Source organism: Candidatus Aminicenantes bacterium (assembly GCA_026393855.1).
Taxonomy (GTDB): domain Bacteria; phylum Acidobacteriota; class Aminicenantia; order Aminicenantales; family UBA4085; genus UBA4085.
This window is the reverse complement of sequence record JAPKZJ010000072.1, coordinates 1-89,560: the sequence shown is the minus strand read 5'-3', so window position 1 is coordinate 89,560 and position 89,560 is coordinate 1. Positions and strand designations below refer to the sequence as shown.

64 protein-coding genes are annotated in these 89,560 nt (G+C 63.8%); 32 read left to right on the top strand and 32 right to left on the bottom strand.

The features are described 5' to 3' along the window. Nucleotides 1-145: 145 nt before the first annotated feature. Nucleotides 146-931, top strand: coding sequence for a glucosamine-6-phosphate deaminase (gene nagB / locus NTZ26_09015; GenBank protein MCX6560644.1), 786 nt, complete (start codon nt 146-148; stop codon nt 929-931). Between the two features lie 294 nt (nt 932-1,225). Here nagB and NTZ26_09010 read toward each other — a convergent pair whose 3' ends face one another. Then, entirely contained in the window at nt 1,226-3,082 is a 1,857-nt protein-coding gene (locus NTZ26_09010; protein MCX6560643.1) for a right-handed parallel beta-helix repeat-containing protein, read from the bottom strand. A gap of 23 nt (nt 3,083-3,105) precedes the next feature. Next, complete coding sequence (locus tag NTZ26_09005) at nt 3,106-4,392, bottom strand: alpha-L-fucosidase (GenBank protein ID MCX6560642.1); 1,287 nt, start codon at nt 4,390-4,392, stop codon at nt 3,106-3,108. Nucleotides 4,393-4,558: 166 nt separating this feature from the next. Here NTZ26_09005 and NTZ26_09000 point away from each other — a divergent pair, with 166 nt between their 5' ends. Beyond that, nucleotides 4,559-5,311 (top strand): radical SAM protein, encoded by a 753-nt coding sequence (locus NTZ26_09000; GenBank protein MCX6560641.1) that lies wholly within the window; start codon nt 4,559-4,561, stop codon nt 5,309-5,311. A gap of 13 nt (nt 5,312-5,324) precedes the next feature. Here the strand turns inward: NTZ26_09000 and NTZ26_08995 are convergent, their stop codons facing one another. Next, nucleotides 5,325-7,100, bottom strand: coding sequence for a L,D-transpeptidase family protein (locus tag NTZ26_08995; protein MCX6560640.1), 1,776 nt, complete (start codon nt 7,098-7,100; stop codon nt 5,325-5,327). 374 nt (nt 7,101-7,474) lie between these two features. On the opposite strand from NTZ26_08995, the gene NTZ26_08990 reads away from it, so the two are divergent. The 7 genes from NTZ26_08990 to NTZ26_08960 all read left to right on the top strand — a co-directional run bounded on the left by NTZ26_08990 (nt 7,475) and on the right by NTZ26_08960 (nt 17,294). After that, nucleotides 7,475-8,788, top strand: a complete 1,314-nt coding sequence (locus NTZ26_08990; protein ID MCX6560639.1) for a C4-dicarboxylate ABC transporter — start codon at nt 7,475-7,477, stop codon at nt 8,786-8,788. 11 nt (nt 8,789-8,799) lie between these two features. Next, a complete protein-coding gene (locus NTZ26_08985; protein ID MCX6560638.1) occupies nt 8,800-8,955 on the top strand; it encodes a hypothetical protein in 156 nt (51 codons plus the stop codon). Then, on the top strand, nt 8,952-10,139 hold the full coding sequence (locus NTZ26_08980) for a succinylglutamate desuccinylase/aspartoacylase family protein (GenBank protein ID MCX6560637.1): 1,188 nt from the start codon (nt 8,952-8,954) through the stop codon (nt 10,137-10,139). Before NTZ26_08985 ends, NTZ26_08980 begins: the two co-directional genes overlap by 4 nt. Nucleotides 10,140-10,170: 31 nt before the next feature. Next, nucleotides 10,171-11,895, top strand: coding sequence for a C69 family dipeptidase (locus NTZ26_08975; protein MCX6560636.1), 1,725 nt, complete (start codon nt 10,171-10,173; stop codon nt 11,893-11,895). Between the two features lie 16 nt (nt 11,896-11,911). After that, complete coding sequence (locus NTZ26_08970) at nt 11,912-13,645, top strand: C69 family dipeptidase (GenBank protein ID MCX6560635.1); 1,734 nt, start codon at nt 11,912-11,914, stop codon at nt 13,643-13,645. 33 nt (nt 13,646-13,678) lie between these two features. After that, nucleotides 13,679-14,323: a DUF6305 family protein gene (locus NTZ26_08965; GenBank protein ID MCX6560634.1), complete on the top strand. Its 645-nt coding sequence runs from the start codon at nt 13,679-13,681 to the stop codon at nt 14,321-14,323. A gap of 145 nt (nt 14,324-14,468) precedes the next feature. Then, complete coding sequence (locus NTZ26_08960) at nt 14,469-17,294, top strand: M14 family metallopeptidase (GenBank protein MCX6560633.1); 2,826 nt, start codon at nt 14,469-14,471, stop codon at nt 17,292-17,294. Nucleotides 17,295-17,298: 4 nt separating this feature from the next. Here NTZ26_08960 and NTZ26_08955 read toward each other — a convergent pair whose 3' ends face one another. Continuing rightward, entirely contained in the window at nt 17,299-18,165 is an 867-nt protein-coding gene (locus NTZ26_08955) for a 4Fe-4S dicluster domain-containing protein (GenBank protein ID MCX6560632.1), read from the bottom strand. A 124-nt stretch (nt 18,166-18,289) separates the two neighbouring features. Continuing rightward, the gene (locus NTZ26_08950) at nt 18,290-18,907 is read right to left on the bottom strand and encodes a Crp/Fnr family transcriptional regulator (GenBank protein ID MCX6560631.1); all 618 of its coding nucleotides are present in this window, start codon (nt 18,905-18,907) and stop codon (nt 18,290-18,292) included. Between the two features lie 605 nt (nt 18,908-19,512). Here NTZ26_08950 and NTZ26_08945 point away from each other — a divergent pair. Further along, nucleotides 19,513-21,888 carry a hypothetical protein gene (locus NTZ26_08945; protein MCX6560630.1) on the top strand — a complete coding sequence of 792 codons (2,376 nt, stop codon included), beginning with the start codon at nt 19,513-19,515 and terminating at the stop codon, nt 21,886-21,888. Here the strand turns inward: NTZ26_08945 and NTZ26_08940 are convergent. The 3 genes from NTZ26_08940 to NTZ26_08930 form a co-directional block, all read right to left on the bottom strand. Next, nucleotides 21,875-24,310 carry a hypothetical protein gene (locus tag NTZ26_08940; GenBank protein ID MCX6560629.1) on the bottom strand — a complete coding sequence of 812 codons (2,436 nt, stop codon included), beginning with the start codon at nt 24,308-24,310 and terminating at the stop codon, nt 21,875-21,877. The two genes, NTZ26_08945 and NTZ26_08940, sit on opposite strands and share 14 nt — an antisense overlap. Before the next feature lie 16 nt (nt 24,311-24,326). Continuing rightward, complete coding sequence (locus NTZ26_08935) at nt 24,327-25,487, bottom strand: type IV pilus twitching motility protein PilT (GenBank protein ID MCX6560628.1); 1,161 nt, start codon at nt 25,485-25,487, stop codon at nt 24,327-24,329. Nucleotides 25,488-25,551: 64 nt separating this feature from the next. Then, complete coding sequence (locus NTZ26_08930; protein MCX6560627.1) at nt 25,552-26,046, bottom strand: prolyl-tRNA synthetase associated domain-containing protein; 495 nt, start codon at nt 26,044-26,046, stop codon at nt 25,552-25,554. A 48-nt stretch (nt 26,047-26,094) separates the two neighbouring features. Between NTZ26_08930 and NTZ26_08925 the strand changes: the two genes are divergently transcribed. Next, nucleotides 26,095-26,286 (top strand): hypothetical protein, encoded by a 192-nt coding sequence (locus NTZ26_08925; protein ID MCX6560626.1) that lies wholly within the window; start codon nt 26,095-26,097, stop codon nt 26,284-26,286. Between the two features lie 7 nt (nt 26,287-26,293). Here NTZ26_08925 and NTZ26_08920 read toward each other — a convergent pair whose 3' ends face one another. Beyond that, complete coding sequence (locus NTZ26_08920) at nt 26,294-27,163, bottom strand: hypothetical protein (protein ID MCX6560625.1); 870 nt, start codon at nt 27,161-27,163, stop codon at nt 26,294-26,296. 10 nt (nt 27,164-27,173) lie between these two features. Beyond that, nucleotides 27,174-29,108, bottom strand: a complete 1,935-nt coding sequence (locus NTZ26_08915) for a M1 family metallopeptidase (protein MCX6560624.1) — start codon at nt 29,106-29,108, stop codon at nt 27,174-27,176. Nucleotides 29,109-29,250: 142 nt separating this feature from the next. Between NTZ26_08915 and NTZ26_08910 the strand changes: the two genes are divergently transcribed. Further along, the gene (locus NTZ26_08910; GenBank protein ID MCX6560623.1) at nt 29,251-31,644 is read left to right on the top strand and encodes a S9 family peptidase; all 2,394 of its coding nucleotides are present in this window, start codon (nt 29,251-29,253) and stop codon (nt 31,642-31,644) included. 355 nt (nt 31,645-31,999) lie between these two features. Here NTZ26_08910 and NTZ26_08905 read toward each other — a convergent pair whose 3' ends face one another. Both NTZ26_08905 and NTZ26_08900 read right to left on the bottom strand, forming a co-directional pair. Beyond that, on the bottom strand, nt 32,000-32,524 hold the full coding sequence (locus NTZ26_08905; protein ID MCX6560622.1) for a metal-dependent hydrolase: 525 nt from the start codon (nt 32,522-32,524) through the stop codon (nt 32,000-32,002). Nucleotide 32,525: 1 nt separating this feature from the next. Then, complete coding sequence (locus NTZ26_08900; protein ID MCX6560621.1) at nt 32,526-34,859, bottom strand: PP2C family protein-serine/threonine phosphatase; 2,334 nt, start codon at nt 34,857-34,859, stop codon at nt 32,526-32,528. Nucleotides 34,860-34,928: 69 nt separating this feature from the next. Here NTZ26_08900 and NTZ26_08895 point away from each other — a divergent pair, with 69 nt between their 5' ends. Further along, on the top strand, nt 34,929-35,360 hold the full coding sequence (locus NTZ26_08895; GenBank protein ID MCX6560620.1) for a hypothetical protein: 432 nt from the start codon (nt 34,929-34,931) through the stop codon (nt 35,358-35,360). Between the two features lie 326 nt (nt 35,361-35,686). On the opposite strand, the gene gatD is transcribed toward NTZ26_08895, so the two are convergent. Next, complete coding sequence (gene gatD, locus NTZ26_08890; protein MCX6560619.1) at nt 35,687-37,075, bottom strand: Glu-tRNA(Gln) amidotransferase subunit GatD; 1,389 nt, start codon at nt 37,073-37,075, stop codon at nt 35,687-35,689. Then, entirely contained in the window at nt 37,072-39,009 is a 1,938-nt protein-coding gene (gene gatE / locus NTZ26_08885) for a Glu-tRNA(Gln) amidotransferase subunit GatE (GenBank protein ID MCX6560618.1), read from the bottom strand. Before gatE ends, gatD begins: the two co-directional genes overlap by 4 nt. 142 nt (nt 39,010-39,151) lie before the next feature. Between gatE and NTZ26_08880 the strand changes: the two genes are divergently transcribed. Next, on the top strand, nt 39,152-40,780 hold the full coding sequence (locus NTZ26_08880; protein MCX6560617.1) for an NAD(P)/FAD-dependent oxidoreductase: 1,629 nt from the start codon (nt 39,152-39,154) through the stop codon (nt 40,778-40,780). A 318-nt stretch (nt 40,781-41,098) separates the two neighbouring features. Here NTZ26_08880 and NTZ26_08875 read toward each other — a convergent pair whose 3' ends face one another. Continuing rightward, nucleotides 41,099-42,031, bottom strand: coding sequence for a DUF72 domain-containing protein (locus tag NTZ26_08875; protein MCX6560616.1), 933 nt, complete (start codon nt 42,029-42,031; stop codon nt 41,099-41,101). 176 nt (nt 42,032-42,207) lie between these two features. On the opposite strand from NTZ26_08875, the gene NTZ26_08870 reads away from it, so the two are divergent. After that, a complete protein-coding gene (locus NTZ26_08870; GenBank protein MCX6560615.1) occupies nt 42,208-44,955 on the top strand; it encodes a hypothetical protein in 2,748 nt (915 codons plus the stop codon). Nucleotides 44,956-45,277: 322 nt separating this feature from the next. On the opposite strand, the gene NTZ26_08865 is transcribed toward NTZ26_08870, so the two are convergent. Continuing rightward, nucleotides 45,278-46,393, bottom strand: a complete 1,116-nt coding sequence (locus tag NTZ26_08865; protein MCX6560614.1) for an AMIN domain-containing protein — start codon at nt 46,391-46,393, stop codon at nt 45,278-45,280. Further along, nucleotides 46,390-47,076: a hypothetical protein gene (locus tag NTZ26_08860; protein MCX6560613.1), complete on the bottom strand. Its 687-nt coding sequence runs from the start codon at nt 47,074-47,076 to the stop codon at nt 46,390-46,392. The genes NTZ26_08865 and NTZ26_08860 overlap by 4 nt, the downstream gene beginning before the upstream one ends. A 117-nt stretch (nt 47,077-47,193) precedes the next feature. Between NTZ26_08860 and NTZ26_08855 the strand changes: the two genes are divergently transcribed. After that, nucleotides 47,194-47,388, top strand: a complete 195-nt coding sequence (locus tag NTZ26_08855) for a hypothetical protein (protein MCX6560612.1) — start codon at nt 47,194-47,196, stop codon at nt 47,386-47,388. Between the two features lie 12 nt (nt 47,389-47,400). On the opposite strand, the gene NTZ26_08850 is transcribed toward NTZ26_08855, so the two are convergent. Continuing rightward, nucleotides 47,401-48,492 carry a DUF3810 domain-containing protein gene (locus tag NTZ26_08850; protein MCX6560611.1) on the bottom strand — a complete coding sequence of 364 codons (1,092 nt, stop codon included), beginning with the start codon at nt 48,490-48,492 and terminating at the stop codon, nt 47,401-47,403. Then, the gene (locus NTZ26_08845) at nt 48,489-48,842 is read right to left on the bottom strand and encodes a GIY-YIG nuclease family protein (protein ID MCX6560610.1); all 354 of its coding nucleotides are present in this window, start codon (nt 48,840-48,842) and stop codon (nt 48,489-48,491) included. Before NTZ26_08845 ends, NTZ26_08850 begins: the two co-directional genes overlap by 4 nt. A 131-nt stretch (nt 48,843-48,973) precedes the next feature. Between NTZ26_08845 and yihA the strand changes: the two genes are divergently transcribed. Together yihA and NTZ26_08835 are read left to right on the top strand one after the other, a co-directional pair. Beyond that, nucleotides 48,974-49,543, top strand: coding sequence for a ribosome biogenesis GTP-binding protein YihA/YsxC (gene yihA, locus NTZ26_08840; GenBank protein ID MCX6560609.1), 570 nt, complete (start codon nt 48,974-48,976; stop codon nt 49,541-49,543). Nucleotides 49,544-49,554: 11 nt separating this feature from the next. Next, on the top strand, nt 49,555-50,400 hold the full coding sequence (locus NTZ26_08835) for an aminotransferase class IV (protein MCX6560608.1): 846 nt from the start codon (nt 49,555-49,557) through the stop codon (nt 50,398-50,400). Nucleotides 50,401-50,413: 13 nt separating this feature from the next. Here NTZ26_08835 and NTZ26_08830 read toward each other — a convergent pair whose 3' ends face one another. The 3 genes from NTZ26_08830 to NTZ26_08820 form a co-directional block, all read right to left on the bottom strand. Next, nucleotides 50,414-54,130 carry a glycosyl hydrolase gene (locus NTZ26_08830; GenBank protein ID MCX6560607.1) on the bottom strand — a complete coding sequence of 1,239 codons (3,717 nt, stop codon included), beginning with the start codon at nt 54,128-54,130 and terminating at the stop codon, nt 50,414-50,416. 63 nt (nt 54,131-54,193) lie between these two features. Continuing rightward, nucleotides 54,194-56,014, bottom strand: coding sequence for an ABC transporter ATP-binding protein (locus NTZ26_08825; protein ID MCX6560606.1), 1,821 nt, complete (start codon nt 56,012-56,014; stop codon nt 54,194-54,196). Next, nucleotides 56,011-57,804 carry an ABC transporter ATP-binding protein gene (locus tag NTZ26_08820; protein MCX6560605.1) on the bottom strand — a complete coding sequence of 598 codons (1,794 nt, stop codon included), beginning with the start codon at nt 57,802-57,804 and terminating at the stop codon, nt 56,011-56,013. The genes NTZ26_08825 and NTZ26_08820 overlap by 4 nt, the downstream gene beginning before the upstream one ends. A gap of 240 nt (nt 57,805-58,044) precedes the next feature. On the opposite strand from NTZ26_08820, the gene NTZ26_08815 reads away from it, so the two are divergent. From NTZ26_08815 to NTZ26_08805, 3 genes are read left to right on the top strand one after another with little or no spacing between them, the layout of a single operon-like run. Beyond that, nucleotides 58,045-58,404, top strand: a complete 360-nt coding sequence (locus tag NTZ26_08815; protein ID MCX6560604.1) for a hypothetical protein — start codon at nt 58,045-58,047, stop codon at nt 58,402-58,404. A 35-nt stretch (nt 58,405-58,439) separates the two neighbouring features. Beyond that, nucleotides 58,440-58,613, top strand: a complete 174-nt coding sequence (locus NTZ26_08810; protein ID MCX6560603.1) for a hypothetical protein — start codon at nt 58,440-58,442, stop codon at nt 58,611-58,613. Between the two features lie 53 nt (nt 58,614-58,666). Then, a complete protein-coding gene (locus tag NTZ26_08805; GenBank protein MCX6560602.1) occupies nt 58,667-59,095 on the top strand; it encodes a desulfoferrodoxin family protein in 429 nt (142 codons plus the stop codon). Here the strand turns inward: NTZ26_08805 and NTZ26_08800 are convergent. From NTZ26_08800 to NTZ26_08790, 3 genes are all read right to left on the bottom strand, one after another. Further along, nucleotides 59,092-62,646: a PAS domain S-box protein gene (locus NTZ26_08800; protein ID MCX6560601.1), complete on the bottom strand. Its 3,555-nt coding sequence runs from the start codon at nt 62,644-62,646 to the stop codon at nt 59,092-59,094. The genes NTZ26_08805 and NTZ26_08800 overlap by 4 nt on opposite strands. Before the next feature lie 37 nt (nt 62,647-62,683). Continuing rightward, on the bottom strand, nt 62,684-64,093 hold the full coding sequence (locus tag NTZ26_08795; GenBank protein ID MCX6560600.1) for a sigma-54 dependent transcriptional regulator: 1,410 nt from the start codon (nt 64,091-64,093) through the stop codon (nt 62,684-62,686). Between the two features lie 145 nt (nt 64,094-64,238). Next, entirely contained in the window at nt 64,239-65,210 is a 972-nt protein-coding gene (locus NTZ26_08790; GenBank protein ID MCX6560599.1) for a phosphatase PAP2 family protein, read from the bottom strand. A 153-nt stretch (nt 65,211-65,363) separates the two neighbouring features. On the opposite strand from NTZ26_08790, the gene NTZ26_08785 reads away from it, so the two are divergent. Continuing rightward, nucleotides 65,364-67,121, top strand: a complete 1,758-nt coding sequence (locus NTZ26_08785) for a M20/M25/M40 family metallo-hydrolase (GenBank protein ID MCX6560598.1) — start codon at nt 65,364-65,366, stop codon at nt 67,119-67,121. Nucleotides 67,122-67,139: 18 nt separating this feature from the next. Next, nucleotides 67,140-68,228, top strand: a complete 1,089-nt coding sequence (locus tag NTZ26_08780; GenBank protein ID MCX6560597.1) for a hypothetical protein — start codon at nt 67,140-67,142, stop codon at nt 68,226-68,228. Here the strand turns inward: NTZ26_08780 and NTZ26_08775 are convergent. From NTZ26_08775 to NTZ26_08765, 3 genes are all read right to left on the bottom strand, one after another. Next, nucleotides 68,225-69,451, bottom strand: a complete 1,227-nt coding sequence (locus NTZ26_08775; protein MCX6560596.1) for an SUMF1/EgtB/PvdO family nonheme iron enzyme — start codon at nt 69,449-69,451, stop codon at nt 68,225-68,227. The two genes, NTZ26_08780 and NTZ26_08775, sit on opposite strands and share 4 nt — an antisense overlap. 163 nt (nt 69,452-69,614) lie before the next feature. Then, complete coding sequence (locus NTZ26_08770; protein MCX6560595.1) at nt 69,615-71,138, bottom strand: radical SAM protein; 1,524 nt, start codon at nt 71,136-71,138, stop codon at nt 69,615-69,617. Nucleotides 71,139-71,175: 37 nt separating this feature from the next. Continuing rightward, nucleotides 71,176-72,021, bottom strand: a complete 846-nt coding sequence (locus NTZ26_08765) for a hypothetical protein (protein ID MCX6560594.1) — start codon at nt 72,019-72,021, stop codon at nt 71,176-71,178. Nucleotides 72,022-72,156: 135 nt separating this feature from the next. Here NTZ26_08765 and NTZ26_08760 point away from each other — a divergent pair, with 135 nt between their 5' ends. Beyond that, the gene (locus NTZ26_08760; protein MCX6560593.1) at nt 72,157-72,297 is read left to right on the top strand and encodes a hypothetical protein; all 141 of its coding nucleotides are present in this window, start codon (nt 72,157-72,159) and stop codon (nt 72,295-72,297) included. Nucleotides 72,298-72,304: 7 nt separating this feature from the next. On the opposite strand, the gene NTZ26_08755 is transcribed toward NTZ26_08760, so the two are convergent. After that, nucleotides 72,305-73,687 carry an erythromycin esterase family protein gene (locus tag NTZ26_08755; GenBank protein MCX6560592.1) on the bottom strand — a complete coding sequence of 461 codons (1,383 nt, stop codon included), beginning with the start codon at nt 73,685-73,687 and terminating at the stop codon, nt 72,305-72,307. 167 nt (nt 73,688-73,854) lie between these two features. Then, on the bottom strand, nt 73,855-75,297 hold the full coding sequence (locus NTZ26_08750; protein ID MCX6560591.1) for a DEAD/DEAH box helicase: 1,443 nt from the start codon (nt 75,295-75,297) through the stop codon (nt 73,855-73,857). 178 nt (nt 75,298-75,475) lie between these two features. Between NTZ26_08750 and NTZ26_08745 the strand changes: the two genes are divergently transcribed. From NTZ26_08745 to NTZ26_08735, 3 genes are all read left to right on the top strand, one after another. Then, nucleotides 75,476-77,209 (top strand): radical SAM protein, encoded by a 1,734-nt coding sequence (locus NTZ26_08745; protein ID MCX6560590.1) that lies wholly within the window; start codon nt 75,476-75,478, stop codon nt 77,207-77,209. Nucleotides 77,210-77,281: 72 nt separating this feature from the next. After that, complete coding sequence (locus NTZ26_08740) at nt 77,282-78,235, top strand: HAMP domain-containing sensor histidine kinase (protein MCX6560589.1); 954 nt, start codon at nt 77,282-77,284, stop codon at nt 78,233-78,235. Next, nucleotides 78,232-78,948, top strand: a complete 717-nt coding sequence (locus tag NTZ26_08735; protein ID MCX6560588.1) for a response regulator transcription factor — start codon at nt 78,232-78,234, stop codon at nt 78,946-78,948. Before NTZ26_08740 ends, NTZ26_08735 begins: the two co-directional genes overlap by 4 nt. A gap of 53 nt (nt 78,949-79,001) precedes the next feature. On the opposite strand, the gene NTZ26_08730 is transcribed toward NTZ26_08735, so the two are convergent. After that, nucleotides 79,002-80,645, bottom strand: coding sequence for a tetratricopeptide repeat protein (locus NTZ26_08730; GenBank protein ID MCX6560587.1), 1,644 nt, complete (start codon nt 80,643-80,645; stop codon nt 79,002-79,004). Nucleotides 80,646-80,799: 154 nt separating this feature from the next. Here NTZ26_08730 and NTZ26_08725 point away from each other — a divergent pair, with 154 nt between their 5' ends. Both NTZ26_08725 and NTZ26_08720 read left to right on the top strand, forming a co-directional pair. Beyond that, nucleotides 80,800-84,405 carry a caspase family protein gene (locus tag NTZ26_08725; protein MCX6560586.1) on the top strand — a complete coding sequence of 1,202 codons (3,606 nt, stop codon included), beginning with the start codon at nt 80,800-80,802 and terminating at the stop codon, nt 84,403-84,405. 205 nt (nt 84,406-84,610) lie between these two features. Beyond that, nucleotides 84,611-85,195 (top strand): AAA family ATPase, encoded by a 585-nt coding sequence (locus NTZ26_08720; protein MCX6560585.1) that lies wholly within the window; start codon nt 84,611-84,613, stop codon nt 85,193-85,195. A gap of 10 nt (nt 85,196-85,205) precedes the next feature. On the opposite strand, the gene NTZ26_08715 is transcribed toward NTZ26_08720, so the two are convergent. Beyond that, a complete protein-coding gene (locus NTZ26_08715) occupies nt 85,206-86,087 on the bottom strand; it encodes a polysaccharide deacetylase family protein (protein ID MCX6560584.1) in 882 nt (293 codons plus the stop codon). A 211-nt stretch (nt 86,088-86,298) separates the two neighbouring features. Here NTZ26_08715 and NTZ26_08710 point away from each other — a divergent pair, with 211 nt between their 5' ends. From NTZ26_08710 to NTZ26_08700, 3 genes are all read left to right on the top strand, one after another. After that, nucleotides 86,299-87,123 carry an electron transfer flavoprotein subunit beta/FixA family protein gene (locus tag NTZ26_08710; GenBank protein MCX6560583.1) on the top strand — a complete coding sequence of 275 codons (825 nt, stop codon included), beginning with the start codon at nt 86,299-86,301 and terminating at the stop codon, nt 87,121-87,123. A gap of 5 nt (nt 87,124-87,128) precedes the next feature. Then, complete coding sequence (locus tag NTZ26_08705; protein ID MCX6560582.1) at nt 87,129-88,130, top strand: electron transfer flavoprotein subunit alpha/FixB family protein; 1,002 nt, start codon at nt 87,129-87,131, stop codon at nt 88,128-88,130. 45 nt (nt 88,131-88,175) lie between these two features. Continuing rightward, nucleotides 88,176-89,560, top strand: a 1,385-nt coding sequence (locus tag NTZ26_08700) for an FAD-binding oxidoreductase (protein ID MCX6560581.1), incomplete at its 3' end; no start/stop codon positions are given.

Here is an 89,560-nt window from a genome sequence, read left to right as displayed (position 1 = left end):
GTCATGGTGGAATCCTTTCCCGCCGCATCCGTCGGGGAGGAAGAGTTTACCTCAATTCTCCAAGAAATCCTATCGGTCCGCTCGGTCGGGTCCGGCGGCCCCTACCGGCACCGCTCCGGCCATGATATAATTGCCATCTTCCAACATGGAAATCATTATCCAGCCGGACGGCCGGCAAGCCAGCGCCATAGGCGCCCGCATCGTCGCCGGCCTCATCCGCCGCAAGCCTGACGCGGTTCTGGGCCTGGCCACCGGGAACTCCCCCCTCCCTCTCTATGCCGAGCTGGTCGAAATGCGCCGCCGCGACAGGCTCGATTTCGGGAGGGTCCGGACGTTCAACTTGGACGAGTTCATCAGCCTGCCCCCGGAGCATCCCGCGTCTTATCACGCCTTCATGAAGCGGCACCTCTTCGACGGTCTTAACATTCCCGTCGGGTCCATCCACATCCCGGACGGCATGGACCCCGATGTCGAGAAAACCTGCCGCGAGTATGAGGCGGCCATCCGAGCTTGCGGCGGGATCGATCTCCAAGTCCTGGGCATCGGCAGCGACGGCCACATCGGCTTCAACGAGCCGACTTCGTCGCTGGCCTCGCGGACCCGGATCAAGACGCTGACCGACCGCACCCGCCGGGACAACGCCGCCGATTTCGGCGACCCGGAGGAGGTCCCCTTCCACGTCATCACCATGGGGGTCGGGACGATCATGGAAAGCCGGATGTGCCTGCTTCTGGCCTTCGGGAAAAAGAAAGCCGCCGCCGTCGCCGCCGCGGCCGAAGGGCCGATCACGGCCATGGTCCCGGCCTCGATCCTGCAGATGCATCCCCGGGCCGTCTTCCTGCTGGACGAGGAAGCCGCTTCCGATCTCAAGCGGGCCGAGTACTACCGCTGGGTCTTCGACCACAAGCCGGGCTGGCAGAAAGATAAATAAAGCGGTCCTCCCATCGCCGGGGCCTGCATCATGGCATTCGGCCCGGCGGCTTCGGGCTCTTCTCGCCTTTTCCCACAGCTCTCCTCGGCGCCTCGGAACTGCGCATTCGAGATTTCCCGATCTCGGAGATCACCCCCTCCGTTTCGATTCCGTTTGATGGTCGCGTGCTCAAACAGCCCTCAGCGGCCGCTGGCTTCCCTCAGAGAGCTATGGAAAAAGGCGCCGCCCTCGCGATTTCGCCGTTGGCCGAACGCCATACTGCCCGACCATCCCCCGGCGATAGGAGAAACACTATTAACGAATCCAACCCTGCCCGGGGCCGATCGTCACTTCCGATGCGGCCGTCCCGGTCAGGACGATATTTTTTCCCAAGACATCGCCCTCGAATGTATTGCCCTCGATTCTGACATTGCAGCAGGAATCCAGGGTCACGGTCGCCTTCCGGGCGTGGAACGGCGCGAAGGCCCGGCTGCGGACCAGCCGGTTGCCTGAAAACGTCAGCCCGTCCACAGATTTGGCGTAAAGGACCGGATAGTCGAAGGGATAGAACTCGTTGCCTTCGATCCGGATGGAGCGATGGAACGGGAAGGCCGGATCCGGCTTGGGGATCTCGGGAAAGACGCTGATGATCCCCTCGCAGAATTGATACATCGAGGTCAGGCAGGGCGCGGCGAAGAGGTTGCGCCGGATGGTCACGTCACGCACCGCGCCCGATTCGTACCATTGGTTCGCGTCGCCGGCGATCAGGATGGCCGAGCCGCTCGATTCGAATCGATTGTCCTCGATCACGACCCGGCCCGGTGTGGAAACCAGGACGCCCCGAGCCCGGTTGGAGTCGAAGCGGCAGCCGCGGATTTCAACGTCCGGCGACCAGGTCAGGTTTTCGAGGGCATCCCCCGGCTCGATCCCGGCCGGGACGGGCGCCGCGAAGCGGATCTCGAAGGTGTCGCGGTCGCGAGCCTCCCAGGAGGCGCAGACGCCGTCCCCCATCGTGCGCATCGAATCGTTTTCGATGAAGCCGACCTTGTCGCCGGGGCGGCCCCAGTGCATCCCCGTCGACTGGTCGTGCATGAAGCGGGCCACCAGTCTGTCGGGGGCGGGCTTGGCGATAAGCCGAACGCTCGTTCCATGGACGTTGACGGGATCGTCCATCAAACCATGGAAGCGGCACTTTTCAATCCGGACAAGCCCGCGGCAGTTGGAGAAGTGGGCCCCGTCGTCGTGGCCGGAGAGCGCCTTGCGGGTTGGCGAAGGGACGACGTTGGACTCGCGCAGGGTGACGTTCTCGCAGAACTGGGCCAGGAGCCCCAGCCCGGCGCAGTGGTAGAGGTCGACTTTCTCGACCGTCACGTTCCGGCTGTCGGCCAGAAAAAGGCCGGCGTGATCGCGCTCGCTATGACGGAGAACCAGCACGTTTCCGGGCTTGGGCAGGCGGCCGAAGCGCCGATTCAGTCGCACCAATCCCGGCTCCAGCTCTTCGGCCCGATAATCGTTCCAGCCTCGGCCGAGGCAACCGGCGTCCCCCGTGCCCGGGACGACCCGCAGGGTCTCCCCGTCGAACTCCATCGTCCCCCACCAGGCGCTCTTCCAGCCTTCGCCGACGAAGACGAGCTTGCCGCCTTCGATCAGATGGGGATAGCGCGCGGGATCGATCCGAAGATCGATCGATTCTTCGCCCGCCGCGGCGACCACGGCCTCGGCGCTCAAGGGGACTTCCCAGTCGATCGACAGGTTGCGGATCGTCACGTCCGACGAGCGGTCCACGGTGAACGGCTGGATGCGATCGTGGAAGATTAGACTCGAGCCGCCGCCGTCGACGGTCAGCCCGGCGAAGCTCTCGATGAAGACGGCCAGCCGCTTGGGGTTGTTGTCCGTCGTGTTGGACTCGAAGTAATCCTTCTGCAGCTCGGGCACGGGCCAGAAGTCGTAGCGGCCCTCTGGAAAAACCAGCACGGGATTCTTCAGGCCGCGGCAGGCCTGCAGGGCTTTGACGACGGCGGGGACGGCATTCTCGCGGCTGTCCGGTTTGATCCCGAAGTCGGTGACCCGGATGACGGCTTGGGGGCGAAGCCTGCCGCCAAGCCCGCCGCCGGAACCGGAAAGAGAAAGAAGAATCAGAACGGGAAGAAAAAGCGTGTATCGCCCTCGCATATCGGCACCTCGCGCTCGTCAGCCTATCTGAGGATGATCTCGATCACCGGCACTTCGACGGCGGGCTTGACGGCGGGCAGGCGCAGGACGACCGCCCCGTCGTCGGCATCTTTGCGCTCGCCCGGCATGAAGCCCATATAGCCCAGGTCGCGAGGGTTGGCGGCATCCCGGAACGGGATCTCCGAGGCGTCGTTGAGGAGCTGGGCATAGCGGACCTTGCCGCCGAGCCCCGGCAAGGTCAGGGTCCCGATCGGCCATTCCAGGACATGGACATAAAGCCGCTTGGCCACAGGGTTATAAGTCAGAAAGGCATGGGCGGGTTTGGGGAACTCGTCCGGGGCTTGGGTGCACCCGGTGATCGAGCGGTCGTGAAGCTTCATCCAGCGGCCGATGCCTTCCAGCCTCTCCTCGGCCCGGTCGTCGAAGGCGCCGCGGGCCGTCGGCCCGACGTTGAGCAGGAAGTTGCCGCCTTTGCCGACGACTTCGATCAGCGTGACCACGAGCTGGCGGACGCTCTTCCAGGTGGCCTCGTCGCGGTGGTAGCCCCAGCTTCCGGAAAAGGTCTGGCAGGTCTCCCAAGGCACCCGGCGGCCGTTCATGGTCAGCCATTCTTCGGGCATGAACTGTTCGGGAGTCCGGAAATCCCAGCCGCCCGGAACGTCCAACAAATCGAGCCTGTCGTTGATAAGGATGTTTGGCTGCAGCTCGCGGATCAGAGCCAGGAGCTTCTCGGACTCCCAATCCGCCCGCCCCTTGCCGTCCTCGCCCGGGAAGGAGAAATCAAGGAACAGATAGTCGATGGTCCCATAATTGGTCAGCAGTTCCCTGACCTGATCGCGCATATAGGCGGCATATTTTTTTACGTCGCGGCCTTTGGCTTGCTCGCGGAAAACGGCATCGTTCCCCTGGGGATGCTGCTTGTCCACGGGGTAATCGGGATGGTGCCAATCCAACAGGGAATAATAGAGCCCGACCTTAAGCCCCTCCGCCCGCATGGCCTCGACCAGCGGGGCGATGAGGTCTTTGCCGTTGGCCGTAGCCGGGGCTTTGTAATCGGTGTGCTTCGAGTCGAACAGGCAGAAGCCGTCATGGTGCTTGGTCGTAACCACAAAATATTTCATCCCGGCCGCCTTGGCCGATCGGGCCCATTCCTTGGGGTCGTAGAGGTCCGGGTTGAACTGCTCGAAATACTTCCGATAGTCGGCGTCGGTGATATGCTCGTTGAACTTGACCCATTCATGCCGGGCGGGCAGGGCGTAGAGCCCCCAGTGGATGAACATGCCGAAGCGGGCGTCGGTCCACCAATTCATTACGGCCTCCTAGCGAGCGAGCTTTTTTCCTAGACTATAGATAGAAGATCGTATTTTCAAGTCGATCTCTTTTCCATTCTGTGCGGGTTGGTCAGGCGTCGAGGTGTTCGGCCAACGGCGAAATCGCGAGGGTTTAGATTTATTCCATGCGCTATAATGAATCCTCATGATTGTGCGCGAAGTCCAGGCCAAGTCGATCCTCAATGCCTCGAAGATCCACGAGTACTGCGTCAATCCTTATACCGGCTGTGCCGTGGGCTGCCGCTATTGCTATGCCGCGCTCTTCATCCCCCGCTACTCCGGCCACGCCGAGCCGTGGGGGACCTTCGTCGACGCCAAGACGAACGCCCCCGAGCTCCTGGCCAGACAGGTCAAGAAGGCCAAGCCCGGCACGATCTGGATCGCCTCGGTCTGCGATCCCTACCAGCCGGCCGAGGAGCAGTTCGGCCTGACCCGGGCCTGCCTGGAGATCCTGCGCGGCGCCGGACACCCCATCCGCATCCAGACCAAGTCGGCCCGTATCGTACGCGACTTCGACCTCATCCGATTGATTCCGGAGATAACGGTGACGATCTCGATCACGACAGAGGACGAGCGCGTGGCCCGGCTCTTCGAGCCCGGCGCCTCCCCTCCCGCCGAGCGGATCGAGGCGCTAGCCCGCTTCCACGATGTGGGAGTCCGGACGACCGCATTCATCGGACCTGTCCTGCCCGGCGACCATGCCCGCCTGGTCGGCCTTCTGGCCGGCAAGGTCGACGAGATCCTTGTCGATCGGTTGAACTACGTCCCCCACATCCGGGCCTTCGCCGAGCGGCACGGCTTCGGCGCCGCCCTGACCGACGCGTTTTTCAGCGAGCGCAGGCAGGCGATCGCCAAAGCCCTGCGCGCCACCGGGATTCCCCACCGGATCCTCTTTTAGGCGGAGGAAAAAGCTAGCGATCCTGCGTTCCGGGACCCGGCTTCCCCGGCCGGACAGGCGGCTTGGGGGCCTTCTCTTCATTGAATTCGGGCCGAACCCGAACCGGCGCGGCGGGCGGCTTCTCCGCCAAGGCCGCGGCCAGCCATCCGTCGGCCGCATAGATGTCGGGCCGGAAATGGACGCTGCCGTCTGCGAGCGGCCAAGCCGTGCCGGAAAAGACGTGGACGGCGATCCGGCTGGCTGTCAAAAGCATCCGTTCCTCGCCCTTGTCGATCTGCTCCTGGACGCGTTCCGGCGTCCAGCGCGGCTCGCCGCCGAGCAAATAGGCGGCGAATTCGAGAGGACGCTCGACCCGGACGCAGCCGTGGCTGAAGGTCCGGACGGCCTGGCCGAAATCGGAGCGGTACGGCGTGTCGTGCAGGTAGATGTCGTACCGGTTGGGGTGGGTAAACTTGAGGCGGCCTAGGACGTTGAGCGGCCCGGGCATCTGAACGAGCCGGAAATCGAGATTCTTCTCCGTCACCGCGGCCAGATCGATGGAGCCGGGATCGACCAGCATCTCCTCCCGGCCTTGGCCCCGGAACAAGTACATGCCGTTGCTCTTCAGGTAGTTGGCGTCGGCCCGGATGTAGTTGACCAGCTCCCGGGCCAGGACGCGGGACGGAGCATTCCAGGACGGGTTGACCATGACGTCGGTCATCAGGCTGGTGAAGCAGGGAGTCGGCCAGACTTGGGTACCGGCCACGATCTTCATCCGCATCACCTCGCGGGCCGCGTCGACAACGAAGAGCTCGAAGTCCGCGACGTCGACCATGACATAGCGCGGCCCAAGGTCGGCCGGCAGCCAGCGCCAGCGCTCCAGATTCAGGGCGATCTGGCGGGCTCGAGCCGAAGCGGGGACGTTGAGCGCCGCCCGGGTGGCCGGATCGAGCCAACCGGTCTGCGGCAGACTGTGTCTCTGTTGGAAGGAGCAAAGAGCGTCCACCAAGGGCTCGTCGAAGCGATCGATGGCCTCCGGCCTTCCGATCGGGCCAAGACCCTCGGCCGCGAGCCGGAAGCGGAGAACCGGGACACGGCCGTCCGAGTCGCCGGGCTTGATCTCCGGCCCGTCCGGCAGCTCGCGCCAGCCCCGGCCGGTCAGCTCTTCGTAGCGGGCCAAGTCCCGCCGCAAAGCGGCATAATACTCATGCCCCGGCAATAGATTCATAAGCTCCGAGCGGAGATCCCCTCCGGCCGAGACCCGTTCCAGAACGGAGGCCAAGTCGGCTTTGGCGGAGCGTCCGTCCCAGCGGGCTTTACGCGCATCTTGATCGACCTTGCCGTCGGCCAGGTGGGACGCGAACAGGAGGAAAGCGTCCGTCAGCAGGAGGTCCGCTTCGGCCGTCCAGACGACTTCGCGGCCGTCGCCCAGGCGGGAGAGGGCAGCCAAATGATAATCGTCGGGGGAAAGACCGTCCCGTCCGGCGTCTCGGATAGCGGATATAAGCTCGTCCGCCGCGGGCTTTCTGACTCCTGCCTGGCTCCAAGCCGGGCGGTAATCTCGAGCCCTGAAGAAATCGCGCACGGCGGCCGCGGCCAGAACCGGCTCCCCCGCCGCGCAGACGAGCGGAGGGTCCTCGACGGTCTGCAGGCGGCCCCAGATGGCGTAACGGACACGCTCGTCGAAGGTCATAGGGCGGGCGGCGGCGGCTTCCTTCCCCCGGCAGCCGGCCGCCAGGACACAGAGCGCCGCCAACACGGCATAGACCCATTTGCGCTGGCTTCGATTCATCCGGATGGCTGGGAGCATATGAAATCCGCCCCATCATAGACAAGTCCCGGGAGCCGGTCAATTTTCCAGAAAGCCGGTCTGCTATATTACGGGCATTACTCAGAAAAAGTAGATCAAACTCGGCCGAAGGGAATGGGGATGAGCGCCGATGCGGAAATTTCGCCGCGTGTTCTCGTTTTTCGAGGGGAGCCCGCTCGGAAAGAAGCGGGCCGGCGAGGATGTTTAAGCGGACCGTACAAAAACCGTAAGATCGATGCGGGCCGCGAGTACCGAGCCGCCGAGAAAAACGAGACGCCACGGCGCAAAAATTTCCGCCAGAGCGAATCCCCATATCCTGAGGCCCTTCTTGACCCTGACTGGAGCGGGGAATACAATGCCCGCTTGGAGTCAACATGACCCTACAAGTCGGTGTCCTCCTCCTCCTCATGGTGGCCGCCTACGCCGCGGCCAGTTTCAAGAAGCTGTCGGTCGAGATCAGCATCCTGACCGCCGCCCTGGTCGGCGGGATCGGCGGGGCCTTCCTCAAGACGCCGCCGCTCGGCGAGCTGCCCCGCCATCTGGTCGAGGGCATGTTCCCCTACCTCGACGTCATGCTCGTCTTTTCCACCGCCACCTTCTTTATGGCCTTGGTCAGCGAGTCGGGCGGCGTCAATTACGTCGTCCGCGGCGCCATCCGGCTGTTCTACAATGTCCGGGTCGTCGCCCTCCTGGTGCTGATGATCATCATCCTGATCCCCGGCGCCCTGACCGGGGCGGGCAGCGTTTCGCTGCTGGTCGTCGGCGCCCCGGTGGCCCTGGCCTTGAAGGCACTCGGCATCCCCGAGCGCAAGACCGCCGCCATCCTCTTCATCGTGGCCGGCTTGGCCGCGGCCGCGCCCCCGGTCAACATTTGGGCGATGATTCTCTGCGCCGGCACAGCCATCCCCTATGTCGGGTTCACCTACACGCTGGGCATCCCGGTCCTCATCCTGGGCACGTTCACCGTCCTCTGGCTGGGACTTAAAAAGGAAGGCGGCCTGGACAAAGCCGCCGCTCTGGCCGCCCTGCCCCCGGCCCCGGCTAATATGAAAGGCTGGCGCGTCCTCCTGCCGTTCCTGGTTTTCTTCGGCATGGTCATAGCCAACCGGACCTGGCCCTTTGCGACACCGATCTTCGGCCTGCCGCTCGAGTTCAGCGCCGCCGCCTTCACCGCTTGGCTGGTGAGCCCCAAGAAGCCCGACGTCCTGAAGCTGGCCCGCAACACCATGAAACGCCTCCTGCCCCTGCTAGCCACCATGATCGTGGTCGGCATGCTGCAGCAGATCATGACCGCCACCGGTGTCCGCGGCATGATCTCCTACGCCGTCATCTCCATTCCGCTGGTCCTGCTGTTCATTCTGCTGGCCGTCATCATCCCCGTGTCCGAGGGCGTCCTGACCTACGGCGCGGCGGCCATCCTGGGCATCCCGTTGATCTGGTTCTTCGACTCGATCGGCCTGCACGCCACGGTGGCCATCGCCGGCTTGAGCATCCTCTGGCCGCTCGGCGACGGCCTGCCGCCGACGGCCCTGATCGGACGCCTGAGCGTCATGGTCTCCGAGTATAAAGGCACCTACTGGTCCTTCCTCCGCCAGACCTGGCTGCCCTGGCTGGTCATCACGGTCACCGGCATCCTGATGGTCGTCTACAGCGCCAAGCTGGCCTTCCTGGTCCGCTGGAGCATGTGAGGAGCCCCGCCATGAACGTCATCATGATCCTATACTACCTGATCACGGCCGCGCTGGTCCTCCTGCTCGGCTGGAACTTCCTGCGCGAGCGCAAGAGCGCCAACGACATGATCCTGGGCCTGCTGGTCATCGTGCCGCTCGTCCTCCGCCTCCTGAGGGTCAAATGAGCGCCCCGGCCAAGGCCGAATTGGCCCATCCCGGTCGCGTCAAAGCCTTCCTGGCCGTCCTTACCGCGGCCCTGGCTGTGGCCGGCGGAATCCCCCTCTACAAGCACCGCCACTCGCAAATGCCGATCGTGGCCGGCCCCGGCGTCACCAAGGTCATCAAGCTGAGCGACTACCTCCCCGCGCTCAAGGGCCGCTTCGTCGACACCGACGTCTTCGTCATGGAAGGCGCCGAGCCGGGCGGCAAAGCCCTGCTGCTGGCCGACACCCACGCTAACGAGCCGGCCGGGCTCCTGGCCTGCCAGATTCTGATCGAGAACGCCGTGGTCGAGAAGGGCACGCTGTATATCATCCCAACCTTCAACCGCTCCGCCAGCCGAAACACCAAGGCGGGCGACGGCTACCCGCTCTACTTCGACATCCCCACCGACTGGGGCCAGGTCCGCTTCCGGATGGGCACGCGGGACACCTCGCCGCTCGAATCCTGGCCCGACCCCGACGCCTACATCCACTACCCCGACAAGCAAGCCTTCTCCTACCTCGACGTCCGCAACATCAACCGGACCTGGCCCGGACGGCCCGACGGTCCGATCATGGAGCGCGTCACCTTTGCGGCCATGGAGATGATGCGGCGCGAGAAGATCGACGTGGCGCTGGACTTCCACGGGGCCGAGACGATGTTCCCGGTCACCAACTGCGTCGTCGCGCCCCAAAAATCGGCCAAGATCGCTACCCTCGCCACCATGATGGTCAAGGCTATGGAGGGGTTCGACAGCCACGTCGAGCCGTCACCCCAGAACTTCCGCGGCCTGTCCCACCGGGAGATCGGCGACTTCTCCGACACCCTGCCCTTCCTCCTCGAAGCGCCCATCCCGTTCCTGGACCAGCCGACCGGCCCCAAGACGGTCAAGTTCCTCCTGGACGGCAAGGATCCCTTCCTGCTCAGCCTGGCCAAGAAGAAGAAGCTCTTCGTCCCCTATGACGAGAAGGGCTGGCCCATGGACAAGCGGGTCGGCCAGCATATGAGCACGGCCCTGGAGATCCTCCGCCAGTTCAGCAAGAAGACGCCCGATCGGGCTATCCGCCTGACCGGGGCGCCCAAGTACGCCGACCTCATCCGCGACGGCGTCGGCAAGTATTACCGTGATCCGGCCAAAGCCGAAGCGGGCCGGGTCCACTACGAATGACCGCCCCATCCGAATGCCAAGGAGACCGCAGATGACCGCCACCCGAAGATCCGCCTTCCGTTTTCCGGCCGCCCTGGCCCTAGCCGCCGCCGCCCTCGTCTATCTGGCCCTGCCGTCACGGCCGGCCTCCGGCGGGGCGGAGGCCACGGCTTTCGAGCCGACGCTCGATAACTGCACCGTCATCCTGGTCGGCAAGGACGCCTCGACGGACGGCTCGACCATGGCCACCCATACCGCCGACTGCGGCAGCTGCGATTGGACCTGGCTCAAGGTGCCGGCCGCGGACCACAAACAGGGCGAGATGCGCAAGCTCTACCACATCTCGCAGATGAAGACCTGGCCGCCGAGCGAGGGCCTGAAGTGGGACATGATCAAGAAGGACTACGCCGGGGTCGAGATCCCCGAGCCGGCCCACACCTACGGCTACATGCACGGCGTCTTCGGCTATATGAACGACCAGCAGCTGGCCTTCGGCGAGTCGACCATCGGCAACGTCCGCAAGATAGGGAATCCTACCCCGGCCGCCAAGACCGATATCACCATGCTGACGCTGCTGGCCATGGAGCGCTGCAAGACCGCCCGCGAGGCCATCCTGCTCATGGGCGGCTTGGCCGAGAAGTACGGCTATGGCTTCGTCGACGGCGGCGAGATGCTGGCCGTGACCGACCCCAAGGAAGTCTGGATTTTCGAGATCATGCCGGCCGGCGCGCTCTGGACGCCCGAGAGCGGCAAGCCGGGCGCGGTCTGGTGCGCGCAGCGGGTGCCCGACGACCAGGTCAGCGTCTGCCCCAACGAATCGCGGATCGGCGAGATCGACCTGGCCAACAAGGACTATTTCCTGGCCTCACCCAACGCGGTCTCGTTCGCCGTCGAGCAGAAGCTTTACGACCCCGCATCGGGCCAGCCCTTCAACTGGAAGCGGGCCTATTCCCCCGGCGCCGGCAGCGCCCTGAGCACCAACGGCGGCCGGCAGCGGATGTGGCGATTCTTCTCGGCCGTGGCGCCATCGAAAAACTTCGCCGCCGGCCTCGAGAACATGGACTTCCCCTTCGCCGTCAAGCCGGACCAGAAGCTTTCGGTCCAGGACGTCATGACCCTGACCCGGGACAAGTCCTACGGCACCGTCTTCGACCCGGTCAAGGGCATTCGCGGCGGCCCCTTCCAGAACCCCAATTACTACACGGCGACGCGCAAAATCAGCGTCTCCAACGCCGAGTACACGACCGTCACCCAATGCCGAGCGTGGCTCCCCGATCCGATCGGCGGCCTCACTTGGCTCGCCTGGGGCGACCAGGCCACCGCGTGCTATATGCCCTTCTATGCCGGGGTGACGACGATGCCCAAGTCCTTCGGCGTCGGCGACCATTTCATCCTCAACCGGGCTTCGGCCCGCTGGGCCTTCGACTACGTCGATTTCCATGTCCAGCCGGTCTACTCCGAGGCCATCAAGGACGTCCAGAAGGCCCAGCTGGAGTGGGAAGTCGGGGCCCTGACCCGGATCCCCGAGATCGACAAGCAGGCCCAGGCCCTCTACGCCAAATCGCCGGCCGAGGCCGTCAAGCTCATCACTAAATTTAGCAACGAGAACGCCGAGAAGGTGGTGGCCGCCTGGTGGGACCTGGGCGACGCCCTGCTCGTCAAATACGACCATTTTGGCTTTTACGACGCCGCCAAGCGCACCCGAGCCCGCGTCCAGCTGTACGGCTCCGTCTGGAACAAAGCCGTACGGATGGTCGATATATGGCTGGAAAAATAACCAAAGGAGACGGACGATGAGACACCCCAAGAGCTGGGCGGCCGCGGCCGCCCTCACGGTCGGCCTGATGGCCGCCGTTTTCGCCTTCGTCGGACCGGCCCGGACCGAGACGCCGGACCTGACCTTGACCCCCGATCATGAGGCCTGCACGGTTCTTATGGTCGGCAAGGGCGCGTCGACCGACGGGTCGACGATGACGACCCACACCTGCGACTGCGGCACTTGCGATTGGACCTGGGGCCACGTCCCGGCCAAGGACCACAAGACCGGCGAAGTGCGCAAGATCTGGCACATCAACCAGTACACGACCTGGGCCGAGGGCACCAAGTGGACGCTCGCGGCGACCAAGGGCGATACCGGATTCGCCATCCCCGAAATCTCCCACACCTACGCCTACCACCACGGCATGTTCGGCTACATGAACGAGAACCAGGTGGCCATCTCCGAGTCCACCCTCGGTACGGTCCGCAAGCTGGTCAACAACACTCCGGCGGCCAAGATCGACCTGACCATGCTGTCGCTGCTGGGCATGGAGCGGTCCAAAACGGCCCGCGAATGCATCGCAACCATGGGGGCTTTGGCCGAGAAGTACGGCTACGGCTTCAACGACGACGGCGAGATGTTCGCCGTGTCCGACCCCAACGAAGTCTGGATCTTCGAGATCATGCCGGTCGGCCCGCTGTGGACGCCCGAGAGCGGCAAGCCCGGCGCGGTCTGGTGCGCCCAGCGGGTGCCCGACGACCACGTCAGCGTCTGCCCCAACGAGTCCCGCATCGGCGAGATCAAGCTCGAGGACAAGGACTTCTTCATGGCCTCGTCCAACGTGGTCTCCTGCGCCATCGAGAACAAGCTCTACGACCCCGCCTCCGGCAAGCCCTTCAGCTGGAAGCATGCTTATTCCCCGGCCAACGCCTCGGCCCTGAGCAGCAACGGCGGCCGGCAGCGGCTGTGGCGCTTCCTGGACGGCTGCGCCCCCTCCCTTAAGATCAACCCCAACACGCCCAACATGGACCTGCCCTTCTCGGTCAAGCCCGACAAGAAGCTCTCGGCCCAGGACGTCATGAACTGGACCCGCGACAAGTCCTACGGCACGATCTTCGACCCCGTCCAGGGCATCCGCGGCGGCCCCTTCCAGAACCCCAACTATTACAGCGCGACCCGCAAGATCAGCGTCGCCAACGTCGAGTACACCAGCCTGGTGCAGTGCCGGCCCGGCCTGCCGAACGAGATCGGCGGCATCATCTGGCTGTCCTTCGGACCGCAGGATACGGCGATCTACATGCCGCTCTATGCCGGCATGAACGCCGTGCCCAAGTCCTTCACCGTCGGCGACCACTTCGTCTTCAACCGGGCCTCCGCCCGCTGGGCCAGCGACTATGTCGACTTCCACACCCAGGTCGTCTACAACCAGGCCATCAAGGACGTCCAGAAGGCTCAGCTCGAGCTCGAGGGCGGCGCCATCCAGAAGATCCCCGAGATCGACAAGGCGGCCCTGGCGCTCTACGCCAAGAGCCCGGCCAAGGCCCGCGAGTATCTGACCAAGACCGCCATCGAGCTGGCCGACCGCATGGTAGCCGGCTGGTGGGATCTGGGCGACAAGCTGCTCGTCAAATACATCCATCTCGGGTACTACAACGTCGAAAAGCGGACCCGGGATCGCGTCAACGCCTTCGTTCCGCAGTGGAACAAGGCCGTCCGCATGGTCGACACCTGGCTGGAGCCCGAGCCGGCCCCCGGCGGCCGCCGCTAAGGCCGGACCCGCCGTCCCCAAGGAGTGAAAAAAATGAGAAAAGTCCTGATCGTCCTACTCGCCGTCGCGGCCCTGGCCTCCCTGGCCGCGGCCCAGGCGGTTGTCCCCAAGGCCAAGCTGCCGATCCTGACCACTTCGGCCGGGCAGAGCAATGACGTCAACGCCCTGAACATCGTGCTGGAAGAAGCCGACCTCAAGTACGACTACTGCGACGTCCCCACACCCGAGCTTCTCGCAGCCGGCGTCGGGCTGGGCGGCAAGCAGTCGGCCGAAGGCTTCCACGTCGAAAGCAACACCGACCTGGCCAAGTTCCCCAAGGGCACGCCCTACAAGGCCGTTATTTTCGCCATCGGCGCCAGCCTCAAGGGCATGGGTGCCTCGGGCCTGACCATCGACACCGAGGAAGCCCGGGTCAAGAAGCTCGTCGACTACTGCAAGAAGAACAAGATCATGCTCATCGCCGTCCACGTCGGCGGCGAGGCCGGGCGCGGCCCTGCCGGCAGCGACAACGAGCGGATGATCGACGCCGTCGCCCCCATGGCCGACTTCATCGTCGTGACCAAGGACAGCAACAAGGACGGGCGCTTCAGCAAGATCGCCGAGAAGGGCAAGATCGCCTTCCAGCAGGTCGACTACGCCCTGGGCCTGGTGGACATCGTCAAAAAGATGTTCAACTGATCCGCGGCGGCGCGAATCGCCATTTCTTCCGCCCTGTCCTCATCGCCCCCAGCCGAAAGGCACGGGGCGATGAGGGCAGGGCTTTTTATTTGGGCCCCGCTCTGATATAAATTCCCCCTTCCGATCCAACCGTCCGGAGGTTTCCATGCCGTCCTGGAGAAAGATCCCCGCCCTCGTCCTCGTCCTCGCTATCTCGGCCGCCTCGCTTTTCGCCGCGGCGGGACCGACCTCGCCCAAACAGCACTTCGGCTTCGCCGTCGGCGACGACTACCAGATGATCAATTACACCCAGCTCGTCGCCTACTGGAAGAAGCTGGACCAAGAGTCCGACCGCATGACGGTTGTCGACATCGGCAAGAGCGAAGAAGGCCGGACGATCGTCATGGCTATCATCTCCTCGCCGGCCAACCTCAAGAAGCTGTCCCACTACAAAGACATTAGCCGCCGGCTGGCGCTGGCCAAAGGCTTGACCGACGTATCGGCCCGGGCGCTCGCCGTCGAGGGCAAGGCGGTCGTCTGGATCGATGGGGGCCTCCACGCCACCGAAGTGGTCGGCGGCCAAGCCATCATCGAGCTGGCCTGGCAGATGGTCAGCGGCAAGGATCCGGAGACGCTCCGGCTCCTCGACGACGTCATCCTGCTCGTCTGCCCGGTCAACCCGGACGGGTTGCAGCTTGTGGCCGACTGGTACATGCGGGACAAGGATCCGCTCAAGCGCTCGATGAGCGGCTTGCCCCGGCTGTACCAGAAATACATCGGGCACGACAACAACCGCGATTTCTACATGGTCACCCAGTCCGAGACCGAGGCCGTCAGCCGGGAGCTGTTCATCGACTGGCACCCCCAGTTCATCTACAACCAGCACCAGACCGGCCCGGCCGGCACCGTCCTGTTCTGTCCCCCCTTCCGCGACCCGTTTTATTACGACTTCGACCCGCTCATCCCCTTGGGCACCGACCTGCTCGGATTGGCCATGCACGAACGGTTCGCGGCCGAGGGCAAGCCCGGCGCCATCATGCGCGGCGGGGCCAGCTACTCGACCTGGTGGAACGGCGGCCTGCGCAGCACGGGCTACTTCCACAACGCCATCGGCATCCTGACCGAGATCATCGGCAACCCGACTCCGGTCGATATTCCCTTCGTCCCCGCCCGGATGCTTCCGACGGGCGACTACCCCTACCCGATCATGCCCCAGAAATGGCACTTCCGGCAATCGATCGACTATTCCATCACCGCCGGCAAGGCCATCCTGAACTTCGCCGCCGAGCGCCGCGAAGACGTGCTCTGGAATCGCTACGTGATGGGCCGCAACGCCATTGCCAAAGGCAGCGCCGACAACTGGACGTTCCAGCCGCACGACGTGGCTTCGCTGCAGAGGCGCATTGAACAGGAGCGAACGGCGGCGGCAACCGTCCCGGCGACGGCCGGAGCCGGGGCCCCAGGGGCGGGCGGACAGCGCGGCGGCGGTTCGGTGTCCATGAAGTATTATGAGGCTCTGCGAGACCCGGCCAAGAGGGACCCGCGCGGCTTCATCCTGCCGTCCGACCAGCCCGACTTCCTGACTGCGACCAAGTTCGTCAACACCCTGATCAAGAGCGGCGTCGCGGTCGACCGGGCGACCAAGGCCTTCGCCGTCGCCGGCAAGACCTATCCCGCGGGATCCTATATCGTCAAGACGGCCCAGGCTTTCCGGGCCCATCTGATGTCGATGTTCGAGCCGCAGGACCATCCCAACGATTTCGCCTATCCCGGCGGACCTCCGCGCCCGCCCTATGACAGCGCCGGCTGGACGGTGGCCTACCAGATGGGCATCCAATTCGATCGCATATTGGACCCGTTCGACGGCCCCTTCCAGGAAATTGTCGGATTCGCCAAGCCTCCTGCTTCGGCCCTTTCGCCGGATAAATCCAAGGCGGCCGGTTTCCTGATCAGCCATCAGGTCAACGACGCGGTCATCGCGACCAATCGACTGTTGAAGGCAGGCGAAGAAGTGTATTGGCTCAAGAGCTCGCTTCAGGCCAACGGCAAGACCTACCCGGCGGGGACGATCTACGTCCCGGCCCGCCCCTCCGCCCTGCCGATTCTCGACAAGGCGGCTAAGGACCTCGGTTTGGCCGTCGAGGCCGCAGATCTGCGCCCGGCGGGGGAAGCCCTCAAGCTCAAGCCCGTTCGGATCGGCCTCTGGGATACCTACGGCGGATCGATGGATTCCGGCTGGATGCGCTGGATTTTGGAGCGCTTCGAATTCTCGTTCGAGGTCGTCTACGCGCCCGTCTTAGATGCGGGGAATCTCGCCGCGAAGTTTGACGTCCTGATCTTCGTCGAAGGCGGCATTCCGGCCTATACGGCTCCGGGCCGCGAGGGAGCCGCCCGCGGCGGGTTCGGAGCGACGACCCCGCCCAACATTCCGGCCGAATTCCAGGCCATGGTCGGCCGGGTAACGGCGGAAAAGACCATCCCCCAGATCAAGAAATTCCTCGAAGAAGGGGGAACGGTGATCACCATATCGGGCTCGACCGCGCTGGCCTATCACCTCGGCCTGCCGGTGGCCAACCACCTTCTGGAAAAGGCCGCCGATGGCCGCGAAACGGCGCCGGCCCGCGAGAAATTCTATGTCCCGGGCTCCATCCTCCAGGTCAGGGTCGACAACACCAATCCTTTGGCCTATGGCCTGCCCGAACTGGTCGATGTGTTTTTCGACAACAGCCCGGTCTTTGACTTGATGCCGGAGGCGGCGCTCAAGAATGTGCGAGCGGTGGCTTGGTTCGAGAACAAAAACCCGCTCCGCAGCGGCTGGGTCTGGGGCGATGCCTACCTCTGGCGCGGCATTCAGGCGATCGAAGCCCCTGTGGCCAAAGGCCGGCTCTTCCTATTCGGCCCCGAGATCGCTTTCCGCGGCCAGCCGCATGGAACTTTCAAGTTCCTGTTCAACGGGATTTATTATGGCTCAGCCCAGGAGGCGAAACTGTAGAGGATTATCCGCTGATCTTGCCGTCGATCCCGACGACCACGCGGCGCGGCTTGAGGGAAGCGCCCGAGAGCTCGATCGCATCCTCGACCATGCGGTAAAGGCCAGCGCAGCAGGGCACGGTCATGATCGCCACGGTCAGCGAGCGGATTGCGTTGATCTTGATGATCTCGGCCAGTTTCTCAACGTAATTCCCGGTTTCGTCCAGCTTGGGGCAGGCGATGACCAGCTTCTTGTCCTTGAGCAGATCCTGATGGAAACTGCCCAGGGAGAAAGCGGTGCAGTCGGCGGCCACCAGCAGGTCGGCGTTCTGAAGGTAGGGGGAGAGAGGCGAAACCAGGTGGAGCTGGATCGGCCACTGGGTCAGCTCGGACCGGCCCGAGACGGCTTTGTCCGTTGAGGCTTCGGGCTCACGCTTGATCTCTTGGGCCAAGGTGCCGGGGCAGCCGCAAGCCATCGCAGGGACTCGTTTGGTGGCCGCTGCCGCGACGGCAAGCCCGCCCTTCCCGTGAGCGGTTCCATGGCCGGGCGGCCCCTGATGGTGTCCGTAGTCGTGATCGTGCTCACGGCCCTCATGATGGCCCCCGTCCCCGATACCGTGGACGTTCTCGGCAGCCTCCTGGCCCCGGGTTTTCAGGACATGCTGGTAAGCCGCTTGGGGGTTGTATGTTTCGCTGTCGCGCTCGATGATCTTGAGGGCATCGGTCGGGCAGACGTCCAGGCAGGCACCCATCCCGTCGCAGAACAGCTCCCGGACCAGGACGGCTTTGCCCTCCTCGTCCAGCCGGAGCGCGCCCTCCGCGCAGGCGGTCGTGCAGAGGCCGCAGCCGTTGCATAGATCGCGATCGATTTCGATTATTTTTCTCTTGGCCATGGGTATTCTCCTCGGCGTCATTATCCCGGATTGGGGCCGGGCCTTCCTTGACCGAAGTCAAAAAAGAAACACTCCCGAATCGGGAAGGGATCGACGGGGATCGGCCGCGTCGGCCGCCGCAACTTCACCCGATCAGGGACTTAAGCCCGCCGCAATCGACGATGCGGATCGCTTTGCCCCGGACCTCGATCAGGCGCTCTTCGCGCATTTGGCGCAGCGTCCGCGACAGCGTCTCGCCGACCGTGCCCAGGGACTTGGCCAGCTCGCCCTTGCTCATGGGCAGATCGACCCGGCAGCCGCCTGACCCGCCGCAGCGGGAGAGGAGAAACTCCGCCACCCGCTGGCGAACGGTGCGCATGCCCAGACTCTCGACCCGAGCGCTGAGCTGGACGCATTTGCGGGCCAGGAGGCGGACAAAAAACCGGGCCGCCCCTGGGTCAGCGGCGATGGCCCGATCGACGGCCGACGCCGGAAAAGCCAGGACCCGGCTTTCGCGCACGGCCTGGGCAAAGAAGGGATAGCGGCCATGGACCAGGGCGAAGGCCTCGCCGACGAATTCGCCGCTTCCGAGCCGGGTGACCTCGAGCTCGCGGCCTTGATCGTCCAGCTTGAAGACCCGGATTTCGCCCGAGAGGACGTAGCAAAAGACGGAGGCAAGCTCGTCGGCCTGGAAGAGGGCGGTTCCTTTGGCGAAGAGCGTCTCGCGTCCCAGGCGCCTGATCTCGGCCGGCAATTCGTTCATTTGCATATTATATCCGAAGGGCAATTAAACTATCTGACTAGACTTTTCACCCAATTCCGGGGAAGTTGGGCAGTTCGGAGTGTCGGCCAACGGCGAAATCGCAAGGGCGGCGCCTTTTTCCATAACTCTCAGAGGGGACGTGGCACTAGCCACGCGCCGAGGGCTGTTTGAGCACGCGACCATCAAACGAAGGCGAAATGGAGTGGGCGGTCTCCAAGACCGGACGATCTCGAATGCGCAGTTCCGCCCTCGCGGGGACGGTCGGGGCGATGTCCCGACGAGGACTGCGAAGCGCTGGAGGCGCCAAGGAATCCTTTTATTCCGAAGGCGCCTGGCACTTTTGATTTTATTGATGTCACCTCCCCAGCCCCTCCTTCAAAGGAGGGAGTCTGTCAGCGCCTTCGGCTGTATGTGGCGAGGCGAGCCCGAAGCCGCCCTCGCGAGGACTGTTGAGGCAACCGTCCTGGCGAGGGCTATCAAAGCATTGCCGGGACGGCAATCCCGAACCGGCCTCACCGGAATTGGGGGAAGTTGGATTTGAGGCCAGGCCCCTAATTGAATATGATAATACGGTGCGTTTCATCCACTCCCCGGAGGCCAACATCATGAAATCTTCCCCTATCCGCCGGCCGGCTCTCGCCGCTTTTTCCGCAGTCCTTGTCCTGGCTTCGACGGGGATTGTCTCTTCTCAAACCCCCAGCGCTCCCGCGCCGGCCCTCACCGCAGTCCCCATGGCCCAATACCTGGCTTATGCCCGGGCCTCGGCCGACTACGCCTGGACCCACTTCGACGAGACGATCGCCGCTTGGCGGAAGTCTTTCGATCCCAAGAACGTCTTCGGATATCGGTCCCCCGGCAACCTCCTGGAGATGGCTTCGATCTACGCCCAGCTCTTCGAACGCGAGCGCAAGCCCGAACAGGCGGCCCGGGCCAAGAAAGTGCTGCTGACCTACGGCGACTACCGGTCGGAGTTTCCCGATTGGGCCCGCAAGATGCGCTACGACTACGACGACGCCGTCCCGGCCCTGTCCGATTTCTTCACCGTCATGCGCTACATCCGGGCCTACGAAGATCTGCGCCGGATGGGTCAGCTCACGGCCGAGGAGGACGCCAAGTGCGCCAAGATCATCTCCGAGAGCATCCGCTACATGCTCCGGACCCAGGAATGGGGGGCGATGAACCGCTCCATGCTGCGGGCCGAAAACCTGGCCTGGGCCGTACGGGCCCTGCCCGGAGATCCGGATGTTAAGACCTGGGACATGCAGCGGCGGGCTCTGGGCGACGATAATTGGGGCCACTGGGAGATCGAAGACGCCACGATCTACCACGGCGTCTGGCTCTATTCCCTCCTTGGCTACGCCGAAGCCCGGCACGATCTGGACGGTCTGTTCGCGACACCCGAGATATATTACTACGCCCAGTATTTCCTGAACCTGATGAGTCCGGCCGGGATGATCCCCGACTTCGGCGACGCCCACTGGGAAGCCAATTGGCCGCACTACCTGGTCTTCTTCGAGGCGGCCGCGGCTCGGTACAAGAATCCCCAGATCAAGTGGGCGGCGGCCCGGATGGCCCGCAAGTTCGTCGATTTCAAGACCCCGACGAGTGTCGGACTCGGCTATATGTTCATGGACATCGTCCGCTGGGGCAGCGACGCCGTCGCCGCGGCCGAACCGCCCGCCGTCTCGCGGGAGGTCATGGAGGATATCCAGGGCAAAAAGATCGTCTTTCGCAACGGCTGGGGGCCGCAGGCCTCGTACCTGCTCTGGAACTATCGGGACGAGGGTGACGGCGGGCTGAACTTCCGCGACTACCTCCGCGACACCATCCCCGTCGAAGAGGAGAAGATGACCCACGGCCACGCGGACGAGAACTCCATCGCCCTGCTGATGGACGGCGGGTCGGTCCTGCTGCATGACGCGGGCTACCGCGACTATATGCCCAGCGGCCCCTACGGCCAGTTCCGCCAGGACTATTTCCACAACCGGCTGGTCGTCCGGCCGGAGAAGATCTTCATGGGCCAGAAGGACGGCGAATCGCGCTACAGCTCTCCCGGATTCGCCGCCATCCCCGGCCAGAAGGTGCTCGATTTCCTGCACGACGCCGGTTCCTACCGCAAGGTCCGGACCCAGAAGGTGGATTTCCTGGATCTGCCGGATATCGGCTATGGCCGGGCCCGGACGATCGACGACAACTGGGGCTATCAGGCCGATCGGGTCATCGCTTACGTCAAGGAGGGCGGGTTTTACGTCGTCTTCGATTTCTTCAAATCCCTGCGCGAGGAGTGGTTCACTTTAGCCGACCTCTGGCATACCCGCAAGATCCATGCCCAGGGCCCCGGCTGGTTCGACACCGGCTACGACGGCATCGCCAACACGGCCGGAAACATCACGGTTCCCCTGCCGCAGGACAAGCGCCTGCTCATCGTCTTGCCCGACACGGGATTCCGGCTCGAGGGCGTAGAGCCTCAGAAGCGGCATTACCAGGACGAGATGACCATCCACCAGACTCGGTCCCAGCACTTCGAGCTGGGCGAATCGACCGGGTTCGTAACCGTCCTCATCCCCCACCCGGCCGGAGCGGATCCGGCCCCCTTGGCGGCCAGCGTCAAGCTGCTGCCCGGCTCGTCCGCCCGGGCCGGGCTGGCCGTGGAGATCACGGCGGGCGGCCGCCGTTTCGTCGTGGGCGCCAAGGCCGATCTGCGGCGGGATATCGCCCGCGACAACAAGCGGCCCCGCTACCTTTACGAAGCCGGAAAGGTCGCCTTCGGGGATTTCGAGACGAACGGCGATTTCCTCTTCGCCGCCCAAGACGGGCCCGGACTGGCTTACACGATTGTCAACCTGACCAAGGCCCTCTACAAAGGGAAGCTGCTGATCGAGAACAAGCCCTGGAACTCGGGCCTCGCCTATGACGGCAGCCCGGATTCGCCCGAACGGGGCAAGCTCCGCTATTGGCGGGACGTCGTCAAGACGCCTTGAAGTTCGGACCGTCCGGAAGCCGGAACATGTAGTCGGGATCGATCCGCGGCTCGTCGCGCCGGTGCCGGCGCATGAGGGCGATCTTTTTCGCCAGCAGATCGGGGAAATTCTCGCCGTGGATGAACGGCGTCTCCCCGACCTCGGCCACCATCATCCATTCGACCCCCGCCTCGGCCCAGAGCGCGATCATCGCCTCGGCGTTCCGAATCTCGCGCCCGATGGCCTCGTCCAACCGGGCCCGCAGGACTTTCCGGCGGGCCAAACTCCGTGTTTCTGTCCAACCGTGGACGCAGGCGATCCAAGCGGCGGCGTTTCTCTGGGTTTCGAACCAAGCCCGTAAAGCCCGAGCCCGAACCCATTGATCGCGAAACACCGTCGTCCCCTTGGCGTCGCCGTCGGCCCGGGCGGCGGACAGCGCCGCCATAAAGACCGCGATCGCCTGATCCAGCGGCTTCCAGACCCCGCGGTCCATCCGTTTGACGGCCTTGACGGCGTAGGGCGTCGGCACCAGCTCGAAGAGGACGTCCTTGGCCAGGTCGACCTTATTGGGGTTGTGGATCGAGCTGACCATGATTTTTTCGTAATAGGCCCGCTCCAGCTCCGGGATGGCCTCCATGTCCGGAACGAACGGCCGGACCAGAAGGCGGTTCCAAACCGTCCCGAACCCGGCATAGAGGGGCAGGGGGACGGCCATACGGACGGCCGTATCCACGAGCTTCCAGCCGCGCACCAGCCGACCGGCCCGCTTCGCTCCCGCGTAGCGCTCGGCGATGCCGCGGACGGCCGCGTCGATCCCTTGCTTGGGGTCGAGCTGGAAGGCCCGGAAAACATCCTGGTTGACGGCATACGGAGCCTTGTCGGGAGGATGAAGGCCGCCCATTTGGGCCAGCCCCGGGGCTTTGCGCTCGGCCGCGGCCTGTAGCTTTTCGTGGGTCAGCCACGGGAACGGGATTCCCAGCAAGGGCTCGAAGTTCCCGAAGGCGGCGAAATAATGATAGAAATAGGCCCGGCTGCCGCGCCGCCCCAGCTCAGCCGCCGTCTCGCCTTCCTTGGCCGAAAGGGTGTTGTGGTAGAGAGACCCCAGGACTTGAATGTCCTTGTGCACGGGATGGGCGTAGTTGTTCTCCCAACCGGTCGTCTGAAGCGAGTTGACCTCGACGTCGATGCCGTCGCGAAGCAGCGGCCAGAGGTGCTTGCGTTCGCCGTAGAACGATTCGAGCCGGGTGATGATCCGGAAGCCGGGATGGACCGCGGCAGCCGCGTCGCGCAGGACGCAGTAGTACCGGGCCACATTCTCGGCCGCCAGCCGGGCGATCTCTTCGTCGTCCTTCCATTCCCGGACCAGGTAGGGCCCGCCGTTGCGGCCGACATAGAGGGATTTGGTATGCTCGAACCCGGAGCCGCTGTCGTTGGACCAGACGGCCATGAAGGCCAGCTCGGGCGCCTCCCGCAGGAGATTCGTGATCAGCTCGGCATAGTGGGCCCGAGCGGCGGGGTGAGCCAGGGTCAGGGCAAAGCGCGGCTTGAAGCTGCGGAACGGGTGGTCGACCCGCGGCCCGCGCAGAGTCGGGTATTTTCGGAAGAATTCCTCGGGCATCGAGCGGGGCTCGAAGCAGAGCAGGCCGGGCGTCAATCCGTATTTCACCGCCCGCTTGACGTTCTCCTTCAGCCGGGCCAGGTTGGCGTCGAGATACTCTTGGGGATAGAAGCCGCGGTTCAGGCGGCTCGAGGTGAACTGATCCAAGGCCGGGCAGTAGGTGTAGAAATCCGGGTAGAACTCGTCGGGCGGCCCCTGCTCCCAGGGATGCGGCGTGGCCAGGCCGTTGACCTCGACCTGGGAGAATCCCAGCCGGGCATATTCGCGCATGTACCGATCGCGGTCGAAGGGCCGGATGATCCGGCCGTATTGGGTCAGGACGATATCGAAAGTGGATTTCTCGATACCGAACGTGATCGGCACAAGGCGGCAACGGACGCGCGAGATATCCTCCCCCGCCAAGTCCTCGACAAGGTGCAGGGCGCCCGTGACAAGGAAAGCCGGCGAGGAGGCGATGAGAGCGCCCGCGCCGTCCGCTTCGAGGGTCAAACAGAACCATTCCCGGCCTTTCGGCGGGACGACCTTCTCAGCGGCCATCCGGCGGCGCCAGGCCGCGTCGGCCACGGCCACATGGAAGACGCCGCGGGCGGGGCGGGCTTTGCCGTCCCAGGCTGTGCTGTACCGTGTGCCTTGGCTTTCGAGGCGTACGGCACGTGTGTCCCGCTCTTCGGGACGTACGGGGCGGCCCCTGCGGGCCGGCTCGGACCGCAGGACGGCCCCTTCGGCGAGCGCTTGGAGCTCGCGGGCGGCCGTCTCCTCGACGGGGAGCGGATGAGGGGGCATGGACAGAGCGCGGGTGCGGCGCAGGGCCTCTCGACAAGTCATGGAGCCTCCGGAAAGATCAGGATTTCCGTTCCCACGGCGGTTGGCCGGGGGACGGGCGGGGAGCGGCGCCGGGCTCCGCGGGACGCGGGGCCGGGCGGCGGCTGAACATCTTGAGCGTTTCGTGGGTGGATTTATCGTAGATGAAGGGCTTGGCGATCTCATAGTCGATCTTGCCCTCCTTACAGAGCTTAAGGAGCGACTGATCCATGGTCTGCATGCCGTCGGCCAGGCCCGTCTGCAGGGTCTGGATCATGGCCTCGGTCTTGCCCATCCGGATGTTGTTGCGGATGGCGAAGTTGCACATCATCACCTCGCAGGCCATGCAGCGCCCGGGCTCATCCACCCGCGGCAAGAGCACCTGCGAGATGACTCCCAGGAGGTTGGAGGCCAACTGGACCCGGACCTGGGGCTGTTGCTCCGACGGGAAGACGTCCACGATGCGGTCGATCGTCTGGGCCGCGCTCGAGGTGTGCAGGGTCCCGAAGACGAGGTGCCCGGTCTCGGCCGAAGTGATGGCGATGCCGATGGTCTCGAAATCCCGCATCTCGCCGATCAGGATGACGTCGGGGTCCTGGCGCAAGGCCGCCCGCAGGGCGTTCTTGAAGGACAGCGTGTCGCCGGCCGGGCCGACTTCGCGCTGGGTGACGTACGCCTTCTTCGATTTGTGGAGATATTCGATAGGGTCCTCGATGGTCACGATGTGGTCGGTGCGGTTCGTGTTGATGGAGTCGATCAGAGCCGCCAGGGTGGTCGACTTGCCGCTGCCGGTCGGGCCGGTCACGAGCACAAGGCCCCGCTTGGCCGTGGTGAAGGCCCGTACGGAGTCGGGCAGGCCGAGATCGGCCAGGAGGGGAATCTGGGCGGCCAGGGCGCGGAACGTCGCCGCCGTCGTCCCCCGCTGTTTGTGGATGTTGACGCGGAAACGGCCCAGGCCCGAGACGCCGTAGGCGAAATCGAGCTCGTAGCGGGTGTCCTTGTCATGCTCGAAGGTCTCCCGCTGCTCATCCGTCAGAATGCTGTAAAGGAGACCCTGCAAGCCGTCCGGCGTGAATCGTTCATAATCCGCCAGCGCGACGAGCTCGCCGTAAACGCGGACGGCGGGAGGGAGGCCGGCCAGAAGATGGAGATCCGAACCCTTCATCTCCACGAGCTTCTTGAGCAGGTCGATAATGATCATCGCAGGACTCCTTGCGGGAGCCCCATGATAGCCTCTTTAAGCCGGAATTTCCAGGTCGGCCGGGTCAGAAGCGGACGGTGCGGACCGGGTTCCCCCGCCAGGCCAGAAAGGCCTGGAAGGCCGCCCAAGAAATCGTCACCGTGGAGGTGTTGACGTTGGGGTGGAAGCTTACGAATGCGGCCTCGCGGAGGCCCTCGTCGACGATGACGACCACCGCCCGGGCCTCGTCGTTGATCAAGCCGAAGGGCGAGACCGCCCCCGGGGTCACTCCGAGGTGGCGGGCCAGCCGCTCGTCGGAGGCGAAGCTGAGGCGGTCGTCCGGGAGAATCTTGGCCAGGGCCTTGAGGTCGATCGGCCGCCGGTGCTCGGCAATGACCAGGTAGTGATGATTCCCCTTTTTATTGCGCAGGAAAAGATTCTTGCAATGGGCGCCGGGGATGCCTTGCCAATATCCGACGGCCTCCTCGACCGTGGCCGCGGGCGGGTGATCGCGCTTGGCGTAGGCCAGGCCGAGCGCGGCGAGGGCCGCGAGGACTTGCTGTTCCCGATCAGAGCTCATGAACCTTTCCCTCCCCGTTCCCGTATCATCGTGTGACGAGGTGCGCCGATGAATCTTCTGCTTTGGCTGATCCTGTTCATCCTGTGTTGGCCGCTGGCCCTGTTGGCCGTCGTCCTCTATCCGATCGTCTGGCTGCTTGTGCTTCCGTTCCGGCTGATCGGCATCACCGTCGACGCCGTCTTCGATCTCTTCAAGGCCGTCATCACGCTCCCGGCCCGAGCCCTGCGCGGCTTCCGTTAAAGCCGCGTTAATGGGCTTCCAGGGCGTAGAGCTTGAGCTCGGCGGCCTGGTAGGCCACTTTGATCCAACACCGCCAAAGAATGTGAATTTGAACCAGACAGAATCCGGACAGGACGGCCGCCGTCGTCGTCCGAGCGAAAGACGCCTGCAGGAGCCAGTAAGCGGCGAACCCGGCCAGGGCCGTCAAGCCCAGCAGATAATATAACGCCAGCGTCCGGACCAACTTGCGGACGACGAAAACGACGGCCCAACCCAGGGCGGCCAGGGCGCTCCGCCCCTCTGTGACTGCGATCCGGATCCGGGCGTAATCCAGCATCATCTTGACCAGGAAGAAGAGGAATAGCCCGATGGCGATCCGGGCCAAGACCAACAGGAACTGGACTTTTTCCCGCGCCGGATCAGGCCCGGCCGCGGCGATCCCACGCCCGGCCAGGAAAAAGAGGAATGCCGCCGGGACCCAAAGCAGCAGCGATAGCGCGGCAACGCGGAAGAAGCGCCCGTAATATTTCCCGCCGCCCGCCCAGAACGAAGCGGCGAAGCCCTGGGCCTCGCGCAGCCGAACCAGCTCGCTGAGCACTCCGCCGTAGAGGAACGGCGAGACGAATAAGTACAGGCCGAGCAGGGCTGCCGCCGCGGTCAGCAGGGCGTTCAAGGCGGGGCCGGAGCCGGTCAGGACTTCGATCAGGACGTCGGTCGCCTGTCCGGACATCAGGGCGTCGCCGCTCAAGCTGCGAGCCAGCGGCGCGGCCAGGACCGAGGCGGCGACGGCGTAAACGGCCGAGGCGAAGACGACGTTGACGGCCCAGAAGACGAAAACCGCCTGCGGCCGGATCAGGGCTTCCTGCAGGCCCTTGCCGTAGATTCTCATGACGCTCATAGGTCTCTCCTCAAAGGGTCAGCAGGGACAGGACGTGCTGGAACAAGGCCGCGATCTTCAGGGCGGCCTTGCGCACGCCGCCGGGCCGAGGCTCGAGCCGCAGGGAGTTGTTGGCCCGGTCGACGTCCAGCAGCCAGATGCCTTCCGGGTCCACTTGGGCGTAGTCCAGACGGTCGGGGCCGGTGTAGACGAAGCGCTTCCATCGCTCGCGGCCGTCCCAGGTCTCCTTGATCTTGCGGCCATTGGCAAACACGACCAGGATATCCTGCGGGAAGATCCACTCCCCTTTCCGGACCACGACGACCTCGCTGCGATAGGCGGCAGGCGTCTTGGCCGCCGCCGGGTCGGCTTTGACCAGTTTGCCTTTGAACATCCCCTCGGCCTCGAGAACCGGCTCGGAGCTCACGGAGCTCACGGCGTAGTCGAGCTTGTCGGGGCTGCGAAGAGCCTGGTCGAAGAACCACTTGAGATCCCGGCCGCTGACCGTTTCGGCCGTCTGAATGAAGTCCTCCGAGGTCGGGTGGCGGAACTTCCAGGTCTCGAAGTAGGTCCGCATGATCCGGCCCATCGTCTCCTCCCCCAGATACCGCTCCAGGGTCAGGAGCATCAGGCCGGCCTTGGCATAGACATTCGCGGCGTAGCTGCCGCCGCCCACGAAATCCCAGGATTTCTTCAGGATCGGGTCGAACCGGCCCGAGCCGATGACGGCCAGCCGCTGGTAGGCCAGATCGCCGATCCGGATCGGCCCAAGGTCGATGAGCGAGCGGTCGGGGCCGTAGAACAAGGTCATGGCCTTGATCTCGGAATAGGTGTTGATGCCCTCGTCCAGCCAAGCCTCCTCGAACTCGTTCGAGCCGACCATCCCGTACCAGTAACCGTGGCCGAACTCGTGGATGGTGACCATCTCCGGCATCCGCAGCCCGGCCGGCATGAAAGCGACCGTGCCGGCGGTGAAGAGGGTCGGATACTCCATCCCGCCCGCGCCGGTCGCCCCGGGTGCAGGATCGACCAGGGTGATGGTCGGGTAGGGATAGGCGCCGTAGCTGCGGCTGTAGAACTCCAGCCCCTGCTTCAAGGCCCGGACGTAACGGTCGCGCTGGCCCAGATGCTCCTTATGGACGAGAAAGATCATCTCGGTGTCGACGGCGGGCTCGGCCAGATGGAACCGCTCCCTCGACTCGACGAAATCGGGACAGGCCGTCCAGGCAAAATCATGGATGTTGTCCTGGGCGTAGGTAAAGGTCCTGGTCGCGTCCGCGTTCTTCTTGTCCCCGATCCGCTTGCCGGTCGCGCCGACCACGAACTTTTCGGGCACGGTGAGGTCGACCCGGTACGTCCCGTAGTCGGCGAAGAATTCGCTCTGGGCGTGGTATTGATGGCAGTTCCAAGCCCCTTTCCAGAGCACGCCGATTTTGGGGAACCATTGGCCGGCCATGAAGAAATCGCCCGCGAATCCGGCCCGGGCGAAGACCTTGGGAAGTCGGACCGTGAAAGCGGCCGTCAGGGTGATCGAATCGCCCGGCTTGACCGGCGCCGGCAGGGTGACTTTCATCACGGTCTGATCGTCGGCGTTTCTGTCGTCGGGCTGGACAAACTCTATGGTCGGCGTCAGGTCGGCCCCTTCCTTGATCCCGATTTCGGTCACATCGATGAAGCCCCAGTTCTCCTTGTCGGCCCGGAAGCCGCGGCTTGAGCCCCGGCTTTCGGTCATGAACGTCGAACGGTTATTTTTAAAGGCGTTCATATAAAGGTGAAAGCGGAGTTCCGCTACCGGCTGGTCCGAATCGTTGCGCCAAACAAGCGTCTCTCGGCCTTGGATGGTCTTGGATTCGGGGACCAACCGAGCCTGGATGTCGTATTGGACGATCGGACTCGCAGGGACCGTCTGGCTCCAAGCGGGAGCCAAGAGGGCCAGGATGAGAGCGGCAAGAAGTGTCTTGGACATGACGGGCTCTCCCCGAGAATAAGCTGGGTAGCATATAACACAAGGAAAAACGCAAGTCAAAAAACGCCGTCCCCGGCTGGAAATAGCCGGCCTCCGGGGTTAAAATACGTTTTTCGCGCCGACCCTTCCCCGGAGGTACCCCATGGCCCGAACCCGATCCGCCCTTGCTCCGATTCTCGCCGCTGCGCTTGTGGCGATCGTCGCCGTTCTGGCGCCGGCGCCCTTGCCCGGCCAAGCTGCGGCGCCCGGTCCGTTCCGCCTGACCATCGACAACATCATGCGGGGCGAGGAGCTTATCGGCACCACCCCTTCGGACCTGCAGTGGTCCTATGACGGCCAAGTCCTCTACTTCCGGTGGAAGAAACCCGGCGCCCCGGCGGCCGAGCTTTATGCCTTCGGCAAGGCCGATGCAGCGCCGCGCAAGATTACGGCCGAGGCGATGATGAAGCGGCCTCCCGCCTCGGCCCCGGGCCGCGGCCGTGGATTTGGCGGCTTCGGCGGCGGCGCTCAGCCCGTCCCCGACAAGGCCCGCAAGCGCGCCCTCCTCGTCGAAGGCGGCGACGTCAAACTCATGGATTTGAAAACAGGGGCCGTCCGACCGCTTCTCGCCACCGACGATCGGGAGGCGGGCGTCCGATTCTCGTTCGACCAAAAGAAAGTCGTCTATACCGTCGGCGACAACGTCTTCGCTATGGCCTTAGACGGCGGCGAGCTGCGGCAGATGACATCGTTCGCCAAGCGGCCCCCCGCCGTCGAACCGCGCAAGACGACCGATATCGACAAATGGTACCAGGACCAGCAATTGGAGCTCTTCCAAATGTTTAAACGGGTCGGGGGCGAAGGCCGCGGCCAAATGCCAGTGGGGCCCCCGACGGGCACGGGCGCCCGTCCGATGGCCCGCCGGCGGCCGTTCCCCCTGGCCGAGAATCAGACTGTCTCCGGACAGGACCTTTCGCCGGACGAGAGCCAAGTGGTCTTCACCATCTCCGAGCCTGTGGCCGACATCCGCCAAACTATCGTCCCCAACTATGTCACGAGGTCCGGCTACACCGAGGATATCCCGTCGCGGCCGAAGGCGGCGTATTCTTGGACCCGGTCGGGGCGGATGGGCCTGATGGCGACCACCACGGGCGAGGTCCGCTGGCTCGACTTCGGGCAGGGCGAGAGGAAGCTCTCCGAGTCCTTCCTGGGCTGGTCGCCCGACGGACGCTGGGGGCTGGTCCAGGTGCGGACGGACGACCGCAAGGACGACTGGCTCTACCGGCTCGATCCCGCTTCCGCAACCCTCCTGCCGCTGGAAACGATCCATGACGACGCCTGGGTCGGCGATCTCGGGCTGACTTCGGTCGCCTGGACGCCCGACGCCAAGGCCGTCGTTTATGTCTCCGAGAAAGACGGGTTCGCCCATATCTATCGAGTTTCCGCCGAAGGAAAAGAAAGGGCCCAATTGACCTCGGGCCGTTTCGAGGTGCGCGACGCCGTCCTATCGGCCGACGGAACGAAGATCTACTTCACTTCGAGCGAAGTCCATCCCGGCGAGCTCCACTACTATGTTATGCCCGCCCAGGGTGGACCCAGGACCCGGCTAACTGCGATGACCGGCCAGCATGCCGTATCCCTCTCGCCGGACGAGACGACGCTGGCCTCGATCTTCAGCACGGCAACCAAGCCGGGCGAGCTCTATGTCCAGCCCGCCAAGCCGGGGGCCGCCGCCCGGACCCTGACCCTTTCCACGACGGAGGAGTTCCGCTCTTATGCTTGGATGGAACCGGAAGTTTTGAGCTTCAAGGCCCGCGACGGCGTCGATATTTACGCTCGTCTCTTCCGGCCCGCCTCGGCCAACCCCAAACGTCCAGCCGTGATCTTCATCCACGGCGCGGGATATCTGCAAAACGCCCATAAGGGCTGGTCCACCTATTACCGGGAATACATGTTCCATAACCTGCTCGCGGCCGCCGGGTACCATGTCCTGGACCTCGATTACCGGGGCTCGTCCGGCTACGGCCGGGATTGCCGCACGGGCGTCTACCGGTTCATGGGCGGAAAGGATCTGAACGACGTCGTCGATGGGGCCAAGTTCCTGGTCGAGTCCTGCGGGGTCGACGCCGGCCGCATCGGCTGCTATGGCGGCAGCTACGGTGGCTTCCTGACGCTGATGGCGATGTTCACAGCTCCCGAGGCGTTCAAGGCGGGAGCGGCCCTGCGGCCGGTGACCGATTGGGCCGCCTACAACGCCGGCTACACCGTGGATATCCTGAACCTGCCGCAAAAGGACGCCGAGGCCTATAAGAAGAGCTCGCCCCTCTATCTGGCCCAAGGCCTGAAAGGCGCCCTCCTCATCTGCCACGGGGTGGTGGACACCAACGTCCACGTCCAGGACAGCATCCGGCTGGCCCAACGGCTGATCGAGTTGCGCAAGGAGAACTGGGAGCTGGCTCTCTATCCGAGTGAGAACCACAGCTTCGTCAACGCCGATTCCTGGGCCGACGAGTACAAGAGGATCTTCAAGCTGTTCGAGACAAACCTGAAAAACTAATTTCACCTCCCGATTCCGGGAAACACGGTCCGGAGTGTCGTCCCGGCGGCGCGGGTTCACCACTCCTTTTTACGCCAATCCGCTCGGCGCCTCCAGCGCTTCGCAGTCCTCGTAGGGACGTCGCTCCGACCGTCCCCGCGAGGGCGGAACTGCGCATTCGAGATCGTCCAGTCTTGGAGACCACCCACTCCGTTTCGATTCCGTTAGATGATCGCGTGCTCAAACAGCCCTCGGCGCCCGTTGGGTGCCCTCGCGGAGAGGCGTAAAAAGCCGGAACCCGCGCGGTTTCGCCGTCGGCCGACACTCCGAACCGCATGTTTTTCCCGGAATCGGGAAACGAACAAAAAACCATTGGTTACAGCCGCCAGAAGGCGCGCGAGGAAAAGCGCCGGGCTAAGCGGCGGCGGAACAGCAGCCAGATCGGCAGGACGAAGCAGGCGAACTCCAGGCCGAGGACCAGGAAGTTGTGCGGACTCGTCATCACCTTCCTGGGGACGCGACGGAGGAAGGGGAAAAAGCCCAGATTGTAGTAAGTGTCGGAGAACGGGAAGAAGAGCCGCATGCCGATCGGCTTGAGCGTGTCGATGACGATGATGTCCAGGAGCAGATGGGAGAGCCCCGTCAGAAGAAGGCCCCAACGGCTCCGACCTCGCGGCAGGAGGAACGCCAACAGGCCGCAGCCGGCCAGGATGAACGGGACGTTGTGGGTGTAGTACTGATGGATGAAGATCGGCTTGGGCCCGAAGACCATATAAAATAGGAAATCGATGTCGGCCAGATTGGCCGCCAGGAAGAACATCCCCAGCGTACCCAGCGTTTTCTTGCGATCGAAGACCTGCCAGCCGAGGAGTCCGATCCCGAGATGGGCGATAGGGCTCATCTCATGACCCCGCCCGCCGCTTGATGACGACCAGGGTGATGTCGTCGCCCTGGGGCGAGCCCGCCGTATGGCCGGCCACTGCGTTCAGAATGGCGGTCTGGATCTCGCCCGCCGTCCGCCCGGCGCACTCCCGCACCGCCTGGATCAGCTGCTCCTCGCCGAAAAAGCGATCCGGCCGATCCGGGGAACCGGGTGAGGACGCTTCCGTGATCCCGTCGGTGAAGAGAACCACGACATCGCCGGGCTCCAAATTCGTCGTCTGTTGGATATACGCTTGGTTGGCCAGGAACCCCAGCACCAACCCGCCCGCGGACAAGCGCTCCAGACGGCCGTCCGCGCGCAGCAGGAGCGGCGGGTTATGCCCGGCGTTGGAAGAAAGGAATCGGCCGCCGGCCCGATCGAGGACACCATAGAAGAACGTGGCGAACATATGGGCATCGGTGGATCGGACCAGGTAGTTGTTGACCCGAGCCAGAATGGCCGAGACGTCGCCGCGCTCATCGGCCTGGCCTCGCAGGATGGCCTGCAGGTTGGCCATCAGCAGAGCGGCCGGAATGCCCTTGCCCGAAACGTCGGCGATGGCAATGCCGAGGCGACCATCCTCCAAATCGAGGAAGTCGAAATAATCGCCGCCCACCTGCTGGCTGGGCAGGCTGGTGCCCGAAATCTCGAATCCCGGCACGGCCGGCATGACGTGGGGCAGAAGGCGCTCCTGGATTTCGCGGGCTACGGCCAGCTCCCGCTCCAGGGCTTCGCGCTGGAAGGCTTCGGCCCGGCCCCGCTTGACGCCCGCCGCCATCTCGTTGATCGCGGCGGCCAGGTCGCCCAGCTCATCCTCGTTGGGGATTTCGATCGGCGTTTCAAGATCGCCGGCGGCGATTCGGCGGGCACCCCGATGGAGGGCCCTGACGGCCGAGGTGATGCCGGCCGTGATCCGAATGCCGAAGGCCAGCACGAACGCTTCGAGCGTGAGGAGGGTGGCGCCCAGGATGATCAGGGCGCCGACGATGATCCGGCTGACGAGATCGCTGCGGGAATAGACCTCATCCCAGACCAGCCCCGGAGACGTCCGCACCGTCAGCAAGGCGGTTGAAACGGCAAACTTGCCGTCACGGTATTCGAGCAGGTCGAGATGGATCGTGCCGATGCGCCAATTCTCGTTCGCCGGCCGGGACGGGTCGAGCCGGCCGATCGAGACGGGCTTTATCCGATCCTCCGGCGCGGGGGCCCCTTCTTTGGCCTCGGACAAGGCCGCCTCGCGTAGCGGATTTTCGGGCCTAAGCTCAACGTCGGCGTGGATGATGCGGGCCATCCGGCCCAGAAATCGTTCGTCGATCCGAAATCCTCCGGTCCAGCGGGCCGCGGGACCTCGGCTGATGCCCCACACTTCACGGTCGACCCGGAGCAGGAAGCCGGGACCCTTGGCGGCCGATCCGATCGCCTCCGCGTTCTTGGGCTTTCCGGCCGCCGACTCGATCGCGGGCCACCAGGCCGGCGGCATCCCGGACGCTCCTTGTCCGCCGGGCCCGCCGAGGACGAACGATGCTCCCGAAAGCGTCCGAGCCAGATCCGGATTCTCGAAGGCCAGCCCGGCCCAGTCTTGAAGCACGAGCCCGGCCCGGGCCGCCTGCATCTCGCCGACGATGCTGATCATCGTCACTCCCCCCATCACCAGCAGCCAAACGAGCGGGACGACGGCGATAAGGAGCGTACTGATCGCCAGCTTTGGCCGGATCTTGAGCGAGTGGAGGCGGGCTTTGAAGAACAGGTGGAGCAAGGTCAGGGTCCAGAAGGCTTGCAGGCTGATCCAGGCATAGCGGAGAAGGTTGACGAGATACCCGGCGGCGGGGCCCGAGGCGGCGAACAGCTCCCGGCCGCCGACGAACCAGCCCCAGGTCAGGGCGCTCCAGGCGGCCAAAGAGACGAAGAAAATGCGGGCCCGGCTGCGGTGGGTCAGGTAGGAGAATGGCCGAAAGCGGCGGGCGAGGAGGAAAACCCCGGACAAAACCGCTCCCGTGACCCACAGGCTGCCGCCGGCCTTGGTGGCGAGAACGGAGACGACACTCGCCGCCACCCAGACGCCCCAGAATCCGCGCCCCTTGAGGTCCAGAAAAAGGAGGCGCAAGGCCGCCGCCCAGGCGATACCGAGGAAGGCCGCGGCCGCGGCGATCGGGAAAAGGCGGGCCGTACCGAAGAAGGTCTGGACGAGCCAGGCGGCCGCGCTTCCGGCCGCAGCCAGCAGGATCAGGCGATGGACGGGGGCATGCAGCGGGGAGACGGCGATCGTCTTCCGCCCCGTGACGGCGAAGGGATCGGTCGGCTTAGCCTGGGTCATGGCGTTCGAGGCCTATTATACAGGGATTTCTTTCTCTGTTATAATGGCGCCACTGATAAGGAGGACCTTATGAAAACCTTAAAAAAGATCCCGATGTTCGGCTTTCTGCTGATCCTGATCGACATCTTCATCCTGCTCGGCAAGGGCGAGATCATGAACAACCTGCTCTTCAAGTTCAAGCTGATGTCGGGCGCCGTCTGGTTCATGACGGTGGGCGATCTGTTCGTCATCATCGGCCTGGTCTTTCTGTTCATCGAGGTCCTCAAGTCGACCCGGACTTCGCAGGCCGCCATCGTCGACCACATCCTCTCGACCCTGGTCTTCATCATCTTCCTGATCGAGTTCATCATCGTCAAGGGCGCCGGGACCTCGACCTTCTTCATCCTGGCCCTGATGTCGTTGTTCGACGTCATCGCCGGCTTCACCGTGACGATCACGACGGCCCGGCGGGACATCACCATGGACCGGGATTCCGGATACATCCCCCCCGTCCAGCGCTAGAAAGGGAAAACCACCCGTTCCTTCTCTGACGGTATTTCCCCATCTCCGGGGGGTGGTCAGGCGGCATGATGTTCGGCCAACGGCGAAACCGCGCGGGTTTAGCCTTTTTCCGCCCCTCTTCGAGGGGACCCAACGGGCGCCGAGGGATGTTTGAGCACGTAACGATCATTGGGAACGAGACGGAGTGGGGGAATCATGCAGATTCGGGGGATCGAAAGTGCGGAGTTCCGCAGGCGCCGAGAAGAGTAGCGAGAAAAAGGCGTAAAAAACCCGCGCCGCCGGGCCGAACATCGTGACGCAGGCCCCGGAGATGGGAGAAGCGCCGATTATTTCCGATACTTGGAGATGAACTCCTCGACTTCCGGGATACCGCCCTGGAAGATGAGGTAGCCGTTGGACGGCTCGCGCTCGGTGATCTCGCCGGCGATGGGCGTCAGCATGATCTTCTTAACCTCGTCCAAGTCGCTCGTTTGCCCCAGGGCCCAGGCCAGCTTGACGTAGCCGACTTCGGGCAGAAGATTGGCCGCCGGCACGACCCCCAGCTCCATCATGTCGCGCCCGGTGTCGTAGACGTACATCTGGACGTAGCCCCACAGGGTCTGAACGGTCATATAGACGGCGATCTTCTTGTCCTGGGCCCGCTTGAGCGCGGGATAGAGCGGCTTGTTGACGTGGCCGAGTCCGGTCCCCGCGATGATGATCCCCTTGTAGCCGTTGTCGATCAGCGAATCGATCATGTCCGGCTTCATGTTGGGGTAGTAATAGACGATGGCCACCTTCTCCTCGAAGGCCGTGTTGATGACCACCTCGCGGTCCCGGCGCCGGCGCTTGTAGTCCTGCCGCAGCGGCGTGATCTTCTCCCGGCTGACCATGGCGATGGGGATGTCCCCGATCGTCCGAAAGGTCGAGCGGTAGCTCGAGTGCATCTTCCGGACCCGGGTCCCGCGGTGAAGCAGGCCGTACGTGTCGGAGGTCGGCCCGAACATGCAGACCATGACCTCGGCGATGTCGCTCTCGGCCGCCGTCTTGACGCTGTGCATCAGGTTGAGCGCGGCATCGGACGAGGGCCGGTCCGAGGAGCGCTGGGAGCCGACCATGACGATCGGGACCGGCGAGTTCTGGACCATGAACGACAGGATGGCCGCTGTGTGGTGCATCGTGTCCGTGCCATGGCCGATGACGACACCCTGGACGCCCTTCTCGATCTCCCGCCCGATGGCCTTGGCGGTGGCGATATACTGCTCGGGGCCCATGTTTTCGCTGAAGACGCCGAAGAGCTTCTCGGTCTCCAGGTTACAGATATCGGCCAGCTCCGGCACGGAACCGTAGAGCTCGCCGGGCGAGAAGGCCGGGATGACGGCCCCGGTTCGGTAATCGAGCCGGCTGGCGATGGTGCCGCCCGTGCCGAGCAGCTTGACCTTGGGCTTGACCGGATCGTATGGGAAGGCCTTCTCGGGGATCTTGTAGTGGGCTTCCTTGCGGCCATAGATCTCGACGCCGGTCACCCGGTCGGCCCGAATGCCGATGTTGTACCCCGAGCGCAGCTTGAGCACGATATGGAACTGGTCCGCGGTCTCGGACCGGGGCAGGACGATGCCGGTGTAGCGCCCTGTCGGGGTGATAAACATGGCGTCACACCAGACCGCGGTTTCGAAGCGCTGCAGGACCTCGAGGGCCCGGCCTTTGTAGCCTTTATAAAGGTTGGGTTCGTTCATGGGGCGACCTTCCGCAGGGCTTCGGCCATGCCCCGGGCGGCGGCCGCGGCGTCGGTGCGGCCGCGCCAGCTCTCCATCAGCAGGCCCATGGCCCGCCGTTCCCGCCGGCCCGCGTCCAGGAAGCGGGGCCCGGTCAGCAGGCCGGCGATGCGGGCCTGGTCCCGGTCCGGCGTATCCTCCGCCGTGAACTCCGGCCAAAGGACCGGCACCGGCCGGCCCGAAGTCAGGGCCGCCTCCAGCAAGTCCAGGACGCCTTCCTTATAGAGTCGTCGGTTCTGCAGGGCTTCGAAGATCTGGTCCAAGACCTCGCCCGCTTCGGTCGTTCCGGCCGCCGAGGTGATCCCCTTGCGCCGAAGCCGCTTGGGATGATGGACGAGGATGACCGCGGCCAGCTTGGGATCGATCCCCCTCCGCTTGACGGCGGTCTCGAAGACGGGCGCGAACGGCGACATGGAGAGCTGTTCGACCAAGTCCTTGGGGACGCCGATCTCGCGGTACCAGGCCTCGCGGACCAGGATGGACACCGGCAGGCGGGCCTGGAGCCAGGCCAGGCGGTCGGCCGCGATCTGCTTGGGCGGGAGATCCGTGTCCGGGTACATCCGGTCCGGGCCGGGCAGGATACGCTCAAATCCGTTCGTCCCGTCCCGCAGGGCCTGGCGGGTCTCGGAGGGAATGCCGATCGTCGACTCTTTGGCCCGCAGGATGGTCTCCTGGGCGGCCAGCTTGGCGTCGGCCTCGGACCCCCAGACGACCACGACGGCATCGTTGTCGGATGCGCCGAGGATCTTCTTGACGGCCGGCCATTCGCCGCCCGCAAGGCCTTCGCCCAAGCTGTCCGAATGGACGATGTTGGGCAGCAGGGTCAGGCAGGCCACGACCCGGACGCGGTCGGAGATCTCCTGGTGGAAATACGTTCCGGTCTGGGTCTGCCAGTTGAGCAGGCCGCGGAACCCCCTCAAGACGATTCCGAAGGCGGTCATCCCGCTGCTGAGGGCGGCCTGCAGAGGCAGATAATTAGTCCTCCGGACCACTTTGGTCACGTCCTCGGTTCCGGCCTTGAACGCCTCGGCGACGATACCCCGGCGGGCCAGCTCCTCGCGCAGGCGGAGCAGGTTCCACTGCCTCATGGCTTCGTTATAGGTCAGCAGGGGGATGCGCGGGATGCGCGGCACGCCTTTAATCTCGATACGGGTGCCGCCGGTGACGCTGACGTTGACGTCTTCGCGGCCGGCCCCGAGCCCCGTACGGACCCGGCCCGTGCTGCGGACCAGGCGGCGCAGGATCTGGGCGACCTCGGCCACCTCCAGCGGGGTGCGCATGTCGGGGCCGGTGACCGTCTCGATGAGCGGCATGCCCAGCCGATCGGTCAGGTAAGTGCGGCGGTGGCCGATGTCGCTGACCTCGCGGCAGGCGTCCTCCTCCAGCCCGAGCTGGATGATCTGGATCGTCCGGTCCCGGTACGGGATATGGCCGTCCACACCGACGATCGTCGTCCGCTGGAAGCCGGTCGGGATGCTCCCGTCCAGATACTGTTTGCGGGCGATGTGGAGCTCGTCGACCATGACGCACTCGTAGAGCATGGCGATGCTTAAGGCGATATCCAGGGCCTGCTCGTCGATCATGAACGGCGGCGTGTCGTCCATCTCGTAGGTGCAGACGGTCTCGCGATTGATCCGGTAGATGATCTCTTTTTTGGTCTTGAACTCCATCAGCGCGGTGCCGTCGTACTCCCCCAGCTCGGACAAGGTCGGACGCATATGGCGGAGGATCTCCGCGTCGTAGGCGTCGCTGTAGCGCCCGGCCGGGCAGCGGCAGAACAGCTTCTTTTCGGTCAGGAGCTGCTGGTGGATCTCGAGCCCGGACTTGAAGCCGACGGCGGCGTAGTCCTCGGGCGTCATGTCGGCAAAAGGTTTGAAAACAAAGTCATAAGCCATGTAGTCGCGTCCTTGGCCGCGAAAGACCTTTTTACACGCCCCTCCGCCGGCTGTCAAGGTTCGACCGCCCGGGGGGCGTCGCCCCGCTTGCGGACCGTCGGGAATTGGGCATACAATCAAACGGCCAAGGAGTATTCATCCCATGACCCCCAATCGGCTCGATCGCCGCGATTTTTTAAAGACCGTCCTGGCCGGAATCCCCCTGGCCGGAAGGGACTGGACGGCTTTTCCCAGAGGCCGGGGCCCGCAAGCGGGCGGCGCCTACGACGCGATCGTCATCGGCGCCGGGCTGGGCGGGTTGAGCTGCGGCGCAGCTTTCGCCCGCCAGGGCTTCAAAGTGCTCGTCCTGGAGAAGCACTCCAAGCCGGGCGGCTATGCGACGACGTTCAAGCGGCCGGGCGGGTTTGTTTTCGACGCCTCCCTGCACTCCACGACGGTGGGCGAACGGGACGGCGTGCACAACCTTATCCCGGGCTTTCCGGAGATCAAGGACGTCGCCTTCGCGCCGCACCCCAACATCTACCGGGCCATCTACCCGGACGACGACATTCGCGTTCCGGCCCGCGACGTCCCCGGCTATATCAAGCTGCTGACGGATCGATTTCCTGAAGAAAAAGAGGGCATTCAAGCCCTGTTCGATGACATGACGGGAATTGCCGGCGACATCAACGCATTGTCCGCCGCTTCCGCTCCCCCCCCCTTTTCCGAGTACCCCAAGCTCTTTCCCCACCTGATGAAGGCGTTCGGCAAGCCGTGGAGCACGCTCGTCGACGTCCGGGTCAAGAACCCCAAGCTCAAGGGGCTCGTCTCTTCGCTCTGGGGCTACTACGGCCTTCCGCCGTCCAAGCTGTCCTCGTTCTATTACGCCCTGCCCACCATCGGCTACCTGACCCAGGGCGGGTACTACCCGCACGGCAAATCCCAGGCCATCAGCAACGCCCTGGCCAAGTTCATCGCCGATCGCGGCGGCACGGTCCAGCTGTCCTCTCCGGTCGAATCGATTCTCGTCCGGGACAAGGCCGCGGAAGGCGTCAAGACCGTCGACGGGCGGGAGTATCGGGCCCGGGTCGTCGTCTCCAACGCCAACGCCTACGACCTGTTCCATAAGATGGTGCCGCCCGCCGAGCGCCCCGCGGATTACCTGGCCCGGATGGACAAGATGACGCCGAGTCTGTCCACTTTTCAGGTCTTTCTCGGCCTCAAAAAGAACTTGATCAAGGAAACCGGGATCAAAGACACGGAGATCTTCAAGAATTCCGGCTACGACATCGAGTCCGATTACGCGGCCTGCGTCCGGGGCGATGTCGCCAATGGCTTCGGCCTGACTCTCTACGACAATCTTTTCCCGGATTACTCGCCGGCGGGCAAGAACACCCTTTCGATCATGACCCTGCAAGGCTACGACCCATGGCTGAAGTACGAAGCCGATTATTTCGCCGGGCGGAAGGACGCCTACCGGGCCGAGAAAAACCGCCTGGCGGACATCATGATCGAAGCCGTCGAGCGGACTCTCCTGCCGGGACTGCGGGGCGCCGTCGAGGTCAAGGAAATCGCCACCCCGCTGACCAACGTCCGCTATACGGGCAATTATCGCGGCGCGATCTACGGCTGGGACCAGACCGTCGGCAATTCGGGGCCCCAGCGCATGGCTCCGAAGACCCCGATCAAAAACCTTTATCTTGCAGGCGCTTGGACGAGCCCCGGCGGCGGATACGCCGCCGTCGTCCCGAGCGGCTTGCAGTGCTTTGCCGAGATCATGAAGACGTGGTGAGCGTTTTACGGCCGCGGCCGCGCTCGCTTTGCGCCCGCGCCGGGCCTAAAAAAAGGATCTTCGCCAAATTCCGGGGAGGCCAATCAGTTCGGGGTGTGCCGTTGGGGGCAACGGTATCATGCAGCGTGATCGGCTCCTTCTACTGCCGGGATCGTGGCGAGGGAACAACGCAGCAAGATCGGCCAACGACGAAATCGCTAGAGCCCGAAGCCGCTCTCGCGAGGACCGAATAGGAATTCGTCCTGGCGAGGACTACGCAAAGCGTTGCCGGGCCGGTACTCCGGGCCGCCCTTCCCGGAATTGGGCCAAGAATCTGAATCAGCCCGCCGTCGCTTTTTTCAGCTCATCGAGGAAGCGGACGATCGTCAGGGGCGCGCTGCCCTCGAAATGATTGTTGACGTTGAGGTGCGTGACGATTTTATGACGGATGTTCTCAACCGTGATCGCCGCCGCGGCTTTCAACGCTTCGGGCTTGGGAGCTACGATCTTGTTCCAGACTTCGCCCGTCTCCTTCTCGATCTCGCCCCGGTCGCCGCCGTGCAGGCGAACCACATTGAACGGCGCAGTCCGGGGATGGTGGGCCTCGAAGATGCCCCCGATCGGCGGCATGTAATATCCGTCCAGGTAGACGAACCCGATGGAGCGACCCTTGAGAAAGTCGAAAAGCTCCGGGCCCAAGTAATTCGGGTTGCGGGTTTCGAGGGCATAGGCGAAGCCCTTGGGGGCTTTGTCCAGAAATCCGCCCATCGCCTCCAGGAAAGCGTCGCGGTTCGGCATCTTCTGCCGGTTCAGGTATTCGAATTGGAACATGATCGGCCCCAGCTTTTTGCCGAAGGGAGCCAACCGGTCGAGGAACCGTTCGAGCAGGTCGATCTTCAGGAAAGAGCTGTTGGGCCGGCCGGCGAAAGCCTTATCGGCTCCGTCCAGCTTGGCGTAGAAATGGGTCAGGGTCAGGGCATTAGGCGCCTTGACGGTAAAGACGAAATCGTCCGGGACGGCCTCGGCGTAGCGGCGGACGTCGCGCGGTTCGGGCAGGCGGATGCCGGCCGGGAACAGGCTCCAGAACCACTGGTCGACCTCCACCGAGCCCAGGCGCTTGGCGTAGTCGGGAAGGTAGTCCTGGGCCTTATAAGTTTTCTCCGAGTCGTAGATGAGGCCCTTCCAGGAATCGTACTTCCAGGAACAGGTCCCGATCCGGAGCCAGGGTCGGAAGCGCCGCGGAATCTCGAGGTTTATCAGCTCGCTGGCCATCGTCCCATCCCTCCTCATTTAATCCAGACGCTCGGCGGACGGGAAATTCTCACTCAGGGAATCATTGTAGCCGAGCCACGCCGGCGCCGCAATTCCGGCCCGGGACCGGCCCTCTCCGGAAGCTCCGGGAATCTGATAGAATGGGCCGGAACGAAATCCATCGGGAGGGATCCTCCATGCCCAATTTCGACCGCCCCCGCAGACGCGCTTCAGGACTTGTCGTCGCGTTGTCAGTCTTGGCCTTGGGGATCGCGGCCTCGGGCCTTCGGGCCGCAACCGCGGAAAAGACGCAAGCCGAAGGGCCGTTGGGCCGCTTCAAGCGGGCCGCGCCATCGGCAGGAACGGCGCCGTCTCCCCTCATTCGAACCGCGGGCGCGTTCAGCGGATATACCAATTATTGGCATGATCTGGCGTGGGTTTGGAACCAGTACGGCAATCTGTTCCAGATGAGCACCCTCGACGTCGAGGCCGCCGTCGCCCAGGCCAAGCGCGACACGGCGGAAGAGCTGGGGCTCCCCGGCTTGGAAATGGAAGAAGGCTTCATGGCGGAGTATCTGGCGGCGCCGGTCCGGAGGCTCGAAGATCCCGCCCCGGCCGCGGTCGATACGGCCCTGGCCGATTCCGACCGGCCGCTTCTCGTCTTCTCGCCGTTCGGGTCCGAAGCCGGACGCCGGCTGGCGGCGATGGCCGGTCCGCAAAGTCCCCGCGCGGGGCATCAGTCAAGGGCCAAGGACTATTCCCCCCTCAGCGCCTTCGTTCTGCGGGACGGGGCCCGGCGGCTTTTCGTCGTCCTCTCGGACAAGCCTGAGGATCGAGCCCGGTTCGCCTCGCTCCTCACGGACACCGCCGACGTCACCGCCCGCTACGGCCTTCACCGCGGCTGGTTCGGGACGGGCACGCTCCTCCACAGCGTGACCTGCTTCCCCGGCCACCCGCTCGAAGTCATCGCCAAGGGGCTGAACCAAGGCAACGATTGGTTCACTTTCAATGGCTATATGGACTTTCTTCTCCAGCCCCAGCTTCCCGAATGGCTGGGCAAGATCGGCCTGGACGTCGTCACGGACGTCGGCACGGGCAAGGCCACCCACAGCCTGGGGACGATCGCCTACGGCTTGCGAAGCTGGGACGGCCTCATGATCCAGGACATGCCGACCGAGGAGGAATGGATCAAGTTCGTCAAGGAGCGCGGGGGATATCTTTTCCGTCCCCTCTTCGCCCCCGAATGCGATCGCTTCGCCTACGACGGGGTCATCGCCATCGAAGGCAACAAGAGGCAGGCCGACGAGGAGAACACGCCCTTTATCCTGCAGACGGGGATGATCCGCGAGGACGCCCCCGCCGCCATGGTCCTCTTGACACCCAAGGGCGAGCCGTTCAACCGGGAAACCATGTGGAAGGCAATTCTCGAGCGGCGCGAGGTCGGGATTCTGCCGCTGGGCAAGATGATGGGCCCGCGGCTCTTCCGATCCGCCCTGCAAATGCTTTGGCTCGACCGGGCTTATTTGGAGGACGCTTTCGGGGACGCCGTCCAGCTCGCGGCCGAAGTCCAGGGCCGGACCCTGACGGTCCGGCTGGCGAATGAAGGACCGGAGGCCCTGGCCGGAAAGCTCTCGGTCCGCACGGGCCCGGAGCTCTCGGTCGTCGGAAGCGCGAATCGGGAAGCGACCCTCGCCCCAGGCCCTCCGGCCATGGAGAGCTTCCGCCTAACCTTGAGCCAAGACGCGATGGGACGGACCAATCCCGTCCTGGTCGAATTCGCCTGGCCTGGGGGGAGAAAACGAACCCTGGCCATCCTCGATCTTCCGCCCGCGGTCTCCCTGCCGTCGCTGCTCTACGGCCAAGCGCCGGCTGTCGATCTGCCGGTGGCCATCCACAATTTCTCCGATGCGGCCGAGGTCCCCTTCCGGGTGGCGGTTTACCGCGTCGGAGATCGGAAAAAAGTCTTCGAGCGCGAGGTCCGAGCGACCATCCCGGCGGGCGGCTGGAGCGAGACGCAGGTCGCGCTGACCCTCCCTCCCGGCGGCTATGAAGCCGTCGTCACGGCCCTGGGCGCCGAATCGAAGAGCCGGATCGGCGTCGAAGCGGCAGCCGGCCGGGCCGTCTGCACGCCCGTCGACTTGAACGGCGACGGGATTATGGAATACCGGCTGGAGAACTCGCGCATCAAGGCCGTCCTGCTGACGACGGGGGCGCGGGTCATCGAATACACCATCAAGGCCAAGGGCGACAACGTCCTCTTCAAGCTCTGGCCGGAGAAGGAAACGAGCACCGACCGGCGGCCGTTCCGCGAGCGCGGCTTCTATCCCTACGGCGGGTTCGAGGATTTCCTGGGCCAAGCCAGCATCGAAACCCACAAGGTCTATGAGGCCGAGATCGTCCGGTCCGAAGGGACGTTCGTGCGTGTCCGGATGACAGCTGACTATTTCGGCAACCGCATGGAGAAGATCTTCACCCTCTACGGCGACTCGCCGCTCCTTGAGGTCCGCTTCGCCATGGACTTCGTCAACCCCGAGCTCAACATGCTCGGACCGCAGCCGATCCTGGAGCTCGGCCAGCGGCATTGGCTCGAGGACCTCTTCGTCGTGCCGGAAAAGGGCGGCCTCTCGGAATTCCGGATGCGGCCCGAGGAGTATTTCGGCCGAGTGCTCTATCCCGTGGAAGGCTGGAACGCCGGCTACGACGAAACCGAGGACCTCGCCTTCGTCGGCGCCTTCCCGGTCGATGAGCCCGAATTCCTGCACATGTGGATGAACCACCCCTCCAACGGCGAATCGAACCACTATTACGCCGAGTTCCAACCCTGGGTGCCCATCTTTCAGAAAACGCGGCGGTACTTTTCTTATTATTTATGGGCTGCGCCGGGGGGCTGGAAGCCGGCGGTGGAGGAATTGCGCAAGCGGAACCTGATTACGGTAAAACGATAAGTTTTTTCCATTCTGCGTGGCCGGCGGCTCGGTATTTGGCCCGGCGGCGCGGGTTTTTCACGCCTTTCTCGCGCTTCTCCGCTCGGCGCCTGCGGAACTCCGCACGCTCGATCTTTCGAACTCGATAGTCCCCCCACTCTGTCTCTTTCTCGTTTGATCTTCACGTGCTCAAACATCCCTCGGCGCCCGTTGGGTTCCCTCGCGGAGGTGCGCAGGAAGGCTAAACCCGCGCGGTTTCGCCGTTGGCCAAACACCGAGCCGATTCACGGCCCGACGCAGAATGGGAGAAAGCCAATTATAAGAAACCAAATCACTTCGCTCGTTAAAACCGCCAGCCCAGGCCGCCGCCCAGGCGGAATCCGCCGGCGTCAAACTCCCGCCCCGCGGGATTGAGCGGACAGCGGGCATAGCGGGCAAAAGCGTCGATCAGGATGTGGCGCCCGAGCTGAAGGGTGAATCCCGCCGAAGCCAGAAAGCCCAAGCCCCGGGCTTTCGTTTCGAGCGAACCCGATCTTTCCGAATAAAGAAAGTATCCCGCTCCAGCGGCGACATAGGGGCTTAAGAACCCTTGGGCCAGCCGGAATTTCAAGCCGGCCGCGGGGACGCTGACGCGGATGGTGCGATCCTGGCCGGTGATCTCATCCGGGGCCGTCGCGCCGAAATGATCGAAGAGAATCCAGACTTCCGCGAACGGCCAAAGGCCCAGACCAACTTCCGCGCCAACCCCCGGGCCGTTTCCGAAGCGCGCGGCAAGCAGCGAATCCCGAAGCGACACCAGCCCGGCCGTCGCCTGAAAACGGATCGGAATGCCGGCCCGGGATATTTCCGGCCGCGCCGCATTTTCGACAGCCTTCGGCTTCGTGGTCGCGGCCTCGGGTGGAGCCGCTTTCGAGATCGGGGCGGGGGCCGGGGATTCCAGCTTCTTCTCCGGCCCCGGGATCGGCGCCGGAACGATGACGGCTTCCGGTTTTTTCTCGGCCGGCTTAACGACAGGCGCCGTGATGTCGGGCGCCGGCGGCCCAGCCAGATCGGCCGGGAAGAGGAAGATGAAGCCGTCGGCCGCCCGCCGCATGGAATAGGTCGGCCAGGGCGAAGCGACATCGAAGACGATCCGGACGACGCCGGCCTCGTATTGGGACGATCGGATCCGGCTGACCCCGCCCGCGTTGACCGCGGTGGCCGGAGCCGCCGTCGTTTTAGCGGCGCCATAGACGTCCAGAATGATCCGGTTCGGCCCTTCGATGGTGAACAGATACGCGTCCGAAAAACCCTTGGCCTGAACCTTGATTTCGAGGCCGGCGGCGGAGCTCGAAAAAGTGATGCTTTCGACGATTCCGGCCTGGCCGAAGCCCGCGGCGGAAATCATCCCGGCTATGGACGCGACCGCACCAAGAAGGAGGGCCGCCCGCGTCCCCAAGCCAAGCCGGGCCCGGGTCATGCCTTGTCCTCCAGGCCGAAGGCCAGGCGCTTGGCGGCATCGAACGGCTGACGGCGCCCTTGACAGCGCTCCCGCGGGCAGAGCCGGCAGGAGGTGAACGACTCCTCGGAAGCGAAGAAGATCCCCGAGACCGATTTGCGCGGCACCATCAGGAGGCTGTCGTTCAGCCGCACGCCCAGCTTGGCTTCGGCTTCGCCGAGCAAGGCGAAAAGCGGACGCTGTTCCTCGAGCGGCCAGTCCTCCAGGGAGCCGGGACTCATGGCCGACAGCGGCCCGGTCTCGAAGACGCGGCGGATGTGCGCCTCGAGCTTGGCCCCGGCCGCATCGAGAGCCAAATCCGCGATCATCTCGAAGGCGTACTGGCGAAGGAGATCATCCTGGAGCGAGGCCGCCGCCTCCAGCTCGCCGCCGACCGTGATGACGAAGGGGAAGACTCTCTCGATCGAATCCAGCTGCGCGCGCAAAACCCGGCTGCGAAAGGCGCATCCGCCGATGACGACGCCGCCGTCGTCGCGGCCGTCGACGAAGGCGTCCCGAAAATAGGCCCGCGGCTTGAGCAAGGGGACGGCCGCCGCGAGAATTTCCGCCGCCCCCGACGCCTCGTCGCCGGCCTCGGGTACGCGCAGGGCGCGCCGGAAGGCTTTTTCGTCGACGAGCGCGGGGATGTCGTTGAGAAGGGGCATGTCGATACTCCGGCCCCGTTCGGGGCGCCTCCACTATAGCAGTTTCGACGGCGAAACAAAAAACGCGGCTTGACAGCCCGATCGGGTCTTCGTAAAATTAAATTTGCAGAAGGGGGGTTGGAATTGAAACCTGCGACCAATCGAAAGCCGAAGAAGTTCTGCGGCGCCTGCCGCTGGTTCGAGGAGACCCAGCCCTTCGTCGGGCGATGCCTGAAATACAGCATCATGACCCGGATGGAGAACTACAAGTTCGCCTGCCCGGACTGGGCTCCGATCCCGAACCCGGCCAATGGCGGGATCGCAACGGGCTAGGGCCGCCGCCGGTCAGCCGCTTTTCTTCTTCCAGGCCGCGACCAGGCCGACGAAGCGCGAATAGCTCATCAGCCCTTCGGCGATGCCTTGGGATTTGAGATATTGCGCGTACACTCGGCTGCTCACTCGCTCCAGGGCGCCGCGGTATCGGGCCGCGTTCGCCTGGGCCGCCCGGAGATCGCCTTGCATCCCCTCGGGCAGCGCCGCCCAAAGCACCCGAAAATCATCCCTGGACGCGCGGGCCAGCTCTCCGGCCGCATATTCCCAATAGCCGGCGTATCCGGAGTATCTTACGATCGGCCAGCCCGAGGCCCGGCAGGCCAGAAAGGCCAGGAAGTTGGCTTCCCCCTCGTTCGTGATCCCGAAGCCGTGGGCCATTTCGTGGGCCATCGTGAAAGGCTTTTCGTAGGCCAGGAGGTTGCCCGCCGTATACCCCTCCCCGAAGAACGGGATATAGATGCCGGTGCTGGAAAAGCGCATCATCCAGCCGCCCGGGAAGAAAGTCCTTACCCGGACGCGGCCGGGGGCGGGATAGCCGGCCCGCTTCAGGACCGCCGCCAAGTCGCCGCGCAGGGAAGACTCCAAACGGCCGGGAAGACTCGCGTCACTCAAGATCGCGGCCGTTGCGCCGGGGATCGAAGCCCGGGCTTCGGACGCCTGCCGGCCGGCCCAACCCGCCTCGGCCGCCAGCTCGACCGCGCTCAAAGGCGTTGTTTCGAGGCCCATCTGTCGAGCCACTCCGACGCGGTTGTAATTGAAGCCCCAGAGGATATAGAAAAAGAAGACGAGCTTCCCGGCCCAGGCCAGCGCCGCGAATAGGAACCGCCGAACCGGTTTCTTCCGCAGAGCGTCGGAGGCCCGGGCCGCGCCCCGGAGACGCCGGACGATCCACCGGCCGAGTCCGATCGCGACCGCCGCGAGAAAGACGTCAAGCAGCGGAACGGGCGAGAGCCCCAGGGTGTAGTCCCAGACCCAGCGGAAGGCGACGAAAAGACCTCGGGAGAAGACCCGCTCCACCAGGACGGATTCCCGACCCAGCCCAAGCTGGAGGCCGAAGGCCGCCGCACCCAGGGACATCCAGAGCCAGGCCCGACGGGCTTTCATCGTTTGCGCTTCGGCGCGGCCTTCTTCGTTTTGAGGGTTTTCCCGGCTCCGGCGGCTTTCGGCTTTGCGCCGCCCGCGACAAGCGCCTCCTTCTTCTCGCGGCTCAAAGTCTTGACGGCGCACTCCCGCGACAGGGCTTGCGACCGGGTGCCGCACTCCTCCCGATGGACAAGCCCGACGGGGCGATGGGTCCGGGTATATCGGGAGGCCGTCCCTTCTTGATGCTCGCGAAAGCGGCGTTCGATATCCGTGGTCACGCCCGTGTAAAACGACCCATCGCCGCAGCACAGGATGTAGAGGTGCCACACGGCCGCCGACTCCGAGACGGACCCCTCCGCCTTGGCTTTCATCCCGCGCAGCATGCGTCGGTAGATCGGTTTCATGATTCTTCAGCTGTCGGCGTCGTCACGGGCCGAGGATACGACGGCCCGAGGAGCGAAGTCAATCGCGTCCCGGGCCCCGTTTCTGTTATGATGTCCGAGTGAAGATCCTTTCGGCGCGCTTTCTCAAGGGCATCGTCAAGCCCGATTCCGTCCTGGAGGACGGCAAGCCCCAGATCGCCTTTATCGGCCGCTCCAACGTCGGAAAATCCAGCGTCATCAATTCCCTGACCGGCCAGAAAGGCCTGGCCCGGACCAGCTCGTTTCCCGGCCGGACGCAGGAGATCAATCTTTTCCTGATCGAGGGCCGCTTCTACCTCCTCGACCTGCCGGGCTACGGGTATTCCAAGCATTCGCTGGAGCGGAAGCGCGAGCTGCACCGCCTGATCGACTGGTACCTGTTCCAATCCCCCTACCGGCCCAAGTGCGTCGTCCTCATCATCGACGCCGAGGTCGGTCCGACGGAAAACGATTTCGAGATGCTGCGATCCCTGGAGGCAACGGGGAAGACCCTCGTCATAGTCGCCAACAAGGTCGATAAAATCAAGAAAGCCAGGACCGAGGCTCGCCTGCGGGAGCTCCGGGGCCTGTTCGGAGGCCACAAGGTCATCCCCTATTCCTCGGACAAGGGGATCGGTCAGAAAGAGCTGGCCGCCGAGATCTTCGGATAGAGGGGAGGCCGATGCTCGCCTATTGGAACGGGCGCTACCTGCCGCAAGAACAGATCACGGTCTCGCCGGACGACCGGGGTTTTTTGTTCGCCGACGGCCTGTACGAAGTCATTCGCAGCTACCGGGGCCGGCTGTTCCGATCCGCGGATCATCTCGAGCGCCTGAATAACGGAGCCCGGGCCCTCCGCCTGAAGACGACCGACTTTAACGACTTAGCCGATATCACCGCCAACCTGATCGAGGAAAACCGGCTGGCCGAGGGCGAGGCCACTGTCTATATCCAGGTGACCCGCGGGACCGCGACCCGGACCCATCGTTTTCCTCCCCCGGAAACGGCCTTGACCGTCTATGCGGCCGTCAAGCCGTTTTTCCCCCATGTCGACGACCTGGCCGACGGGGTCAACGTGATCCTGGTCTCCGACCAGCGCTGGGCCCGCTGCGACGTCAAAACCGTGGGCCTGACCGCCAATGTCCTGGCCAACCAGGCGGCTCATGAGCAACAGGCCGCGGAAGCCGTCTTCGTCCGCGACGGAGCGCTCCTGGAGGGGACGCACACGAATCTTTTCGCGGTTTACGACGGCGTCGTCGTCACGCCTCCGAAAACAAACTATATCCTGGGCGGGATCACCCGGATGGCCGTCCTTGAGATTTGTCGCAAGACAGGCATCCCCTGCCGGGAAGCGCCTCTCTTCGAGTCGGATCTGGATCGCGCCGAAGAGCTGATGATCGTCGGGACCACGACGGAGGTCACCCCCGTCGTGCGGATTCACGGCCGCCCTTTCCGTACGGGCCGGCCCGGCGCGATCACGATGCGGCTTCAAAAAGACCTGCAGGAACTGACCCGGCAGCCCGCGTAGCCACCGTCGGCTTTTATTTTTCAACGAACAAACGCACCGGCCCCAGCAGTCCGGATACGGGGCTCCCTCGATACCGGGTTGGGATGGTCAGGTAGTGGTTGGCCAGGGTATTGCAGACGAGGATCGTGATGGAATTCGAACCTTTCCGAATCCGTTCGCCGATATCCCAGCGCCAGGGCGGCGCGACCCGGATGCCGCACGATTTCCCGTTGACGATGACTTCGGCCGACGACGAGACTCCGCCCAGATCGAGCGTCACGCGCCCGCCGTCCGGCGGGTTGAGCCCGGAGACTTCTTTTTTATATAGCATCCCTCCGGAATAGCTCTCCAGTCCCTCGTATCGGGACCAATCCCCGGCCGCAAGCTCGCCCTCGCCGCACTCGAGTTCGACAGGCTCCGGCAAGGCCGCTCCACCGTAGACGCCGCGTTCGTGGCGGATGCGCAGGACGATATCGGCTTCGCCGCGGATGATCCCGGGAAGCGCGAAACGGAGCCGACGGGCCCCGCGCGCGCCGCCCGCCGCTTCGGCGGACGCCAGCGGCGCTCCCTCCGCCCAGGCCTCGACTTCGCCGATAGCGGTCACGATCATGGCCTTCAGGCCGGGAGCGGCCTTGAACCGATACCAGCCGGCGGGATGCGGATCGTCGGGCCGCACATCGAACGGAAATACGCCCTGGGCGCCTTCCCATCTCATGGCCAGCGAGCCGGGGATGGGTTCGGGCATATGGAAATCCGGCTCGACGGCGAGAAGCCAGCCGGTTCCCGGTTGATCATAGCGTAGCAATACGGGAGTCGCGCCGGCCTCAAGCTCGAAGGGCGAGTCGAAATTCACGATCAGGCGCCCGCCGACCCAGACCGCCGCCGGTTTCATCCCGCCGGCGACGAGCCGTCCGGCGGACATGCGGGCCGCCGCGATGGCCGTCCACAGGTAATAACGCGATCCGGCCGCCTCTTTTTCGCGAACGATGGTCGTCGATTCCAGCCTGGGCTTTCCCAAGCGGATGAAATCGTCGGGCATTTCTTCTTTCAAGCCGTGATATCCCTGGTGGCCAGGATCGCCCTCAACACCCTCGCGCCAGGAAAAATCGTAGGGGGCCCAGACGAGCCTGTCGCCGCCTGCCGGGACCGGCCGGGAAGGATTCGGCCGGCCTTGTTCGAGCAGCCGCTTTTCCAGCTCGCCCGTATCGACGCCGTCGGGAACGGGCCCGAGCCGCCAAAATCGCTGTCCGAAGGAAGCCGTCTGCGGCCGCCAGAACGGCGAGTCGGCAGCGGGCGCCGTCGGGCCCGCCCCCGGCCGGTCCTCGAAGGCATAGCGGAAGCGCCGGACTTCGGCCCCGATGAATCCGGGGCTCGGCGGCCAGCGGAAATCGCCCCACCGATTGTCCAGCGTCGGCCGAAGCTCGCTCGTCCAGGGGCCGCCGATCTCGATGATCTCGGACTCCGCCGCGGCGACGGCTTTTTCGATTTCTGCACGGCCGGGGCTAAAGACGATCAGCTGGACTTCCTCCGCGGACAGAGGCAGGCGGAGGCGCGTATGCCCGTCCGCCTGTTCCTGGACCGCGAGCGGGCTGGCCCGGCCCGTCCACGGATCCCAACGCTCGACCCGGCCGGAAGCCCGGAATCGGACAGAGGCGCCTTGGGGAAGCCCATAAAGTCCATAGACATCGCGCGGCCCGATGCGCCGGTGGAGGAAATAAACGGGCGTCTTTCCCCCCGTCTCGAAAGCCAAGTCCGGTGCGTTTGTCTTTTGGATGACGCCGACGGCATCCTCGGGACCGGGCGCCACAGCGGTCAGCCCACCCGTTTCGCCCAGCCGGACGAACGGGCTCTTCAAGGCAGCCGCTGGCCCGGCCTCGAGTCCGAAAGTCTTCAGCACGATCTTGTTCAGGACGGGGTCGTCCCGGCCGGCTCGTTCGCTGGCTTCGGGCAGGCTCCCAACGGCGATCACAGTCCCGCCGGCTGCGGCGAACTCCGCCGCCTTCCGCAGGGCGGCGAAACGGATGGCTCGCATCGCCGGCAGAAGGAGGACGCGGTATCGCTCGCCCGAAACGCTCAAGGCCCGCCGGTCGATCCGGGCCCGTTTCAGCGACTCAAAATCGATGAAGTCGAAATCGATGCCCTCGCCGTAGAGCTTCCGTCCTATGGCAAAGGCCGTCTCGACGGCACGGGCTCCGTCTATTCCGGCTTCGGCCGGGGCGACGGGGTACATGATCGCGACATCGCAGACGTGCCGGCCTTGCGAGAAGAGGAAGCTCAATCGGCGGATGGCGGTCATAAAGCCGTCCAGATGGCCCCAGTAAGGCATCCGCCAGTGGTTGTCGGGCGGGGCCCATTCCCACCAGCCGCCGTGAGTGGAGTAATACAGGCCGTGGAAGGACAGGAGATTGTGACCCATCAGGAAATCGGCAAAGGTCGCGTCGGCGATCGCGGCCGAGGTCGTGCCCCAGCCGCTGCTGTGATAGCCTTCCAGCCAAACCCGCGGCCGGTCATAGAGATGGGCGATCGAAGAGGCGACCTTGGCCTTGATTAAATTCTTATCCAGGGTCGGCTGGTCGCAGCCCGGCCCCTGGTTCCAGCGCTGGGTGCGGAAATAGTCGCCGAACTCGGTGACGTCCAGTCCCCGGCCGCCGTGGTCGCAGCCGTAGATCATGCCCCGCTTCTGATGCCATTCGAAGACCGGACGAAAAAAATTTTCCTCACTCAAGGCCACCCGGACGTCGTTGTAATCCATCCGGATCTTGGGCGTGTGCGGCCCGATGTCGACGAACAGCCCGGCCAGCAGGGACCGGAGGTCGTAGCCCTTGCGGGCCCGAAACGCGTCCGCCAGCCGCTCGCTCCAGATGAGCCCCGGAAGCCGGAATTCGAGCTCGTCCGAGAAGAAGAAATTCAGCGCCTTCCCGCCCTGGCCCGGCAGGTGCCGCTCAAAAGGCGCGAAGAAATGCTCGATATAGGCCCGGCCCGAGTCCGGATGGGTCGGATCGAGCGAAGGGTTCACCTTCTGCGGAAAGACGGCGATGACGCTCCAGCGGCCTTCGGGCACCCGCCAGAGCAGTCGGCCGTCCCGGACATGGTCGCGCAAATCCACCATCGGCTCCGAGACGCGCCCCACTTCCCCTTCCCGAAGCGCGGTCAGGGAAATCCAGCCGGCCGGAGGCGCCCAATCCAGCGCCTCGCCGCCGGCCACAGCTTTCGTTTCCAGGCGGAGCTCGGACCCGACCAAGCCGGGGACGGCAGCGGCCGCCTCGTCCATGGCCTTCCCCTGCCCCAGGCCGAGGGTATAGTCGCTCAGGCTGATCGATAGGCCCCGTTTTTGGGCCTCGGCGGCGAACCATTGGACGAGATCCCACCAGGGGGGCGAAAAGATCGGCGGATCGCTCCGCATCGACAGTCCGTAGGACACGCCGCCTTTATCCGTGTGGGCATAATTGATCTGGAGGCCGGTGATGCCTTTGCCAGTAAGCTGATCGAGCTGCCAGGTCAGGCGCTCCTTGGTCAGCGGGTCCCCCTGCCACCAGAAGAAGGCCACTTCCCCATATCCGGAAGGGGGCGATTGGAAGCCGGGCCAGGCGTCGAAATCCGGCGCCCGCGAGGGGACGCCGATGGCGTGGGCGGGAAAGGGAGGGATATTCTCCGGATTCGCGAACCCGGTCGGGCTCTGGCAGCCCGCCGGAGCGCCGGTGGCCAGCGCCATCGCCGCGAGGGCCGCGGCAAGAACACGGAGAGGATTCATTCTCCGACTATCATACCCGAAAGATGGGAGGAAATGGACACCCCGTGTCTTGCCTCCCGGGCTTCAGATCGCCAGCCCTTTGAATTGGCTGCGGTAAAGATGCTCGTAGAACCCTTTGCGGGCCAGCAGCTCGTCGTGCGTCCCCTCCTCGACGACAGCGCCTTGGTCGATGACCACGACCTTGTCCGCGTCGCGAATGGTACTCAGGCGATGGGCGATGACGAAGCTCGTCCGGCCCCGCATCAGCGTCAGCAGGGCTTTCTGGATCCGGGCCTCGGTGCGGGTGTCGACGCTGCTGGTGGCTTCGTCGAGGATCAGGATGGCCGGATCGGCCAGGATGGCCCGGGCGATGGCCAGGAGCTGGCGCTGGCCCTGGCTGATGTTGCCGGCCCGCTCGGATAAATCAGTTTGATAGCCTTGCGGCAGCCGGAGGATGAAGTGATCCGCCTCGGCCGTCCGAGCCGCCCGGATGCACTCCTCGTCCGTCGCCCCGCGCCGGCCGTAGCGGATGTTTTCCATGACCGTATCGGCGAACAGGAAGGTGTCCTGCAGGACCAGCCCCAACAGGCGTCGCAAGTCCGCCTTGGGCATCTCGCGGATGTCCCGGCCGTCGATGGTCACCCGGCCCCGGTCAATCTCATAGAACCGGGTCAGCAGATTGATGATCGTCGTCTTGCCGGCGCCCGTCGGGCCGACCAAGGCGATGGTCTGCCCGGGAAGGGCCTCCAACGACATGTCCCGGATGACGGGCGCGCCGGGCCGGTAGGAAAAATCCACGTGCTCGAAGCGGACATGTCCCCGCGTCTCCGCCGGAGGAGCGGAGTTCGCGGCCGCATCCGGCTCCGGCGGGGAGTCGATGATCTCGAAGACGCGCTCGGCCCCGGCCAGGGCCGCCTGGATGGAATTGTACATGTTGGCCAGCTGGCGCAGGGGATTGATGAAATTCTGCCCGTAGGCGATGAAGGTCGCGATGATCCCGACGGAGACCAGCCCGCGCAAGGCCAGTCCGCCGCCCAAGCCGGCCAGGACGATGACGAAAAAATTGCCCAGCACGTTCGTCAGCGGCATCAGCAGAAGAGCGTAGGAATTGGCCGCGACTCCGGCTTTATAAACGGCCTGATTGCGCGTCTCGAATTCGGCCCGGACAGAGTCTTGGCGTCGAAAGGCGCTGATGACCTTGAGCCCGCTGATCGATTCTTCCGCCAAGCCGTTGAGATCGCCCAAAACCTTCTGCAGCTCGCGGAACCCCTTGCGGGTGTAGCGGGCCACGAACTGGGCGAACCAGGCCATGATCGGCACGACCAGGAGCGAGGCGAGCGCCAGGCCGGCGTTCAGGATGAACATGACCGTCAAGATGCCGCCCATGGACAGGACGCTGGCCAGCAGCGAAGTGATGTTCTGGGAGACGGCCTGATTGATGGCGTCGATGTCGTTGGTCAGGCGGCTCATCAGCTCGCCGGCCGGGCTGCGATCAAAAAAGGCCAGGGGCAGGCTCTGCAGGCGTTGGAAGAGGTCCTGCCGGAGATTCCGCAAGGATTTCTGCGAAACACCGGCCATGATCCAGCCGGCCCAAGCCTGGAACAGATTGTTCAGGATATAGACCGCCAGCATGGCCAGGGCGATGGTCGTCAGGCCGTCGGCGCGCTTGGGGGCGATGAACCGATCGATGGCCAGGCCGGTCAGATAAGGCCCGGCCAAGCCCAGGGCGGTATAGGCCAAAACCAGGACCAGGACGAGAGAGAGGACCAGCTTGAACGGCGCCAAGTAGAAGAGCAGCCGGGTCAACGCCCGTCGGGGCCGACGGGCTTTCTCGATCCGTCCGACGGCGCCGTGGCGGGGCGTCTGCAGGACGGCGCGCACGCCGGGGCCGGCGGGGCGGCTCATGGACGGACCCTCCCGTCCAGTCCCCCTCCGCCCCGGTCCGGGGAGCCGTCGGGCAGCGCCTCCCCGCCCAGCTGGGATTCGTAGATCTCCCGGTAGATCGGGGAGGACCGGATGAGCTCGGCGTGGCGTCCTGAGGCGACGACGCGTCCCTTATCCAGAACGACGATCCGATCGGCATTGAGAACGGTGCTGATGCGTTGGGCCACGACAAACGCGATCCGCGAAGGGTCGTCCGCCGCCAGGCTCGCCTGGATCCGGGTCTCCGTTTCGATATCGACGGCGCTGGTGCTGTCGTCCAGGATCAGAATGCAGGGCTTGAGAAGAAGGGCCCGGGCCATGGCCAGCCTTTGCTTCTGCCCGCCCGACAGATTGGCGCCCCGGGCCTCGACGCGGCTGTCGTAGCCCTGGGGCATGGCCAGGATGAAATCGTGGGCCTGGGCGGTCTTGGCCGCGGCCACGACATCCGCATCCTCGGCCTCTGGGCGACCGTAACGGATGTTGTCGCGGACCGTGCCGGAAAAAAGGACCGTGTCTTGAGGAACGATGCCGATAGTCCCCAGCAGGGATGCCTGGCGCAGCCCCCGGACGTCTGCGCCGGCAACGCGGACGCTTCCCGCCGTGACGTCATAGAACCGGGGCACAAGCTGGACCAGGCTCGATTTGCCCGATCCGGTCGCTCCCAGAATGGCCACGGTCCGCCCCGCCGACACGGTCAGGTCGACATCCTCCAGGACCGGGGCTTGGCTTCCGGTCCGGTAGTGGAACGCGACATGTTCGAAATCGACGGCGGTGGGGGCTTCCCTCGACACGTCCGCTGCATCGGGGGCGTCCCGGACTTCCGGGACGACGTCCAGAACCTCCCGCACGCGCTTGGCCGAAGCCAGGCCGGCGGCCCAGACGTTCGACAGCATCGTCATCATGATCAGCGGCGTCATGGTCGTCAGCAGGTAGTTGGTAAAGGCCACGATCTGGCCGATGGACATGCGGCCGGCGATGGCCTGGCGGCCGCCGACGCCGATCACCAGAACCATGCCGGCGTTGACGCAAACCGTCAGGGTCGGGGACAGGATGGACATGAACCGCAGCGCCCTGATCGAACGGCCGGTCACCGCTTCGTTGGCCGCGCCGAAACGGGCGCTTTCATAGCCGGCTCGGACAAAGGCCTTGACCAGGCGGGCGCCTGCGATGTTCTCCTGCAGAACGACGTTGAGCCGGTCCAGCTTCTGCTGGACGGTCCGGAACAACGGCTCCATCTTCAGCGCGAACAGAATCAGGATCGCCGAGGTCAGGCCTAGAAGCGGCAGCATGGTCAACGCCAGGCTTGGGCTGGTCCGGATCATCAGGATGAGGCTCCCGACCATCAGCAGCGGGGCCCGCGTTCCGATGCGCAGCGAGACTTGGGTCAAGCGCTGCAGCGCGGACGTGTCGCTGGTCAGGCGGACCATGAGACGGCCCGTCCTCATCCGATCCAAGTCGCCGTAGGAGAAACCCTGGATCTTCCGGAAAAGCGCCAAGCGCAAGTCGCGGGCGACCCCCTCGCCGACCTGCACCGACAGGATGTTGTTGAGGATGGCGACGAGCGCGCTCACGGCCGATATGCCGAGCATCAGCAGGGCCGTCCGGAGGACGACGCCGGAATCATGGCGGGCGATCCCTTGATCGATGATCTTCTGGACGAGACGGGGAATCGCCAAATCCATGACGACGAGCGCGGCCAGGCCCGCCAAAGCGACCGCGGCCCGTTTCCAATAGGGACGAACGAACGAAAAGAGCGAGAAGAGTGGGCTCATGGGTCGGGGGCCAAGGCAGCCAATATAGCGCCGACCGTTCCCTTATTCAACCTTTGTCTTGTAATTGAGGATTCCGTCCTTCTTGGCAAAACAAGAACCGGCCCAGAAGCCGCTCCGGAGGCCGATTTTTCGGGTTTCGGCCTGGAAACGAGGATTCTCCTGAGGTTGGGACTTGGCATGTTTCTTGAATAATCTCCACGCGTGGCAAGCTATTCGAATGATCCATCGAGGGAGGGACCTATGAACGAGGAATGTCCTTTTTGCTGGAGCCGGAACGTCAAACAGGTGGGGGCTCATCCAGTCTATCGGGGAGCGGACAACCGCTCTCGGCTCATGGAGTGCGGCGACTGCGAGAAGTGGTATTGGGCCGACCGCCAGCAGGAAGCCGGCGCGCTATTCCTGCACTGCCGGACCACCATGCTCCATCCTCAGCGCTGTTACGAGGAGGTTCGGGAGATCCAGCAGGCGGCCGGGACCGGCTTCCCCAGGCGGCGCTTAGCCGAATTCAATCATCTCTGCGCCGAATGCCCCCATGGCTGTTTTCGGCCGAGCTTGGAGACCCCGTCGCGTCGAAAAAGCTCCGCCGTCCGGGCGTTCTAACCAGCCGTTCAACTATCCCAAAAGGAGAAGCGCCCATGAATATCGTCAAATGGGAGCCGTTCAGCGAGCTCACGACGTTCCGGGAAAGATTGGGCCGGGTACTCGATGAATCGCTCACCGACGGCCAAGCGCCGAATGAAACGCCCGGGCCGGGCGAGCCCGGCTCAACGGACAAGCCCGCCGGCGGAGCGCAGATTCAGAAGTCTTGAATAATTGACCATCATCGGCTTCCCGCGCTGGCGGGGACGGAAAGGATGCTCCAATGGCCGATCTTAAGGAATTGATTCAAAGCGCGGATTGGCGAAGGGAAAAACACGTCCCGGTCATTGAATTCCCGACCAAGGCGGTGAAAGGCGAAATCGTCCAGGTCAAGGTGTCGATCGGGAAGGAGATCACCCACCCCAACAAGACCGAGCACCACATCAGCCGGATCGACATCTATTTCCTTCCGGTCGGCGAGAAGTTCGCCCACCAGATCGGAACGGCGGAGTTCAGCGCGCACGGGGCCTCCACCCAGGGGCCGGATACCAGCACGATCTACACCCACCACGAGGTCGTGATGAGCTTCAAAACGGACAAGCCGGGGACTCTCTTCGCCACCAGCCTGTGCAACATCCACGGGCTGTGGCAGAATTCCCAGCCCCTGGAGCTTGAAACGACCTACGCCGCCCTCCCCTCGCCGCTCGTCTAATGGTTCGCCCGCAAGGCGCCGTCGATCGCCCGGGCGATCTCCTGCATCGAGAAGGGCTTCATCAGGAAGCCGGCAAAACCCAGGGCCTTGGCCTTGTCCTCGTCGACGGAGTCGCTGAATCCGGTGCATAAAATGATCGGCAGGTCCGGACAGAGGCGCCAAAGCTCCCGGGACAAGCTTTCGCCCGTCAGGGACGGCATGGTCTGATCGGTGATCGCCAGGTCGAAGGCGTCGGGACCGCGCCGGAACGCCTCGAGCGCTTTCCCGGCGTCGGATTCGGCCGTCACTTGATACCCCAACCGCTCGAGCATCGGAACCACGCTCCGGCCCAGAATCTCCTCGTCGTCGATGAACAGAATCCGGCCCCGCCCGACCGCGGGGATCGACGGAGCTTCCGGAAGGGCTTCCACCCGGCCCTCGATCCGCGGCAAAAAGACTTCGAAGTCAGACCCCTTCCCGACCTCGCTGCGGACGACGATCGCCCCGCCCAGCCCGTTGACGATGCCGTGGACGACCGGCAGCCCCATGCCGCTGCCTTCGCCGGGGCCCTTGGTCGTGAAAAACGGGTCAAAGATCCTGGCCTTGACGGCGGGCGTCATGCCGCAGCCCGAATCGCTCACTACGAGCCGTAAGTACGGCCCGGGCCGGATGTCCGGATTCCGGGCCTCCAGATCCGGCCCCGCCTCGATGGCCGTGAGTCGGACGTCCAAGATCCCGCCCTTCTCCCGCATGGCATAGGCGGCATTGCTGCAAAGGTTCATCAGGATCTGATGGATTTGGGTCGCATCCGCCAACACCGTGAAGGCCTCGTCCGCGATCCCGTCGACGATCTCTATGTTTTTGGGAATGGATGCCCGCAGGAGCCTCAGTCCTTCCTTGAAGATGGCGCTGACCTTAACGGGATTCTTCTCGGGTTCCTTGCGGCGCGAAAAAGCGATGATCTGCTTAACCAGGTCTTTGCCCCGGTTGGCCGCTTCGAGGACCATCTTCAATTGCCCGGAGACGGCGCCCGCCTCTGAAACATCCGCCAACGACATCTCGGTGTTGATCAGGATGGGCATCAGGATGTTGTTGAAATCGTGGGCGATCCCGCCGGCCAAAGTGCCCAGGGCTTCCATCTTCTGCCCTTGCCGGAGATGTTCCTGGATCCGGACCTCTTCCGTCACGTCGCGTTCGACCGCCACAAAATTTTTCGCCTTCCCGGCCTCATCCAGCATCGGCGAGAAGATGACGTCCAGCTCGTAGGAGAGGCCGTCTTTCTTCCGACGGATCATGTGCCCGTTCCAGCGCCCGCTTCGCTTGAGGGCGCCCTTGATCCGGTTCTCCAGGCCGTCCGTGTCGCCCGACATCCTCAGGATGTCGCCGTAGGTGCTGCGCAGGATATCGTCCGAGCGCAGGCCGCTGATCTTCTCGAAAGCGGGATTGACGTACAGGATCTCGAGGCCGGTGTCCATGATGACGATTCCCTCCGCGGCCTGCTCCAGGGCTTTAACCAGGCGGAGGCGCTCTTCCTCGGCCTTCTTCCGCTCGGTGATGTCCCGGGCGGCGGCGATGACGCCCTGGACCTCCCCGCTTTCGTTCCTGTACACGGTGGCATTATAGAGGACTTCGGTCACGCCTCCCGACGCGCTCCGGATGGCCAGCGGGTAGTCGCGAACGGCCCCCGCCGAGAACGCCCGCCGGTAGCCTTCCCGGGCTTTTTCGGGCTGGGTGAAATAATCCGAGAAGTCGCTCCCGATCAGGCTGCAGCGCGGCACCTCCGTCACCAGTTCGGTGGCCCGGTTGACGTCGGTGATCTTGCCTTCGGGGCTGATGGTCACCTGGGGGTCGAGGCTGGCTTCGATCAGGCTGCGGGTATACTGCGAGGAGGCTTTCAAAGCATGCTCAGCCTTCTTGCTCTCGGTGATGTCGATGTTGATCTTCAGGATTCCCGCCGGTCGACCCTGCGCATCCACTCGCAAGGCCCAGCGCCCGGCGGCCTCGAGAGGAACGCCGAAGCGACTGATCTGGGAGAATTCCCCGTCCCACCGGCCCTCCCGGACGATGGTTTCGGTGATCCGCTCGATCGGCTCCGGAAACCCGGATTTGAGGAAGAGGTGGGAGATTTGGCCCAGGGCCTCGGCCTTGGTCCAGCCATACATCATCTCCGCACCATGATTCCAGGACAGGATCGTGCCGTCGAGGGCGCAGTCGAAGATGGCGTCGTGGGCCAGGTCGAGGGCGGCCGCCTGGCTCCGAAGAGAGGCCTCGCGCTTCCGCTGTTCGGTGATGTCCTGATTGACAATAATGACCCCGGCCAGATCCCGAGCCCGGCTCCGGATCGGCATGGCCGAATTCAGGATGAACTTGCGGCTGCCGTCGAAGCATTCGATCTCGACTTCCTCGTTGAGGGTCGTTTCCCCATTGGCGATGGCCCGCGCGGCCGCCCATTCGTCCGGCTCAATCCGCTCGCCCGTATCCACCCTCCAAGCCCTGTACTCTCCGAACTGATCGGGACCCACGTACCTCGCGCCTCGCCAGATATCGAGGGCGGCCAGATTCCCTTGCCGGATCTTTCCGGACGGATCCGTGATCCAGACGCCCACCGGGAGAATTTCCAAGACCTCCCGCAGAAGCTCTTCGTTCTGCTTGATCTGATCCAGGGCCAAGGTCCGAGCGGTCACGTCGAGCAGCGAAAAGACAAGGAACTCCGCTTCGCCGGAAAGCCCGGGAATGACCGAGAGGATCCAATCCCAATAGGAGACGCCCCATTCGGGGTGATCCGGGAAAGAGAAGGGTTTGGCCTGAGCTTGATACGAGACATTGCTGGCCACGACCCGGCGAAAGATGGCTTCGTTTTCCGGATTCGGGTAGAACTCGAAATGATTATGCCCCAGGAACTCCGAGGGCTCTTTCTGACAAGCTTTGGCATAGGCGTCATTGACTTGAAGGAAATTGAAATCCTTGTCCAGGATGACCATGGGATTGATGCTGGTGGCGAAAAAGGCTTCGAGAATTCTCGATTTTTCGGACAAGGCCGTCTCGATGCGTTGTCGATCGCCGGCTTCCCGCTGCAGCTTCTCATTGGCTGCGGCCAGCTCAGCGGTCCTCTCCGCAACCTGTTTTTCCAGCTCCCGCCGGAAGCCGGACTCGCGCTCGCGGAGGGCTTCCGCGGCCTTGGCCTGGTCCGTGAAGTCGTAAGCGATTTCCTTGGCGCCCCAGATCCGGCCCTCCGCATCCCGCAGGGGGCTCTTGAGCGTCATGTACACCCGGCGATGACGGGCGGGATCGCCGAACTCGATCCGCTGATTGACGCTCTCGCCCGCCATCGACCGGGTCCATTCGCGGCGGGCGATCTCGCCCTGTTCCGGGATATCGGCGAAGAGATCGGCCAGGCGCATCCCGATGCGGAGATCTCGGCCGGTCAGCCGTTTGATCTCCTCCCGATAGGCGCGGTTGAAGAAAATATAATGGAACTCCAGGTCGAGGGCGGCAATGATGACGTCGAGCCCCTCGGTGACGGCATCCAGAAGATCGTTGCTCGGGAGCGAGCGCGATTCGAGTTGGCTCATGGCCTTGTCCTCTCGCTCCCCCATTGGCCGCCGGCGCCTATGCGGACGGGGGAATGCGGCGCTTTTTCAGGAGGGTGTAGAGACGGGAACGAGACAGGCCCGAGATCCGGGCCGCCTTCGAAATATCCCCCCCCGTGTTCTTCATGAGCCGATCGAGATATTCCCGCTCGATTCCGGCCAAGCCGGCCTCCCGGAATTCGTGCAACGGAACAAGCCCGCCGTCGGAGTCGGGAGAGACGACGGCTTCGCGGAGCGGCCCTTTCTTCCGACCGGCGGCGGCCGCAGCCAGACGGATGCGGATATGGTCCGGCAAATGGACCGGGAAAAGCATCGGCTCCTCCCCCGCGGTCACGACGGCTTTCTCGAGCGCTTGGACCAGCTCCCGGATGTTGCCCGGCCAGTCGTAGGCCGTCAAGCCTTCGAGGAAAGCCGAGGCCATGCCTTTCATCGCCACTCGGGATTGCTCGCAGGCCTTGGCGATATAGTGCAGGGCTAGGTCCTTGATATCGTCCCGGCAGGCCCGCAAAGGCGGCAGATCGATGACCAGCGTCCTCAGCCGGAAGAGGAGATCCTCGCGGAAAGCCCCTTTCCCGGCCATCCCCTCAAGGTTTCGATTCGTGGCGGCGACAAGGCGGAAATCGCTCTTGATCTCGCTGCCCCCCCCGACCGGGCGAAACCGCCGCTCCTGAAGCACGCGAAGAAACGCCTTTTGGACCGAGATCGAGAGCTCGCCGACTTCGTCCAGGAAAAGCGTTCCCCCATCGGCCTGTTTGACCAGCCCGTCCCGAGGCTTGTCCGCCCCGGTAAAGGCGCCGCGGAGATGGCCGAACAGCGTGCTCTCGACCAGCGTCTCGGGAAGCGCGGCGCAGTCGACCACGACAAAATTCTCGCGCGATCGCGAGCCGTTCCGGTGGATGGCGCGGGCGAAAAGCTCCTTCCCGGTTCCCGTCTCGCCCGAGATCAGGACATTGGACTCGCTCGAGGCGGCCTGGGCCAGCCCGTCGAAACAGGGCTTGAGCGGGGGGCTGTTGCCGATGATGCCGGCCAGATTCAGGGCCATCATCGGCGGAACGCTCTTCTTTTTTTCCCGATACTGGAGAGCGCGCTCGATCGTCAGCCGGATCTCTTGGGCCGTCAAAGGCTTCTGGACGTAATCCCAGGCCCCTTTTTTAATGGCCAGCTCCGCGCCGTCGGGGTCACCGAACCCGGTCATGATGATCACTTCGGGCGCAGCGGGGCTCTTGCGGATCTCGGGCAGGATGTCCAGGCCGGAGCCGTCCGGCATCCGGACGTCGCAGAAAGCGATGTCGAACGGGCGGGAAGCGATCTCGTCCGCAGCCTCCCGGACGGTCCGGGCCAGGCGGGCGTCGTGCCCCATCTTCCGAATGACCAAGGAAAGCGACTCACCGATCAGAGGATCATCGTCGACGATAAGGAGTCTGGCCATTTGGATGCCCTGTTTTTTTATTCCTCGTGTCCCCGGACCAGGGAGATAATATCCCAGCCGGAAAAACATTGTCAATTTCGAAGGGAACCGTTCCGCGGAGAGGGCGGCCCGGGATGCATCGGCAGAGAGGCGGCGGAATCGGCCGTTACTGGAAGGAGAAGGTCAGGGTAAACGACGGCGACCCGTGAACCGAACCGGCCGCGGGAAGGATGTGGTAGCGGCTGCGGTGATTGAGAACGACCATCCGGCTGATGACGCACCCGAGAACGCCGCCGACCACGCAATCCGAAAGCCAGTGCTTGCCCTCGGTGACTCGAGACAGGGCGACGCCCGTAGCCATCGTATAGGCCACGATGGGCACCCAGACGGTCTCCCGGTATTGCATGGCCAGGACCGTGGCCAGGCTGAACGCGGTGATCGAGTGCCCGCCGGGGAAGGAATCATACCGCCCATATTGCCCCGATCCGAATCTCTTGAAAAAGCCGACCGGTCCGGACCAGTGGTCCTCCCCATCGGCCCAGAGCGGGCGCTGCCGCCCGGCCAGCCCTTTGAGGATTGTGACCAGGGCCCCGCTCTCCAGCATGGCCATCGTCGCCAGCACGCCCGTCTCGAGGGCTTGATCGTTATTAGCCAGCCAGCCGACGCAGATAAAAGCGGCCGCAACGCCCCAAGCCCCGGAAGAGCCCATCTCCGTGATGACCGGGCTGACGGATCTGACCCAAGCGTGTTGGGTCCGATACTCCAAAATATCCCGGCGGATGGCTTCGTCGTTCCTGATGAGGAAAGCGGTCAGGACCGCAAGGCCCGTGATCGGCAGAATGTCTCTTGTCCGTATATGGAGGGGGTAGGTCCAAATTTCGCCGGCGTCTTTCAGGAAATCGCCGGACAGGGATTTGAGGGTGTGGCTTTCCGGTTCCTGCGGAATCGAGGGTGTGAAGGCCGAGGAGACGGGTCCAAAGGAGAGCGGCCGAGCGGTCGCCAACGAGTGAAGGGCGAGGGAAAAATCTCGAGCCGGACCGTCCGTCGGTTCAATGTCCCGCGGTCCCTGGGCCGTCAGGGAAAGCGGCAAAAACATCAATAAAAATAAAGCCGCGGCCCGGACTTGCTGTTTTTTCATCCCAACTCTTAAGAATAATTCTATCATATCCGGCACGGCCTAAGAAATCCGGGCCGGAATCGATTCTCTTCCCTGCGCTTGACAGGGCCGAATTACGGGGCATATGATCGATTTTCGTAATCGTCCCCAAGTCCTTGGAAAAGGAGCCGACCGATGAAGAAAACCCGAATTTCCGTCGCCGCCCTCGTCGCGATGACCTTGGCCGCCCTGGCTATCCTCCCCCTGCGGGCGACCAACGAGGTCATCAATTACGCCGACATCAACAAGATCAAGGCCGAAGGCCTGCAGCGCTCGCAGGTCATGGACCTCTCGAGCTGGCTGTCGGACGTATACGCCCCGCGCCTGACGGGCTCGCCGATGTACGCCAAGGCCGCCGATTGGGCCATCGCCAAGATGAAAGAATGGGGCCTGGCGAACGTCAAGGCCGAGCCCTGGCTCAACCGCAACGGGTTCGACCGCGGTTGGACGAACGACAAGTATTACATGGCCGTCACCTCGCCCGAGCCGTTCCCCATTCCGGGGACGCCGACCGGCTGGACGCCGGGCACGAACGGCCTCATCCACGGCGAAGCGGTGCTTGTGACCGCTGCGACGCCCGAGGAGCTGGCCGCCTATAAGGGCAAGCTCAAAGGCAAATGGGTCCTGACCCAGGCCGTCCCCGACGTCCCGGCCTATTGGACCGTGCTCTCGAAGCGCTTCACGAACGAGGAGCTGGCCGCCATGGAGCTCAACCCGGCGCCGGGACTCGAATTCGGTGTCACGCCTCCGGGCCAAAGAGCCGGAGCCCCCGTGGTCGCCGCCCCAGTCACACCCGCGCCCCAGGCCAAGCCGGCCGCGGCCCCTGCCGCCGTTCCGGCGGCGCCCGCCGTTCCCGCCGCGGGCCAGCGCGGAGGGTTCGGCGCGATGAACGCCCGCAACGAGTTCTTCCGGGCCGAGGGCGTCCTCGGCCTGCTGTCGACGACCCCCCGGGGCCATGGCATCTATACCATCGGCGGCAACCGGGCGGCCGATCCCGCGACGACCCTCCCGGCGGTCGTCATCCCGGCCGAACAATACGGCCGGATCGGACGGATGCTGGCCAAGAAGATCCCGGTGACAATCGAAGCCGACATCAAAAGCACCTACTATCCGAACCCGCAGGTCTTCAACGTGGTAGGCGAAATCCCGGGCACGGACAAGGCGGACGAGATCGTCATGCTTGGCGGCCACCTCGACACCTGGCACGCCGCCACGGGCGCGGCTGACGACGGTTGCGGCGTCACGGCCATGATGGAGGCGATGCGCATCCTCAAGGCGACCGGCGTCAAGCTGCGCCGCACCGTCCGGATCGGGCTGTGGGGCGCCGAGGAGCAGGGCCTGATCGGCTCGCGTGAATACGTGGCCGCCCACTTCGCCGCCCGGCAGGCGGCCGTACCGGCGGCGGGCGCGCCTCCCGCGGCCGTCAACGCACTTGTGACCTCCGGCCAGCGCGGCGGATTCGGCGGCCCCCAAGGCCCGCTGGAGTTCAAGCCGGAATACGACAAGCTCTCGGCCTATTACAACATCGACAACGGCACCGGCGCCATCCGGGGCATCTACCTCCAGGGCAACGACGCCGCGGGGCCGATCTTCCGCGAGTGGATCGAGGCGCTTCGCGGCCTGGGCGTGACGGCGGTCACGATTCGGAACACGAGCGGCACCGACCACCAGTCGTTCGACGGCGTGGGCCTGCCGGGCTTCCAGTTCATCCAGGATGAGACCGAGTACAACCCGATCATCCATCACACCAACCAGGACACGTATGAGCGCCTGCAGCCGAACGATATGATGAAGGACGCGACGATCGCCGCGGTGTTCGCCTACCTCACGGCGAACCGCGACGAGAAGATCCCGCGCAAGCCGTTGGCGGCCCAGGGCCAGAGAGGCCGGTAAGCCGGGCCGAGGACCACCTTGAAGATCTTGCGGGCCGGCCTGGCCGGAGCGGCCCTTATTCTGGGCGCATGCGCCGTGCGGATGATCCCGTTCGGGACGGGATCCCACATCGTCCCCGCCGCCGCCGCATCCTACCCCGATCATCGCCCGGCGGCGGGGTATCGTCTGGAGGCCCGGGACCAGGGCGTGGTCTTCCGTCACGGCGGCGGCCCGGACGGCTGCGATCGGCTGGGAGCCCGCGATATCTGGGCTTACGAGTGGGACGGGACCTACTATATGAACTACGACGGGGCGGGGGCGAAGGGCTGGCTGGCCTGTCTGGCCGTCAGCCGCGACCTCGTTCATTGGACGCCGCGCGGTCCGGTTCTGGATTTCGGCGCTCCCGGCGCGGACGATTCCGCTTCGGCTTCCTACGGCGTCACCTATTTCGACGGCGCGAAGTGGCACATGTTTTACCTGGGCACGCCCCACACTTCGCCGGCACCGGACCTGATTCCGAGCTTTCCCTATCTGACCATGAAAGCGCAGGGCGACTCCCCGGCCGGGCCCTGGATCAAGCGTCCGGACATCGTTCCCTTTCGGACATGGCCAGGAACATATTACCAAGACACCGCCAGCCCCGGGCATGTCGTCAAGTCCGGCGAGGAATTCCTGATGTTTTTCAGCGCCTCAATGAAGCGGACAATCGGAATCGCCCGAACGAGGAATCTTGACGGCCCCTGGACGATCGATCCGGAGCCCATCGTGCCGCCCGAGGAGCAAGTCGAGAACTCCTCGCTCTATTTCGAGCCGGCCAATCAAACCTGGTTTCTGTTCACCAACCACGTCGGGCTGGACGGCTTCGAGTACACCGACGCCGTCTGGGTCTATTGGACGAAGGACCTCGCCCGCTGGGACGCCCGACATAAGGCCGTCGTCCTGGATGGATCCAATTGCGCCTGGAGCCGTCGGTGCATCGGCCTGCCGTCGGTGCTCAAGGTGAAGGACCGGCTGGCCATCCTCTACGACGCGCCGGGCGGCGCGAGCCGCAGCCACATGGGACGGGACATCGGGCTGGCCTGGCTGGACCTGCCGCTCGTGCCCCCGGAGACCGAGACGCCCCTCTAATCCATCGCCACGCGGAAGCCCAGAACGTCGGCCTTGTGGGCCGGGACGTGAAGGCTGCGGAACGGCGCCCGTGCGGCCACGGCTTCCAGCAACCAGGAGCCGCCGCGCAGGATGTGATGCGGAGTCCCGGGAGTCGGAGTATCGGGCCCCTTGGGATTGATTTGAGTGTCTGCGGTGTAATCGCCGTACCAGTCCCAGCACCACTCGAAGGCGTTCCCCAGCATGTCGTAAAGCCCATAGCCGTTGGGCTGCTTCCCTCCGACATCGTGCGTCGTGCCGCCGGAGTTTCCGTTATACCAGGCGATCGAATTCAATTCCCCGTAGCGATCCCCCGTCGTCCCCGCCCGGCAGGCAAATTCCCACTCCGCTTCGGTCGGGAGCCGATAGCGCTTTCCCGTCGCTGCGTTGAGCTTTTCGATATAGGCCTGGCAATCGTCCCATTGCAGATTATCGACGGGGAGCCGATCCCCCCTGAAGACGGAGGGGTTCGTTCCCATGACCGAGAACCATTGCTCCTGGGTCACCTCGAATTTACCGATCTGGAAGCCGGAGACCGTCACTTGGTGCACGGGCTTTTCCTCGGGCAACGCCTCCTCCGAGTCTGAACCCATCAGAAACGTCCCTCCGGGGATGCGGACCAGGACGGGCTCCAGAATGGAGTTCAAGATCAGGGTCGCTTTGATTTCGGCCGTTTGTCCCTCCTGGACATCCACGGACTGCTCGTAATCCTTATAGCCGTCCAGAGCCAGCTTGATGGTTTGAGCCCCTACGGGTACGCCGTGGAGCGTCGTATTGGTCTTGAGTCCGGTATCGGCCCCGCCGCGATAGACCTTCGCCCCGGTCGGCGTGGATTCGATTTGGATATTCCCCGTCGGTCCGATCGGTCCGGCCGCCGGATTAGGATTCTTCTTTTTTTTAAAAATTAGGACCGCCGCAACGACGCCCACCACGGCCAGCCCGCCCACCAGCAGCCAGGGGAATTTTTTCTTCTGGATCACGGCTTCGGCCTTCGTTTTTCCCCCGATGGCGACGGGGGCGAAGGCGTCGGATCGATCGGCAAAGTCTCTTTTCGCTTGGGGAGGAGAGGCCCTTTTGCCCGGAGAAGCCGTCGGCCGCTCCGACTGGAGACCCAGCCGGGAGTCGGCGGAACCGAAGCCGAAAACATTCGAGGCCGCCAAGACGAAAACCAATATAACCGCGAGCGAACCTTTCGATCGCTTCATAAACCCATCCCGCGAGGCGAGAAATTCAAGTGACGGCATAACCTGCGCATTCGGCCCGCTAGGATAACGAATTTTCCCATAAAAGCGCTTAATCCGGACAGAAAAAAAACGCAGCCCGCCGGCGGATCAGGAGGAGCCGGCGGGATGGATCTTCCGACGCGACTCAACGGGAGCCTGTTCCGGGCCATCGGCGTCTCGTCGCGGCGGCCGCCCGCGACGGCATGTCCGCGTCGCCTCTAAACTGAGCCGTCGTTTTCGGGGAATGGGCGCCGCAGGACTCCGTCTCGTCCCCTTGAGCGGTGCCTGACGGATAGAACCCGAATTCCTGCAGAATCTTGAGCTTCGGAATCACGTTCTCTTCGGGCCGGTAGTGGAAAAAGCCGGGAAAGATATCGATGTTCTCTTTAATGAAGTCGAAGATCGGCCTGTGCCGATCCCCGATTTCCATCCGGGACCCGCGAAAAGTCTCATGTCCGGTGATCATATATTCCGGCAAGAGATCCGAGCAGAAGGTGAAACCTCGTTGATCCTTGTATTCATTATAAATGGCGGTCTGAGGCAGAAAACACAGCAGACTCGGCAGCACCCGGGCGCCCATCGCCCGGAAATTGATCATCTGAAACAGGGATTGATGGAAGTCCTCCATGGTCTCGAAGGGAAACCCCCAGACAAAAAACGTGTCGACCCGGGGGAAATGGCGGACGGCCTGCGAAATGACTTTGACGGCCTCATCGGGCGTAAATCCCTTTTTGGTTCGCTCGAGAATCTTCGCCGATCCCGACTCGATTCCGTATCGGATCTCGATGCATCCCGCGTCGGCCATCTCGGCCATCGTTTCTTCGTCCGTCAGATCCACCCGCCCGAAGGTCTTCCATTGGACGGGCAAACCGCTTTTTTTAAGCTCTCGGCAGAAATCCAGGACCCGTCTTTTTGAGGAGACGAAGAATTCGTCCTGGAACAAAAAGAGATCGGCCCCGGACTTCTCATGGACGAACCGCATCTCCTGAATGATATTTTCGGCGGAGCGTGAATAGCTGATCCGGTCCCATATCGGCGCCACCGAGCAGAAGGTGCATTCGTAGGGGCATCCTCGGGACGTCAAAATGCCGTAGCCGGCATATCTTTTCAGGTCGATCCGGTGAAAAGCGGGGAAGCGGATCGAGTCCAATTCCCGGATGCGCGGCGGACGGGGGTTGACGAGTATTTCGCCGTGGCGGCGATACGCGATGCCCGGAATGTTCGATAATTCCCTCTTCTGCCGCAGAGCGGCCACAAGCCCAGGCGCGCTGATCTCGCCTTCCCCCATAGCGATGACGTCGATCCAGGGGAAACGCTCCATGATCTGCCTCTCCACAGACTTGGGCCCCACGCCTCCGAGGATGATGGGCCGATCGGGATAACGCTCTTTCAGGCTTTGCAAGGCCAGAATCGCGAACGGCAGCAAATTCGTCATGACCGAAACGCCGATCATCGCGGCGGGTTCTTTGAAAAAATCGAGGATGGATTCCGGCCGGAACGGGTCCTCATAATCGCCCAGTTGGTAATCCCGGAAATCGACGGAGAGCCCCGCCTGTTCGAGCGCGGAGATCAAGTATAAAGGACCCAACGGGAGATGGATCTCTCTCTCAATATGGTCGAAATGCCTGATAAAAAGCATATTCATATTGACGAGGGTGATGTCTTTCATGGCCGGAAGAGCCTGAAAATGATCGCTTGCCGTCGGTCTATTTAGGGATGGCCTGATAAGCGGCCATCGCTTTCAGCAGGGGTTCCAATATCTCGAGTTCCTCCTTGGGCTGAACGACTCGGCCAAGCTCCGCTCCGTCCGGCGAGAGGAATAGGACGGACGGGAAAACCGTCATCTTGTATTGGACGGCGACTTTTTCATCAGTCACCCTCACCGGGATCAAGCGGTTTTTAGAGATCTCTCGGCGCAGATCCGGGCCGTTGAGCTCGCAGACCGCTTCCGAACGAAGCTCCGCCTCGGTCGGCAGATGTTGAATGGGATGCTCCCCGCGAGGCAGAAAGACGACCAGCAGCGGCCGGCTGTTTTTCTTGGCCTCCAGAAAAGCCCGCTCCAGCGTGTCGGTCCAGATCACGGCGGGCCTATCGAGAGAGATCCCCCTCGTCGCGGAGATCCCTTGGGTGGCCGGATATTGAGCGGCGTCGGCGGTGACGCCCAAGGCCGAGGCCGCGACGGCGGCGAGGGCGGCGGCCGTTTCGAAAAGAAAACCACGCCGCGGGATGTTCGGATTGTCCGTCCGGCCTTCGATCATGGCGATCAGCTGGCTCGCGGGGACGGACGAGAGGATCGCGGATTCCGAGTCGGACAGCTCGATCTGGAGCTCCTTCGCCGCCAGCGAGGGGTTCCGAACGACCGACGCCTTGATTCCGTCGTTCATGGAGGCGGAGATGATCAGCTTCTGGATTCCCGACGGCAGCCCCTTGATCATCGTTTCCTGGCGAGCGGGTCTCCCGCCGACGATCGTCTTGTCCGGACCCGGCGCTTCGCCGGCTCTGGCGAGCTTTTCCGCAGCGGGATTGTCGAGTCCGTTCTTTGGCTTGTTCATGGGGTCCCCTCCATCCAATTGATGATTCCGCGGGCGAGGATTTTTCTATGTTTTCAGTATACCACTTGGGGACAAAAAGAGGATAGAATCCATTCGTGGGGACGCCTTAAAAGAACCGCTCATACGGAGGAAAACATGCCCGAAACGCCGATCCTGACAGCCCTCTCCCTGCTTCTCGGGTTCATCATTCTCATCGCCATTTGCCGATTATTCCCCATCTATCATCTGCTCGTCGAGATCCGCGATATGCTCAAGAAGATCGCGGCGAAGGAATAGCCGCCCGTCACCGAAAAAAGTTTATCTCGATCCGCGGGCTGGGGACCATCTCTTTGATGAAAAACATCCCGTCCATGATGCGGGTCCAATCCGTGAGCATGGGCTTGTAGCCCAACGGGCGGCTGGAAAGCGGCTCTCGGAGCCAAGCGCCGTCGGCCCCGGAATTTCGAAAATCCAACCAGGCATATTCAAAGCCCGCGGAGAAAAACAGCTCTTCCAGACTGTCCGGAGCGGCCGGGCCCACTTCCCTGGACGTAGGCATCTGGACCGTTCCCCACCGGCCTCGATAGGCGGTGAATCCCAAGACGTAAACCTCGGGCCCCATCGCCTTGTCGATCCAGTCGCCCATCAAATTTTTAGGATCATTCTTGTTCACGGAGAACTGGCGGTAACGTATGATATGCGACGTCGCGGCCCAAACGATGATCTTGCGCGTCGGATAGGCCCGTTTGGCCAGCCAGATGAAGTTGTCGGCCATTTGCCGGTCCCTGAGATCGATCGCCCAATCCAAAACCGCGTCGTCCAACGACTCCGGCTGGACGCGCCAGCTCTGCTCCAGGTACGCGGCGCTGCTTTTAAGGAACTGCATCCAGAAGTCCCGCTCGAGCATCCCAGGCTCGTCGGTTGGGGGAAGCAAGCCGAGCGCCCGGCCTAGGGCCTGATGGGCGATCAGGACGGCAGCCTGATCCTCGGGCTTGATGTTCTTGAATTCGCTTCCGTTTCCTATGAAGTTCGGATTCTCAAGGACCAAGGCTAGGGCTTTCTTCACCCGGGCCGCCGCTTCAGCGGCTTCCGCAGCGCCCGGAGGCAATCCGGCTCCGGCCAGATAATTGCTCAGATCATCCAAAAGATGATCGCGGGAAGCGCTTCCGGTGAATTGCATATCGAAGCCGGCTAACGCCAGCGGATGGCTCGTCTTCGACTGCTCGGCGAGGTAGCTCCAAAGCGGCTGCGTCTGGCGGCTGGCGCTCCACTCCTCGAACAAACCCGAAGAGACGGCTTGGCGAGGGTCCTGTCCGGCCTGCAGGGCCGACCAAGCCCGGCGCAGGTCATAGAACCCGCTTTCGAAAGCGAGGACGTCGAAGCCCATCCGTTCATGAAGAAACTTGATCAGGCGGACCTTGGCCGCGAAAGTCGCGCCGTCGCCGTGAGTGGCCTCGCCCAGCATCACGATGCGCCGGCTACCGATCGCTTCACGCAGGGGTTCCAGGTCGGCGAAATTTCCGTCTTCGGCGTCGATCGAACGAACCGGAACGGCGTGTTTCTTCAAATAGGCGATACGGCCTTCTTTTGCCGCAGCCGCCTGGGCCGACCCGCCCAAATCCTTCTCGACCAAAGAGAACAAGCTCAAGGCCGCCAGCGAAACGGCCAGACCTCTGAATCGCGGCACGGCTTCCATCCTTTCGTTTCTATTACGAATCGACGGCCGAGCTTGTTGCATGGGGGCTATTTATTGGGCCTGATCAACATTGGCCGACGCGGGCCGAACGGCCCGGCCCGAATCGCGCAACTATCCGGAAACGCTCCGCCGACCGGCCGGCTGAAGCGAGGGGCCGATCACCTGGTACGCCCCCCGCCCCCCGTTCGGCGTCCGTTGTCGTGTCGGCCGCGGGCGCCGGGCGCCGGCGCGCCCCGCTTTGGTTCCGGTTTCGGGACGCTGCGCGCAGACCCCGGCGTCGGGCGAGCGGCTTGGCGTTCGGACTTCATTTTAGCGCGGGCCCTTTCCTCGGCTTTACGGCCGCGGATGGCCGCGATGCGCTCGGCCAGAGGAACCTCCAGGCGCGCCTCCGGTCGGGCGTTGTAATCGAAGTCGGGAACCGTGACGCGCGGCAGCCGCTTGCCGATCGACCGCTCGATCTGAGCCAGGTCGCCCTGTTCCTGCGGCGAGACAAAGGTGAAGGCGTCCCCGGTGGCCTCGGCGCGGGCGGTGCGGCCGACGCGATGGATGTAGTCGTCGGGCACCAGCGGTACGTCGAAGTTCACGACGTGTCCCAGCTCGACCACGTCGATGCCGCGGGCGGCGATGTCGGTGGCCACCAGAACGCGGTACTTCCCCGCCTTGAAGCCGGCCAGCGCCTCGGTCCGCTGCCCCTGCGAGCGGTTGCCGTGGATGCGCTCGGCCTTGATGCCGTGGCGAACCAGGAATTCGGACAGCCGGTTGGCGCGGTGCTTGGTCCGGGTGAAGACCAGGGCGTCGCGTATGTCGCCGCGCTCGAGGAGCGCGACCAACAGGGCCGCCTTGAGCTCCTGGGCGACCGGATACACCGCCTGGGTGATGCCCACGGCCGGCGCCGCGACGCGGTTGATGTTCACGGTGGCCGGGTTGCGGAGCATCTCGCGGGCCAGGATGCCGATAGGCGCAGGCATGGTGGCGCTGAAGAAAAGCGTCTGCCGACGGGCCGGCACATGGCGCAGAATGCGGCGGATATCCGGGAGAAAGCCCATGTCGAGCATGCGATCGGCCTCGTCCAGTACCAGATGCTCGAGCCCGCCGAGCTTCGCGTACGGCGACCGGAAGTGATCCAGGAGACGGCCGGGCGTGCCGATAATGACGTCCACACCGCTGCGGAAGGCGTGCTCCTGCGGCCCGATCGAGACGCCGCCGAAGACCGACGCGGCGCTGAGGGGCGTGTGAACCGCGAGGTCGTTGAGATCCTCGAGGATCTGCGCCGCCAGCTCGCGGGTCGGGGTGATGACCAAGGCGCGCGTTGTTCCGCGCGGCCGGTCGATGAGCTGGTGCAGGATCGGCAGCAGGAAGGCCGCGGTCTTGCCGCTGCCCGTGACGGCGCTGGCCAACACGTCGCGCCCCGCCAGCGCGGGCGGGATGGCGTCGGCCTGAATCGGGGTGGGGCGGGCGAAGCCGAGCTCCTTGAGCGCCTTGAGGAGGGTCGGATGGAGATGCAAGCTGCTGAAGGGCATGATCATTCCTTTGCTGGTCGGTGGGGGGACGGCGCGAAAACGGATGAGGAGCGTCGCGGACTCTCCCGCAATCCCTAACAAGAGTTTATCGCCACCCTCTCGCGGTGTCAATCGACTCGTCAAGCGGGGGCTTGGAAAGGGATGAAAAAAAATATCGGCGGCGTGACAAAGCCATGACATGGGTCCGTTTACCATATCCCTGAAAGAGGAAACGGTTCCTCGGACGAACGACCTTCAATCTAACGGGAGCGATCATTCAATGAAGACCACCACCCAGCCGAAACGTATTTTGTTGTCCGCTGTTTTCGGACCCTACGGTGTCGACGACGCCTACGGCCGGAAAGAAAACATCATGGAGCTCTTCCACAACCAGGTCACCAAAGCCCAGGGCATCGGCTCCTTTCGCTTTCATCACCGGTCGTTTGGGCTCTATTTCTTGGCCGCCAACATCGACGCGGACGTGACCGTCCTGGACTTTCCCTCCCGGCAGCGATTCATCCGCGAGATCAAGAAGGGCTACGACATCGTCGGCATCTCGTTCATCATGCCCAACTTCATCAAGGCCAAGGAAATGGCCCGCCTCGTCCGGCTCCATGCGCCGCAGGCCAAGATCGTCCTGGGCGGGCACGGCACGGCCATCGAAGGCATCGAAACGCTCATTGACTGCGACGAAGTCGCCAAGGGCGAGGGCATCCGCTGGCTGCGCACCTACCTGGGCCAGGACCCCGAGGCGCCCATCTACCACCCGACGCTGCGAAGCGCCCAGTATATGAGGATCTTCGGCGTGCCCTTGTTCGGGAAATCCGCCAGCCTCCTCGTCCCGGGCCTGGGCTGCGTCAACGGCTGCAAATTCTGCAGCACGTCCCATTTCTTCGGCCGCACCTACACTCCCTACTTAGCCACCGGCCAGGAGCTTTTCGAGACGGCCTGCCGCATCGCGGACGAGACGGGATCGGACGACTTCTTCGTCATGGACGAAAACTTCCTCAAGGATCGGACCCGGGCCATGGAATTGCTGCAAGAGATGGAAGCCCATCAGCGATTCTTCGACTTCTCCATCTTCTCCTCGGCCGAGGCCATTCAGGCCTTCGGCGTCGAGAACCTGGCCCGGCTGGGCGTCAAATTCCTGTGGCTGGGAGTCGAGACCAAGAATCAGGCGGAGAACTTCGAAAAGAATCGCGGGCTGGACCCCCAGCGGCTCATCCGGCAGTTGCGCGACCACGGCGTCTCGGTCCTGGCCTCGGGCATCCTGTGCATGGAGCACCACACGCCCGACAACATCCAGATCGACATCGATCACCTGGTCGGGATGGAGTCGGACCTCGTCCAGTTCATGCTGCTCATCCCCATCCCCGTCACCGAGCTCTACCGGGATCTGCAAAAGCGCGGCCTCCTGAAGATGGACCTCCCCTTCGAGGACTGGCACGGACAAAAGAGGCTCAACTTCAATCATCCCATGTTCCCCGGCGATGCGGCGGAGCACTGGATCAAGGCCGCTTTTCGGAAGGACTATGAGGAGAACTCGAGCTCCATGTATCGCCTCATCGAAACCTCTTTCCGCGGCGCCCGAACCCTGGCCGCCAAGAGCGAAACAGGCGAGTCGGATCCCTGGCTGGCCGCGCGCGCGGAACAACTGCGGAAGAGGACCCTCGATTACGCCCCCATTCTGGCGGCCATCGAACGGCACGCGGTCAACGAACGCGAACGACGGAGGGCTCTGGACCTGGAGCGAAAAATCGAGGTCGCTTTCGGGCCGCGAACGATCGTCGCCCGGTTGGGCCGGGCGGCCTCTATCCTTCTGGCCGCGGCCTGGAAGCTCCGGCTGCGGGTCGTCGGCGACGGCATTCAACCCCGGACCATCGTCACCCGGTATGCCGCCGCATCTAAGGCCAGGGCCGGACGGACGGCGGACATCGTCTCCCTCCGCCCGGCCGCCGGCGATTCCGAGGCTCCCCGGATGTCCGCGGCGGCCCGGATCTCGACGAACCTGTAGGCCCTTCTTGCTTCCGGGGCTCAATAGCAGTACAAGAAGGAGCGGCGCCTTTTTAGGCCGCGGACAGGTTCCATGGCCACACCGGTAACAGCCAAGCTCAAGCGCATCAACCGGCAGACCGCGATGACCGGCCCGCTGGTGACCCTTTCCGTGGGCGTCATCGTGCCGGTCTTCCTCTCGGCCTCGGCCGGCATTCTTCTGCTCATCCTCGGGAAATCCTCGGTCAGCCTCCTGTTCGGCATCCTGGTCGTCTGCTTCACGTCGGCCGCCATCGGCGCGGCGATCATCGTGGTGATCCTCCTGGGACGCCGGGCCCGCATCGCCCGCTTGCAAGCCGACCTGCTGGCCAACGTCTCGCACGAGCTGCGGACCCCCCTGGCCGCCGTCCGGATGTACGCCGAGTCGCTCTTGAGCGGCCTGCTCAAGGACGACCCGGTCCGGACCGAGGAGAGCCTGCACCTGATCCTTCAGCAGACCGAGTGGCTGGACGCGATGATCGATCGCGTTCTGACTTGGCGCATGGCCGCCCGGGACCGCGATGTCCTCAATATGGAGACGGCCTCCATCCGGCCGGCGCTCGAGGAAGCCGTGCTTCGCTTCACCCGGATGACCCCTCCGGCCGAAACCGAGTTGAGCGTCCAGATCGAGACGACCCTGCCCGTCCGGCACGACCGGCGGGCGATCGGAGAGATTGCTTTAAACCTTCTCGTCAACGCGTACAAGTACACCGGGCCGGACAAAAAGGTCCGGATCGAGGCACGGGATGAAGACGGGGGTGTGGCGATCGCCGTCCGGGATAACGGCATCGGCATCCCGCGGTCCGTCCAGAAGAAGATCTTCGATCCGTTCTACCGCGTGGATACCGGCCTGCGGAGCAAGGCGCCCGGGGCCGGATTGGGGCTGGCGATCGTTCAGCATTTGGTGAAAATACACGGGGGGAAGATTTTAGTGGAATCCGAGCCGGGCCGGGGCAGCCTTTTCACCATCCACCTGCCCGTCGCCCGGGAGGAAAGCCCCCCGCAATGAAGCCCCACGGAAAACGGCCCGCGGATTCGGGAACCGATACCGTTCTGGTGATCGAGGACGATCGGGCTCTGCGGCGCGGCCTGGCCATGAACTTCGAGCTGCGCGGCTTCCGCGTCCTGACCGCCGCCGACGGCGACGAGGGCATCAGGCTGGCCTTCGATTCCGGCCTGGATCTGATCGTCCTCGACATCATGCTGCCGGGATTCAGCGGCTTGGAGATCCTCTCCGAGCTGCGGGCCAAAGGCCGGGACGTCCCCATCCTGATCCTCTCGGCGCGAGGCACGACCGACAACAAGATCGAAGGGCTGGGGCTGGGAGCCGATGATTACCTGGCCAAGCCTTTCGCGCTTTCCGAGCTGTTCGCCCGTGTCGAAGCGCTGCTGCGGCGGCGGCGGGCGGCAAAGAGCAAAAATTCGCGGCTGGCATTCGACGATCTGATCATCGATCTGCCGGAACGCCGGGTGACGCTCCGGGGCCTGGAAATCGGGCTTTCGGCCAAGGAATTCGATTTGTTGGCCTTGCTGGCCGGATCCCCCGGCAAGGCCTTCCGGCGGGACGATATTCTCGATCGAGTCTGGGGCTTCGGGTTCGACGGCACCGCCCGCACCGTGGACAATTTCATCCTCAGCCTGCGGCAAAAAATCGAAACGAACCCCTCCCGGCCGGCCATCCTCAAGACCGTCCGCCAGGTCGGGTATAAATTCGCTCGCTAGAACGCCACCCCTTCCACTCTAAGCCAAGGTCGAAGAATCCCCTTTGCCTGACGTCAAAGACGCTTGAGCTCCCCCAAGGCCAGATCGTATTCGGGCCTCGTCTTGCTTCCATTGTCCCGGACCCATTGAAAATGGAGACGCGCGCCGGGGCGATCGGCGGCCAGCATTTGCACCTCACCGATATACGCGTGAGCTTCGGTCAGTTTGCCCTTATCGGTGGCCAAAGCGAGCAATTGTTCGGCGTTCAATTGGCCGGCCAGGAACCGCATGATCTTGGCCGGCCAGGCCTGGGCATCGACGTGCGTCAGCCGACCCTCCACAAACGCTTTAGCGGCCGCGATGCCCCCCGCTTTTCGCAGGCCCAAGTAGCCCAAAATGATCGCTGACGGAGCCTGGCTGTCTTTGAGCCCGCTCAGTTCGAGATATCGCGAGGCGTCCTGATAAGTCCCGGCGCCGTCATTCAAATAAATCTTGGCCCAGGCTCGCGACCGGTAGGCGTCCGCATATCGGGCGTCGAGATCGATGGCTTTGGTGTAATCGGCGACGGCGCCGGCCAGGTCCTTCTTGCCGTTTCGGGCGTCGCCGCGGCCGGCATAGGCCTTCGCATATTTCGGATTAATCTCGATCGCCCGGTTGAAATCAGCGACGGCGCCGTCCCAGTCGCTCTTGTCATAGCGAGCCAATCCGCGGCTGGAGTACGCGGCGGCGGAACGCGGGTTCAGCTCGATCGCCTGGCTGCCGTCGGCGATCGCGCCGTCAACGTCTCCCTTGGCGCGTCGCGCCTCGCCGCGGTTGTTGTAGGCCAGGGCATGTTTCGGATCGATCTCGATGGCCCGGCCGAAATCGGCGATGGCGGCATCGATCTCGCCTTTCACCCTTCTGATATGGCCGCGGCTGACGTACGCATCGGCGTCTTTCGGATCGAGCTCGATGGCCCGGTCGTAATCGGCGATCGCCCCGTCGAGATCGCCTCGCGCCTGCCGGGTATAGCCTCGGCCGTTGTAGCGATCGGGGTCTTTCGGGTCGATCTCGATGGATTTGTCGAAATCGGCCAGGGCCCCGTCCAAATCTCTTTTTTGATAGCGGGCCAGTCCTCGGTTGTAAAAGGCATTGGCGTGGTTCGGATCCAAGCCGATCGCACGGGTGAAATCGGCGATCGCTCCGTCCAGATCGCCCACCTCCAGCCGAGCCGCGCCGCGATAGTAGTAGGCGGCGACATACTTCGGATCCAGCTCGATGGCCCGGTTGTAGTCGGCGATGGCGCCGCCGAAATCGCCCTTGCCCTGCCTGGCGTTGCCGCGGTTGTTGTAGCCGAAGAAATTATTCGGATCGAGCTCGACGACGCGGCTGAAATCGGCGATGGCGGCGTCGAAGTCGCCCCGGCCCTGCTTGGCATTGCCGCGGTTGATATAGGCCAGGGTGTACTTCGGCTCGAACAGGATGGCCAGGTTGTAGTCGGCAAGGGCGCCGTCGAAGTCGCCCTTGCTTTGCCTGGCAAAGCCGCGGTTGTTGTAGGCCAGGGCATATTTCTGATCCAGCTCAATGGCCTTGGTGTAGTCGGCAAGGGCGCCGTCGAGATCGCCCTTTTCCTGCCGATCCACGCCGCGATTATAATAATCCTTGGCGGTCGTTTGCCCCAAAGCCGCGGGAACCGCGAGAGAACATATGACCAACAGTCCCAGAAGTGATCGTCTCATGGTGTTATCGCTCCTGATCCGCACCCGACCAGTATAACCTATTCCGAATTCGGCCCGCACCCTTGATGGAATTTTGATGCCTTGACCCGGGAAACAGGGAACCGGTCGGAGCCTCGCTCTTTCCATTCGCAGGGAGTACACTGAGGGAGGGCCGATGCCGATGAAGAACAGCTTCCCAGTCTTGTTTGGACTCCTGTCTCTGTCTGTCGTCGGCTTCGCCGCCGCCGCGCAGCCGCCGCAGCTGGTGGTCCAGACCGGTCACGCCGCCCGGGTCAATTCGATCGCCTTCAGTCCCGACAGCCGGGTGATTGCGAGCGGCAGCGACGACCTGACGATCAAGCTGTGGGACGCGGCGACGGGCAAGCAGCTGCGCTCCCTGGCCGGTCATACCGACGGGGTCAGATCCGTCGCCTTCAGCCCCGATGGGAAAGTCGTGGCCAGCGGCAGCGGGGATATTACGATCAAGATGTGGGACGCGGCGACGGGCCGGCAGCTGCGCTCTCTTAAGGCCGCGACTTCGATCGATTCGGTCATTTTCAGCCCCGACGGGAAGAGGCTGGCCAGTTGTGGAGCCCAAGCGGTCCAGCTGTGGGACGCCGCGACCGGCGCGCCGTTGCGCTCCTTCGGTGAGCCGACGGACTCGATCGGGTCGATGGCCTTCAGCCCCGACTGGAAAGTGATCGTCAGCGGAGACAACTACGACAGCTGGGTCAAGCTGTGGGACGTCGCGACCGGCAAGCCGCTGGGCACTCTTGAAGGCTATAGGAATGGAGCCGGATCGACCGTCGCCTTCAGCCCCGACGGGAAAGTGATTGCAAGCTACAACTCTGTCCTCAAAACGATCAAGCTGCGCGACGCGGCGACGGGGAAACAATTGCGCCTCATCGCCTCCGCGGTCGGGTCCATCGTTTTCAGTCCCGACGGGAAAGCTCTCGCCGGCGGAGGCTTCGTTGACGGGACCGTCAAGCTGTGGGACGCGGCGACAGGCGAGCCGCTTCGTTCTATGGCCGGCGATGCCTCTTTTGTGGCTTTAGCCGTGGCCTACAGCCCCGACGGGAAAGTGATCGCGGGCGGCGGCGAAGACGGAAGCATCCGGCTCTGGGACGCCGCAACCGGCCGCCGGCGTCTCTCCCTCACCCGACACGCCTGGGGGGTCAATTCGGTGGCTTCGAGTCCGGATGGGAGGGTCATGGCCGGCGGCAGCCAAGACGGGACCGTCAAGCTGTGGGACGCCGCGACCGGCAGCCGATTGCGCTCCCTTGAAGGTCACGGCTGGTGGGTCAGTTCCGTCGCCTTCAGCCCTGACGGGAAAATGATCGCCAGCGGAAGCGCCGACAAGACGATCAGGCTTTGGGACGCCGCAACCGGCGATCCGTTACGCTCGCTCACCGGCCATACGTACACGGTCTGGTCGGTCGCCTTCAGTCCCGACGGGAAAACGATCGCCAGCTGCAGCTTGGACGGCACGATCAGGCTGTGGGATATCGCGACCGGGAAACAGCTCTTCTCGGTCGAGGATCATTCCGACTCCATCGCCTTCCGTCCCGACGGGAAGACGCTCGTCAGTGGAGGCGGCGTCGACGATATCATCACGATATGGGACGCGGCGACGGGCCGTCCGCTTCGATTCCTTGAAGGGGACTCCTCTTGCGCGGGCGCAGCCGTCGCCTGCAGTCCCGACGGGAAAGTGATTGCCAGCGGCGGATACGACACGATCAAGCTGTGGGATGCCGCGACCGGACTGCCGCTGCGCCCCCTCGAGGGTCACGCCGGCCCGAATGTTAAATCGATCGCTTTCAGCCCCGACGGGAAAGTCATTGCCGGCGGCAGCTATGAGACGATCAAGCTGTGGGACGCCGCGACCGGCAAGCCGTTGCGCGCGCTCGCCGGCCATACCAATTGGATCAATTCAGTCGCCTTCAGCCCGGACGGAAAAGTGCTTCTGAGCGGCAGCGCCGACGCCACGATGAAGCTGTGGCGAACCGACGCCGACACGCCGCTGGCGACGCTCATCTCGCTCGATCAAGAGGATTGGGTCGTCGTCACGCCGGACAACCGCTTCGACACGAAGAGCCTCGAGAACATGGAAGGGCTGCATTGGGTGATGCCCGATGCTCCGTTTACGCCTCTGCCGCTTGAGATCTTCATGCGCGATTACTACGAGCCGCGCTTACTGCCTCGGCTTCTCAAGTGCAGCGAAACCATCGACTTCGAAAGGGAGTTCAAGCCCGTTCGCGACATCTCGACGCTCAATCGCGTTCAGCCTCCCGTGAAGATCGCCCGTGTGTCCGCTTCGGATGCCGAAGGCTATGTGAATGTCACCGTCGAAGTCGGCCCCGGCGAGGACCCCCCTCCGGGCAGCGGCCGGGAGAGCCTGGCCGCGACCGGGGTTTACGATGTGCGCCTGTTCCGTGACGGACAAATGGTCGGCGGATGGCCCCGTGACGGCGCGGAGAAGCTGCTGCAACGCGCGTCGGAAGACGTCCGGGCGACTGAAGCGCTGACTGGTGAAGAGCGGTTCTTGGAAGAACTGCATGATTGGCAACAGGCGACGGAAGTGAAACCGGGCCGCGCGGTCAAGACGGACCCGCGAACGGGAATGATGACGCTGCCGCCCTTGCGCGTGAAGCTGCCGCGAGAGAAAGACGTCTCGTCGATCGAGTTCAGCGCGTACGGATTCAATGAAGACCGGGTCAAGAGCCGGACCGCGAAATGGGCCTGGCCGGACGACGAGACGGCGAAGCTGCCGAAGGCGCAACCCGTCCAACCGCGGGCTTATATCATCGCGGTCGGCGTGAACGCTTACGAAAATCAAGATTTCGATCTGGAGTTCACGGCCGCTGATGCGCGGCGCGTCTCCGACGTGATTGGGGCGAGGCTCACGGCCACGGGCCGGTATGAAGCGGTCATTCCGGTCACCCTGATCTCGGATTATGAAACGAGAGAGAGCCGGAGAATCGTCACGGAGAAGCAAGCCACCAAGGACAAGTTCCACGCCGTGTTGAAGCTTCTTGCGGGACGAAAAGTCGATGGCCGGATGCTCACAGGGATCAAGAATGCGGACCGGCTGCGGCAAGCCACGCCCGATGATCTCGTGCTCATCATGTATTCGAGTCACGGCTACGCCGACCGGGCGGGCCGCTTCTACTTCATTCCCTACGACACCGGTCCGGGCACGGGCAAGGTCTTTACCGCTTCGGTCCGCCGGCACAGCATCTCGAGCGACGAGCTCTCCCTCTGGCTGCAAGACGTTGATGCGGGCGAGATGGTCTTGATCGTAGATGCCTGCCATTCCGCAGCCGCCATCGAAGGCGGCGATTTCAAGCCCGGCCCGATGGGAAGCCGTGGGCTGGGCCAGCTCTCCTACGACAAGGGCATGAAGATCCTGACGGCGACCCAAGCCGATAACGTGGCGCTGGAAAGCACCCTCATCAAACAAGGCTTGTTGACCTACGCGCTCGTCCGCGACGGCATCGAGGCGCGGCAAGCCGATTACAAGCCGAAGGATAGCGTTATCAACATCGGAGAATGGCTGTCTTACGGCGTCGATCGCGTGCCGAAGCTCTATGAAGAATTGCGGGCGGGAAAGATCCAGGACTTCGGAGTCAGCGCCGGGGGGCAGACAAAAATCGTTGTGGCGGGCTCCAGCGGAAAGAGCCGCGGGAAGGCTTTGGAAGAAGTGGCGGCGGAAGCCAAGGCGCAGCAGCCCTCCCTGTTTGATTTCACCCGCAGGCGTCGGGAAGTCGCCTTGGTCAAATAGGTTATATTTCCCAAGCGTCCTCATTCGATCATCGAGGTGTCCGGGCGGCCCCGAACGGCGCTACGGGGACGGCAGGGATTGCCGAAGGATGGTCATATTGAACGGAAATCAGCCCCGGGGAGGGAGAAAGCCTATGAACCGAATTGTCTTCCCTATCTAACAAGGAGAGATCCCGCTGTATCTCCTGAGCCATCCGGTTTTATGTCTGGTCGTCGGCGTTCCGGCCGGCGGCAAGTCATCCCTGGCCCGGGCCTTGGCCGGACAAATAGCGAATTCGGCGTACCTCTCGAAGGATTTGATTGAGACGCCCTTCACCGACTCGGAACGAGTCGCCGGCGACATCTACGCGATGATCCGGGGGCCCGCTTTCAGGATCTTGGTCGCTTTCGCGGATACTCAACTGGCCCTCGGCAAAATCCCGATCATCGACGCCCCCTTCTCCATCAATCACTGGAGAAACGACGCATACCGGGATTGGGTTCCGCCCTTCAAGACGGCGGCCGAAAAGCATCTAGCCAGGCTGGCCATCATCCGCTGCATTCCCCCAAGCGAAGAAATTTTAAAAGAGCGGATCGCAGACCGAATCCGACGAAACGAATCGAAATGGGACCAATGGAAGCTCGACCATTGGCCGGAATTCATGAAGCGGGAACCTTTTCGCTTCCCCATCGCCCACGACGACGTTATCGAATTCATCAGCGACGAACGCGCGGCGGAACGAACGAAAGACGTCCTCGTCCATTTCCTGAGGGCCGAAGAGATCACAGCCGGAGAATGGCCGCCCCGCTGACGGATGACGGCTATTCTTGGCGCTTCGGCAAGACCCCCAAACCACGCAAGGCATCAATTTCGGCATCGCCGTCATCCACCAACCGCTCCCAACCTTCCGGTCTGTAGCCCAAGCTTCGGGCGGCCGAAAGCAACAGGCTCTGCCCGGGCGCAGGCCGTTGCGGCTCGAGGGTATACGCGAAATCGCGATAGGCAGCGTCGGGATCGGTGATACTCCAGCCCATGTCCTGGAACAGCCGAATCGCATCATCCAAAAAGAGAGCGTTGATCAGATTGTGGTGGAGCAGAAGGATCTGCGGGATGTCGCGGCCGAAGAGGCGGCGCGACAGATCCCGGTAGGCTTCGGCCCGCTGGCGCAGGTGGGCCAAGTAAGCGGCGCGAAAAGGGGCGAGGCTCGCGTCGGGCCGCGCCTGCAGGGTCTCTTCGAGGGCGGCATTGAGCCGCCAGTCGGACGTATCCAGGCTGACATAGGCGTTGCGCAAGCCGTGCGCTTTCAGGAACGTCCGCATGCCGTCGCGCTTTTCGGGCGTATCGCCCTCCCGCAGGAAGGTGAAGCGGAACCACGGCCGATAGCCCGGCAGGGCACGGATCACGGAGTCGCAAGCCAAAATCTCGGCTTGATACATCGGCAGGCTTGTCTCCGCGGCGTTGAGATCGGGATGAGTCACGGTGTGGTTGGCGATGAACTGCCCGGCTTCGCCCCAGGCGCGCGCGAGAGCCAGCCCCTGCGGCCGGTCCGCTCCGCGGTTCAGCGTCACGAAGAGCGCCGCTTTGACGTGATGGCGCTTCAGCGCGTCGAGCATCGCCGCGTTGCGCGCCGCGGCGTCCAATCGCGGAGTCTCCCGCAGTTGAGGACCGTCGTCGAAGGTGAAGGCGACCGATTGGGCCCTCATGAAGCATGGAAGCAGGAGAAAAAGAACAGAGGATAAAACGGCGCTCCGCGGAGATTGACTCATCGATGCTATCGGCCTCCCGGTCAAGAAGCGATTCTAATCGGAGACCGCGAATATGACAAGCGAACGATATCGGCAAGGGCGCCGGCCCTCCTCCAAGGCAGCGCCGGGGAAGTGAAAGGCCCCGCGGATTATGCTAATATCCCGAGCCATGAGGATCATCGTTCCGATCAAACAGGTGCCGGAAACTACCGCGGTGAAGATGGACGAAGCCACGGGAACCATGATCCGCGAGGGGGTGGAGGGGATCATCAACCCCCTGGATCTGTATGCCATCGAGGCCGCCATCCTCCTGCGGGAGCAGTACGGAGGCGAGGTCATCGCCCTGTCCATGGGCCCGGCCAAGGCCGCGACCGCCCTGAAAGAAGCCATCGCCATGGGCATCGACCGGGCTGTCTTGCTGTCCCACAGGGCGTTTGCCGGCAGCGACACCTGGGCGACGAGCTTCGCCCTGGCGACGGCCATCCGGAAGATGGGCACCGACATCCCCGACGGAGACGATTATAGCTTCGACCTGATCCTGTGCGGAGAGAGGGCGACGGACGGGGATACCGGCCAGGTGGGGCCCGGGATCGCCTCCTTCTTGAACCTTCCCGTGGCTTCCTATGTCAGCAAGATCGAAGCGGTGGAGGGCCGGATCTGCCGGGTCCGGCGCTTGGTGGAAGAAGGGTACGAGATTCTCGAAGTCCGGATGCCAGCGGTTTTGACGGTGGTGAAAGAAGCGGCTAATCCGCGCCTGCCTACGCTCCGGGGAAAACAGAAGGCCAAGAAAGCGGACATCCCCATCTGGGGCCCGGACGAGCTCCAAATCCCGAGCGACAAGATCGGGCTCAAAGGCTCCCCCACCCGGGTAGTCAAGATATTCCATCCCAAGATCACCCGGCAGGGGCAGAAAATCCCGGCCGGCGACGAGCAGGCCATTTCGTCGGCCGTGGATCAGCTCATCCAATTTTTGCGGCAGAAGGACCTGGTGTAAGCGCCATGGAACACAGCGGAGTGTGGATCTTGGCCGAGCAGTCGGCCGGCCGGGTGCAGCGGATCAGCCATGAGCTGTTGACCCGGGGACGCCTGCTGTCCGATAAGCGAAGCACGGATCTGACCGCAGTGATTCTGGGCCATCGGATCAGCGCCGAAGACCTGGAAGAGCTGATCGAGCGCGGGGCGGACCGGGTCCTGGCCATGGAAGCCCCCGAGCTCGAGTATTTCCTGCCCGAGCCCTACGCCGCCTGCCTGGCTTGCCTCCTTCAGGAGCGGAAACCCGAAATCATGATCGCGGGCGCGACAACCACGGGCCGGACGCTCATGCCCTACGTCGCCGTCAAGGTCGGCGCCGGGTTGACGGCGGACTGCACGGTCCTGGATATTGAAGAAGAAACGGGAAACCTCCTCCAGACCCGGCCGGCTATCGGTGGAAACATCATGGCCACCATCAAGACCCCCGATCACCGGCCCCAGATGGCCACGGTCCGGTCCCGTTCGGCCCAACCAGCTCCCCGCCGGGCCGGGCGCCAGGGGGAGATCACCCGGCTTCCGGCGCCGACGCCGCTGCTGGCAAGCCGGGTGAAGCGCGTCGGCTTCAAAGCCGCCGCCGAAGAGCACGGGCTGGCGGATGCGGAAGTGATCGTCACCGTGGGCCGGGGGATCAAAAAGGGAGAAAATATCCGGATCGTGAACGGGCTTGTGGAGAAGTGGGATGCCGCCCTGGGCGCGACCCGGGACGTGGTCGACCGGGGCTGGCTGAGCTATCCTCACCAGATCGGCTTGAGCGGCAAGACGGTGACGCCCAAATTATACGTCGCCGTCGGCGTCTCGGGGTCCATCCAGCATCTGGCCGGGATGCAGACCTCGGAAACCATCGTGGCCGTGAATACCGATCCGGAGGCCCAGATCTTCCGAGTGGCCGATTTTGGGATCGTCGGCGACCTCTTTGAAGTCGTGCCGGCGCTGACCGCGAAGCTGCAGGAGCTGAAAGGGACGAAGTAGCCGCATTCCCGGACCGTTCGGGGCCCGCGGCAAGGCCGGAGGAACATGGATCATCAAAAACCCCGCTATAACCCTGTAACGCTGCGGGTGGTCGAGGAGCTTAAGAAGATCGTCGGGGATAGGTATGTGGTCTTTGGCGACCCGGAGAAGCTCGAAGCCTGCTCTCACGACGAAGTGGCGGATAAGGCATATGCGCACATGCCCGAGGCGCTGGTCCGCCCCGTCGCCGCCGGGGAAATCGCGGCGATCATGAAGCTGGCCAACCGGGAGAAGATCCCGGTGACGCCCCGCGGGGCGGGAAGCGGGCTCTCCGGGGGGGCGGTTCCCATCCATGGCGGGATCGTTCTTCTGACCGACCGCATGAACCGCATCCTGGAGATCGACCGGGACAATATGATGATCACCGTCGAACCCGGGGTGGTCACCAACGAGATCAACCAGGTCCTCAAAGAATACGGATTGTTCTATGCCGGCTATCCCATGAGCCTGGAAACGTGTTTTGTCGGAGGCAACGTGGCCGAAAACGCGGGCGGAGGCAAAGCCGTCAAATACGGCGTCACCGCTCGGTACGTGATGGGCCTTGAGGTCGTCACGCCCATCGGGGAAATCGTCCACCTAGGGGGCAAGCTGGTTAAAGACGTCACCGGCTACAACATGATCGGGCTGATGGTGGGAAGTGAGGGCACGCTGGGGATCTTCACCAAAGTCATTCTGAAACTGCTGCCGCTGCCCAAAGCCAGTGTCGACATCCTGGTCCTCTTCAAAACCCCGGAAGAGGCCATCGCTTCGGTTTCCCGGATTCTGGCCGGCGGAGCGACCCCCACGGCCATCGAGTTCATGGACCAGTCCGCCTTCACGACAGCCTGCCAGTATCTCAACGAGACCATCCCCTACCACCGGGCGGGGGCCATGCTGCTCATCACCGTGGATGGGATGGATGCGATCCAGGTGGAGCGGGAATACGAAGCGGTCGGGGAAGTCTGCCTGGCCGCCGGCGCAATCGAGGTGTATGTGGCCGACAATGCCACGACTTCGGAGCGGATTTGGAAGGTCCGCCGCAATATCGCCGAGGCCTTCAAAGTTTTTTCTCCCCACCAGAGTCTTGAGGACATCGTCGTCCCCACGGCCCAGATCGCCAAGATGGTGGAAGGGCTCATCGCCTTATCCAAAAAATGGGACTGCCCCATTCCCTGCTACGGTCACGCGGGCGACGGGAACCTCCATGCCACACCGGTGATGAACCCCGAGTGGACGCTCGAGGAATGGCGCGAAAAGATCCCTTTGATCCTGACGGAGATGTACAAGCTGACGAAGGACCTGGGAGGGACGATATCCGGCGAACACGGCATCGGCCATAAAAGAAAAGCATTCATGCGCCTGGTCGTGGACGAGCCCTACCTCGAGATGATTCGCTCGATCAAACGGGCCCT

What these genes read in the sequence shown, in the direction of transcription:
- NTZ26_08725 (MCX6560586.1), top strand. Translation starts at nt 80,800, where the DNA reads ATGCCGATGAAGAACAGCTTCCCAGTCTTGTTTGGACTCCTGTCTCTG.
- NTZ26_08970 (MCX6560635.1), top strand. Translation starts at nt 11,912, where the DNA reads ATGAGACACCCCAAGAGCTGGGCGGCCGCGGCCGCCCTCACGGTCGGC.
- NTZ26_08810 (MCX6560603.1), top strand. Translation starts at nt 58,440, where the DNA reads ATGAATATCGTCAAATGGGAGCCGTTCAGCGAGCTCACGACGTTCCGG.
- NTZ26_08835 (MCX6560608.1), top strand. Translation starts at nt 49,555, where the DNA reads ATGCTCGCCTATTGGAACGGGCGCTACCTGCCGCAAGAACAGATCACG.
- NTZ26_08735 (MCX6560588.1), top strand. Translation starts at nt 78,232, where the DNA reads ATGAAGCCCCACGGAAAACGGCCCGCGGATTCGGGAACCGATACCGTT.
- NTZ26_08730 (MCX6560587.1), bottom strand. Translation starts at nt 80,645, where the DNA reads ATGAGACGATCACTTCTGGGACTGTTGGTCATATGTTCTCTCGCGGTT.
- NTZ26_08830 (MCX6560607.1), bottom strand. Translation starts at nt 54,130, where the DNA reads ATGAATCCTCTCCGTGTTCTTGCCGCGGCCCTCGCGGCGATGGCGCTG.
- NTZ26_08965 (MCX6560634.1), top strand. Translation starts at nt 13,679, where the DNA reads ATGAGAAAAGTCCTGATCGTCCTACTCGCCGTCGCGGCCCTGGCCTCC.
- NTZ26_08745 (MCX6560590.1), top strand. Translation starts at nt 75,476, where the DNA reads ATGAAGACCACCACCCAGCCGAAACGTATTTTGTTGTCCGCTGTTTTC.
- NTZ26_08795 (MCX6560600.1), bottom strand. Translation starts at nt 64,093, where the DNA reads ATGGCCAGACTCCTTATCGTCGACGATGATCCTCTGATCGGTGAGTCG.
- gatE (MCX6560618.1), bottom strand. Translation starts at nt 39,009, where the DNA reads ATGGCTTATGACTTTGTTTTCAAACCTTTTGCCGACATGACGCCCGAG.
- NTZ26_08975 (MCX6560636.1), top strand. Translation starts at nt 10,171, where the DNA reads ATGACCGCCACCCGAAGATCCGCCTTCCGTTTTCCGGCCGCCCTGGCC.
- NTZ26_08705 (MCX6560582.1), top strand. Translation starts at nt 87,129, where the DNA reads ATGGAACACAGCGGAGTGTGGATCTTGGCCGAGCAGTCGGCCGGCCGG.
- NTZ26_09000 (MCX6560641.1), top strand. Translation starts at nt 4,559, where the DNA reads ATGATTGTGCGCGAAGTCCAGGCCAAGTCGATCCTCAATGCCTCGAAG.
- NTZ26_08850 (MCX6560611.1), bottom strand. Translation starts at nt 48,492, where the DNA reads ATGAAAGCCCGTCGGGCCTGGCTCTGGATGTCCCTGGGTGCGGCGGCC.
- NTZ26_08715 (MCX6560584.1), bottom strand. Translation starts at nt 86,087, where the DNA reads ATGAGGGCCCAATCGGTCGCCTTCACCTTCGACGACGGTCCTCAACTG.
- NTZ26_08785 (MCX6560598.1), top strand. Translation starts at nt 65,364, where the DNA reads ATGAAGAAAACCCGAATTTCCGTCGCCGCCCTCGTCGCGATGACCTTG.
- NTZ26_08770 (MCX6560595.1), bottom strand. Translation starts at nt 71,138, where the DNA reads ATGAAAGACATCACCCTCGTCAATATGAATATGCTTTTTATCAGGCAT.
- NTZ26_08935 (MCX6560628.1), bottom strand. Translation starts at nt 25,487, where the DNA reads ATGATCATTATCGACCTGCTCAAGAAGCTCGTGGAGATGAAGGGTTCG.
- NTZ26_08955 (MCX6560632.1), bottom strand. Translation starts at nt 18,165, where the DNA reads ATGGCCAAGAGAAAAATAATCGAAATCGATCGCGATCTATGCAACGGC.
- NTZ26_08880 (MCX6560617.1), top strand. Translation starts at nt 39,152, where the DNA reads ATGACCCCCAATCGGCTCGATCGCCGCGATTTTTTAAAGACCGTCCTG.
- NTZ26_08895 (MCX6560620.1), top strand. Translation starts at nt 34,929, where the DNA reads ATGAAAACCTTAAAAAAGATCCCGATGTTCGGCTTTCTGCTGATCCTG.
- NTZ26_08950 (MCX6560631.1), bottom strand. Translation starts at nt 18,907, where the DNA reads ATGAACGAATTGCCGGCCGAGATCAGGCGCCTGGGACGCGAGACGCTC.
- NTZ26_08825 (MCX6560606.1), bottom strand. Translation starts at nt 56,014, where the DNA reads ATGAGCCGCCCCGCCGGCCCCGGCGTGCGCGCCGTCCTGCAGACGCCC.
- NTZ26_08930 (MCX6560627.1), bottom strand. Translation starts at nt 26,046, where the DNA reads ATGAGCTCTGATCGGGAACAGCAAGTCCTCGCGGCCCTCGCCGCGCTC.
- NTZ26_08985 (MCX6560638.1), top strand. Translation starts at nt 8,800, where the DNA reads ATGAACGTCATCATGATCCTATACTACCTGATCACGGCCGCGCTGGTC.
- NTZ26_08990 (MCX6560639.1), top strand. Translation starts at nt 7,475, where the DNA reads ATGACCCTACAAGTCGGTGTCCTCCTCCTCCTCATGGTGGCCGCCTAC.
- NTZ26_08925 (MCX6560626.1), top strand. Translation starts at nt 26,095, where the DNA reads ATGAATCTTCTGCTTTGGCTGATCCTGTTCATCCTGTGTTGGCCGCTG.
- NTZ26_08900 (MCX6560621.1), bottom strand. Translation starts at nt 34,859, where the DNA reads ATGACCCAGGCTAAGCCGACCGATCCCTTCGCCGTCACGGGGCGGAAG.
- NTZ26_08815 (MCX6560604.1), top strand. Translation starts at nt 58,045, where the DNA reads ATGAACGAGGAATGTCCTTTTTGCTGGAGCCGGAACGTCAAACAGGTG.
- NTZ26_08800 (MCX6560601.1), bottom strand. Translation starts at nt 62,646, where the DNA reads ATGAGCCAACTCGAATCGCGCTCGCTCCCGAGCAACGATCTTCTGGAT.
- NTZ26_08765 (MCX6560594.1), bottom strand. Translation starts at nt 72,021, where the DNA reads ATGAACAAGCCAAAGAACGGACTCGACAATCCCGCTGCGGAAAAGCTC.
- NTZ26_08805 (MCX6560602.1), top strand. Translation starts at nt 58,667, where the DNA reads ATGGCCGATCTTAAGGAATTGATTCAAAGCGCGGATTGGCGAAGGGAA.
- NTZ26_08710 (MCX6560583.1), top strand. Translation starts at nt 86,299, where the DNA reads ATGAGGATCATCGTTCCGATCAAACAGGTGCCGGAAACTACCGCGGTG.
- NTZ26_08760 (MCX6560593.1), top strand. Translation starts at nt 72,157, where the DNA reads ATGCCCGAAACGCCGATCCTGACAGCCCTCTCCCTGCTTCTCGGGTTC.
- NTZ26_08790 (MCX6560599.1), bottom strand. Translation starts at nt 65,210, where the DNA reads ATGAAAAAACAGCAAGTCCGGGCCGCGGCTTTATTTTTATTGATGTTT.
- nagB (MCX6560644.1), top strand. Translation starts at nt 146, where the DNA reads ATGGAAATCATTATCCAGCCGGACGGCCGGCAAGCCAGCGCCATAGGC.
- NTZ26_08820 (MCX6560605.1), bottom strand. Translation starts at nt 57,804, where the DNA reads ATGAGCCCACTCTTCTCGCTCTTTTCGTTCGTTCGTCCCTATTGGAAA.
- NTZ26_08910 (MCX6560623.1), top strand. Translation starts at nt 29,251, where the DNA reads ATGGCCCGAACCCGATCCGCCCTTGCTCCGATTCTCGCCGCTGCGCTT.
- NTZ26_08980 (MCX6560637.1), top strand. Translation starts at nt 8,952, where the DNA reads ATGAGCGCCCCGGCCAAGGCCGAATTGGCCCATCCCGGTCGCGTCAAA.
- NTZ26_08905 (MCX6560622.1), bottom strand. Translation starts at nt 32,524, where the DNA reads ATGAGCCCTATCGCCCATCTCGGGATCGGACTCCTCGGCTGGCAGGTC.
- NTZ26_09010 (MCX6560643.1), bottom strand. Translation starts at nt 3,082, where the DNA reads ATGCGAGGGCGATACACGCTTTTTCTTCCCGTTCTGATTCTTCTTTCT.
- NTZ26_08740 (MCX6560589.1), top strand. Translation starts at nt 77,282, where the DNA reads ATGGCCACACCGGTAACAGCCAAGCTCAAGCGCATCAACCGGCAGACC.
- NTZ26_08875 (MCX6560616.1), bottom strand. Translation starts at nt 42,031, where the DNA reads ATGGCCAGCGAGCTGATAAACCTCGAGATTCCGCGGCGCTTCCGACCC.
- NTZ26_08860 (MCX6560613.1), bottom strand. Translation starts at nt 47,076, where the DNA reads ATGCCCCTTCTCAACGACATCCCCGCGCTCGTCGACGAAAAAGCCTTC.
- NTZ26_08915 (MCX6560624.1), bottom strand. Translation starts at nt 29,108, where the DNA reads ATGTCCAAGACACTTCTTGCCGCTCTCATCCTGGCCCTCTTGGCTCCC.
- NTZ26_08845 (MCX6560610.1), bottom strand. Translation starts at nt 48,842, where the DNA reads ATGAAAGCCAAGGCGGAGGGGTCCGTCTCGGAGTCGGCGGCCGTGTGG.
- NTZ26_08920 (MCX6560625.1), bottom strand. Translation starts at nt 27,163, where the DNA reads ATGAGCGTCATGAGAATCTACGGCAAGGGCCTGCAGGAAGCCCTGATC.
- NTZ26_08865 (MCX6560614.1), bottom strand. Translation starts at nt 46,393, where the DNA reads ATGACCCGGGCCCGGCTTGGCTTGGGGACGCGGGCGGCCCTCCTTCTT.
- gatD (MCX6560619.1), bottom strand. Translation starts at nt 37,075, where the DNA reads ATGAACGAACCCAACCTTTATAAAGGCTACAAAGGCCGGGCCCTCGAG.
- NTZ26_08960 (MCX6560633.1), top strand. Translation starts at nt 14,469, where the DNA reads ATGCCGTCCTGGAGAAAGATCCCCGCCCTCGTCCTCGTCCTCGCTATC.
- NTZ26_09005 (MCX6560642.1), bottom strand. Translation starts at nt 4,392, where the DNA reads ATGAATTGGTGGACCGACGCCCGCTTCGGCATGTTCATCCACTGGGGG.
- NTZ26_08945 (MCX6560630.1), top strand. Translation starts at nt 19,513, where the DNA reads ATGAAATCTTCCCCTATCCGCCGGCCGGCTCTCGCCGCTTTTTCCGCA.
- NTZ26_08870 (MCX6560615.1), top strand. Translation starts at nt 42,208, where the DNA reads ATGCCCAATTTCGACCGCCCCCGCAGACGCGCTTCAGGACTTGTCGTC.
- NTZ26_08775 (MCX6560596.1), bottom strand. Translation starts at nt 69,451, where the DNA reads ATGAAGCGATCGAAAGGTTCGCTCGCGGTTATATTGGTTTTCGTCTTG.
- NTZ26_08940 (MCX6560629.1), bottom strand. Translation starts at nt 24,310, where the DNA reads ATGACTTGTCGAGAGGCCCTGCGCCGCACCCGCGCTCTGTCCATGCCC.
- NTZ26_08995 (MCX6560640.1), bottom strand. Translation starts at nt 7,100, where the DNA reads ATGCTCCCAGCCATCCGGATGAATCGAAGCCAGCGCAAATGGGTCTAT.